This window comes from Pseudomonas oryzihabitans (assembly GCF_032027545.1).
Lineage (GTDB): Bacteria > Pseudomonadota > Gammaproteobacteria > Pseudomonadales > Pseudomonadaceae > Chryseomonas > Chryseomonas oryzihabitans_F.
In genome coordinates this window covers 1-114,700 of sequence record NZ_JAVSJB010000013.1, presented here as the reverse complement: position 1 = coordinate 114,700, position 114,700 = coordinate 1, and the positions used below count along the sequence as shown (strand labels likewise).

Annotated in this window: 96 protein-coding genes and 3 pseudogenes; 56 read left to right on the top strand and 43 right to left on the bottom strand. The window is 64.9% G+C overall.

Annotated features, from left to right (window positions below; all coding sequences use genetic code 11):
- Positions 1-34: 34 nt before the first annotated feature.
- Complete coding sequence (locus RND78_RS19760; RefSeq protein WP_312731512.1) at positions 35-688, bottom strand: 7-cyano-7-deazaguanine/7-aminomethyl-7-deazaguanine transporter; 654 nt, start codon at positions 686-688, stop codon at positions 35-37.
- Positions 689-1,058: 370 nt separating this feature from the next.
- Positions 1,059-2,198, bottom strand: a complete 1,140-nt coding sequence (locus RND78_RS19755) for a glutathione-independent formaldehyde dehydrogenase (protein ID WP_312731509.1) — start codon at positions 2,196-2,198, stop codon at positions 1,059-1,061.
- A 201-nt stretch (positions 2,199-2,399) separates the two neighbouring features.
- Between RND78_RS19755 and RND78_RS19750 the strand changes: the two genes are divergently transcribed.
- Both RND78_RS19750 and RND78_RS19745 read left to right on the top strand, forming a co-directional pair.
- Positions 2,400-3,437, top strand: coding sequence for an NADP(H)-dependent aldo-keto reductase (locus tag RND78_RS19750; RefSeq protein WP_312731506.1), 1,038 nt, complete (start codon positions 2,400-2,402; stop codon positions 3,435-3,437).
- A gap of 280 nt (positions 3,438-3,717) precedes the next feature.
- Positions 3,718-4,422, top strand: coding sequence for a glutamine amidotransferase-related protein (locus RND78_RS19745; protein WP_312731503.1), 705 nt, complete (start codon positions 3,718-3,720; stop codon positions 4,420-4,422).
- 229 nt (positions 4,423-4,651) lie between these two features.
- Here RND78_RS19745 and RND78_RS19740 read toward each other — a convergent pair whose 3' ends face one another.
- Together RND78_RS19740 and RND78_RS19735 are read right to left on the bottom strand one after the other, a co-directional pair.
- The gene (locus tag RND78_RS19740; protein WP_312731501.1) at positions 4,652-5,032 is read right to left on the bottom strand and encodes a hypothetical protein; all 381 of its coding nucleotides are present in this window, start codon (positions 5,030-5,032) and stop codon (positions 4,652-4,654) included.
- A 156-nt stretch (positions 5,033-5,188) separates the two neighbouring features.
- Positions 5,189-5,671, bottom strand: a complete 483-nt coding sequence (locus RND78_RS19735) for a hypothetical protein (protein WP_312731499.1) — start codon at positions 5,669-5,671, stop codon at positions 5,189-5,191.
- 238 nt (positions 5,672-5,909) lie between these two features.
- On the opposite strand from RND78_RS19735, the gene galU reads away from it, so the two are divergent.
- Entirely contained in the window at positions 5,910-6,740 is an 831-nt protein-coding gene (gene galU / locus RND78_RS19730; RefSeq protein WP_059228100.1) for a UTP--glucose-1-phosphate uridylyltransferase GalU, read from the top strand.
- A gap of 124 nt (positions 6,741-6,864) precedes the next feature.
- Positions 6,865-8,238, top strand: a complete 1,374-nt coding sequence (gene gorA, locus RND78_RS19725; protein ID WP_312731487.1) for a glutathione-disulfide reductase — start codon at positions 6,865-6,867, stop codon at positions 8,236-8,238.
- Between the two features lie 25 nt (positions 8,239-8,263).
- Here the strand turns inward: gorA and RND78_RS19720 are convergent, their stop codons facing one another.
- Positions 8,264-9,274 carry a bile acid:sodium symporter family protein gene (locus RND78_RS19720; protein ID WP_312731484.1) on the bottom strand — a complete coding sequence of 337 codons (1,011 nt, stop codon included), beginning with the start codon at positions 9,272-9,274 and terminating at the stop codon, positions 8,264-8,266.
- An 87-nt stretch (positions 9,275-9,361) separates the two neighbouring features.
- Between RND78_RS19720 and RND78_RS19715 the strand changes: the two genes are divergently transcribed.
- A complete protein-coding gene (locus tag RND78_RS19715; protein WP_312731481.1) occupies positions 9,362-10,156 on the top strand; it encodes a helix-turn-helix transcriptional regulator in 795 nt (264 codons plus the stop codon).
- A 3-nt stretch (positions 10,157-10,159) separates the two neighbouring features.
- Here the strand turns inward: RND78_RS19715 and RND78_RS19710 are convergent, their stop codons facing one another.
- From RND78_RS19710 to RND78_RS19685, 6 genes are all read right to left on the bottom strand, one after another.
- Complete coding sequence (locus RND78_RS19710) at positions 10,160-10,816, bottom strand: glycosyltransferase (RefSeq protein WP_312731478.1); 657 nt, start codon at positions 10,814-10,816, stop codon at positions 10,160-10,162.
- Positions 10,813-11,400, bottom strand: coding sequence for a class I SAM-dependent methyltransferase (locus RND78_RS19705; RefSeq protein ID WP_409457082.1), 588 nt, complete (start codon positions 11,398-11,400; stop codon positions 10,813-10,815). The genes RND78_RS19710 and RND78_RS19705 overlap by 4 nt, the downstream gene beginning before the upstream one ends.
- An 8-nt stretch (positions 11,401-11,408) precedes the next feature.
- Positions 11,409-12,170, bottom strand: a complete 762-nt coding sequence (locus tag RND78_RS19700) for a PIG-L family deacetylase (protein WP_312731474.1) — start codon at positions 12,168-12,170, stop codon at positions 11,409-11,411.
- Positions 12,158-13,180 carry an acyl-CoA dehydrogenase gene (locus RND78_RS19695; RefSeq protein ID WP_409457086.1) on the bottom strand — a complete coding sequence of 341 codons (1,023 nt, stop codon included), beginning with the start codon at positions 13,178-13,180 and terminating at the stop codon, positions 12,158-12,160. The genes RND78_RS19700 and RND78_RS19695 overlap by 13 nt, the downstream gene beginning before the upstream one ends.
- Positions 13,181-13,286: 106 nt before the next feature.
- The gene (gene ligD, locus RND78_RS19690) at positions 13,287-15,836 is read right to left on the bottom strand and encodes a DNA ligase D (protein ID WP_312731470.1); all 2,550 of its coding nucleotides are present in this window, start codon (positions 15,834-15,836) and stop codon (positions 13,287-13,289) included.
- A gap of 11 nt (positions 15,837-15,847) precedes the next feature.
- A complete protein-coding gene (locus RND78_RS19685; protein WP_312731468.1) occupies positions 15,848-16,723 on the bottom strand; it encodes a Ku protein in 876 nt (291 codons plus the stop codon).
- A 142-nt stretch (positions 16,724-16,865) separates the two neighbouring features.
- On the opposite strand from RND78_RS19685, the gene RND78_RS19680 reads away from it, so the two are divergent.
- The 8 genes and pseudogenes from RND78_RS19680 (at position 16,866) to RND78_RS19645 (ending at position 28,829) form a co-directional block, all read left to right on the top strand.
- Entirely contained in the window at positions 16,866-17,855 is a 990-nt protein-coding gene (locus RND78_RS19680; RefSeq protein ID WP_312731466.1) for an XdhC family protein, read from the top strand.
- A 2-nt stretch (positions 17,856-17,857) separates the two neighbouring features.
- Positions 17,858-18,343 (top strand): annotated as a pseudogene (locus tag RND78_RS19675) (NTP transferase domain-containing protein); the annotation flags it as partial.
- A gap of 162 nt (positions 18,344-18,505) precedes the next feature.
- Complete coding sequence (locus RND78_RS19670) at positions 18,506-19,015, top strand: CinA family protein (RefSeq protein WP_312731554.1); 510 nt, start codon at positions 18,506-18,508, stop codon at positions 19,013-19,015.
- Positions 19,012-19,842 (top strand): ammonia-dependent NAD(+) synthetase, encoded by an 831-nt coding sequence (gene nadE / locus RND78_RS19665; protein WP_312731464.1) that lies wholly within the window; start codon positions 19,012-19,014, stop codon positions 19,840-19,842. The genes RND78_RS19670 and nadE overlap by 4 nt, the downstream gene beginning before the upstream one ends.
- 483 nt (positions 19,843-20,325) lie before the next feature.
- Complete coding sequence (locus RND78_RS19660; protein WP_312731462.1) at positions 20,326-22,329, top strand: alpha-1,4-glucan--maltose-1-phosphate maltosyltransferase; 2,004 nt, start codon at positions 20,326-20,328, stop codon at positions 22,327-22,329.
- Positions 22,330-22,468: 139 nt separating this feature from the next.
- A complete protein-coding gene (gene treS / locus RND78_RS19655; protein ID WP_312731460.1) occupies positions 22,469-25,795 on the top strand; it encodes a maltose alpha-D-glucosyltransferase in 3,327 nt (1,108 codons plus the stop codon).
- Positions 25,792-28,011: a 1,4-alpha-glucan branching protein GlgB gene (gene glgB, locus RND78_RS19650; protein ID WP_312731457.1), complete on the top strand. Its 2,220-nt coding sequence runs from the start codon at positions 25,792-25,794 to the stop codon at positions 28,009-28,011. The genes treS and glgB overlap by 4 nt, the downstream gene beginning before the upstream one ends.
- A 92-nt stretch (positions 28,012-28,103) precedes the next feature.
- On the top strand, positions 28,104-28,829 hold the full coding sequence (locus RND78_RS19645) for a polysaccharide lyase family 7 protein (RefSeq protein WP_312731454.1): 726 nt from the start codon (positions 28,104-28,106) through the stop codon (positions 28,827-28,829).
- A 6-nt stretch (positions 28,830-28,835) separates the two neighbouring features.
- On the opposite strand, the gene RND78_RS19640 is transcribed toward RND78_RS19645, so the two are convergent.
- From RND78_RS19640 to RND78_RS19595, 10 genes are all read right to left on the bottom strand, one after another.
- Positions 28,836-29,888, bottom strand: coding sequence for a YbhN family protein (locus tag RND78_RS19640; RefSeq protein ID WP_312731451.1), 1,053 nt, complete (start codon positions 29,886-29,888; stop codon positions 28,836-28,838).
- Entirely contained in the window at positions 29,885-31,132 is a 1,248-nt protein-coding gene (gene clsB, locus RND78_RS19635; protein WP_312731448.1) for a cardiolipin synthase ClsB, read from the bottom strand. The genes RND78_RS19640 and clsB overlap by 4 nt, the downstream gene beginning before the upstream one ends.
- Positions 31,129-31,890, bottom strand: coding sequence for an endonuclease/exonuclease/phosphatase family protein (locus tag RND78_RS19630; protein WP_133861799.1), 762 nt, complete (start codon positions 31,888-31,890; stop codon positions 31,129-31,131). Before RND78_RS19630 ends, clsB begins: the two co-directional genes overlap by 4 nt.
- Positions 31,887-34,076: a glycogen debranching protein GlgX gene (gene glgX, locus RND78_RS19625; protein WP_312731442.1), complete on the bottom strand. Its 2,190-nt coding sequence runs from the start codon at positions 34,074-34,076 to the stop codon at positions 31,887-31,889. Before glgX ends, RND78_RS19630 begins: the two co-directional genes overlap by 4 nt.
- Positions 34,077-34,330: 254 nt before the next feature.
- The gene (locus RND78_RS19620) at positions 34,331-34,828 is read right to left on the bottom strand and encodes a DUF2934 domain-containing protein (protein ID WP_312731440.1); all 498 of its coding nucleotides are present in this window, start codon (positions 34,826-34,828) and stop codon (positions 34,331-34,333) included.
- Complete coding sequence (gene treY / locus RND78_RS19615) at positions 34,825-37,632, bottom strand: malto-oligosyltrehalose synthase (RefSeq protein ID WP_312731437.1); 2,808 nt, start codon at positions 37,630-37,632, stop codon at positions 34,825-34,827. The genes RND78_RS19620 and treY overlap by 4 nt, the downstream gene beginning before the upstream one ends.
- Positions 37,629-39,695, bottom strand: a complete 2,067-nt coding sequence (malQ, locus tag RND78_RS19610) for a 4-alpha-glucanotransferase (protein ID WP_312731434.1) — start codon at positions 39,693-39,695, stop codon at positions 37,629-37,631. The genes treY and malQ overlap by 4 nt, the downstream gene beginning before the upstream one ends.
- Positions 39,692-41,497 carry a malto-oligosyltrehalose trehalohydrolase gene (gene treZ, locus RND78_RS19605; RefSeq protein WP_312731431.1) on the bottom strand — a complete coding sequence of 602 codons (1,806 nt, stop codon included), beginning with the start codon at positions 41,495-41,497 and terminating at the stop codon, positions 39,692-39,694. The genes malQ and treZ overlap by 4 nt, the downstream gene beginning before the upstream one ends.
- Positions 41,498-41,656: 159 nt before the next feature.
- Positions 41,657-43,240 carry a glycogen synthase GlgA gene (gene glgA / locus RND78_RS19600; protein WP_312731428.1) on the bottom strand — a complete coding sequence of 528 codons (1,584 nt, stop codon included), beginning with the start codon at positions 43,238-43,240 and terminating at the stop codon, positions 41,657-41,659.
- Positions 43,241-43,589: 349 nt separating this feature from the next.
- A complete protein-coding gene (locus tag RND78_RS19595; RefSeq protein ID WP_312731426.1) occupies positions 43,590-44,711 on the bottom strand; it encodes a mechanosensitive ion channel domain-containing protein in 1,122 nt (373 codons plus the stop codon).
- A gap of 454 nt (positions 44,712-45,165) precedes the next feature.
- Between RND78_RS19595 and RND78_RS19590 the strand changes: the two genes are divergently transcribed.
- The 5 genes from RND78_RS19590 (at position 45,166) to tauD (ending at position 49,257) form a co-directional block, all read left to right on the top strand.
- Complete coding sequence (locus RND78_RS19590; protein ID WP_312731425.1) at positions 45,166-45,537, top strand: response regulator; 372 nt, start codon at positions 45,166-45,168, stop codon at positions 45,535-45,537.
- A 227-nt stretch (positions 45,538-45,764) separates the two neighbouring features.
- The gene (gene tauA / locus RND78_RS19585) at positions 45,765-46,727 is read left to right on the top strand and encodes a taurine ABC transporter substrate-binding protein (RefSeq protein ID WP_312731553.1); all 963 of its coding nucleotides are present in this window, start codon (positions 45,765-45,767) and stop codon (positions 46,725-46,727) included.
- A gap of 73 nt (positions 46,728-46,800) precedes the next feature.
- Complete coding sequence (locus RND78_RS19580; RefSeq protein WP_312731423.1) at positions 46,801-47,589, top strand: ATP-binding cassette domain-containing protein; 789 nt, start codon at positions 46,801-46,803, stop codon at positions 47,587-47,589.
- A complete protein-coding gene (gene tauC / locus RND78_RS19575) occupies positions 47,579-48,394 on the top strand; it encodes a taurine ABC transporter permease TauC (protein ID WP_312731422.1) in 816 nt (271 codons plus the stop codon). Before RND78_RS19580 ends, tauC begins: the two co-directional genes overlap by 11 nt.
- Positions 48,395-48,405: 11 nt before the next feature.
- Positions 48,406-49,257 carry a taurine dioxygenase gene (gene tauD, locus RND78_RS19570; RefSeq protein ID WP_312731420.1) on the top strand — a complete coding sequence of 284 codons (852 nt, stop codon included), beginning with the start codon at positions 48,406-48,408 and terminating at the stop codon, positions 49,255-49,257.
- Between the two features lie 57 nt (positions 49,258-49,314).
- On the opposite strand, the gene RND78_RS19565 is transcribed toward tauD, so the two are convergent.
- From RND78_RS19565 to RND78_RS19550, 4 genes are all read right to left on the bottom strand, one after another.
- Positions 49,315-49,449 carry a hypothetical protein gene (locus tag RND78_RS19565; protein WP_312731418.1) on the bottom strand — a complete coding sequence of 45 codons (135 nt, stop codon included), beginning with the start codon at positions 49,447-49,449 and terminating at the stop codon, positions 49,315-49,317.
- Positions 49,450-49,573: 124 nt separating this feature from the next.
- Positions 49,574-50,797 carry an acyl-CoA dehydrogenase family protein gene (locus RND78_RS19560; RefSeq protein ID WP_312731416.1) on the bottom strand — a complete coding sequence of 408 codons (1,224 nt, stop codon included), beginning with the start codon at positions 50,795-50,797 and terminating at the stop codon, positions 49,574-49,576.
- A gap of 25 nt (positions 50,798-50,822) precedes the next feature.
- Positions 50,823-50,978 (bottom strand): hypothetical protein, encoded by a 156-nt coding sequence (locus tag RND78_RS19555; protein WP_312731414.1) that lies wholly within the window; start codon positions 50,976-50,978, stop codon positions 50,823-50,825.
- A gap of 12 nt (positions 50,979-50,990) precedes the next feature.
- The gene (locus RND78_RS19550; RefSeq protein WP_312731411.1) at positions 50,991-51,902 is read right to left on the bottom strand and encodes a TauD/TfdA family dioxygenase; all 912 of its coding nucleotides are present in this window, start codon (positions 51,900-51,902) and stop codon (positions 50,991-50,993) included.
- Positions 51,903-52,257: 355 nt separating this feature from the next.
- On the opposite strand from RND78_RS19550, the gene RND78_RS19545 reads away from it, so the two are divergent.
- Positions 52,258-53,256, top strand: coding sequence for a fatty acid desaturase (locus tag RND78_RS19545; protein WP_312731409.1), 999 nt, complete (start codon positions 52,258-52,260; stop codon positions 53,254-53,256).
- Between the two features lie 165 nt (positions 53,257-53,421).
- Entirely contained in the window at positions 53,422-54,546 is a 1,125-nt protein-coding gene (solA, locus tag RND78_RS19540; protein ID WP_409457085.1) for an N-methyl-L-tryptophan oxidase, read from the top strand.
- Here solA and RND78_RS19535 read toward each other — a convergent pair.
- Together RND78_RS19535 and RND78_RS19530 are read right to left on the bottom strand one after the other, a co-directional pair.
- On the bottom strand, positions 54,543-55,199 hold the full coding sequence (locus RND78_RS19535; protein WP_312731406.1) for an ion channel: 657 nt from the start codon (positions 55,197-55,199) through the stop codon (positions 54,543-54,545). The genes solA and RND78_RS19535 overlap by 4 nt on opposite strands.
- A gap of 106 nt (positions 55,200-55,305) precedes the next feature.
- A complete protein-coding gene (locus RND78_RS19530) occupies positions 55,306-56,538 on the bottom strand; it encodes an MFS transporter (protein ID WP_409457081.1) in 1,233 nt (410 codons plus the stop codon).
- 180 nt (positions 56,539-56,718) lie between these two features.
- Between RND78_RS19530 and RND78_RS19525 the strand changes: the two genes are divergently transcribed.
- From RND78_RS19525 to RND78_RS28385, 4 genes and pseudogenes are all read left to right on the top strand, one after another.
- Positions 56,719-57,171 (top strand): MarR family transcriptional regulator, encoded by a 453-nt coding sequence (locus RND78_RS19525; protein WP_312731404.1) that lies wholly within the window; start codon positions 56,719-56,721, stop codon positions 57,169-57,171.
- 50 nt (positions 57,172-57,221) lie between these two features.
- On the top strand, positions 57,222-57,485 hold the full coding sequence (locus RND78_RS19520; RefSeq protein WP_312731402.1) for a hypothetical protein: 264 nt from the start codon (positions 57,222-57,224) through the stop codon (positions 57,483-57,485).
- 179 nt (positions 57,486-57,664) lie between these two features.
- Positions 57,665-58,480, top strand: a pseudogene (locus RND78_RS28390) (MCP four helix bundle domain-containing protein); the annotation flags it as partial.
- On the top strand, positions 58,472-59,335 hold the full coding sequence (locus RND78_RS28385) for a methyl-accepting chemotaxis protein (RefSeq protein ID WP_409457084.1): 864 nt from the start codon (positions 58,472-58,474) through the stop codon (positions 59,333-59,335). The pseudogene RND78_RS28390 and the gene RND78_RS28385, both read left to right, overlap by 9 nt.
- A gap of 16 nt (positions 59,336-59,351) precedes the next feature.
- Here the strand turns inward: RND78_RS28385 and RND78_RS19510 are convergent, their stop codons facing one another.
- Both RND78_RS19510 and RND78_RS19505 read right to left on the bottom strand, forming a co-directional pair.
- Positions 59,352-60,383: a GGDEF domain-containing protein gene (locus RND78_RS19510; protein ID WP_312731398.1), complete on the bottom strand. Its 1,032-nt coding sequence runs from the start codon at positions 60,381-60,383 to the stop codon at positions 59,352-59,354.
- A 223-nt stretch (positions 60,384-60,606) separates the two neighbouring features.
- Positions 60,607-61,380, bottom strand: coding sequence for an IclR family transcriptional regulator (locus RND78_RS19505; RefSeq protein WP_312731396.1), 774 nt, complete (start codon positions 61,378-61,380; stop codon positions 60,607-60,609).
- Positions 61,381-61,477: 97 nt separating this feature from the next.
- On the opposite strand from RND78_RS19505, the gene hmgA reads away from it, so the two are divergent.
- The 6 genes from hmgA (at position 61,478) to RND78_RS19475 (ending at position 68,491) form a co-directional block, all read left to right on the top strand.
- A complete protein-coding gene (gene hmgA / locus RND78_RS19500) occupies positions 61,478-62,800 on the top strand; it encodes a homogentisate 1,2-dioxygenase (protein WP_312731393.1) in 1,323 nt (440 codons plus the stop codon).
- Complete coding sequence (gene fahA / locus RND78_RS19495; protein WP_312731391.1) at positions 62,797-64,095, top strand: fumarylacetoacetase; 1,299 nt, start codon at positions 62,797-62,799, stop codon at positions 64,093-64,095. The genes hmgA and fahA overlap by 4 nt, the downstream gene beginning before the upstream one ends.
- A gap of 137 nt (positions 64,096-64,232) precedes the next feature.
- The gene (gene maiA / locus RND78_RS19490; RefSeq protein WP_312731549.1) at positions 64,233-64,877 is read left to right on the top strand and encodes a maleylacetoacetate isomerase; all 645 of its coding nucleotides are present in this window, start codon (positions 64,233-64,235) and stop codon (positions 64,875-64,877) included.
- Positions 64,878-65,005: 128 nt separating this feature from the next.
- Positions 65,006-66,085: a 4-hydroxyphenylpyruvate dioxygenase gene (gene hppD, locus RND78_RS19485; RefSeq protein WP_312731388.1), complete on the top strand. Its 1,080-nt coding sequence runs from the start codon at positions 65,006-65,008 to the stop codon at positions 66,083-66,085.
- Between the two features lie 93 nt (positions 66,086-66,178).
- A complete protein-coding gene (locus RND78_RS19480) occupies positions 66,179-67,270 on the top strand; it encodes a sugar diacid recognition domain-containing protein (RefSeq protein ID WP_312731386.1) in 1,092 nt (363 codons plus the stop codon).
- Between the two features lie 84 nt (positions 67,271-67,354).
- A complete protein-coding gene (locus tag RND78_RS19475; protein WP_312731383.1) occupies positions 67,355-68,491 on the top strand; it encodes a glycerate kinase in 1,137 nt (378 codons plus the stop codon).
- 7 nt (positions 68,492-68,498) lie between these two features.
- Here the strand turns inward: RND78_RS19475 and RND78_RS19470 are convergent, their stop codons facing one another.
- Complete coding sequence (locus tag RND78_RS19470) at positions 68,499-69,422, bottom strand: LysR family transcriptional regulator (protein WP_312731382.1); 924 nt, start codon at positions 69,420-69,422, stop codon at positions 68,499-68,501.
- A 123-nt stretch (positions 69,423-69,545) separates the two neighbouring features.
- On the opposite strand from RND78_RS19470, the gene RND78_RS19465 reads away from it, so the two are divergent.
- The 3 genes from RND78_RS19465 (at position 69,546) to RND78_RS19455 (ending at position 72,527) form a co-directional block, all read left to right on the top strand.
- Positions 69,546-70,604 carry a tartrate dehydrogenase gene (locus RND78_RS19465; protein WP_312731380.1) on the top strand — a complete coding sequence of 353 codons (1,059 nt, stop codon included), beginning with the start codon at positions 69,546-69,548 and terminating at the stop codon, positions 70,602-70,604.
- A gap of 110 nt (positions 70,605-70,714) precedes the next feature.
- Positions 70,715-72,049, top strand: coding sequence for a dicarboxylate/amino acid:cation symporter (locus RND78_RS19460; protein WP_312731378.1), 1,335 nt, complete (start codon positions 70,715-70,717; stop codon positions 72,047-72,049).
- A gap of 70 nt (positions 72,050-72,119) precedes the next feature.
- Positions 72,120-72,527, top strand: coding sequence for a hypothetical protein (locus RND78_RS19455; RefSeq protein WP_312731375.1), 408 nt, complete (start codon positions 72,120-72,122; stop codon positions 72,525-72,527).
- A 186-nt stretch (positions 72,528-72,713) separates the two neighbouring features.
- On the opposite strand, the gene RND78_RS19450 is transcribed toward RND78_RS19455, so the two are convergent.
- A complete protein-coding gene (locus RND78_RS19450) occupies positions 72,714-73,628 on the bottom strand; it encodes an AraC family transcriptional regulator (protein WP_312731373.1) in 915 nt (304 codons plus the stop codon).
- Positions 73,629-73,737: 109 nt separating this feature from the next.
- Here RND78_RS19450 and RND78_RS19445 point away from each other — a divergent pair, with 109 nt between their 5' ends.
- From RND78_RS19445 to RND78_RS19425, 5 genes and pseudogenes are all read left to right on the top strand, one after another.
- Positions 73,738-74,298 (top strand): carboxymuconolactone decarboxylase family protein, encoded by a 561-nt coding sequence (locus tag RND78_RS19445; RefSeq protein WP_312731372.1) that lies wholly within the window; start codon positions 73,738-73,740, stop codon positions 74,296-74,298.
- Complete coding sequence (locus RND78_RS19440; RefSeq protein ID WP_312731370.1) at positions 74,291-75,394, top strand: acyl-CoA dehydrogenase family protein; 1,104 nt, start codon at positions 74,291-74,293, stop codon at positions 75,392-75,394. The genes RND78_RS19445 and RND78_RS19440 overlap by 8 nt, the downstream gene beginning before the upstream one ends.
- Positions 75,391-76,221, top strand: a pseudogene (locus RND78_RS19435) (ABC transporter ATP-binding protein). The gene RND78_RS19440 and the pseudogene RND78_RS19435 overlap by 4 nt, the downstream one beginning before the upstream one ends.
- Entirely contained in the window at positions 76,187-77,386 is a 1,200-nt protein-coding gene (locus RND78_RS19430) for an ABC transporter substrate-binding protein (protein WP_312731368.1), read from the top strand. The pseudogene RND78_RS19435 and the gene RND78_RS19430 overlap by 35 nt, the downstream one beginning before the upstream one ends.
- Positions 77,387-77,406: 20 nt before the next feature.
- Entirely contained in the window at positions 77,407-78,144 is a 738-nt protein-coding gene (locus RND78_RS19425; RefSeq protein WP_409457083.1) for an ABC transporter permease, read from the top strand.
- 202 nt (positions 78,145-78,346) lie between these two features.
- On the opposite strand, the gene tldD is transcribed toward RND78_RS19425, so the two are convergent.
- The 9 genes from tldD to RND78_RS19380 form a co-directional block, all read right to left on the bottom strand.
- Positions 78,347-79,792: a metalloprotease TldD gene (gene tldD / locus RND78_RS19420; RefSeq protein ID WP_312731366.1), complete on the bottom strand. Its 1,446-nt coding sequence runs from the start codon at positions 79,790-79,792 to the stop codon at positions 78,347-78,349.
- 11 nt (positions 79,793-79,803) lie between these two features.
- On the bottom strand, positions 79,804-81,147 hold the full coding sequence (locus tag RND78_RS19415; RefSeq protein WP_312731365.1) for a metallopeptidase TldD-related protein: 1,344 nt from the start codon (positions 81,145-81,147) through the stop codon (positions 79,804-79,806).
- An 18-nt stretch (positions 81,148-81,165) separates the two neighbouring features.
- Complete coding sequence (locus tag RND78_RS19410) at positions 81,166-82,413, bottom strand: thioredoxin family protein (protein WP_312731363.1); 1,248 nt, start codon at positions 82,411-82,413, stop codon at positions 81,166-81,168.
- Positions 82,414-82,422: 9 nt separating this feature from the next.
- Complete coding sequence (locus RND78_RS19405; RefSeq protein WP_312731362.1) at positions 82,423-84,168, bottom strand: ABC transporter ATP-binding protein/permease; 1,746 nt, start codon at positions 84,166-84,168, stop codon at positions 82,423-82,425.
- A gap of 22 nt (positions 84,169-84,190) precedes the next feature.
- Positions 84,191-84,616: a biopolymer transporter ExbD gene (locus RND78_RS19400; RefSeq protein WP_312731361.1), complete on the bottom strand. Its 426-nt coding sequence runs from the start codon at positions 84,614-84,616 to the stop codon at positions 84,191-84,193.
- Positions 84,616-85,362, bottom strand: coding sequence for a MotA/TolQ/ExbB proton channel family protein (locus RND78_RS19395; protein ID WP_312731359.1), 747 nt, complete (start codon positions 85,360-85,362; stop codon positions 84,616-84,618). The genes RND78_RS19400 and RND78_RS19395 overlap by 1 nt, the downstream gene beginning before the upstream one ends.
- Before the next feature lie 22 nt (positions 85,363-85,384).
- Positions 85,385-86,200, bottom strand: a complete 816-nt coding sequence (locus RND78_RS19390; protein ID WP_312731357.1) for an energy transducer TonB — start codon at positions 86,198-86,200, stop codon at positions 85,385-85,387.
- Between the two features lie 561 nt (positions 86,201-86,761).
- Complete coding sequence (locus RND78_RS19385; RefSeq protein ID WP_312731356.1) at positions 86,762-87,694, bottom strand: FecR domain-containing protein; 933 nt, start codon at positions 87,692-87,694, stop codon at positions 86,762-86,764.
- A complete protein-coding gene (locus RND78_RS19380) occupies positions 87,695-88,207 on the bottom strand; it encodes a sigma-70 family RNA polymerase sigma factor (RefSeq protein WP_312731354.1) in 513 nt (170 codons plus the stop codon).
- 492 nt (positions 88,208-88,699) lie between these two features.
- Here RND78_RS19380 and RND78_RS19375 point away from each other — a divergent pair, with 492 nt between their 5' ends.
- Both RND78_RS19375 and RND78_RS19370 read left to right on the top strand, forming a co-directional pair.
- Positions 88,700-91,081: a TonB-dependent siderophore receptor gene (locus tag RND78_RS19375; protein WP_312731353.1), complete on the top strand. Its 2,382-nt coding sequence runs from the start codon at positions 88,700-88,702 to the stop codon at positions 91,079-91,081.
- Between the two features lie 69 nt (positions 91,082-91,150).
- Positions 91,151-92,167 carry a DUF2891 domain-containing protein gene (locus tag RND78_RS19370; protein WP_312731352.1) on the top strand — a complete coding sequence of 339 codons (1,017 nt, stop codon included), beginning with the start codon at positions 91,151-91,153 and terminating at the stop codon, positions 92,165-92,167.
- A 99-nt stretch (positions 92,168-92,266) separates the two neighbouring features.
- Here the strand turns inward: RND78_RS19370 and RND78_RS19365 are convergent, their stop codons facing one another.
- Positions 92,267-93,109 carry a GNAT family N-acetyltransferase gene (locus RND78_RS19365; protein ID WP_312731351.1) on the bottom strand — a complete coding sequence of 281 codons (843 nt, stop codon included), beginning with the start codon at positions 93,107-93,109 and terminating at the stop codon, positions 92,267-92,269.
- Between the two features lie 183 nt (positions 93,110-93,292).
- On the opposite strand from RND78_RS19365, the gene RND78_RS19360 reads away from it, so the two are divergent.
- The 12 genes from RND78_RS19360 (at position 93,293) to RND78_RS19305 (ending at position 108,473) form a co-directional block, all read left to right on the top strand.
- Positions 93,293-94,768, top strand: coding sequence for an aldehyde dehydrogenase family protein (locus RND78_RS19360; RefSeq protein WP_312731349.1), 1,476 nt, complete (start codon positions 93,293-93,295; stop codon positions 94,766-94,768).
- A 165-nt stretch (positions 94,769-94,933) separates the two neighbouring features.
- Complete coding sequence (locus tag RND78_RS19355; protein ID WP_312731348.1) at positions 94,934-95,605, top strand: haloacid dehalogenase type II; 672 nt, start codon at positions 94,934-94,936, stop codon at positions 95,603-95,605.
- Between the two features lie 24 nt (positions 95,606-95,629).
- The gene (locus tag RND78_RS19350; RefSeq protein WP_312731345.1) at positions 95,630-96,922 is read left to right on the top strand and encodes an FAD-binding oxidoreductase; all 1,293 of its coding nucleotides are present in this window, start codon (positions 95,630-95,632) and stop codon (positions 96,920-96,922) included.
- A 624-nt stretch (positions 96,923-97,546) separates the two neighbouring features.
- Positions 97,547-99,184 (top strand): ABC transporter substrate-binding protein, encoded by a 1,638-nt coding sequence (locus RND78_RS19345; protein WP_312731342.1) that lies wholly within the window; start codon positions 97,547-97,549, stop codon positions 99,182-99,184.
- 73 nt (positions 99,185-99,257) lie between these two features.
- Entirely contained in the window at positions 99,258-100,214 is a 957-nt protein-coding gene (locus tag RND78_RS19340) for an ABC transporter permease (protein WP_312731340.1), read from the top strand.
- On the top strand, positions 100,211-101,113 hold the full coding sequence (locus RND78_RS19335) for an ABC transporter permease (protein ID WP_312731338.1): 903 nt from the start codon (positions 100,211-100,213) through the stop codon (positions 101,111-101,113). The genes RND78_RS19340 and RND78_RS19335 overlap by 4 nt, the downstream gene beginning before the upstream one ends.
- 1 nt (position 101,114) lies before the next feature.
- Positions 101,115-102,959, top strand: a complete 1,845-nt coding sequence (locus tag RND78_RS19330) for an ABC transporter ATP-binding protein (RefSeq protein WP_312731337.1) — start codon at positions 101,115-101,117, stop codon at positions 102,957-102,959.
- Positions 102,956-103,261, top strand: coding sequence for a (2Fe-2S)-binding protein (locus RND78_RS19325; protein ID WP_312731335.1), 306 nt, complete (start codon positions 102,956-102,958; stop codon positions 103,259-103,261). The genes RND78_RS19330 and RND78_RS19325 overlap by 4 nt, the downstream gene beginning before the upstream one ends.
- On the top strand, positions 103,246-104,646 hold the full coding sequence (locus tag RND78_RS19320; RefSeq protein WP_312731334.1) for an FAD/NAD(P)-binding oxidoreductase: 1,401 nt from the start codon (positions 103,246-103,248) through the stop codon (positions 104,644-104,646). The genes RND78_RS19325 and RND78_RS19320 overlap by 16 nt, the downstream gene beginning before the upstream one ends.
- Positions 104,643-105,803, top strand: coding sequence for an FAD-binding oxidoreductase (locus tag RND78_RS19315; protein WP_312731332.1), 1,161 nt, complete (start codon positions 104,643-104,645; stop codon positions 105,801-105,803). Before RND78_RS19320 ends, RND78_RS19315 begins: the two co-directional genes overlap by 4 nt.
- The gene (argE, locus tag RND78_RS19310; RefSeq protein WP_312731331.1) at positions 105,800-106,951 is read left to right on the top strand and encodes an acetylornithine deacetylase; all 1,152 of its coding nucleotides are present in this window, start codon (positions 105,800-105,802) and stop codon (positions 106,949-106,951) included. Before RND78_RS19315 ends, argE begins: the two co-directional genes overlap by 4 nt.
- Before the next feature lie 286 nt (positions 106,952-107,237).
- On the top strand, positions 107,238-108,473 hold the full coding sequence (locus RND78_RS19305; protein ID WP_312731330.1) for an MFS transporter: 1,236 nt from the start codon (positions 107,238-107,240) through the stop codon (positions 108,471-108,473).
- On the opposite strand, the gene RND78_RS19300 is transcribed toward RND78_RS19305, so the two are convergent.
- Complete coding sequence (locus RND78_RS19300) at positions 108,414-109,325, bottom strand: LysR substrate-binding domain-containing protein (protein ID WP_312731329.1); 912 nt, start codon at positions 109,323-109,325, stop codon at positions 108,414-108,416. The two genes, RND78_RS19305 and RND78_RS19300, sit on opposite strands and share 60 nt — an antisense overlap.
- Positions 109,326-109,442: 117 nt before the next feature.
- Here RND78_RS19300 and RND78_RS19295 point away from each other — a divergent pair, with 117 nt between their 5' ends.
- From RND78_RS19295 to RND78_RS19285, 3 genes are all read left to right on the top strand, one after another.
- Positions 109,443-110,324, top strand: coding sequence for a hypothetical protein (locus tag RND78_RS19295; RefSeq protein ID WP_312731327.1), 882 nt, complete (start codon positions 109,443-109,445; stop codon positions 110,322-110,324).
- Positions 110,325-110,382: 58 nt separating this feature from the next.
- Positions 110,383-111,612 carry a Xaa-Pro peptidase family protein gene (locus tag RND78_RS19290; protein WP_312731325.1) on the top strand — a complete coding sequence of 410 codons (1,230 nt, stop codon included), beginning with the start codon at positions 110,383-110,385 and terminating at the stop codon, positions 111,610-111,612.
- 133 nt (positions 111,613-111,745) lie between these two features.
- Positions 111,746-112,603 carry a glycine betaine ABC transporter substrate-binding protein gene (locus RND78_RS19285; RefSeq protein WP_312731323.1) on the top strand — a complete coding sequence of 286 codons (858 nt, stop codon included), beginning with the start codon at positions 111,746-111,748 and terminating at the stop codon, positions 112,601-112,603.
- Positions 112,604-112,723: 120 nt separating this feature from the next.
- On the opposite strand, the gene RND78_RS19280 is transcribed toward RND78_RS19285, so the two are convergent.
- Positions 112,724-113,650 (bottom strand): glyoxylate/hydroxypyruvate reductase A, encoded by a 927-nt coding sequence (locus tag RND78_RS19280; protein ID WP_312731321.1) that lies wholly within the window; start codon positions 113,648-113,650, stop codon positions 112,724-112,726.
- 231 nt (positions 113,651-113,881) lie between these two features.
- On the opposite strand from RND78_RS19280, the gene RND78_RS19275 reads away from it, so the two are divergent.
- Positions 113,882-114,595 (top strand): cupin domain-containing protein, encoded by a 714-nt coding sequence (locus RND78_RS19275; RefSeq protein WP_312731319.1) that lies wholly within the window; start codon positions 113,882-113,884, stop codon positions 114,593-114,595.
- The last annotated feature ends 105 nt before the right edge of the window (positions 114,596-114,700 follow it).

The following is a 114,700-nucleotide window of genomic DNA, read 5'->3' as shown; positions in this document are numbered from 1 at the left end:
ACGAACCAGGGCGCGGCGGCCAGCCATTGCGGACTCAGGCCAGGTCTGGACGACGCGCCAGCGCCTCGGGCAGCAGGGACCGTAGCAACATGCCGTAGAGCGGTACGAAGAGGATCAGGCTTACCGTCAGCTTCACGCCGTAGTCGACCAGGGCGATTTCCGGCCAATGGGCGGCCATGAAGGGATTGTCGCTGCGCCAGAAGGCGACGGAAAAGAAGGCGAGGGTGTCGAGGGCATTGCCGAACAGGGTCGAGACGGTGGGTGCCAGCCACCAGTGGCGCGAGCGGCGCAGGCGGTCGAATACCTGGATATCGAGCAGTTGGCCCAGCACATAGGCACAGAAGCTGGCCAGCGAGATGCGCAGGACGAAAACGTTGATCGCCGCCAATGCCGCCCAGCCCTGGAATTGGCCGTCCTGGAACAGCACGGAGACGACATAGGACACCAGCAGCGCCGGAAGCATCACCCGGGCGATGACCTGGCGTGCCGCAGCCTTGCCCATGACCCGGACGGTAAGGTCGGTGGCGAGAAAGATGAAGGGGAAGCTGAAGGCGCCCCAGGTGGTGTGCCAGCCGAATAGTTGCAGTGGCAACTGCACCAGATAGTTGCTGGCGATGATGATCAGGACGTGGAAAGCAACCAGCGCGGCGACCGTCGTGCGGCGCGCGGAGTCGAGACGTTTTAGCATGAGCGGGCCTTTTTGAAAGTGCCTGGGGTGAGGGAACCCAGGCCCCGGAATTCGGGGCGGCGCCATCCTAGCCTAAGAGCCTGTTTAAAGTCTGCTGCACGTCGGCCAACGGCGTTGAAAATGGCCTGGAAGGCCAGCCCCACCTAGGCGGCCCCGTCGCAATGCTCATTTATCACTCGTAAACCCGAGCGCGGGTCCGATCCGCTTCCTCAGCTATCTTCGTGGGGCCCCCTAGGCCTTGTTTGTCTCTAGCTCGCGAGACTTTGAAGAGGCTTTAAACACGGCGCCTATCACCAGCGAACGGCTGCTGGGCCACGATAATAGGTGGGAGCGGCTCATCCTGGAGCGCTCCCGGCGAGAGTGAAGAGGCTCAGGCGGCCGGCTTGAGTACTACCTTGGTCCAGCCCTCGTCCCGTGCATCGAAATGGCGATAGGCTTCTGGCGCCTCGGCCAGGCTCAGGCGATGGGAAATGATCTGCGAGGGTCGCGCCTTGCCCGCATGGATCAGCCGCGCCAGCTCGCGGTTATAGTTCTTGACGTTGGCCTGGCCGGTGCGGATCTGCTGGCCCTTGAACCAGAAGTTACCGAAGTCGAAGGCCATCTTGCCCTGCTTGGCCAGGTCGTTCTGGCCGCCTGGGTCCTGGGGCACGAATACCCCGACCACGCCGATACCGCCGGTGGCGCGTGTCGAGGCCACCAGGTTGTTCATGGTGAGGTGATTGACTTCGTGCCCATGGTGATCACAGCACTGATAACCGACGCACTCGCACCCACGATCGGTACCGCGCCCGTGGGTGAGGTTGAGCAGTTGCTCCACGGCATCGCCTTCCTTGGCGTGAATGGCCTTGGCGCCGAGTTTTTCCGCCAGCGCCAGGCGATCCGGTTGATCGTCGACCACATAGACCTCGGAGGCGCCACGGATCATGGCGGAGTGGGCGGCCATGAGGCCGACCGGGCCCGCGCCATAGATGGCGATGGATTCCCCCGGGCGCAGGCCGGCCAGCTCGGTGGCATGCCAGCCGGTGGGAAAGATGTCGGACAGCATCACGTAGTCGTCTTCGCGCTCCGCAGCGTCCTCGGGCAGTACCAGGCAGTTGAAGTCGGCATAGGGCACCCGCAGCAACTCCGCCTGGCCGCCCTGGTAGGGGCCCATGTCGGCGAAGCCGTAGGCCGCACCGGCGACGCCCGGGTTGGCGGTGAGGCAGAAGCCGGTCAGCCCGCGCTCGCAGTTCTCGCAGAAACCGCAGCCGATGTTGAAGGGCAGGCAAACCCGGTCGCCGACCTTGATGCGATCGACGCCGAGGCCGACCTCGACCACCTCGCCGAGATTCTCGTGGCCGAAGACCCGGCCACTTTCAAAGCTGGTGCGGCCTTCGTACATGTGCAGGTCGGAACCGCAGATGTTGGTGGTGGTGATCCTGACGAGGACGTCGGTGGGTTTTTCGATGCGGGGGTCCGCGACGTTCTTGACCGCGACGTCGCGTGGGCCCTGATAAACCACAGCTTTCATGATGTCACTCCGGAGTGCCGCGCCGGTCCTCTACGGGCACCCGCCTGGGTAGGTTGAGGTCATCCGTGGGCGAAGCGGCCATGGCCGTTGCACCAAGGGGAGGGCAACCCGATTCAGGGGGTAGTTCAAATTGTCTGACGAGTTGGGCTTCGCTTGGAAGTCCTGCTAACGTTGCGGTTTCGACCGCGAAAGAGGCTTGCCATGCACTATCGATCCCTGGGCCGAACCGAGCTGAAGGTGAGCGCCATTTCCCTGGGCACCATGACCTGGGGCGAGCAGAACACCGAGGCAGAAGCCTTCGAACAGATCCGGGTTGCCAAGGCGGCCGGCGTCAATCTGCTGGATACCGCCGAGATGTATCCGGTACCGCCGCGCGCCGAGACCTATACCCGCACCGAGACCATCATCGGCAACTATTTTCGCCAGCACGGCGAGCGAGCCGACTGGGTCCTGGCGAGCAAGGCGGCCGGCCCCGGCCGTGACATGGACTACATCCGCAATGGCGGCCTGGCGTTCACCAAGGCCAATCTCACGGCCGCCCTCGATGCCAGCCTCAAGCGCCTGAACACCGATTACCTTGATTTGTACCAGCTGCACTGGCCAGATCGCCGCACCAACTTCTTCGGTCAACTGGGCTATGAGCATACCGATGCCGCCTTCACGCCCTTCGAGGAGACGCTGGAAGCCCTGGACGGTTTCGTCCGGGTGGGCAAGGTGCGTCATGTCGGGCTCTCCAATGAAACGCCCTGGGGCGTGCAGCAGTTCCTGCACCTGAGCGAGACGCGCGGCTGGCCGCGGGTGGTCTCGATCCAGAATCCCTACAACCTGCTCAATCGCAGCTTCGAGGTGGGCCTGGCCGAGCAGGCCATACGCGAGCAGGTCGGGTTGCTGGCCTATTCGCCGCTGGCCTTCGGCGTGCTGGCGGGCAAGTATCTGGACGGGGCACGACCTGCGGGGGCCCGCCTGACGCTGTTCGAGCGCTTCCAGCGCTATAGCAATCCGCAGGCGCAGCGCGCTGCCCAGGCCTATGTCGAACTGGCTCGCGAGCGCGGTCTGGACCCGGCGCAGATGGCCCTGGCCTTCGTCACCAACCGGCCGTTCGTGACCAGCAACATCATCGGCGCCACCTCGCTCGCCCAGCTGGAAAGCAATCTGGCGAGCAGCGAGCTGGAGCTGGATGCCGAGACCCTGAAGGCCATCGAGGCCATCCACGTTTCCCAGCCGAATCCGGCGCCCTGACTGAGGGAGTGCGCCTGACTGCCTGACACCGGCGGCGCTTTTGCCGCGGGCGTCGGGCTGCATCGGGATGTCGCGGTCGGTGGGTGGCGGGGGCGGTGCCTTGGCGTGGCCCGTTTCAGTCCTTGTCTCCCTCGACCGTGGCGCGGCCTGCACCGAGGCCGCTCCGCTCTCCCTGATAGTGCAGCGTTGCCAGTTGTGCTGACCGCTACGCCTATTAAACATCTGCAATCGTCGTTCTAAGGTGGCTGGCACTTTTCCCCGGCGATTGCAGGTATCCGTCATGGCGTCCTATGAAATCGTACTCCTGGGTGACCAGGACCCTGCCATCGTCGCGCATCAGGCCATTCCCCAGGCCCTGGCCCTTGCCGCTGCGGAGTTGGACGTGGCGCTGCGGGCGCGCTGGTTGCCCACCCTGGAGGCCAATGGCGAGCTGGCCGACTGTGACGGGCTGTGGTGCGTACCGGGCAGCCCTTACCGTAATCGCGAGGGCGTGCTGGCCGTGATTCGCACCGTTCGCGAGCGCCGCCTGCCCTTTCTGGGGACCTGTGGCGGTCTGCAATACGCCTTGCTGGAGTACGCGCGCTCGGTGCTGGGGTGGGCGGACGCCGCCCATGCCGAGGACGATCCCCTGACCCCGCGCGCGCTGCTGGCGCCTTTGAGTTGCGCGCGCGTCGAGGTGCGGAATCGCATCCAGTTGGTGCCTGGATCGCGTCTGGTTGGCGCGGAGGGGCGTGAAGCGGCCCAGGCTGCCTACCACTGCCGTTTCGGGGTGAATCCCGATTACCTGCCGGCACTGCTCGCGGCGGGCTGGCGGGTACTGGCCTGGGATGAGGAAGGGTTGCCCGTCGCCTTCGAACTAACAGGCCAGCCCTGTTATTTCGGCACCCTGTACCAGCCCGAACGCGAGGCCCTCGCCGGTCAGGTGCCGATAGCGGTACGGGCTTGGCTGGAGGCCGTCATCGCCAATCGGGGAGAGGTCGCATGAGCCGGCTGGAACTGCCCGAGGGCTGTGTGACCGTCATCTTCGTCTCGCAGCGTGCGGAGGAAGATCCGGACTATGGCCGGATGGCCGAGCGCAGCCGCCTGGGGCGCCCACCCGGAGCATCGCCTGGCTCAGCGGCTGGGTCGGGAGCGCTGGTATCACTGGCACGTCACGCGTATCGCGCAGGTGCTCGCGATACGTTGATGAGCGGTGCAGTTGCCCGAAGCCAATGTCATTCCACCCGGGTGGCGCCCAGCGTGGGAATGATGCGGATCCAGCCGACGTAATTGTCCTTGCCAACCACCATTACTTTCTTCCACGGACGAAAGGGGATGCTTTCCAGCACCAGGACGCGATCTCCGGGCTCTATCATGGTGATTCGCTGCCGGTTGGCCAGCAGGCTGCGCTCGGGCATGGAGGGGTTCTGCATGAGCGGGATCGGGCCGCCACGCAACTGCCAGGTCTCGCCGCTGGAGGCGTTGATGAAGGTCGGTAGCTGGGTGAGCAGGAGGGCCAGGGTCAGAATGGCCGTCAGAGCCAGGACCAGGCGGCGAATCGCCTGGCGAGCGGCAGCGATGTCGGTAGCGGTCTTGCCAAGCGTGGGCATGGACATGGACGTGGCTCTTGGCTGCATGACGAGGTAGCGCGATGCTATCGTCATGCGGCCAATTGACATCATTCCTGCCGCTAAAGCCCGAACCTCGTCTCATTTGCCGTCTTCAGAGTGTGACCGGCCGCAAAAGGTCGTACTAGAGGGGCGGCTCTGGCCTCAGGGTGCCAGCTGGCGGGTCACTTCGACGGCTTTCTCGAAGGACGGATAGCCGCTCTTGGCCACCGCCAGGTCCGCATAGGCGCTCTTGTAGGTCTGCGCCTGGATGGGATCGGCCTCGGCGATCAGGAAGGGGTCGGCATACAGCCGATAGAGCAGGGCATAGGCCAGCGGATAGCGACGGTCGGCCGAGCGATTGAGCAGGTCCAGGACATCGTCGGTCTGCGGGCCCTGCTTGATGGCGATCACCGCGCGGTAGAATTCCACTTCGCCATCGGCGCTCTGCCCACCATTGCGCAGCAGCAGGGCATCGGCGAGGCGGAGCTGTTCTTCACTTCCGCCCAGCACCAGCAATTTGGCTTGCAGCAGGTCGTTCTGGCGCAGCAGGGTGGTCTGTTCCTCGCTGAGCGGGCGCGTTTCGGCTGCCTCGTGATGGCCGCCCAACGAGCAGCCGGCAAGGGAAACACACAGCAACGGGAGCATCCATTTCTTCATGTCGAGATCTATCCGCGGAGTCGTGACGCTGGTTCCAAACTTTGGACGATAGCAGTTCTTTGACGCTTTGCGCAGAACCGGACGGGATTCCTGGAGTCCTACTCGCACGTCCAGTGAGCGCCCTTGTCTGGCTATTTCCAGCGCCGCGCGCTTCGGGCATTGTATGCGACAAGCGGCTGGATAGACCGCCGTTCGTTTTGCCTTCACGTCAGATCAAAGGACTCCCATGATCACCAAATGTCTGTTTCCGGCAGCCGGCTATGGCACTCGTTTTCTCCCCGCGACCAAGGCCATGCCCAAGGAAATGCTGCCCATCGTGAACAAGCCTCTGGTGCAGTACGCCGTGGAGGAAGCGTTGGAAGCGGGTCTGCATCAGATCGGGATCGTCACCGGTCGTGGCAAGCGTTCGCTGGAAGACCATTTCGACATCAGCTATGAGCTGGAAAGCCAGATCAAGAACACCGATAAGGAAAAGTACCTGGTCGGCATTCGTAACCTGATCGACAACTGCACCTTCTCCTACACCCGTCAGGTGGAGATGAAGGGCCTGGGCCACGCGATCCTGACCGGCCGCCCGCTGATCGGTGACGAGCCCTTCGCCGTGGTGCTGGCGGACGACCTCTGCCTGAACCTGGAAGGCGACAGCGTCCTCAAGCAGATGGTCAAGCTGTACAACCAATTCCGTTGCTCCATCGTGGCCATCCAGGAAGTGCCGGCCAACGAGACCAACAAGTATGGCGTGATCGCCGGCGAGATGATCCGTGACGACATCTACCGGGTGAACAACATGGTCGAGAAGCCCAAGCCGGAGGATGCTCCCTCCAACCTGGCGATCATCGGCCGCTACATCCTGACTCCGGACATCTTCGACCTGATCGAGCAGACCGAGCCGGGCAAGGGTGGCGAGATCCAGATCACCGACGCCCTGATGAAGCAGGCCCAGGACGGTTGCGTACTGGCGTACAAGTTCAAGGGTCAGCGTTTCGATTGTGGCAGCGCGGAAGGCTTCGTCGAAGCCACCAACTTCTGCTTCGAGCACCTGTACAAGGCCCTCTAAGCCTGCCGTGCAGTCGACAAGGCCACCTGCGGGTGGCCTTGTCGTTTCTGGCGATTGGCCCGGCGACCATAGCCGGCGGCGGCTTGCGTTATGCTGACGCCAGCAGAAACCCAGAGAGTGTTCCATGACGACCTATGATTTCGACCTCTTCGTGATAGGTGCCGGTTCGGGCGGGGTACGTGCCGCGCGCTTCGCCGCCGACTTCGGTGCCCGGGTGGCGGTAGCGGAAAGCCGCTACCTGGGAGGCACCTGCGTCAACGTGGGCTGCATGCCCAAGAAGTATTTCATCTACGGCGCGTCCTTTCGCGATGAATTCCGCCAGGCGCGGGGCTACGGCTGGGACGCCGAGGTACCGGCATTCGACTGGAACACCCTGGTCGCCAGCAAGGATCACGAGATCCGCCGCCTGAACGGCATCTATCGCGCCCTGCTGGTCAACAGCGGGGTGACCTTGCTGGAAGCCCATGCGCGCATCCTCGATCCCCATACCGTCGAGGTGGAAGGCCAGCGTTATCGCTGCGAGCGCATCCTCATCGCCACCGGTGGTTGGCCTGACGTGCCCGAGTTCCCGGGGCGCGAACACGCCATCACTTCCAACGAAGCCTTCTATCTACCGGAGCTACCCAAGCGGGTGGTAGTGGTGGGTGGCGGCTATATCGCCGTGGAATTCGCCTCGATCTTCCAGGGCCTCGGTGCCCAGACCACGCTGCTGTATCGCCGGGAGCTGTTCCTGCGCGGCTTCGACCGCAGCGTGCGCGAGCACCTGCGTGACGAGATGTCCAAGCGCGGCCACGACCTGCAGTTCAATGCCGACGTCGCGCGTATCGACAAGGCCGCCGACGGTACCCTGCAGGTCACGCTCAAGGACGGTCGCGTCCTGGAAGCCGACTGCGTCTTCTATGCCACCGGCCGGCGTCCGATGCTGGATGACCTGGGCCTGGAGAACACTGCCGTGGCCCTGGACGAGCGCGGCTTCGTGCAGGTGGGCGAGACCTTCCAGACCGCGGAGCCGTCGATCTACGCCATCGGCGATGTCATCGGACGGGTGCAGCTGACCCCGGTGGCCCTGGCCGAAGGCATGACCCTGGCGCGCCATCTGTTCAACCCGGACAGCTACCGGCCGTTGAACTACGATCTGATCGCCAGCGCGGTGTTCAGCCTGCCCAACCTGGCCAGCATCGGCCTGAGCGAGGAAGAGGCGCGCAGCCGCGGTCATCGGCTGAAGATCTTCCAGAGCAGCTTCCGGCCAACCAAGCTCAGCCTGACCGATGTCCAGGAAAGAACGCTGATGAAGCTGGTGGTGGATGCCGACAGCGACCAGGTGCTGGGTTGCCACATGGTCGGGCCGGATGCCGGCGAGCAGATCCAGTGCCTGGCCATCGCCCTCAAGGCGGGGGCGACCAAGGCCTGTTTCGACGACACCCTGGGCATCCATCCCACGGCCGCGGAAGAGTGGGTCACCATGCGCAAGCCGATCCACGAAGACGAGGCGCGCTGAGCAGGCGCCTCGCTCACGGATTGGATCATTTGGGCAGGGGAACCGCCGCCGCAGGCGCGGCTTCCACCACCTGGCGCCGGGCATAGCGCTGGGCAAGCACCGCGCAGACCATCAGCTGGATCTGGTGGAACAGCATGATCGGCAGCAGCACCGGACCCATGGTGCTGCCGGCGAAGAGCACCTTGGCCATGGGCACGCCCGTGGCCAGGCTCTTCTTGGAGCCGCAGAACACCACGGTGATTTCGTCTTCCTTGCTCATGCCCAGCAGGCGCGCGCTGTAGCGGGTGGCCAGCAGCACCAGGGTGAGCAGGGTGGCGCAGATGAACACCAGGCCGACCAGCGACAGCACTGGCGTCTGCTGCCACAGACCCTCGATCACCGCGGCGCTGAACGCGGTGTAGACCACCATCAGGATGGAGCCCTGGTCGACGAACTTGAGCGAGGCCTTGTGGCGATCCACCCACTTGCCGATCACCGGGCGCAACAACTGGCCGGCGATGAAGGGCAGCAGCAGTTGGACGCAGATCTTGGTGATGGCATCAAGGGTGCTCTGGCCGTCCGAGCCGCCGTGGGCATCGAGCAGCAGTCGCACCAGCAGTGGGGTGAGGAAGATACCGATCAGGCTGGACAGCGAGGCGCTGCACACTGCCGCCGAGACGTTGCCGCGGGCCATGGAGACGAAGGCGATGGAGGACTGCACGGTGGCCGGCAGGGCGCACATGAACAGCACGCCCAGGTAGAGCTCGGGCGTGACCAGGGGCGCCAGCAGCGGCTGCAGGGCCCAGCCGAGCAGCGGAAAGGCGATGAAGGTGAAACTGAAGACCAGCAGGTGCAGGCGCCAATGGGTGACGCCGGCGACCAGCGCCTGGCGCGACAGCTTGGCACCGTGGAGGAAGAACAGCAGGCCGATGGCGATGTTGGTCACCACGTTGGCGATCTGGGCGGCGAGGCCCCGACAGGGCAGTACGCTGGCCAGGATCACCGTGGTAACCAGCAGCAGGGTGAAGTTGTCGGGCATCAGGCGGGTACGAGCCATGGTCACTCTCGAGTTGTGTGCGGTTGTGTACGAGTAGCCTGGAAGGCTATCGTCTACCGACTTATCCGGCTAACGCGAAAAGCCCCAATGATATCGCCAAACGGACAGGTCGCCGTCGAGCGCCTGGTTCCCGAGCTTGCCTCCCTGCCGCGCCGGCTCTATGCGCGGGTCGAATCCCTGGCACAGCCCGCCTGGACGCCCTGGCATCGGCATCCCTGGGGACAGCTGTCCTATGCCATCAAGGGTGTGCTCATGGTGACCACCGCCGAGGGCAGTTACGTGGCGCCGCCGCAGCGGGCGGTGTGGATCGCCGCCGATGTGGAGCACCAGGTGCGTTCTTCGCCACGGGCGGAGATGCGCAGCCTCTATGTCAGTGCCGAGGCGGCACCCTACGTGGGCAGTCAGTGCCGGGTGATCGCGGTGAGTGCCCTGATCCGCGAGCTGATCAAGACCTTCAGCGGTTTCGAACGAGAGTACGACGAGGCCGGTGCGCACGGCCGCTTGGTCTCGGTGATGCTCGATCAACTGCAGGCGGCGCCGGAAGTGGGGCTGTCCCTGCCGGCGCCCCAGGATGGACGGCTGCGCCAGCTGTGCGAGGCCCTGGCGGCCAATCCAGCGGACGAGCGCACCCTGGCGCAGTGGTCGCAGGTGCTGGGGGCTTCGGAGAAGACCCTGAGCCGTACCTTCCTGAGAGAGACCCAGCTTACCTTCCGTGCCTGGCGTCAGCGGCTGCGGCTGATCAGTGCCCTGGAGCGGCTGGAAGAGGGCGCCGCGGTCACCGAGGTATCCCTGGATTGCGGCTACAACTCGCCCTCGGCCTTCATCGCGGCCTTTCGCCGGCAATTCGGCGCAACACCCAGGGCTTTCGCCCTGGGTATCTGAGTGTCAGGCCGTGGCCCCGAGCAGGCTAAGATAATCGCCGAACCCGCCGCGTGCACGGCAGTCGAGGCGCGAGCTGGTCCTTACGCGCACGCTGTTGCTCCAGGCGATGTCGGCACCGTCGGCCTTCAGCGCGGCTACCAGACTGACGTCTTCGTTCGCCGCCATGGCGGGAAAGCCGCCTACCCGTAGATAGGCCGAGGTGGCGATGCCGAAATTGGCGCCATGGATGTGTTGATGGCCTTCGCGGTCATGATAGGCCGCTTCGTAGCGGGCCCGTAGCCCGGCGGAATGAGCCGTCCAGTCGTCCACCTCCACCACGCCGCAGACGGCGTCGGCGCCGTAGGCGAGCTGGGCGGCGAACCAGTCCGGCGCGACCTCGGAGTCGGCGTCGGTGCAGGCGAGCCAGCGGGCGCCCTTCTGGATCAGGTGGGCTGCGCCCATCGCCCGGGTCATCCCGACGTTGCAGGCCCAGATCTCCAGCATGGTCACGGGCAACTGGCGGACGATGTCGGCGGTGCTATCGGTACAGCTGTCGAGCACTATGACGACTTGGACCTCTTCGCCCAGCAGCGCGGGATGCCTTGCCGCGCGCAGGACCGATAGCAGACAGCGTTCGACGTGTTGCTCTTCGTTATGGGCTGGTATCACGGCACCTATCATAGAAGCTGCTCCAGGCGGGCGACGGAGGTGGGGTCTGAGGACCAGAGGGTGAGGACGAAATCGGCTTCTTCGAGCTGGCTCAGGCGATACAGACCGGGCAGGGCACCCAGGCGCTGGTGGACCTGATCGCCGGTCAGGGCACAGCCTTCGATGGGGTGGCGCCAGTGGCAACCGAGCAGCACTCCACCGGGCAGCAGGGCGCTGTGGGCGTGGTTCAGCAGGGCGTTGAGGCCCTGCTCGCCGAGGTAATAGCCGATCTCGCTGATGACGATGAGGTCGAAGGCACCCTCCGGCCAAGCATCGGGTAGCAGCAGATGATGCACCTCCACGTGCGGCTGATCGGCCAGCCGCGCGCGGGCGGTGTCCACCGCGGAGACATTGCCGTCACTTACCAGCAACTGATCGCAGCGCTCGGCCAGGCGGCGGGACAGTTCACCGGTGGAGCAGCCCGGTTCGTAGCCCCGTGCGTAGCGACGGTGTGGCAGGATCGCCAGGGTGAGATCACGCTTGCGTGCTTCGTACCAGCGGTGGCGATAGTCCCAGGGGTCGTCACTGCCAGCATAGAGGGTATCGAAGTAGCTCATGGAGACGGTCACGTCAGATAGACCTCCCAGGCACGGGTCAGGCGGGCGATCACCGCGGGTGGCAGGATCGGCCCCTGGCCGGTGCTAGGGTCTTCACTCAATTGGCTACCGAAGGCATTGACCGCCTGCTTCTTCAGCGCCAGCACGTCTTGCCCCAGGTTGAGCCGGCGGGCGCGCTCCCAGGGCACCCGGGGATCGCCGGGAGCAGCCCAGTGCCAGGTCCAGATGGGTACCTCGATGCAGCGGATCCCGCGTTGGCGACAGGCGTCGACGGCAGCGCGGCCGGTCGCTTCATGATCAGGATGGCCGTCCAGGCGCCAGGTCACGAAGACGACGTCTTGCGCTGTGAGCATATCGAGCAAGCGCCGCTGCAGCGCCTCTTCCTGTTCGCTCACCTGGCCATCCGGGATCGCCAGGCGGGTCACGGTGGCGCGCTCCAGATGCAGCCGGCGCATGGCCTCGCGGGTTTCCAGCGGCCGGGTATTGCGCAGCCGACTTGCCGGCCAGAGGGCCGACTGCGGATGGCTGCCGTCGCCGTCGGTGACGGCCACCAGCGCCAGGCGCCGACCGAGTTCGTTGAGCAGATGGAGCAGGCCGCCGCAGCCCAGGATCTCATCGTCCGGGTGGGGCGCGACGATCACCGCGCGATGGCCGGGCGGGACCAGTTGGGCAGCCTCGATGTCGGGCATGTCGGCAAAGCCGACCCATTGCGCCCAGGCTTCGGGCGAGGTACCCGCGCCCTGGATCTGACGATCTCCTACAGTTGCCACGGTGCACCCTCCAACAGATTGAGATCACCCAGGACCGCCAGGTCACGCTCGGCGTGGCTCTGGCGCAGGTAGACGGGGAGGTCGGCCATGTGGCGAGCGCAATAGGCGTCCCGGCACAGGGGCGCGGCACCGAACGCCCGCCCGGTATGGCGCACGACGATTTCGGCGCCTTGCTCGACCAGCGCGCGCAGTTGGCAGATGCGATAGCGCGCATCGGCGTTGGGATGCTGATCGATCCAGTCGGCAGCCTGGCGCAGGGCAGTGGCAGCGCCGAGCAGGGCCGCATCCACATGGCCCAGGTGGGCGAGGGCATGGGGTTCGCGATGGCGTTTGCAGTAGGCCCTGAGGGTATCGGCCAGGGCGGTGGCGGAGCCGAACCAGCAGGCGGCGATGCCTCCGCCACCGTGCCAGAAGCCGGGACGATGCAGATAGCGACCGGGCGCCCCGACCAGTACGCCAGCGGCTCCGTCGAACAGCACATCGACACTGCCGGTGGCCTGCATTCCTATCGCCCGCCAGCCGTCCTGGGTGACCTCGACGCCAGGCTGGTTCATTTCTACCGCCACCAGCATGGGGTGATCATCCATCCAGGCGGTGACCAAGGCGTGGCTGACCAGGGAAGCACCCGAACACCAGGATTTGCGGCCGTGCAGGGTGACCATGCTGTCAGCCCCGTAACGTACCAGCAGGCGAGCATCCGGCGGCTCGGCCGCCCAGACGCCCCAGAGGCTGTCCAGCGGGGCGGTGAAACCATCCAGTTCGGCGAGGATGGCCAGGGCATCGGTGTGGCCTTCATAGAGCTTGGCCAGGCCCAGATCGAGTTTGGCGACCTGGGTAAGGGCGCGCCAGCGTTCCAGGGTCCGACCCTGGCCAGGCAGTGGCAGGCGGTCGAGGCCACGCTGATTGAGCGTCTGGAGGCGTTGCTGCAGCAGTGCGGGAGTGACCTCTTCGTAGGCCCACTCATCCAGGGTGTCCTGAAGGCTATCCAGATCGATCAACATCGGCTCCATCCCGTGGCTGGCGACGGCGCTGTCCACGACAACGCTCTTATGTGCAGACCATGGGGAGCGCTGGCGGGTTTCGCTTGGACCGACGTTGGCGACGGCAGGTGTGTCGTCAAGCCACGCCCAGGCGCTCGCGCCGGGCTTGAGTAAGACCCTGGCGCACCTTGGCATAGCCGGCCCAGGGATCGTCCTTGAGCCCTTCGAGCCGTTGCAGCAGGGTGTCGAAGTGCCACTGGTCGCTTCGCTCAAGCGAAGCCAGCTCCGCGCGCGCCACCGGTACGGAAACGCCGAGATGCGGGCGGGCGCGCAGGGAGAAGGCGCAGACCGTGGTGGCGCCGTGGCGATTGCGCAGGTAGTCGACGAAGATGCGGCCCTGGCGATTCTGGGCACCCATCTTGGCGGCGAACAGCTTGGGCAGGGTAGTGGCCAGGTGCTGGGCTGCGGCCTGGGCGAAGGCCTTGACGGTATCCCAGTCCTGCCGGCGATCCAGCGGTACCACCAGGTGCAGGCCGCGGCCGCCACTGGTCTTGACGAAGGCCTGCAGGTCGAGCTCGTCGAGCAGAGTGAGGGTGAGTTCGGCCGCTTCCACCATGCGCGACCAGGGCAGCGTGGGGTCGGGGTCGAGATCGAGGATGAAACGGTCGGGCCGCTCGATACGGTCGGCGGTGGCGTTCCAGGTGTGCAGCTCCACGGTGCCCATCTGGGCAGCGCCGATCAGAGCGTCGCGACTGTCGATGACCATCAGCGGGGCGTGGCCCGGGTCCAGCTCAGGGTCGAGTTCGCGGATATGGGGAATCGCCAGGGTCTGCTTGTGCTTCTGGAAGATCTGCTCGCCGGCGATGCCTTCGGGCGTGCGCACCAGGGCTACGGGCCGATCGTCCAGATGCGGCAGTATCCAGTCCGCGACGGCGGCGTAATAGCCCGCCACATCGAGCTTGCGCGCGCCGCTGGCCTCGTCGATGACCCGTTCCGGATGGCTGATGCGCACGCCGGCCACCTCGGCGTCCTTGGCCTTGCCAGGCTTGGCCGCTTTCGCCGGGCGTTCGGCCTCACGCGCCGGCGTCGCCGTTTCGAGGCCGATCTCCTGGGCCGGCTTGTCGTCCCGCAGGCCGTGGAAGACGCCTTGGCGCACGATGCGATCCTGGGTCATCTCGGCATAGGCGATCTCGCACAGTTGCTCGGGTTTGAGCCAGGTCACCTCCCGATAGGCCGCGCCCTTGGGCGGATCCGTCACCGCTGGCCGTTCGACGATCAGCGGCTGGAATTTCTCATGCAGACGCTTGAGCGTGGCCGCGGTGAAGCCGGTACCGACCTTGCCGGCGTAACGCAGCTGGCCCTGGTCATCGTGCAGGGCGACCAGCAGCGCCCCCAGATGCTGGCGACCACCCTTGGGCGGGGTATAGCCGACGATGATGAATTCCTGGCGATGGGCGCACTTGAGCTTGATCCAGTCCTTGCTGCGCCGGAAGCGATAGGGACTGCCGAGGCGCTTGCCGATCACCCCTTCGAGGCCCAGCTCGCAGGCGCTGCCGAGGATGCGATCGGCCGGGACTTCGAAGGCGGCGGAAAAGTGCAGCAGGTCACTGTCGTTGTGGTCTTCCAGCAGCTTGCCCAGCAATTCGCGGCGCTGCTCCACAGGGACATCCCGCAGATCCGCGCCGTTGAGATAGGGCAGGTCGAAGACGTAATAGCGGATCCGCGAGGCCTTGCCGGTTTCGAAGGCATTCTGCAGGGCCTGGAAACTCGACACGCCCTGGGCGTCGTTCACCAGGATCTCGCCATCCAGCCAGGCGCTCTCCACGCCGAGGGCGGCCAGGGCCTGGGCCTGCTCCGGCAGGCGCGCGGTCCAGTCGTTGCCACTGCGGGTGAACAGGCGAACGTGCTCGCCCTCGATGCGAGCCAGTAGACGGTAACCGTCGTATTTCACCTCGTACAGCCAGTCGCCGGCCGGTGGGCTGTCGACCAGGGTAGCCAGCTGCGCATCCAGGGTTTCGGGCAGCTTGGCCTTGCGCGCCTTGGCCGTGCTCTGGCGCGCTGGCGCCTTGGTGGCCTTGGGTTTGGCGGTGGTCTTGCCCTTGGCGGTGGGCTGCTCCAAGCGGGGCAGCGTCTTGTCGCTCAACACGCTGTCGGGCTCGGCGGTGGTCACCTCGTAGTCCGCGCTATCCCGCGCCTCGTCGTCGCGCTCCTTGATCAGCAGCCACTGGGGCTTGTCGCTGTGGCCCTGCAACCGGGTGCGGACCAGGGTCCAGTGGCCCCTGAGCTTTTCACCCCTGAGCTCGAACTTGAGCTTGCCGGCGGCGTAGGCCGCGGCGGCATCGCCCTCGGCCTGCCATTGGCCACGGTCCCAGACGATGACGTCGCCCGCGCCGTATTGGCCCTCGGGGATACTGCCTTCGAAGCTGCCATAGGCGAGGGGATGATCCTCCACCTGGACCGCCAGGCGCTTCTCGCCGGGGTCCAGGCTCGGACCCTTGGGCACTGCCCAGCTCTTCAAGGTGCCATCCAGCTCCAGGCGGAAATCATAGTGCAGGCGGCGGGCGTCGTGCTTCTGGATGACGAAGCTTGCGCCGCCCTTGGTCTTGCGTGGGCTATCGTCGTCGCGCGGTTCGGCGGTGATGTCGAAGTTGCGCTTGCGGTTGTATTCACTGGTGGAACTGGCCATGGCGGCGTTCCTCACTTGGCCTTGCGCGTACGGCTGGCGGCCGAACTGCGCCGGCTACCGGAGCGGCTGGCGGTCTTGCCCTTGGGCGCCTCGTCCTTGTCCTGGCGCTTGCCGCCCAGGCTGCGGCGCAGCAATTCGGTGAGGTCAATGACGTCGGCGCCGCTGTCTTCCTCTGCGGGTTCCTCGGTCACGGCTTCGAGCTTGCCGTCCTTGAGCTTGCGCTCGACCAGGGCCATGACGTTGTCCCTGAAGGTGTCGTGATACTGGGTCGGGTCCCAGGCTTCGGTCATGTCGTCCACCAGGCGCTGGGCCATGTCCACCTCCTTCTTGGTGACCTTGGCGTCCAGGCCTTCCAGGCCGACGTCATCCGTGGAGCGCACCTCGTCGGCCCAGCGCAGGGTGTTCAGCACCAGGGCGTCGCCCAACGGCATGATCACCGCCAGGTGCTGCTTGGTGTGCATCACCAGGTTGGCCACGCCGACCTTGCCGGCGGCGCTCAGGGTGTCACGCAGCAGCGCATAGACCTTCTCACCGTTCTTGTCCGGTGCCAGGTAGTAGGGCTTCTCGAAGTGCAGGATGGAGATCTCGCGCGCCTCGACGAAGGTGAGGATGTCGATGGTGCGGGTGGCGGCGGGCAGGGCGTTGTGGATCTCGTCGTCGCTGAGCACCACGTACTGGCCCTTGCCGTGCTCGACGCCTTTGACGATGTGCTCGCTGGGCACCTCCTTGCCGGTGTTCTTGTTGATGCGCTTGTAGCCCACCGGGTCCAGGCTGCGCTCGTCCAGCCAATCGAAGTCGATGCCCGCTTGCCGGGTTGCCGAGACGACCGAGACGGGGATGTGCACCAGGCCGAAGCTGACGGCACCTTTCCAAATCGAGCGGGGCATGGGCGTTCTCCAGGGTGGGGGTGTCCTCTATGGATAGGCCGGCGATCCACGGGGTTCCGCCGCAGGGAACCCCGCTTCGTCGCTGGGTTCTACCCCCGAACGATGATTTGCCGCCGCAGGCGCAGGGCAGAGAGGTGTGGGCGTGGACAGTGTCGATCAAGAAGTTTTGCGTACCACGGTGGCCTGGCGACAGGGCGGCCACCGGGTGAGCCTGTTCACCGTGGTCCAGACCTGGGGCAGCTCGCCGCGGCCACCGGGTGCCATGCTGGCGCTGCGGGACGACGGCCAGGTCTGTGGCTCGGTGTCCGGTGGCTGCATCGAGGATGACCTGATCGCCCGGCTGCATGCCGGCCAGTTCGCCGGCGAGCGTCCCGAGGTGATCACCTATGGCGTCTCGGGTGACGAGGCGGCGCGTTTTGGCCTGCCCTGCGGCGGTACCCTGCGCCTGGTGCAGGAGCGTGTCGACGACTGGCATTGGGTGGCACAGCTGCTGGAGCACTGTGACGGCCATGAGCTCGCCCTGCGCGAGTTGGACCTGGCGACGGGCAAGGTGCGTATTGCCGCGGCGACCCGGGACCAGCCCGTGACCCTGGACGACCAGCGCCTGCGCCTGGTGCATGGGCCGCGCTGGCGCCTGCTGCTGATCGGTGCCGGGCAGCTTTCGCTGTACGTGGCCGATATGGCCGCCATGCTCGATTTCGAGGTGCTGGTCTGCGATCCGCGCGAGGAATTCCGCCTGGGCTGGGAGACGCGGCAGGCGCGTTTCATCGCTGGCATGCCGGACGACGCCGTACTGGCGATCCGGCCGGACGAGCGCACCGCCGTGGTGGCCCTGACCCATGATCCACGCCTGGATGACCTGGCCCTGCTGACGGCGCTGCAATCCGACGCCTTCTATGTTGGAGCCTTGGGCTCCTTGCGCAACAACGACAAGCGCCGTGATCGGCTGCTGCAGCTGGAGGTACCGGTGGCGGCCATCAATCGCCTGCACGGACCCATCGGCCTGCACATCGGCAGCCACACGCCGCCGGAAATCGCCCTGTCGCTGCTGGCCGAGGTGGTGGCGGTGAAGAATGGCATCGCGCTCACCCAGAAAAAACGGGCCCTGGTAGCGGTGGAGCAGGTCGCCTAGCAGTGGCGCCGGTACAGATCCTCATCCTGGCCGCCGGCGCCGGTCGTCGTTTCCGCGCAGCAGGTGGGGGCGACAAGTTGCAGGCGTCGCTCCCTGGCAGTGCCGACCTCAGCGTCTTGCAGGCGACTTTTCGCCTCTGGCGCGGTCTTGGCTTGCCCTGCCTGGCAGTGGTCTCCAGTGATTTCGCCTGGCGCGCGGAACTGGCGCGCCGGGAAGGGCTGCAGGTGCTGAGCCTGCCCACGACCGGCATGGGCGACAGCCTGGCCGCGGCGGTGAAGGCAACCTCCAGCGCCGCGGGTTGGTTGGTGGCCCTGGGAGACATGCCGTTCGTGCAGCCCGCCACGGCGCACCGGCTGCTGGGACTGCATCAGGCCGAGCGGATCGTCGTGCCGGTCCACGCGGGTCGCCGCGGGCATCCAGTGCTCTTTGGTCGGAATTTTGCCGCGGCGCTGGCCCAGCTCAGCGGCGACGAGGGAGCGAAACGGCTCTTGCGCCAGGCATCGGTACTAGAGCTGGAGGTCGCCGACGCCGGCATCCAGCTCGACATCGATACCCCGGCCGACCTGGAACGATCGCCCACGGCAGGCTGCGAACTTCCCCGTTTCGCCACTCTTCCAAGGGGGGTGAAAGCGGTTTGGTGGAAGACGTCCATGAACATCATCGAGTCCATGCTGGACTATCTCAAGGAGCACGAGCTGCAGCTCACCACGGCGGAGTCCTGCACCGCCGGCAAGGTGGTGGGCTTGCTGTCCGAAGTACCTGGCAGTGGTAGTTGCATCGAGTCGGGCTATGTCGTCTATTCCCCGGAGGCCAAGCAGCGCCTGCTGGGGGTGAAGCCGGAGACCATCGAGCGGCATAACCTCACCAGCGAGGCGGTGGCGCGGGAGATGGCCGCCGGCGCCCTGCGCGACAGCCCGGCCCAGGTGGCCATCGCCAATACCGGGCTGGCCGGACCTGGCGGCGCCGACGGCATCCCCCAAGGTACCGTCTGTTTCGCCTGGGGCTATCGAGTGGGCGACGACATCGTGCTCTATGCTGAAACCCGGCACTTTTCCGGCGATCGCGAAGCCGTCCAGCTGGCGGCGGCCCGGCACAGCCTGGCAGGCGTGGTCCCCTACCATCAACGTCTTGAACGCGAACGCGAGGAGAACGCCCGATGACCGACGCCCAGCAGCGCGACATCATCCAGGCCCTGCAGGTACCCGCGCATTTCGATGCAGCGGAAGAAGCGGAGCGCCGCATCCAGTTCCTCAAGCACTACCTGCTCGACAGTCGGCAGGAAAGCTACGTCCTGGGGATCAGCGGAGGGGTGGATTCCTCCACCGCCGGCCGCCTGGCACAACTGGCGGTGGAGCGGGCGCGCGAGGAAAGCGGCAATGCGCGGCTGAGATTCATCGCCATGCGCCTGCCCTACGGCGTCCAGCGAGATGAAGAGGATGCCCAGCGCGCGTTGCAATTCATCCAGCCCGATGAGACCCATACCGTCAACGTCAAGCCGGCCAGCGATGCCATGCTCGCCTCGGTGCGGGAAGCGCAAGTAGCCTTCGACGACGAGCTGCACGAGGACTTCACCCTGGGCAACATCAAGGCACGCCAGCGCATGATCGCCCAATACGCGGTGGCCGGCGCGCGACGGGGGTTGGTGATAGGCACCGACCATGCGGCGGAAGCCCTGATGGGCTTCTATACCAAGTTCGGTGATGGCGCCTGTGACCTCACACCGCTGCATGGCCTGAACAAGCGGCGGGTACGGGCCGTAGCCGAATGGCTGGGTGCGCCTGCCGAGCTGGTGCACAAGATACCCACCGCGGACCTCGAATCCCTGTCTCCCGGCAAGGCGGACGAGGACGCCTTCGGCATCACCTATGCCGAGATCGATGATTTTCTCGAAGGCAAGCCCGTGAGCCCGGCGACGTTGGCAATCATCCTCAACACCTATAGACGCAGTGCGCACAAGCGGGAATTACCCTATACACCTTTTCAGTAGAATCAATGGCTTGCGATATATGGATAAAGTGAATAGTCATTAACTTCATCGGGCTAGATCGGAGAGAAGCAAGGCGATTGGCTGAATGAACGCTGTTCACGAGGCCAATTTCTCAACCTGATATCTGACTTTTCATTTAATTCTTAAGCTATTGTTTTTAAATTAATTATTTGAAATTAAGGCAAGCGTCAGGCGAAGCTCAGGCGCTGAACTTTTGCGCTTCCCTGTGGCTCAGACTCTTTCAGACACACCCGCGCGAGCGTTTCCTGTAGCGAAGCTGCCGCGGCTGTCTGGGACGATCGCTGGCGAGGTTCTCGCCTGTCGCTCCAGGTGCCGCACGCTTCCGCCCATGGAGCAGTCGCCAGCTGGCTAGCCTGGCTAGGACGTCAGCAGTCGCGGGGTCCCGACCTAGGCCGTATCGTCTTGGCGACACGGCCTTTCATGCGTCTCAAAGATCACGCGTCCAAAATGGAGTCAGGCTCGATGTCGAACACCGATCTCCCCGGTTCTTTTTCCACCCTTTCCCTCGACCCCGCTACCGCCGCGCAAACGCCGCGCATCGCCATCGAGTCGGTCACGCCAGCGGTCGACAATGGCCAGTTCGCGGCCAAGGGCATCGCCGGTCGGGTCGTCGAAGTGACCGCCAAGATCTTCGCCGATGGGCACGACAAGCTCGCCGCCGCGATCCTCTGGCGCCAGGAGGGCGACGAGAACTGGCAACAGGCGCCGCTGGCGCTGGAAACCAATGACCTCTGGCGTGGCCACTTCACTCCGCCGGTAGTGGGGCGCTACGAATTCGTGGTGCAGGCCTGGTGGGATGTCTGGGGTACCTACCGTTACGAGATCGAGAAGAAGCATGCCGCGGCGGTGCCGCTTAACCTGGAATTGCAGGAAGGCCGCCTCCATGTGGAGCAGGCGCTGTCCCGCGCCGAAGGCGAGCAACGGGGACCGCTGGAGGCCCTGCTGCAGCGCCTGGATCAGGCCGCCAGCGAAGGCGACAAGGTCGCCATCCTGCTGGCGGCCGAGGCGAGTCAGGCCATGGCGCCGGTGGATGCCTACGAGCACCTGACCCACAGCATCGAATACCCACTGGATATCGAGCGGATCCGCGCCGAGTTCGCCAGCTGGTACGAACTCTTCCCGCGCTCCATCACCGACGACCCGCAGCGCCACGGTACCTTCCGCAACGTGATCGGTGAATTGCCGCGCGTGCGCGACATGGGCTTCGACGTGCTGTATTTCCCACCGATCCATCCGATCGGCCTGGCGCACCGCAAGGGCAAGAACAACACCCTGGGTGCTGGCGCGGACCAGCCGGGCAGTCCCTATGCCATCGGCAGCCCGGATGGCGGCCACGATGCCGTGCATCCCGAACTGGGTACCCTGGAAGACTTCCGCGCGCTGGTTGCCGCCGCTGCGGATCATGGCCTGGAGATCGCCCTGGACTTCGCCATCCAGTGCTCGCCCGACCATCCCTGGCTCAAGGAGCATCCGGGCTGGTTCTCCTGGCGCCCGGATGGCTCCATGCGCTATGCCGAGAATCCGCCGAAGAAGTACCAGGACATCGTCAACGTCGACTTCTACGCCAAGGACGCCATTCCCGATCTCTGGCTGGCGCTGCGCGACGTGGTCTGGCACTGGGTAGAGCAGGGCGTGAAGATCTTCCGCGTCGACAACCCCCACACCAAACCGCTGCCGTTCTGGGAGTGGCTGATTGCCGACATCCGCGGTCGCGACGCCGACGTCATGTTCCTCGCCGAGGCCTTCACCAAGCCGGCGATGATGGCGCGCCTGGGCAAGGTGGGTTACAGCCAGAGCTACACCTACTTCACCTGGCGCAACACCAAGGCCGAGCTGACCGAATACTTCACCCAGCTCAACGAGCCGCCGCTGCGTGATTGCTACCGGCCGAATTTCTTCGTCAACACCCCGGACATCAATCCGACCTTCCTGCAGACCAGCGGCCGACCCGGCTTCCTGATCCGGGCGGCCCTGGCCACCATGGGCTCCGGTCTCTGGGGCATGTACGCCGGCTTCGAACTTTGCGAGGGCGCGCCGCTCACGCCGGGCAAGGAGGAGTACCTGGATTCGGAGAAGTACGAGCTGCGGCCGCGCGATTTCTACGCGCCGGGCAACATCATGGCCGAGATCGCCCAGCTCAACCGTATCCGCCGGCAGAACCCGGCGCTGCAGACTCACCTGGGGCTGAAGATCTACAACTGCTGGAACGACCAGATCCTCTACTTCGGCAAGCGCACCGATGACCTGGGTAATTTCGTTCTGGTCGCCATCAACCTGGACCCCTTCAATGCCCAGGAAGGTCATTTCGAGCTGCCCCTATGGGAGCTGGGGCTCGACGACCACGCCACCACTCACGGCGAGGACCTGATGACCGGCCACCGCTGGGCCTGGCACGGCAAGACCCAATGGACACGCCTGGAGCCCGCGATGCCCTTCGGCATCTGGCGCATCCAGCCGGCCCACTGACGCTATGACCAGGCGACCCGGGCGGCGCGGAGCAGGGCAGAGCCCTGTGCTGGCGCTGTTCGGATTCGTCGTTACCCCGAGCCGCCCGAGCGGCCGGTGCACGCCTTCGATTCGAACGCCCTGTTAAGGAACAGACGACATGGCAAAACCTAATAAAGCTCGTTCCCGCAAACCTGCCGCCTTCATCGACGATCCGCTGTGGTACAAGGACGCGGTCATCTACCAGGTGCACGTGAAGTCGTTCTTCGATTCCAACAACGACGGTATCGGCGATTTCCCCGGCCTGATCGACAAGCTGGACTACATTGCCAGCCTGGGCGTGAACACCATCTGGCTGCTGCCGTTCTACCCGTCGCCACGCCGTGACGATGGCTACGACATCGCCGAGTACCGCGGTATCCATCCCGACTACGGCACCATGGCCGATGCCAAAAGGTTCATCGCCGAGGCCCATGCCCGGGGCCTGCGGGTGATCACCGAGCTGGTCATCAACCACACCTCCGACCAGCACCCCTGGTTCCAGCGCGCCCGCCGCGCCAAGAAAGGTTCGGCGGCGCGCAATTTCTACGTCTGGTCCGATGACGACCAGAAGTACGACGGCACCCGCATCATCTTCCTCGACACCGAGAAGTCCAACTGGACCTGGGACCCGGTCGCCGGCCAGTACTTCTGGCATCGCTTCTATTCCCACCAGCCGGACCTGAACTTCGACAATCCCCAGGTGATGAAGGCGGTCATCTCCATCATGAGGTACTGGCTGGACATGGGCGTCGATGGCCTGCGCCTGGACGCCATTCCCTACCTGGTGGAGCGCGACGGCACCAACAACGAGAACCTGCCCGAGACCCACGCGGTGCTCAAGGAAATCCGCGCCGAGATCGACGCCAACTATCCGGACCGCATGCTGCTGGCCGAGGCCAACCAGTGGCCGGAAGACACCCAGCTGTACTTCGGCGACGGCGACGAATGCCACATGGCCTTCCACTTCCCGCTGATGCCGCGGATGTACATGGCCATCGCCCAGGAAGACCGCTTCCCCATCACCGACATCCTGCGCCAGACCCCGGAGATCCCGCCGAACTGCCAGTGGTCGATCTTCCTGCGCAACCACGACGAACTGACCTTGGAGATGGTGACCGACCGCGAGCGGGACTATCTCTGGAACTACTACGCCTCGGACCGCCGCGCGCGCATCAACCTGGGCATCCGTCGGCGCCTGGCGCCGCTGCTGGAGCGCGACCGGCGGCGGATCGAGCTGCTCAACAGCCTGCTGCTGTCCATGCCCGGCACCCCGACGCTCTACTACGGCGACGAGATCGGCATGGGTGACAACATCCACCTGGGCGACCGCGATGGCGTACGGACACCGATGCAGTGGTCGGTCGACCGCAACGGCGGCTTCTCCCGCGCCGACCCAGCCAGCCTGGTATTGCCGTCGATCATGGACCCGCTGTACGGCTACCAGGCGATCAACGTCGAGGCCCAGTCCCGCGATCCGCACTCGCTGCTCAACTGGACGCGGCGCATGCTCGCCGTGCGCAAGCAGCAGAAGGCCTTCGGCCGCGGCACCCTGAAGATGCTGTCGCCTACCAACCGGCGCATCCTGGCCTACCTGCGCGACTTCACCAACGCCCAGGGCGAGCACGAGACCATTCTCTGCGTGGCCAACGTCTCCCGCGCCGCCCAAGCGGTGGAGCTGGACCTGTCCAGCTTCGTCGGCCAGGTACCGGTGGAGATGATCGGCGGCAGTGCCTTCCCGCCCATTGGCCAGCTGCCCTACATGCTGACCCTGCCGCCCTATGGCTTCTACTGGTTCTATCTGGCCGGCAACGAGCAGATGCCCGCCTGGCACACCGAGCCGCCGGCGCCGATGCCCGACTACCAGACGGTGGTCATCAAGCGCAACCTGCAGGAGTTGCTCGACGGCGAACCGCGGCGCATCTTCGAAGAGGTGCTGCCGGTGTATCTGCCCAAGCGCCGCTGGTTCGGTTCCAAGGACGAGGCCATCACTGGCGTGCGCCTGGACTACGCCGCCCAGATCAACACGCCCAAGCTGCCGGTGATGTTCAGCGAGGTGGTGGTGACCAATGCCAAGGGTGAAGAGCGCTACGCCCTGCCACTGGGCTTCCTCGCCGAAGAAGACCAGCACTGCAGTCCGCTGGCGACCCAATTGGCCATCTCGCGTATCCGCCACGTACGGCGGGTGGGCCTGGTCACCGATGCCTTCGCCCTGACCAGCTTCGTCCATGGCGTGTTCGATGCTTTCCGCAAAGGCGCCAAGCTCGCGTCGCCGGCTGGGGAGCTGAGCTTCGAGGTCTATGACGACACCGACCTCGCACTGGACCCCGAGACCGAGATCAAGCACCTAGGGGTGGAGCAGTCCAACAGCTCGCTGATCGTTGGCGATCACCTGATGCTCAAGCTGATCCGCAAGGTGGCCCCGGGCATCCATCCGGAAGTGGAAATGGGCCGTTTCCTGGCCCAGGCCGGCTTCGCCAATATCGCCGCCACCCATGCGGTGGCCCAACGCATCGCGCCGGATGGCACGCCCCATGTGCTGATGCTGGTGCAGGAGCACATCCACAACCAGGGCGATGCCTGGACCTGGAGCTTGGACGGGCTGGATCGGGTCACCCGCGATCTGCTCAGCGGAGGCATCTCCGGGGTGGAAAACGAGTTCACCGCCATGGGCGACCTGATCGCCTTCGCCGGGGTCTTGGGCAAGCGTCTCGGTGAGATGCACCTCGTCCTGGCGCAGCCCACCAGTGACCCGGCCTTCGCACCCGAGAAGGTGGATGCCAAGGCGGCCAAGGCCCTGGCGCAGCGAGTTCGCCAGCAGGTGGACGGTGCCCTGGATACGCTGCAAGGCATGCGAGAGCAGTTGGATGCCACCAGCCAGCAGCTGCTCGAAGGCCTGGTCGGCAAGCGCGCCGCCCTGGCCAAGCGCATCGAAGCCCTCGCCGGCGACGTGGCTGGCGGGTTGCGTATCCGTGTCCACGGTGACCTGCACCTGGGTCAGGTGCTGGTGGCTCAGGACGATGCCATTCTCATCGACTTCGAAGGCGAGCCGGCGCGGTCGCTGGAAGAGCGGCGTGGCAAGTACGGCCCGCACAAGGACGTCGCCGGTGTCCTGCGTTCCTTCGACTACGCGGCGGCCATGGTCACCCAGGCGAGCAATGCCGGTGCCGATACCTCGGAAGAGCATATGCGCCTGCGTGCCCAAGCCGCCGAGACCTACCGCACCTCGTCCTATGCGGCCTTCCTGGATGCCTACCGCGCTGCCGCGGCCGATATCGGTCACACCTGGGGCGAGCGTGGCGAACAGGCCGCGCTGGATCTCTACTGCCTGGAGAAGGCGGTCTATGAGATAGGCTACGAGGCCGCCAACCGACCCACCTGGATCAACATTCCGCTACGTGGCGTCGCTGCCATCGTCGAGACCCTCTTGTCTGGAGCCCGCGTATGACCGATCACACCACCGCCCCCGTCGCCCCCCTGGACGACGCCCGGCTCTCGGCCGCGGAGGCCGAGTCGCTGGCACGTGGCGAGCACGGCAATCCCTTCGCCATCCTCGGCCCCCATGCCGACGGCGACGGGGTGATCGTCCGCGCCTTCCTGCCCAACGCCCTGGGCGTCGAACTGGTCGACCGCATGAGCGGCCGTTCCCTGGCGCAGATGCAACCCGGGCGCGTGCCCGGGCTGTTCGTCGCCCGGCTGGATTACACCGCGCCCTACAAGCTGGTCATTCGTTGGCCGAGCGGGGTGCAGGAGACCGAAGATCCCTATTCCTTCGGCCTGCTGCTGGGCGAGACCGATCTCTATCTGTTCAACGAAGGGCGCCATCGCAACCTCGGCGAGACCTTTGGCGCCCAGCGCTGCCAGGTCGACGGGGTAGAGGGGGTGCGCTTCGCCGTCTGGGCGCCCAATGCCCGGCGCGTGTCGGTGGTGGGCGACTTCAACGCCTGGGACGGGCGCCGCCTGCCCATGCGCCTGCGCGCCAACAGCGGGGTCTGGGAGCTGTTCGTCCCGCGCCTGCCGGTCGGTACCGCCTACAAGTACGAGATCCTCGGCCAGCACGGCGTGCTGCCGCTGAAGGCCGATCCCATCGCCCTGGCCGCGGAGCTGCCACCGCGCACCGCGTCCGTGGTGGCCGACAACAAGCCCTTCACCTGGCACGACCAGGACTGGATGGCCCATCGGCGTGAACGCCAGGGCCTGGAAGCGCCGCTGTCCATCTACGAGCTGCACGCCGGCTCCTGGCGCCGCGAGGGTGGCGATGAGGGCCGGCTCTACAGCTGGCGGGAGCTCGCCCAGCACCTGATCCCCTACATCCGCGAGATGGGTTTCACCCATATCGAGCTGCTGCCGATCATGGAGCACCCCTTCAGCGGGTCCTGGGGCTACCAGCCGCTCGGCCAGTTCGCGCCTACCTCTCGCTTCGGTACGCCGGCCGATTTCGCCGCCTTCGTCGACGCCTGCCACCAGGCCGACATCGGCGTCATCCTCGACTGGGTACCGGCGCATTTCCCCACCGACGAGCACGGCCTGGCCCGTTTCGACGGTACCGCGCTCTACGAGTACGAGCACCCCTACGAGGGCTTCCACCAGGACTGGAATACCTACATCTACAACCTGGGGCGCCATGAGGTGCACGGCTTCATGCTGGCCTCGGCCATGCATTGGCTGAAGCACTTCCACATCGACGGCCTGCGGGTGGATGCGGTGGCGTCCATGCTCTATCGCGACTATTCGCGCAAGCAGGGCGAGTGGATGCCCAACATCCACGGCGGTCGGGAAAACCTGGAGACCATCGCCTTCCTGCGCCATCTCAACGACGTGGTCCACGAAGAGGCGCCCGGTGCTCTGGTCATCGCCGAGGAATCGACCTCCTGGCCAGGCGTCAGCGCACCGACGAGCGAGGGCGGACTCGGCTTCGACTACAAGTGGAACATGGGCTGGATGCACGACAGCCTGCACTACGTGGAAGAAGACCCGGTGTATCGCCAGTACCACCACCACCAGATGACCTTCGGCTTGGTCTACGCCTGGTCCGAGCGCTTCGTGTTGCCCATCTCCCACGACGAGGTGGTGCACGGCAAGGGCTCGCTGATCGAGAAGATGCCCGGCGATATCTGGCAGAAATTCGCCAACCTGCGTAACTATCTCAGCTTCATGTGGACGCATCCGGGCAAGAAGCTGCTATTCATGGGCTGCGAGTTCGGCCAATGGCGGGAATGGAGCCATGATCGCGAGCTGGACTGGTTCCTGCTCGAACACGGCACCCACAGTGGCGTGAAGCAGTTGCTGGCCGATCTGAACCAGCTATATCGCCACGAGCCGGCCCTGCACCAGCGCGATCACCTGCCCGAGGGCTTCGACTGGGTGGTCGGCGACGACAACGGTAACAGTGTCTTCGCCTGGCTGCGCAAGGACGCCCAGCAGCGCCCGCTGCTGGTGATCGCCAACTTCACCCCGGTCCCACGTCACGATTACCGGGTGGGCGTGCCGTCCTTGGGCCATTGGCAGGAGATATTCAACAGCGATGCCGAGCGCTATGGTGGCTCCAACCTGGGCAACGGCGGTGGCGTCGCCGCCGAGGAAATCGCCGCCCACGGCCAGCCGGCGTCGCTGAACCTGCAGCTGCCCCCACTCGGCCTGCTGGTGTTCAAGCCGCACGGCTGATCTTCCGCGAAGCGCTCGGGATGGGCGCGTCACGCTGACAGGCATCGCCAATTTGGGCGATGCTTGGCGGGCGTCTGGCAACCGAGAACCCCATGATCGATCTCGCCGAATGGAATCTGACGGTACCTGTGCCCTTGCCCGTGGCCCAGGTAACCACCGCCGAGCTGAACAGCAGCAATTTCCGCAGTCCCTATCTTTACCGGGGTGAGGGCGGTTCCCTGGTGTTCTGGGTCCCGGTCACCGGTACCCCGCAGGCCTTCGACGACTATCCCGCCACCGAATTGCGGGAAACGCGGCCCGACGGCAGTGCCTATTCCTGGAAGTATCGCGAGGCCGATGCGCTGTTGCAGGCCGAAGCAGCCGTGCAGCAGGTGCCCTCACGGCCCGAAGTCATCCTCAGCCAGATCGAGGATCAGGCCAGTGCGCCGCTGAAACCGGCCGAGGCCCTGCTGCAACTGGTCTACCAGGTGGACAGCGCGATGGCCGACAAGGGCCAGGAGCTAGGCAAGCTGATCGCCCGCCTGCGAGAAAGTCCGGACGACAACCCCAAGGACGTGATCCTGCTGGAACGCCTGCCGCTGGCCAGTCGCTTCAGCTACGACATCAAGCTGGCACGCAGCGGCGTCCTCACCGTGCGCGCCCACGGCGCAGGTTCTCGTACCGGTGATCTAGGTCTGCAACTGGACAGCGCCTGGAGCAGCCATCACCTGTACTTCAAGGCCGGCGCGCGACTGCGCGACGCGGAGGGGCCCGCCAGCGAGGGCGGGAAGGTCCAGTTCTATCGGCTGATCTCGATGCACCAACCCAACAATCGCTGACTGCCGTCAGTGGCTGCTGGCTTCCTGCTGCTTGCGTTCTTCGCGCCGGTCATTGCTCACCTTGAGCTTCTTGGCGCGGCTTTCCAGGCCGAAATACAGCACTGCAGCGATCAGCAGGGGGACGATGAAGTACAGCGTCCGGTAGCCGAGGAGGGCTGCGATGATCTTGCCGTGGGACAGGCCATCGTTGGCCAGCAAGGCGATGAACACGGTTTCCAGAACGCCAACCCCGGCGGGAATATGGACGATGACCATGGCGATGCTCGACAGCAGCAGTACGCCCAGCACATGCAGGTAGTCCACCTGGCGGCCGAGGAACAGGTAGACGATGGCGGCCATGGCCATCCAGTTGATCGAGGACACCAGCAGCTGCAGGCAGGCCATGCGCAGCGAGGGTAGCGCCAGGCGCTGCTTGCGCACCGTCCATTCGCGCTGCTTGGCGAAGGCGCAGACCGCCAGGTAGAAGACGATGAAGGCCAGCAGGCCGGCGCCGATCAACCGCAGGGTGGTATCGCCGACGAACCAGTTGGAGGGCATGTCCACCACGCCACTGACGAAGATGCCGCCGGCCAGCAGGATATAGCCCAGCCAGTTGGTGGCGATGCTCAAGGAGAAAATGCGGGTGATGGTGCCGCTGGAAAGCCCTAGCCGTGAATAAAGCCTATATCTCATGCCGATGCCGCCCACCCAGGTGCTGAGGGTCAGGGTGAAGGCGTAGCAGATGAAGGACACCAGGAACACCTGGCGCTTGACCAGTTTGTGCCCACAGTAGGCGCGACCGATGAGGTCATAGCAGCCGTACATGATGTACGAGAGCACGACGAGGCCGCCTGCCATGGCCAGGGTGGTCCACTGGTAGCCGGTGAAGACCTTCCACACCTCGCCCCAGTCCACCTTGCGGGCATAGATCACCAGCAGCACGATGACCGCGATCAGGAAGGCCCAGGTCAGGATCTTCTTGGCCAGGACCCAGCGGCCACTCTGTGGCTTGGCGGCCTGCTGGCCGTCCTCGTCGGCATCGGCATCGGCACGATCCAGGGTGTCGCTATGGCTGCTCATCGTTGTGGGTACCTTGAAATCGAGGAATCCACCCGGTCCTGGGTTTCGAGCTCGGGTTGCACTGGCGGGCTGACCAGTTCGATCTTCGGCGTATGCCCGGGCAACCAGCCCACCCAGGCGGGGAAGTGGCGCAGGAAGTGGAACACCAGCATGGTCTTGGCCAGGTGCCAGTAGGTGCGCTTGGGCACCTTGCTGCTGTCCACGTGCTCGCAGTGATTCTGGATGAGGGTTTCCAGCCGGCCACGCAATTCACGGTTGAAGGCGTGGTCGTGGAAGATCAGGTTGCATTCGAGATTGAGCGAAAGACTCAAGGGGTCCAGGTTGCTCGAACCCACCGTGGACCAGTGCTCGTCCATGGTCGCCACCTTGCCGTGCAAGGGCCGCAGGCAGTACTCGTAGATCTCCACGCCGGCCTTGACCAGGTAGTTGTAGAGCATCTGGGCGCCGACCTTGACGATGGCCATGTCCGGCTCACCCTGGACGATGAGTACCACCCGGACGCCGCGCTGGGCGGCGTTGCGCATTTCGCGCAGCAGCCGGTAGCCGGGAAAGAAGTAGGCATTGGCGATGACCACCTCGCGCTTGGCATTGCGCAGCATCTCCAGGTAGTGCTTTTCGATGTCGGCGCGATGCTCGTCGTTGTCGCGGAATACCAGCAGCGCCTGAGCATTGCCGGGATTGCGATTGTTGGCCGGCTTCTGCGAGCGCTTGCCCCACCAGCGGTGGGTTTCGTCCGGGGAGTTGATGGCGTCGCGGGCGAAGCGGTGGATGTCATCGACGATGGGGCCTTCGACCTCCACCGCGTAATCCTGTTTGGCCTCGGGCCCGAAATCACCGAGGTGTTCGGCGGAGTAATTGATCCCGCCGATGAAGCCCAGGCGCGCGTCCACCACCACGATCTTGCGGTGCAGGCGGCGGAAGAGGTTGGTCCTCATACCCATGACCAGGGGACGCGGATCGTAGTAGCGAAAGCGCACGCCGGCATGCACCATTTCATCGATGAAGTCGCGTGGCAGATCGGGCGAGCCGTAGGCATCCACGGTGATGTCCACCTGGACACCACGCTTGGCCGCCGCGACCAATTCTTCCTGCAAGGCCTTGCCGACCTTGTCGTAGAAGAGGATGAAGGTCTCGATGATGACCTCGCGCTCGGCCGCGCGGATCGCCTCGAAGACCCGAGGGAAGAAGTCCTCGCCGTTTTCCAGCAAGGCAATGCGGTTTCCGTCCCGCCATTCGAAATTCATAGGTGGAAGTCCGCAGCCAGGGGAGCATGGTCGGACAGGTGCGACCACGGCTGATTGCCCAGCACCTGTGGGCGCCCGACGCTGACGTTGCGCGTGTAGATACGGTCCAGGCAGAGCAGGGGCCGCTTCGCCGGGAAGGTCTTGGGCAGTCGCCCTGCGGTCTTCATGAACACCTCTTCGAGTCCCGCGCCCTGGCCGAGGATGTCGTTGGCCTTCTGGCGCCAGTCGTTGAAGTCCCCGGCCACCACGACGGGGGCGTCGCTGGGCAGGGAGTTGATGTGTTCGCAGATCAGCTGCATCTGCATCTGCCGATGTTTCTCGCGCAGGCCCAGATGCACGCAGATGACATGCAGATCCACAGCCTGATCCGGGATACGCAGGACGCAATGCAGCATCCCGCGCTTTTCCGGACCGGCGATGGAAATGTCGAAGTTGTCGTAACTGACGATGGGAAACTTCGACAGCACCGCATTACCGTGATGGCCGTCCGGGTAGACCGCATTGCGCCCGTAGGCGAAGTCGGTCCACATGGAATCGGCCAGGAACTCGTACTGCGGCGCCGCCGGCCAGTTCTCGAAGCGCAACGGGTGCTTTTCGTGGGTACCCAATACCTCCTGCAAGAAGACAATGTCCGCTGACACCGTCCGCACCGCCTCGCGCAATTCCGGCAAGATGAACTTGCGGTTGAAGGACGTGAAGCCCTTGTGCGTGTTGATGGTCAGGACCTTGAACGAAAAACCCTGTTGCGCGTTCGTCATGCCTGGCGCTTCCTCCGCTTGGTCTGGGTCAGCTCGAACAGCAATACCGAGCGTCCGGTGACCTGATAGGTGTCTCCGAAATTGAAGACGTCGCCGGCATCCAGGTCAGGCTGATTGGTATCCAGCTGCAGGGACCAATGCTCGCCCATGGGGACTTCCGGCAGGGTGAAATCCACCACGTCATAATGAGCATTGACCAGAATCAGCAGCGAGGTATCCGCGCCCTTGCGACGAATACCGGTCGGCTGGGCACGGCCATCGAGCAGGATGCCCATGCACTTGTTGCTGCCGTCCTGCCACTGCTCGTCGCCCATCTCGGTGCCGCCGGGCTGCAGCCAGGTGACATCCTTGACGCCCAGTTCTTCGTTGTAGGCACCGGTGAAGAAGCGGCTACGACGCAGGAGCGGATAGCGGCGACGCAGGTCGATCAGGTTGCGCACGTATTCCTGCAGCTCGGCGCTCTTCTCGCTGATCTCCCAGTTGACCCAGCCGATCTCGCTGTCCTGGCAATAGGCGTTGTTGTTGCCACCCTGGGTACGGGCGAATTCGTCCCCGGCCAGCAGCATGGGCGTGCCCTGGGAGAGGAAGAGGGTGGCCAGCAGGTTGCGCATTTGGCGATAGCGCAGCTCGATGATCTCCGGATCGTCGGTCTCGCCCTCGGCGCCGCAGTTCCACGACAGGTTGTGGGAATGACCGTCCTTGTTGTCCTCGCCGTTGGCCTCGTTGTGCTTGTCGTTGTACGACACGGTGTCGGCCAGGGTGAAGCCGTCGTGGGCGGTCACGAAGTTCACGGACGAGTAGGGCTTGCGACCGCGACGGTTGAACTTGTCGCCGGAGCCCAGGAAGATCTTCGCGAAATCGCCGATCTTGTCTTCGTCACCCTTCCAGAAGGCACGCGCGGTGTCGCGGAAGGTGTCGTTCCACTCCATCCAGCCGGGTGGGAAGTTGCCGACCTGATAGCCGCCGGGGCCGCAGTCCCAGGGTTCGGCGATAAGCTTGGTCTCGGCCAGGATCGGATCCTGACGGCAGGCATGCAGGAAACCGCCGCCTTCGTCGAAGCCGTCCGGCTCGCGGCCTAGAATGGTGGCCAGGTCGAAGCGGAAGCCGTCCACGCCCATCTCGGTCGCCCAGTAGCGCAACGAGTCGGTCACCATCTGCAGCACGCAGGGGTGGCTCATGTTCAGGGTGTTGCCGGTACCGGTGTCGTTGATGTAGTAACGCGCATCATCGGGCATCAGCCGGTAGTAGTTGGCGTTGTCGATGCCCTTCAGCGAAAGGGTCGGGCCCATCTCGTTGCCTTCGGCGGTGTGGTTGTAGACCACGTCGAGGATGACCTCGAGGCCGGCATTGTGCATGCGCGCGACCATCACCTTGAATTCGCCGATGGACTGGCTGGCCATGTAGCGCGAGTGTGGGGCGAAGAAGGCCAGGGTGTTGTAGCCCCAGAAGTTTCTCAGGCCCTTTTCCAGCAGGTGGTTGTCATCGAGGAAGTAGTGGATCGGCATCAGCTCGACGGAGGTCACGCCGAGGGACTTGATGTAGTCGATCACCTCGCTTTCCTGCAGGCCGGAGAAGGTGCCCCGGGCGTTCTCGGGCACTGCCGGGTGCTGCATGGTGTAGCCGCGCACATGGGTCTCGTAGAACACGGTGCGGTCACGCGGGACACGCGGATGCGTGGTGTTACCCCAGGTGAAGGCGGGGTCGATCACCCGGCAGCGCGGCATGAAGGGGGCGCTGTCACGCTCGTCGAAGGAGAGGTCGCCATCGGGATGGCCGATGGTGTAGCCGAACAGGGCATCGTTCCACTCCAGCTCGCCGACGATCTGCTTGGCGTAGGGATCGATCAGCAGCTTGTTGTGGTTGAAGCGGTGGCCATTCTGCGGCTCGTACGGGCCATGCACGCGGTAGCCGTAGAGGGTGCCGGGACGGGCATCGGGCAGGTAGCCGTGCCAGATCTCGTTGGTGAATTCCGGCAGTTCGATGCGTTCGATTTCTTCCTTGCCTTCGTCGTCGAAGAGACAGAGTTCTACCTTGGTGGCGTTGGCGGAGAAGATGGCGAAGTTCACGCCGGAGCCGTCCCAGGTAGCGCCCAGGGGATAGGGCAGGCCTTCACGAACACGAGACTTGGACTTGCTGATGAACGCGGTCGCTTCGGTTAAGGGCTTGTTGGAATCGGTTGATGTCATTTCGACGCTCTCGGGGATAGCTAGGAAGGAAGTAGCTCTGATTTGGCTCTCGTTACCTGCCGGTGGCTGAATCGATACAGATCCGGCTACCTGCATATGAAAGGCCCGACGCAGCGCAGTTCCGGGCTCCCGAAGCGAGCCGACAAAGCGTTGTTTTTGCAGGAAAAACTTGGAAACTCTGGGGGGATCGACACCGCTCACGAGCGGTAGGGAGAAGGCCTGGCCAAACGGCCAGGCCGAAGCATCACATCACATCACTCGCCGGTGGCCGGTTTGGTTGCAGCGGGTTTGGCCCGGGAAGCACGCGGCTTTTTCGGCGTGGCGGGGGCCACACCCACACCGGTGGCTTCGACGGCCGCGTCGGGCTTGGCCTTGCTCGCGCTGGTCTTGGCGGGGGCGGCCTTGCTGGAGCTGGGCTTGACTGCCTGCTTGGCCTTGGACACCACCTTCTTGGCCGCCGCCTCGACCTTCTCGGTCACGGACTCACCGTCAGCGGCCGCTTCGGTCGCCGCCTTCTCGCTGCCGCTCTTGGTCTTGCCCGTGGTGCTGGGCTTGGCAGTCGCCGGCTTGCTGGTGGTGGTCTTGGTTGCCCGGGGCTTCTTGGCGACGGTCTTCTTGGCCACACCCTCCTGTTCGGCTTCGTACAGGCGGGTCGCCATCTCCCAGTGGCGATCATGTTCGTGCGCCGGACGCCCTTCGGACTCCCAGATCTGATAGGCGAGCTGCTGGATGCGTTCGTCTTTTTGGGTCATTGCGGTGCGGCTCCTTGAGTGATGTCTTGTGTGCTGAGCAATCCAAGCGGAAAACGTGCCAGAACCTCGCCGACAGATAGCTCTTTCTTCTGGTCATGGACAGATGAGGGAGCGAAAGTTTCCCCGAAACGGTACATGGACAAGGTTTCCGGAAGTTTTATCCGGGTGTCCTGCCAGACATCCGCGGAAAAGCCGATTTTTTCATGGCCCAGGAGGAGGTCCGAGGCCTGCAATGGCACTATCACGATCACCGCCTGCTCCTCCCAGGTACGGGCGAAGGCCAGTACCTGGGTGGCCTTCGCCCCTTCCACGCTCAAGGGGACATAGCGACCTTGGGTGAACAGTTGCGGACAGCCCTTGCGTAGCTGCAGCACCGCAGCCAGCACCTGCTGTTTCACCTCGCCGCTGCGCCAGTCGGCCAAGGCGGCGAGCGCCGATTCGTGAGCGGCCAGGGCCCGTTGCCGCGGGGCATAGTCCACCGCGCGACGATTGTCCGGCTCCACCAGGCTGAAGTCCCAGAATTCCCCGCCCTGGTAAAGATCGGGTACCCCTGGCGCGGTGTTGCGCAGCAGCAACTGGACCAGGCCATTCAGCGCGCCGGCGGGAGCCAGGTCGTGCACGGCGGCGACGATCTCTCTTCGCAACGAAAGGTACTTGGCATCGGTGAGCAGGCCTTCCAGGAAGGCCTTGCAGGCGGCTTCGTAGTCGCCATTGGGCGCCCACCAGTCCGACTCCAGCTTCTCCTCCCGCAGCGCTTTTTCCTGCCACTGCAGCAGGCGCTCCAGATAGGCGTCGAGCCCCTGGCGGTCATCGGCTTCCAGGGCCAATGGCCAGCTGGCGAGCAGGGTCTGGTAGAGCATCAGCTCGTCACCCGGCGTGGGCGCCGGGGCCTCGTTCCATTCGCCACGCAGCGATGCGGCCTGCTCCATCCAGCGACGGGCCTGGGCGATGTAGGCCCGGGGATCTTCCGAGACCACCGCGAGCCGCGCCCGGGTGTCTTCGCCGCGTTTATGGTCATGGGTAGCGGTGGTCAGCATGTTGCGCGGGAAGTGTTCGGCGCGCCAACCGCTGGCTGCGTGGAAGGCACTGACCGGCTGGGAGAAATGCTGGGGATCGAAGCCCACGTCATTGCGCGAGAGCAGCGGCGCGGAGCGATAGCAGGCAGTGTCTTCCACTGCCTTGGCGGCGATGGGCGAGGTGAGCTGCTGGAACTTGGTGATGGCCCTGCGTTGTTCACGGCGAGCCACGCTGCCGACCGGCTTGTAGCGCGGCGCATCGCCGCCCAGCCAGGCACGCAGTTGCTCGAGCAATGGTTGTTCTGCCTCGCCGACCTGGGGCCGGGCCGCTTCCAGCGCGGTATCGAACCACTGGGCATCGTCGCCGACGAAGCCGGCTGCCCCCGCATAGGTGCGATAGACCTTGAACTGCACGATCAACTCCAGCAGCACCCGGCGGATGGCGCCCTGGCTGGTGTCGCGGGTGCGCCAGTCCTGCTGGGCCAACAGGTGCAGGGTGTGCACGGCGGATTCGAACTCACTGTTCAGGGCGGTGGTGAGCACCAGGCGCCGGGCTTCCCGGACTTCCACGAGGAAGTCCTCGGTACGCCCGGTGGCTTCCGCCCAGAACTCGCGTAGCGGGGCTTCGCCGCTGGCAGCGTGCTGCACCGCCGAGACCTCGTTCATGAATTCGTAGCCGGTGGTGCCGTCGATGCCCCAGCCTTCACGCAGGTGTTCGCCGTCGGCGAGGATCTTCTCGATGTAGATGGGGAAGCCGTCTTCCGGTGCACCGCCGGTACGGCTGGCGCAGAGGTCGTCTACCCGGCGACGCAGCTTGCGGCAATAGGCACGCGGATTGGCCAGGCCGTCGATATGGTCCAGGCGCAGGCCGTCGAGCAGGCCTTCGCTGATCAGGCGGAAGATCAGCGAATGGGTTTCCTCGAATACCTCGTGGCGCTCCATGCGCAGGCCACCCAGTTCGGTGATATCGAAGAACCGCCGCCAGTTGATGTCGTCCGAGGCGGTACGCCAGCTCGCCAGCCGATAGTGCTGGCTCTCCAGCAGGGCATGCAGGCGCTCTTGGTTCTCCGGCTGGCTGCCGTCGAAGGCGGCAATGGCCTTGTCGATGGCGGCCGCGACCGTGGGCTCCTTGGCGGCATCCGCCAGTTGGCGCTGGGCACCGCGGGCCTCCTGCTGGTCCTTGGCGCGGGCGGAGAAGGCATCCGCGAACAGACTCAGCTGCGGCAGATCGCTCTCGCGCAGGATCTGGCCATAGGTGCCCGGATTGATGGGGAAGTGGTGGGCGTAGTACTCCACGCGGAAAGCGCCTTTTTCCGCATCGAACACCAGCTTGAGTTCGCCCGCTTGCAGGACGTTGCCATAGGCGTCGCCGAGGAAGGGCAGCAGCACCTGGCCTTGCAGGTCGGGGTCCGGGCCATACCAGTTGATGTCGTAGAAGCCGGCGTAACGGCTCCGGCGACCCCATTCGAGGATGTCCAGCCACCAGGCGTTCTCCGAGCCGCCCACGTTAGTGTGGTTGGGTACGAAGTCGGCGATCAGGCCCATGCCGTGCTCGCGCAGGCGGGCGACCAGGCGGCGCAAGGCCTCCTCACCGCCCAACTCCGGATTCACCCGGGTCGGGTCCACCACGTCGTAGCCGTGGACGGAGCCGGCGCGGGCGGTGGTGATGGGGGAGGCATAGAAATGGCTGATGCCCAACTTGGCGTAGTACTCCACCAGGGGCAGGGCATCGTCGAAGGTAAAGTCCTTGTGGAACTGCAGGCGTACGGTGGCGCGCAAGCGACTCATCGAGTGTTCTCCGGATTGTTACGAGCAGCGCTCAGCACGCTTAGGCGTCGTTCAGGGATGGCGGCGTCCAGCAAGAGATCCGCGGGGTCGTCCCAGCGGCGCAGCCAATTGGGGTGTTCGTTGGTGGTACCGGGCAGGTTGGCCTGCTCCAGTTGGCCCAGGGCGTCTTCCACCGGCAGGATGATCAACGGGGCCGGGGTACGACCGATGAAGTCGATGGCGGCGTCCACGGCCGCCTCGACGTTGTCGACACTGGTGTCGTCGAGGTGCAGCACCTTGGCCAGGTGACGGCGATCCTCGGCGCGTTCGGCCAGTCGATCTTCACGACTGGTACCATCGGGCAGCAGATCCAGCTGTTCCTGCCAGTCGGCGTCGCGTGCCCGCCACCAACCGGTCAGGGTCGGCAGATCGTGGGTGGTGGGCATACCCATGGCCGTCGCCGACCAGTTCTTGGCTGGCTTGAACGCCTGGCCGTCGCGTTCGAACAGCAGCACCTGCATGCCCATGATGGCGCGCTCGGCCAGCCGCTCGCGGAAGCCCTCGGGCACCGTGCCCAGGTCTTCACCCATGACCACGCAGCGATGCCGCCAGGACTCCAGGGCGACCAGGCGCAACAGATCGTCGATGGGATAGGACAGGTAGGCACCCTCGGCCGGCGAGGCCCCTTCGGGGACCAGCCAGAGACGTTGCAGACCCATCACGTGATCGATGCGCACCCCACCGGCGTGGGCGAAGTTGGCCCTGAGCATCTCGATGAAGGCACGGAAGCCATGCTTGACCATGCCGGTGGGCGAGAAGGCGGAGATGCCCCAACCCTGGCCCTTCTGGTTGAGCAGATCCGGCGGACACCCGACGGTGACCGAGGCCAGCAGCTCTTCCTGGCGACTCCAGGCCTGACTGCCGCCACCGTCCGCGCCCACGGCGATATCGGCGATCAAGCCGATCTGCATGCCCGACTCGCGGCACTGCGCCTGAGCCGCAGCCAGGCCTTCGCTGGCCAGCCACTGGGTGAAGGCATAGAACTCCACATCCTGGGCATGGCGCTCGGCGAATTCGACCACCGCCGGATTCCTGGGATCGCGATATTGCTGCGGCCAGTGCTGCCAGCTCGGCGACGCCTCGCCCTGGGTGAAGGAGGCATGCAGGGCTTCGAAGCGGCAGTGATTCTCCAGGGCTTCACCGCCCTCGCGGCGAAATGCCTCGAAGCGCTGGCGCAGGTCACTGTCGGCGGTGCGGAAGTCCAGGTGCAGGGTACGCAGCAAGCGCAGGCGCATTCTCGCCAGCGCCGGCCAGTCGATCAGCTCCAACTGCTCCAGGCGCTCGGCTTCGCGCTCCAAGCCGGCGCGCTGTTGCGCCTGGCGGACCCGCTCGGTACCGAAGACCACTTCCGGCGCTGCATAGAGCACATTGAAAAACACCCGGCTCGACGGTGAGTAGGGGCTGTAGCGACTGCCGTCGGCGCTGAACATGGCATGGAGCGGACTGATCGCCAGGGCATCGGCGCCCTTGCTGGCGGCGGACTTGGCGAGTTGCACCAAGCCCTGCAGATCACCCGCACCGCTGCCGCCCTCGCGTCTCAGGCTGTACAGCTGTACGGCCAGTCCCCACAGTCGGGCGTTCTCATCACCCGTGGCATCGGCGATGGTGTAGCAGCGCTCGGGTGCCACCGCGAGGGTCAGCTGCTCGCCGCCGACCTCTGCCTGGTGGTAACCCACTTCGCTGATCGCTGAGAGTTGCCCCTGGGCATCCACGGTGCCCTCCAGGCGTTCGCCACCCTCCAGTTGCACCTGGTAGGAGACGCCACGCTTGAACTGATCCGGGGTGCCGACAGGCTTGCCCACCAGGGCGGTGATCAGCGGCGGCAGATGGTGCTTGTCGCCCACCTCGGCCAGTTTGCGCAGGCTCGCATCGATATCGGCATCGCTGTCTGCCGGCAACTCAATGGCCTTGAGCAGATTGCGCAGGGCTTCAGGACTTACTCGTTGGCGCTCGCCATCGTAGGCGGTCCACTCGATGGCGATGCCGGCCGCCTTGGCCAGTTGTTCCAGACGATCCTCGCTCATGCCTTTTTCTCCAGCCAGACCAGGGCGCTGTGGCCGGCCAACTGGCCATCCTGGCGCTGGGCGATCACCTTGGCGTCGCTGCTGTGCAACAGCTCGCCGGTCGATGGCTCATCCACCGTTACCGCGGCGTCGTTGAGGTTGAGCTCGATGGTCAGGCGACTGCCATCGGCCAGGGTCCAGCGCGCCCTTACGGCACGCTCGCCGAGCGCCTCGGCACCGGCGGCGCGGGCGCCTTCCAGGCGCGGAAAGAGTTCCTTGCGGCGGATCTCCAGCAACTCCCGGTACAGCCCCAGCCAGGCCGCATGGTCAGGCTGGTCGGCTTCGCCGAAGTTGGGCTTGGAGTCTTCGAAGGTCTTGGGCGCGTTCGGATCGGGAATCTGCTGGCGATGCTCTTCGCTGGTGAAGAAATCGAAGTCCTTGAACTCGTTGCGCCGGCCATCACGGACCAGTTCGGCCAGTTCGTCGTTGTGGCTGGTGAAGAACAGGAACGGCTGACGGCTGCCCCATTCCTCGCCGATGAACAGCAGCGGGATCATGGGGCTGAGCAGCAGCAGGGCGGTCGCGGCGCGCAGTGCCGGTTCCGGCGCGAGGCGGGTGAGGCGTTCGCCGAAGGCGCGGTTGCCGACCTGGTCGTGGTTCTGCAGGAAGATGATGAAGGACGAGGCGGGCAGGTCCTTGCTCGGCTCGCCACGGGCCTTGCCATGACGGGTCTTTTCGCCCTGGTAGATGAAGCCCTCGCCCAAGCAGCGCACCAGCTTGGCGGTGGCGTCCTGGGTGAAGTCCTGGTAGTAGCCCTCGTCTTCGCCGGTCAACAGCGGATGGATGACGTTGTGCCAATCGTCCGTCCACTGGGCGTTGTAATGCTTGCCGCCGAGCAGAGTGGCGGTGTTGTCCTCGTTTTCCAGCATCAGGTGCACGTGGCGGCCCGGCTCGACGGTGGCACGGATCTCCTCGGCCAGTTCCTCCAGGAAGCCCTTGTCGTTGATGGCATGCACGGCGTCGAATCTCAGGCCGTCGAAGCGGTACTCCATCAGCCACATCAGGGCGTTGTCGATGAAGTAGCGGCGGACCGCGTCCTGGCGGAAGTCGATGGCCGCGCCCCAGGGGGTATGGATGTCCTCGCGGAAGAAGCGCTCGGCGTAGGCGTGCAGGTAGTTGCCGTCCGGACCGAAGTGGTTGTAGACCACATCCAGGTACACCATCACGCCATGGGCGTGGGCGGTGTCGATCAGCGACTTGAGATCGTCCGGCGTGCCGTAGGAGGCTTCCACGGCATAGGGCAGGACCCCGTCATAACCCCAGTTGCGACCGCCAGGGAATTCCGAGAGCGGCATCAGCTCGATGGCGGTGATACCAAGGGCCGCCAGGCGCGGGACCAGCTTCTCGACGCCAGAAAAGCCTCCCAAGGTGCCGACATGCACTTCGTAGATGACACTCTCGTGCCAGGGCCGGCCGCTCCATTCCACGGTCTGCCAGTGGTAGGTGGTGGGGTCGATGACGATGCTCGGCTCGTGCACGTCTCCGGCTTGGGCACGGGAAGCGGGGTCCGGCACCAGCAGATCGCCGATCTGGTAACGGTAGCGCGTGCCCGCACCGCACTGGGCCTCGATCCCGAACCAGCCGTCCCCCTGGGCTTCGAGCGCTATGGTCATGCCGCCTTCGAGCGCCACGGACACCCTGTCCGCGCTGGGTGCCCAGAAATGGAAGAGGGTGCGATCCTTGCCCAGCAGGGTGGCGCCAGCACGGGTCTGCCAGGCGTAGCCCCCGGTCGTTGCGGCTGCGTCGCGAGAAATGTCAGTCATGAATGGATAACTCCCGAAACCGGAGGGCATAAAAAGCGCTGCGGCCCTGATGGCCGCAGCTGCTGATATGACCGGTGGGAGTCGCTCAAAGTTGAGCGGGGCAGGCGCTTTTCGTCGGTCTTGAACCCAGAAAAAGCGCCGGCCAGGCGGCGTTCGATCTCAGGCGTGAGCCTGGCGCTGCTGTTGAGCGTGAACGCCGATCATGTCGAGGTAGAGCGAAGCGTAGGGCTTGGCGCATTCGGACCAGAAGAAGGGACCCTGCATGGCGCGGCGACGCATGGCGAACAACAGGTCCTGACGCTCGAACACACCCAAGGCACGGTCGATGGCGCCGAGGTAGTTCTCCAGCGAGAGCGGGGTGAACAGGAAGCCCGTGGTGCCGTCTTCGATGCTGTCGGCCAGGCCACCGGTACGGGTGGCGATCGGCAGCGAGGCGAAGCGCTGGGCATACATCTGGCTCAGGCCGCAGGGTTCGAAGCGCGAGGGCATCAGCAGGAAGTCGCTGCCCGCGTACATGCGCCGGGCTTCGGTTTCGCAAAAGCCGATGTGGGCGCTGACCCGGCCCGGGTGACGCAGGGCCAGGGCCCTTACCTGCCGCTCGATGTGCTGCTCGCCGCAGCCGATGATCATCAGCTGGCCACCACGGGCAACGATGTGATCGGCCGCCTCGATGGTCAGGTCGATGCCTTTCTGTTGCACCAGGCGCGAGACCACGGCGAACAGAGGACCGGTGGACGGCTCCAGACCGAATTCCTCGCGGATGCGCGCGGCGTTCACCGCCTTGCCTTCCCAGTCCGACTCGGTGAACTGCTGGCACAGGTGCGGATCGCTGCAGGCGCTCCAACCGTCGTCGATGCCATTGAGCAGGCCGGTCAGCTTGCCTTCGAGTGCCTTGACCTGCAGCAGGCCTTCCAGGCCGTAGCCGAATTCCGGCGTGGTGATTTCCTGGGCGTAGGTGTGGCTGACCGTAGTGATGTGGTCGGCGTAGACCAGGCCGGCCTTGAGGAAGGACACCTTGCCCCAGAACTCCAGGCCCTCCATCTGGAAGGCATGCTCGGGGATGTCCAGGTCGGCGAGCACGGAGGCCGGGAACAGCCCCTGGTAGGCCAGGTTGTGAATGGTGGTCAGGCAAGGAGTGGTCGAGCCTTTCCAGCGCAGGTAGCCAGCGGCGAGACCGGTCTGCCAGTCGTTCAGGTGCAGCAGGTCGGGCACCCAGCGAATCGAGGCATCGCCCAAGGCGAAGTCGGCGGCGGCACTGGACAGCCGGCCGAAGCGGATGTGGTTGTCGGCCCAGTCGACGTTGTCGAGGTCGCCATAGGGATTGCCCGGGCGCTCGTAGAGTTCGGGGCAGATCAGGACGTAGACGACCAGGCCGTCTTCCAGATTCACGCGGCCGACGTCACAGGCGGGCATGGCACCGCGGGCGGCGATGCGACCCACCATCTGCATGCGATCCTTGACCGCAGCGATGACCTGGCGATAGCCCGGGATCAGCACCCGTACATCATGGGACGCCGCGAGGGCGCGGGGCAGGGCGCCGGAGACCTCGCCCAGGCCGCCGGCCTTGACGAAATCGGAAATTTCCGGAGTCACGAAGAGAATGCGCTTGCGACTTTCGACGACGGAGCTCAGCGTCAGCTGAGGTTCTTCCGAGCGCTTGCGAGGAGTGCTGGATCTGGTGGTGCGAGTGGCAGTTTCAACGGGCTCGAGAGCCCCAAATTTCCCCACGACGGCGTTTGCCATGGTGCGCTCCCAATGCAGCGAGTTCGAGACTGAGGTTTACCTGATTGCTTCTTTCCTGAAGCTCGATGCTTCCTGGTTCAAAAACGCCTACAGCCGAGCTGCTACAGCCTTTTTGCCGGTCACCTCTTCCGAGATGTCTGGAATTGGGCGAGAACTGCTTCGCGAAAATCCAGATTGCTCTCGCACTGACTCACGGACGGCATCACAAGTTTCCCGCGCGAATGTTGCCGTCTTGTCTGTCTTTGCGAGATGCGTGCCCGAATTGGCGGGGGTACTATCCACTGGCGTTGGAAACATGACGGGGATGAATCGCTTGATCCTCACCTGATTGGCGAAAATGACTGACGATTCAAACTTCTGGTTGGCGGGCCACCGGCTCTTGCCTTTCGTCGGATTGCATGGTCGGTAGGCTGTCTCGCCGGCCCAGTTCGGTTCGCAGCTTGGGCAGGCAGAGGGGGAATTCGCGATTGATGAAGGTAATCAGCCGCTCGCGCACGAAACAGCGCAGGTCCCAGTTCTTCGATGAATCATCGGAACTCACCAGCACGCGGATCTGCATGGATTCGCTGGACGCGTCCGTCACCTGGAGCACGCAGACGCGGCCATCCCACAAATGGGGCACTTCCGCGCAGGCGCGTTCCAATTCGGTGCGGATGGATGCCAAAGGCAGGGAATAGTCAACCCAAACGAACACCGAACCGATCAGGCTGGAGGAGGAGCGTGTCCAATTCTGGAAGGGTGTCTCGATGAAGTACTGCAGGGGCACTACCAGGCGCCGATCGTCCCAGATGCGTACCACCACATAGGTACCGGTGATCTCCTCCACGCGTCCCCATTCCCCCTCGACGATCACCACGTCATCGAGCCGAATCGGTTGGGTGACGGCAATCTGTAAGCCGGCGATGAGATTGCCCAGTACCGGCCGCGCCGCGATGCCCGCCACCAGCCCGGCGACCCCGGCGGAAGCCAGCAAGCTGGCACCCACCTGGCGCACGGCGGGAAAGGTCATCAGCATCAGGGCGATACCGACCAGCAGCACGACGAAGCTCAGGCTGCGTACCAGCACGCGATTCTGGGTCTGGATGCGGCGGGCCCGCAGGTTGTCGACCACGTCCACCGGGTTGCGCAGGGCGATGGTGGCGCCCACCGCTTTCACCGCCCGCAGGCCCAGCCAGGTGAAGGCGGCGATGCTCAGCAGACCGGTGAGGTGCTGCACGGCACGCAACAATGGCAAGGCATCGGGTGCTGAATTCCAGACACCTTGCAGCACCACGAGGGGTATGGCGAAGCGTGCCGGCTTTTCCGCGTACCTCACCAGGTTACGGGCAAGCAGGAAGGGATTGGCGAGGCGGCGGATGGCGGCAAAGGCCAGGGTGAGAGCGATGGCAGTGATCGCCAGAGCGATCACCGCAGCGATCAGGGTGGTGACCCAGGGGGCTTGCAGCCAGCCTGTCCAATCGATGGCCGTCATGCGCTTTTCCTCCGGCTGACGGCTTCCCAGGATCCGCAGAGCTGGCGCGTCGGAATCGCGGGAAGCCCTTCGAGATACTTGGAGTCCGACTGGCGGCAATTGGCCCTGGTTCCCGTACAGGGTTCCCACGGCACGAGAAGCAGGACAGTAATACCACCCCTGTATTATTGCTTTGAGTGGTCCCTTGGCGACTTTTTCCGCCGGCTGGCGCGGCGCAATGTCGCAGGGTGGGTCTAGGCTGGACGGACGGGCGGGAGGCGCGTGGGCAGCCTGTCCGGCGCCACAGGGCCTTTGGGAAGGCCGAGTACGGCGCGCCGCTGCTGGCGGAGCCAACAGGCCCTGAGGACCTCGCGCAACGAGGAAACTGCCCGCGCGCCCTGGATGAGAGTAGAATCCGCGCCCCAACAAGACACGTCCTGTCGAACGGCGGACCTACGAAGATCGAGACGGATTTATGAAACCAGTGGTAGTGGTCGTCGAAGACGAGAACATGTTGCTCGGGCTGATGGAAGAGGTGCTCGAAGGCGAAGGCTTCGAGGTGCGCACCTTCGGTACCGCAGATCAAGCCTGGGAACACTTGTCGAGCGCGCGACCGACCCCCGATCTGCTGATCACCGACGTCCGCATGCCCGGCACCATCGATGGTCTCGAGCTGGCGCGGCGCGTCAAGCAGCAGTTGCCGGGTCTGCCCATCATCGTCTCCTCGGGCTATTTCGAAGAGCTGCAGCCCGAGCGCGCACCGGATATCTATTATCTGCCCAAGCCCTGGCGCTTCGATGACCTGCTGGCAGGTTGCTTCCGCTTCCTGAATCAGCGCAAGGCCTGATGCCTCTCGCGGTCTGGTGCCGGGCCGCGTACTCCAGTGTCAGCCAGACGTGGGGCGAGGCTCTGCGAGCGAAAGATCGCGATGCCTAAGCTGATTCCATTTCGTTATTTATTTTCCGATCTTTAGATCGTTTAGCTTGGCCTCCAGCTCGCGTCGCTTCGACGCGCCATGTGCCCCGATGGGCGCTAGACAAGGAGGCCTCTTTGAATTCCCTCATCAAATCCCTGATGCTCGCGGTCAGCGCCTTGGCGCTGGTCGGTCAGGCCCAGGCCGCCGATCTGGTGATCGGCTACCAGACCGGTGTCGATCCCTCCAAGGTGGCCCAGGCCGATGGCCGCTACGAGAAGGCGATCGGGCAGCAGATCGACTGGCGGCGCTTCAACAGTGGTCCGGAAGTGGTCGCTGCCCTGGCGTCGGGTGATGTGCAGATCGGCAACCTCGGCTCCAGCCCGTTGGCCGCCGCCACCTCCCGCAAGCTGCCATTGGTGACCTTCATCGTCTCGGCGCAGATCGATTCCGCCGAGGCACTGGTGGTGCGCGACGGCAGCGGCATCGACAAGCCCGAACAACTGGTGGGCAAGACCATCGCCACGCCCTTCGTGTCCACCTCGCACTACAGCCTGCTGGGCGCCCTCAAGCATTGGGGCGTCGATCCCACCAAGGTGAAGATCGTCAACCTCAATCCCACCGAGATCGCCGCGGCCTGGCGGCGTGGTGACATCGATGGCGCCTTCGTCTGGTCGCCGGCCCTGGGCGAGATCAAGAAGAACGGCAAGGTGCTGGCCGATGCCGCCCAGGTAGGCGCCTGGGGCGCACCCACCTTCGAGGTCTGGGTCGCCCGCAAGGACTTCGCCGAGCAGCATCCCGAGATCGTCGCCCAGTTCGCCAAGGTCACCCTCGACGCCTTCGCCGACTACCAGGCCCACGGCAAGCAGTGGGGAGCTGATTCGGAGCAGGCGAAGAAGATCGCCCGCCTCACTGGTGCCGACGCCGGCGACATCCCCGAGCTGCTGGCCGGTTCGCGCTATCCGGACGCCCAGGCTCAGCTCGGTCCGGATCTGCTCGGCGGCGGCACGGCCAAGGCCATCGCCCGCACGGCCGAATTCCTCAAGGAGCAGAAACGTATTCCCACGGTACTTGATGACTACTCGCCCTACGTGAGCGCCGAGTACGTCCGCAAGGCCCAGTGATACCCCGTTCTTCACGCCACGACTCGCCCCTCTTCGGAGGGGCATTTTTTTCCTCTCCCGACAGGAGCCGATCATGAGTCGACTTAGCTTGGAACAGGCCAGTCTCGGTTTTGCCCGCCGTGGCCGTACCCAGCCGATACTGCAGAATCTCGATCTCACGGTGGAGAAGGGCGCCGCCGTGGTGGTGCTGGGGCCTTCCGGCTGCGGCAAGTCCAGCCTGCTCAATGTGCTCGCGGGTTTCCAACCGCTCGATGGCGGGCGGGTGCACCTCGACGGTCGGACCCTGGAGGGGCCTGGTGGTGAACGCGGCGTGGTGTTCCAGGACGATGCCCTGATGCCCTGGCTCAACGCCCAGGATAACGTCGCGCTCGGCCTGCGCCTGCGTGGCCTGTCGCGCGGCGAGCGTGAGCGCAAGGCGCAGGAGATGCTGGAATTGGTAGGCCTGGCCCGGCATGGTGGACACGCCATTGGTGAATTGTCCGGCGGCCAGCGCCAACGCCTGGGGCTGGCTCGTGCCCTGGCGGTGGATCCGGATTTCCTGCTGCTGGACGAGCCTTTCGGCGCCCTCGACGCCCTGACCCGCGAGCGCATGCAGGTCCTGCTGCTGGAGGTGTGGAAGCGCACTGGCAAGGGGCTGTTCCTCATCACCCACAGCGTCGACGAAGCCCTCTTCCTGGCCACTGAACTGCTGGTGCTGGATGGCCCGCCGGCACGGGTCGTCCGCCGCCTGGACGTGCCGTTCTCGCGGCGTTACCTGGCGGGCGAGCCGGTTCGCGAGATCAAGGCCGATCCCCGCTTCGCGCGGTTGCGCCAGGAACTTCTCGACCTCTTTCTGCAGGAGACGCCCGACCATGCCCTCTGAAACCCTGACGACCCCGGCCCAGGCGCTGCGGCAAAAACGCAGCTTCCCGCTGGACCGCCGCCGCGTCGCCGCCCTTGGCACCCTGGCCGCCGTGGTGGCGCTCTGGTGGAGCGCAACCCACCTCGGCTGGGTGGATACGCTATTTCTGCCGTCTCCCGAGCAACTGGTCGTGGCCCTGCAGGGACTGCTCGCCGACGGCTACCTGGATGCGAGTCTCTGGCAGCACCTGGGCACCAGTCTGCTGCGGGTGCTCGCCGCGCTGCTCGCCGCCGTGTTCACCGCGGTGCCCCTGGGTATCGCCATGGGACTTAACCCGACGCTGAACGCCGCTCTGGACCCGCTGGTAGAGTTCTATCGACCGATTCCGCCGCTGGCCTATCTGCCGCTCATGGTGATCTGGTTCGGCATCGGCGAGCTGTCCAAGGTGCTGCTGATCTACCTGGCGCTGTTCGCACCGCTGCTGATCGCCACCGTCGGCGGGGTACGCCGGGTCGATCGTGCTCGCATCCAGGCCGTGCGTTGCCTGGGCGCCTCGACAGGGCAGGTGGTACGCCACGTCATCCTGCCCAGCGCCTTGCCGGACATCCTCACCGGCCTGCGGATCGCCCTCGGGGTGGGCTGGTCGACGCTGGTGGCCGCCGAACTGATCGCCGCCAACCGGGGCCTCGGCTTCATGGTGCAGTCGGCTGCCCAATTCATGGCGACCGACGTGGTGGTGGTAGGCATCCTGTTGATCGCCAGCATCGCCCTGTCCATCGAACTCGGCTTGCGCGCCTTGCAGCGGCGCTATGCCGGCTGGAAGTGAGGAGAAACCAGATGACCATTGCCTTCGAACGTCTCAGTCCGGCACTGGGCGCCCGTGTCCACGGATTGGATCTGCGCGAGCCCCTGACCGCCGCGAGTCACGCGGCGCTGCGCCAGGGGCTGTTGGAACATCAGGTGCTGTTCCTGCGCGACCAGTTGCTCACGCCGCGCCAGCAGCGGGACGTGGCCGCGCATTTCGGCGACCTGCACATCCATCCGATCTATCCCAAGCACCCCGAGCAGCCGGAAATCCTGGTGCTGGACACCGAACTCAACGACCTGCGCGACAATGCCCTCTGGCACACCGACGTCAGCTTCATCGAGGCGCCGCCGTTGGGTTCGCTGCTCAGCGCCCGGCAACTGCCGCCCTATGGCGGCGACACCCTCTGGGCCAGCAACTCGGCGGCCTATGCCGCGTTGTCCGCGCCTATCCGCGAGCTGCTCGAAGGGCTCAGCGCCTGGCACGACCTGAGCAAGTCCTTTCCCTTGGAACGCTTCGGCCAGACCTCGGAGGCTCTGGAGCGCTTCAATGCGGCGCGGGCGGCCAATCCGCCCGTGCGCCATCCCGTGGTACGGGTACACCCGGAAACTGGCGTGAAGGGCCTGTTCGTCAGCGAGGGCTTCACCACGCGTATCGTCGAGCTGGCGGAGAGCGAGAGCGATGCCCTGTTGCGGCTGTTGTTCGCCCAGGTCGCGCGGCCGGAATTCCAGGTGCGCTGGCAGTGGCAGGCAGGGGATCTGGCCTTCTGGGACAATCGCATCACCCAGCACTACGCCTGTGACGACTATCGTCCCCAGCGCCGCGTGATGCACCGGGCGACCATCCTCGGCGATCGGCCGCGAGGACCGCGGGACGCGATCTGAAAGAGAGGACTGCCGGCTCCCGGGTCGCTGACCTGGGCGCGACGAGGGCGATGGACGTCAGTTACCCAGGACGTCTACCAGGCCGAGGACGAAGAACAGCACGATGCAGACCACGGCGACCACCACGGGAATGAAGCGCGGATCCTTGATCGCCTTCCACATGACCTGACGATTGCTGCGGGACTTGTCCATGACGCCACTCCTTCGGGAAAGCCTGGTAGCTTACTGCATCGGCTGCCTTGACGAGTAGCATCTTGGTCGGCTCTGGAGGGCGCTTCGGCGGTTGGCGCGACCGCCGCCGATACCCCTCGGCGCCTCAGGCCACGCCGATCTTCCACTGGGGCGGCGGCGCGGTCCCGTTGACCGCGAAGTCGCCGACGATCCGATCCTTGTAGATGCGCGGATTGTGCGAGGCGAGGGTGCGGGCATTGCGCCAGAAGCGGTCCAGCCCCTGGGGCCTCAGGGTCGCCGAGGCACCCAGGGCGTCGAACAGCCGTCCGGAGGCGTCGATGATGAGGTCGGTGACCACGTTCAGCGCCTGGCAGACCTCCAGCTCCGCCAGGTCCACCGCCTGATCCTCGGCGATCTGGTCATCCGCGTGGCGCAGGTCATGCACCCGCTGCAGCGCCTCGGCGGTCTTGAGGGTGATCACCCCGGCGCAGTAGGCAGCGCTGCGCACCTTGCCCACCACTTCCAGAACCTGCGGGTCCTGGCTGACCCGGTCGGCGTTGCCGATGGTGAAGGTGCGGGTGCGGGCAGCTACCGCGGCGGCGACCTCGTCGCTCATCGCACGGCCCATGCCGGCGAGGTTGGCCAGGTGGAAGACCTGGAAGAAGCCCGGCGAATAGCGAAAGCGTTCACCTACCGCCACCACATCCTCCGGCGCCACCCGCACGTTGGTGAAGGTCGCAGTACCACTGGCCGTGAGGGTCTGGCCAAAGCCATTCCAGTCGTCCACTACCTCCACGCCGGGGGCATCGCGCCGCACCGTGGCCATGACGCGGTTGCCGGCGTCGTCGGTGGCGCCCACGTCGATCCAGTCGGCATACAGGGAGCCGGTGGTGTAGAACTTGATGCCCGAGAGCAGCAGCAGGTCGCCGTCGCGCCGCAGGCGGGTGCTGAACTCGGCGCGACGGGCATCGCCTACCTCGCTGGAGGCGGGGCCGAGGGTCTCGCCTCCAGCGATGCGGGCGAACCAGCGCGTGCGGCGGGCATCGTCATCGCTGTTCAGCAGCCCCTCGACGAAGCCCATGTGGCCGCGCAGCGCCTGGACCAGGTTGGAATCCGCTTCACCCAGTTCGATGAGCAGGGCGAACAACTCCGGCAGGGTGACGCCCGCACCGCCGTGCTCGACGGGCAGGCGCAGCGCGGTGAAGCCTGAAGTCTTGAGCCAGTCCAGTTCCTCGACGGGCAGGCGACGCTGCACCTCGCGCTCGATGGCGCCCGCGCGGATGCGCTGGAACAGGGGGCGAAAACGGGCCGAGAGCTCGGTATGACGAGGGGAGGGGCCAGCGCCCCAGCCGGAGGAAATGACGGTCATGCGCAACAGGGTCCTTCTGGTCGTTTCAATGGAGATCGGGGTCGACGAAGTCGGCGAGGACGTCATCGCGCAGGGCGAGGAAAGCAGCGTCACTGCGATGGCGTGGCGGCACGGGTATACCGATCAGGGCGATGATCGCGACGAGGCGACCCGGGGTTCCTGCGCTACCCAGGTCAGGCACCTCGATGGACCGTCAGGCGGCCAGGTGTTTCTTGTCGGCCTCGGTAAGCGGCGAGCGGGCCTCGGCGGTGGGCTTTATGGCCTGGCTGGGACGGCCGTCCACGCCGAAGGGCACCTCTCCGGCGATGGTGGTCCGGCGCATGATGCGTTCGGCGCTACCGTAGTCGTCGATGGCGATGTGCTGGGTGGCCCGGTTGTCCCAGAGCACCACGTCGCCAGCCTGCCAGCGCCAGCGCACGGTGTTCTCCAGCGCCGTCGCCCGGTCCTGGAACAGGCGCAGCAACTGTCGCGAGTCGTTGGTGCTCACGCCCTGGATCTGCTTGACGAAATGCCCCAGGACCAGAGCGCGCTCGCCAGTCTCCGGATGGACGCGCACCAGCGGATGCTCGGCCTCGTACACCTCGGCGGTGAATTCCTCGCGGTAGCGCCGCAGGCCGTTGGCGTCGGCGTGGCGCGGCGGGGCATAGTCGTAGAGATTGGTATGCAGGGCGCGTAGGCCGTCGGCCAGGGCCTTGAGCGGTTCCGGTAGATCGGCGTAGGCCGCGGCGGTGTTGGCCCATACGGTATCGCCGCCCTGGGCCGGCACGACTACGGCGCGGAGGATGGAGATCTTCGGGTAATCCACCACGAAGGTGACGTCGGTGTGCCAGGAGTTGGCCCGGCTGTGCCGCGAGTCCAGGTTGAGAATGGCGGCGCTGCGTTCCGCGGAGCGCACGGTGGGGTGGGGGACCTGCGCACCGAAACGGCGGGAGAAGGCTTCGTGTTCGTCGTCGGTGAGGTGCTGTTCGCGCAGGAACAACACCTTGTGGGTGAGTAGCGCCTGGTACAGCGCGGCGAAGGTCGCCTCGTCGAGGGCTGCTGACAGTTTCACGCCGGTCACCTGGGCGCCGATACGGCCAGTGATAGGTTCGATGACGACAGACATGGCAACACTCCTGACAGGATAAAAGATCGCTGGAGTGTAGAAGTGGCTTTCATCAAGTTGCCAATCTTAAAAGGGACTAAGTTTATGCCGCGGGCGAGTTGTTGCTCCAGTGTTCCTGAAGCAACAATTCGCGTTGATTCTTCTAGTCTGAATGCATTGTCCAGGTAATTGTTTTTATAGGTTTTTTGACTCTCGAGTAGAGCGCTTGAGGGGTTCTTTGAAGATCGCTGTCCGCACTGGAACAGCAGCTCTTCCGTGTGCCGTGCGACGGCATGAGGTAATGCCGCAAGGTTATTTGGCGCTGACCATTTTCTTGATTAGGGTCGCTCTTCATTTGCTCTTGTCGAGTGCAGCGGTGAACCTCTATCTGGATGCGCGGCAACGCCGCTTCGTGAAACTGTTGCAAGGAACCGTCACGGCGAGTAGCGAATGGCCGACCTGGGCGCTGCTGATCGGCGTTTACGGCGGTTGGCTCGTGTTGATCGCCGGCTGGTCCTGGCTGGGTTACTGGGTCCTACCGCCCCTGGTCCTCATTCTGGTGCTGCATCAGTCCTTGCAGCATGAGCTTATTCACGGGCATCCCACTTCCTGGCAGTGGCTCAATGCGCTGCTGGCGTATCCGCCGCTCGGACTCTGGTTTCCCTATCCGCTCTACCGCGACAGCCATCTGCAGCACCACCAGCGCGAGCATCTCACCGATCCGCAGCTCGATCCGGAAAGCCGCTATCTCGCGGGCGAAGCCTGGGAGCGGCGGGGGCCGGCGGGCCGCGGCCTGCGCTGGCTGGACAAGACCCTGGTCGGGCGCCTGCTGGTAGGGCCGTTCCTGTCGCTGCAGGGAATGGGCGGCGATGAACTCCGCCGCCTGCGGCGGGGCGAGCGCCCGGTGCTGCGCGTCTGGGGCCTGCATCTGGGGTTAGTCATCGCCTTGTTGCTCGGCATCCAGCTTCTGGCAGGGATGCCGGTGGCGGTCTATGTCCTGGGCGTCGCCTGGCCCGCCCTGGCGCTGGCTCTGGTGCGCTCCTTCTACGAACACCGCCCCGCCCAGGATCCGGCGCAGCGCTGCGTGCTCAACGAGAGCCGCGGTCCGTTGCGCTTGCTGTTCCTCAACAACAGCCTGCATCTGGTGCATCACGATCTGCCAGGCCTCCCCTGGTACCAGATTCCCCGTGTCTATCGCGCCAGGCGGAAGGCCTACCAGGCTCGCAGCGGTCATTTCGTCTTCGCCGGTTACCGCGACCTGGCCCGCCGTTTCGCCTGGCGCCCGGTAGATGCTCCCCTGCATCCCGCCGCGTCCATCACGGCTACGCCGGCAGAGGATCAGCAGCGGCCCTGCGCCTACTGTTTGCCTTGGTAATACCACCCCTTGTCAATTACGGGGGCAGCGTAATCCTCGTAGCGCGCCCGGTAATCAAGAGAGCGGGGTGGCATCGGGCGTCTGCTAGAGTGCGGCCTTCGCTGACTCGGAGGGCTGGCTGTGCAGGAAAAGACCTATGAGGTGATCGTCCTGGGGCTGGGCGCCATGGGCGCCGCCACCCTCTATCAACTGGCCAGGCGGGGCGTGAAGGTCGCGGGGATCGATCGCCACTCGCCACCCCACGACCTGGGCTCCAGCCATGGCGCGACCCGCATCACTCGCCAGGCGGTGGGAGAAGGCGCTGCCTATGTGCCCTTGGCGCTGCGTTCGCACCAGCTCTGGCGCGAATTGGAGGCGGAGCGTGGCCTGAGGCTGTTCGAACAGTGCGGGGTGCTGATCATGACGGCCACCGCCACGGCGACGAGCCATCACGGCCGGCCGGATTTTACCCGGGCCACCCTGGAGCTGGCGCAGCGCTATGGCATCCCGCACGAAGCCTGGGACGGCCCTGGCATTCGCCGGCGCTTTCCACAATTCCAGGTGGAGGACGATGCCCTGGGTTATTTCGAGCCGGGCGGCGGCTACCTCTACCCGGAAGCCTGCATCCAGGCGCAGTTGGATGGCGCCCGTGAGCGCGGCGCTCAGCTGTTCACTGACACCATCATCGAGCAGGTAGTCCCGGACGGGCAGGGCGTGCTCCTGCGTTCGGCCCAGGGCACCTGGCGGGCCGAGCGGGTCATCGTCGCCGCCGGCATGTGGAGTGCCGAGTTGCTCGGCGCGCCCTTCACGAATCTGCTGCGCGTCTGTCGCCAGACCCTGCACTGGTTCGAGCTAGCCGAGCCCACGCGCTTCCCTACCGATTCGCCCAGCTTCATTTTGGCGCATGGCAGTGGCGACAGTGATCTCTTCTACGGTTTCCCGCCGCTTCCCGGCGAGCACTCGGTGAAGATAGCCACCGAACAGTATCTCGATAATACCACCCCTATAGAGATTGACCGATCAATCCAACCGGACGAATCGAGCAGGCTGTTCAGCGATCAAGTAGGACAGTGGGTCGGCGGCGTGTCGCCGCGGGCGGTCCGCAGCGCGGTCTGCGCCTATACCGTCACGCCCGACTTCGGCTTCATCGTCGACGAGCATCCCGCGCTGCCGGGCGTCACCGTAGTCAGCGCCTGTTCCGGGCACGGATTCAAGCATTCCGCTGCCCTGGGAGAAGCCCTGGCGCAGCGGGTGGTGGAGGGGCACAGCGCCATCGATCTGAGCGCCTTCGCCCTGGCGCGGTTCGGCTAGCGGTTGCGTACCGTCAGGGTGACCAGGCGAGTGACCACCAGGGCGATGTACATCACGCCGGAGAACTGCCCGAGCATCACCAGTGAGCGAGCCATGGGACGGATCGGATAGATATCGCTCAGGCCGACGCCGGAGAGGATGGCGAAGCTCACGTAGAGCAGCTCCGTCCAGGTGCGGGGGGCGGTGGGATCGTTGGCCGCGGTGAAGCTGCCTGGCTGCAGCATCTGGCAGGCGGAAAAGGTATGGGCGAAGGCCCAGGCCAGTAGGGTGAAGGTCGCGCCCACGGCGAAGAGTTCGTCCGTGGTGGCGCGCTGGTCTTCCATCATGTAGGCGATCAGGCTGCCGGCCGTGTAGAAATAGAAGATGGCGTCCAGAATCGCCAGGGTAACCACGAACTGGTGCTCGCCCCGCCATTCGATCAGCACCGTGAGGACCAGGATGCAGCCCGCCAGGATGAAGCCTAGCCACTGGATGGTCGGGCTGCGTCTTACCATGCGCAGGGCGGTGGCCAGCACGATGATGCCGAAGGCACCGACCAGGGCACGACCATGCTCCTGGTGCTCCACCAGTGGGTAGAGCAGCAGCCCGAGTAACTGGATGAACAGCAGGTTGGCGGACGGGTAGCGGACCAGGTAGTGCAGCGGGGTCTTCATCGGAGCTCGGACAGCGGTTCAGGGGCGGCAAGCGTAGCGGTTGCCGATCGGCTGCGCCATGACGAGCGCACGCCATTGGGACGGCGTGCGCTCGTGGTGTCCAGCCTCAGGTGCCCTTGCGGCGGGTAGAGGGCAGCAGGATGGTCAGCACACCCAGCAGCGGCATGTAGGAACACAGCTGGTAGACGTATTCGATGCCGTGATGATCCGCCAGCGCGCCCAGGCCGGCCGCGGCGATGGCGCTGAAACCGAACATCAGGCCAAAGAAGACGCCGGCGATCATGCCTACGTTGCCCGGGACCAGTTCCTGGGCATAGACCACGATGGCGGAGAAGGCGGAGGCCAACACGAAGCCGATGATGACACTGAGCACGCTGGTCCAGAACAGGTCCACGTAGGGTAGGGCCAGGGTGAAGGGCGCCGCGCCGAGGATCGAGAACCAGATGACCGCCTTGCGTCCGATGCGGTCGCCGATGGGGCCGCCGAGGAAGGTACCGGCGGCCACCGCGCCGAGGAAGAGGAACAGGTGCAACTGGGAGCTGGCCACCGACAGGCCGAAGCGCTCGATCAGGTAGAAGGTGAAATAGCTGGTGATGCTGGCCATGTAGATGTACTTGGAGAACACCAGTAGCGCCAGCACTACCAGGGCGAAGGTCACCCGTCCGCGCGACAGGCCATGATCCACCTTGGCCGCCTGGCGTCCCTTTGCGCTGCGCAGGTGATTGCGGTACCAGCGCGACAGGCCGTACTGCACGCCGATGGCGAAGACCGCGAACAGGCCGAACCAGGCGACGTGCGTCTGGCCGTAGGGAATGACGATGGCGGCGGCCAGCAGCGGGCCAATGGCGGTACCGGCGTTACCGCCCACCTGGAAGGTCGACTGGGCCAGGCCGAAGCGACCGCCCGAGGCCAATCGCGCGACTCGCGAGGTCTCCGGATGGAAGGTGGAAGAGCCGACGCCGATCAGCGCCGAAGCGGCGAGGATAGCCGGAAAGCTGCCGACGAAGGCCAGCAGCAACACGCCGATCAGGGTGCAGACCATGCCCGCCGGCAACAGGTAGGGCTTGAGATGGCGATCGGTGTGGAAGCCGATCCAGGGTTGCAGCAGCGAGGCGGTGATCTGGAAGGCCAGGGTGATCAGGCCGATCTGGGTAAACGTCAGACCATAGCTATCCTTGAGCATCGGATAGATCGAGGGCAGCACCGATTGGATGAGGTCGTTGATCAGATGCGCGAGCGCGCAGGAGGCGAGAATCCCCATGACCAGCGGTGAGGCCGTCGTGGCGCTGGCGACAGCTGTTTCGCCGGCTGTGATCGGGGAGGCAGAGGAAACGGCCATGCAGGTATTACCCTTATTATTTATGTCCAGCCCCTCACTGTGGCATCCTGTGAAATCGGAATCCAGCGCTAGTTACCGGATGTTTCCAGGAGCCGATGACGCCGGCGCGAGTCTTGTGGCTCGATGCGGCATCCGATGGCCCCGATCCATCCTGTTTCTGCCTCTCGCAACGGCCTAACCATGACTGTCAAAGATCCACTGCTGCTCGACCAACAACTGTGCTTTTCCCTCTATTCGGCTTCGCTGGCCATGACGCAGCTCTACAAGCCGTTACTGGAAAGCATGGGGCTGACCTTCCCGCAATACCTGATCATGCTGGTGCTCTGGGAGCATGACGGCCTCACGCTCAAGGAATTGTCCAGCCGCTTGCGTCAGGATTCGGGGGCCCTGACGCCGGTGGTCAAGCGTCTGGAAGGGGCGGGGCTGGTCACTCGGCGGCGCAGTGCGGAAGACGAGCGCAACCTGTCCATCGAACTCACGGCGAACGGGCGTGCCCTGCGCGACCAGGCCAACGGCGTCAACAGCCGGGTGCGGGAAGTCTGCGCCCTGGGCGATGCCGGCCTCGACGACCTGCGCGAGACCCTGGTGCGACTGCGCAGTCGCCTCGATCAGGAAGGCGACATGAATTCCTGAACCAACCTCGGGCTGGGGGTTCCCATGGCTACAGCCGCTCGGGAATTCGTATGACCTTCACCTACCAGCCTGACCGCGACTACCTACTCGTCGACCTCGCCAGCGGCCGCACCGCAGGGAAGCTGCTGCAGGGCGAGCTGCACATCGCGGCGGGCTGTGACGGCGAAGATCCGCGCAGCTACGCGCGGCTGCTCGGCGACGTGCTACGCAGTACCCTGGGCGACGAGGTCGGTCAGTGCGAGGGTGACATCCTCACGCTGAGACGTACCGGTATCAAGCTGCGGCTGGTCCCGGTGGAAGTCGCCTGCAACTGAGCGGTGGCGCGGCGCCGGCGTCGGGTGCCGCAATGCCGATCTGGATCGCTCCGGGATGTCGGAAGCGCATAAGCCGGAGACGTGGTCAGACCTCTTTAACCGACGCTGGCCTTTTGTAATCAAGCCGACATCTGGCTTCCCTAGTCTTCGCGCATTATCGTCTTCTGGTAGTGGCGACCATGCTCCGTCTTTTCGCTCCCTTGCGTCGTTCGTCCCGCCGATCCTGGCTCAGATCGCTCAGGACCGGCCCGCGGATGCTGTGCTCCTTCACCTTCGCCGCCTTGTTGCTGGCCGGCCTCGGCAGCTTCTCGCTGTGGGAAATGCAGCAGCTGCGGCGCCAGGCGCTGATCATGGAGGAAGACTGCCTGCCGAGCATCGCCATCGCCGATGCGCTGGCGGTGAACCTCGGGAAATTGCGTAATCAGGCATCGGTGGTGTTGCTCAATGCCGAGGACCCCGGCGCGGTGGCCATGACCAAGATCACCCTGGAGCAGTTGGTGAACGAGACCGACCAACTGTTCCGCGACTATGACGCGGTGATCACCGATAGCACCGAAGGCGATTCGGTGAAGGCGCTGCACGAGGCCTACCAGCCCTTCGTGACCGGCCTGCGCCAGGAGGTGCAACTCATCGAGCAGCAGCAGATACCCGCGGCGCGAATGCAGCTGGATACCGTGGTGAGCCTCAAGGGCGATCTGATGGACATGCAGGTCCAGCTGTTGCGCGAACTGAACAAGCAGAGCGCAGCCCAGGCCAAGGAGCGCGCGGAGAGCCAGTTCGTCAAGGCCCGTACCATCGTCTGGTCGGCCATCGGCAGTGCCATCGTGTTGCTGTTGCTACTGGCCTGGCGCCTGACCCGTAGTGTCGTGCAGCCCCTGCGCCAGGCCGTGGAGATATCCACCGGTATCGCGGCGGGCGATCTGCGGCAGCACATCGAGCCCCAGGGGCGGGATGAAGCGGCCATGCTGCTGCTGGCGCTGGAGCGCATGCAGGGCAACCTGCGCGAGGTGTTGGCGCGGACGGGCGATGCCTCCGAACAACTGGCATCGGCGTCGACGCAGATGTGCGCGGTGATGGAGGAAAGCTGTGTCAGCCTGGAGCGCCAGACCGCCGAGATCCAGCAGGCAGCGGTGGCGGTCAACCAGCTCAACCAGGCGGTGCAGGCCGTCTGCGAACACGCCATGTCCACCTCCGAGGAGTCCCGGCGGTGCGTCGACCAAGCTCATGAAGGAAAGGCACAGGTGCAGGAGACGCTAGCCGCCATCACCGAGCTGGTGGGCAACGTGGACGAGGCCGCCGCCCAGGCCGAGCATCTTGCCGAGCAGTCCAAGGGCATCAGCAAGATGCTCGACGTGATTCGCGAAGTGGCCGAGCAGACCAACCTGCTGGCGCTCAATGCCGCCATCGAGGCGGCGCGCGCCGGTGAAGCCGGACGTGGCTTCGCGGTCGTGGCGGACGAAGTCCGCGGCTTGGCGCGACGAACCGGTGAATCTACTCGCGAGATCGAAGGCTTGATCGGCGGCGTGCAGCAGGTCAGCCGGAAGACCGCGGTGGCGCTCGATCAGAGCCGCGTCCAGGCCAGTCAGACCCGTACCAAGGCTGAGGCCACCTGGCAGGTGCTCGAAGGTATCACCCAGGCCGTGGCCGCCATCGAGCGGCGCAACGATGCGATTTCCGCGGCCACTCAGCAGCAGACGGCCACCACCGAAGAGGTCGACCGTAACCTGACGCTGATTCGTGATGCCGCCACCCAGACCTCCGCCGGCGCGCAGCAGACCAGTGTCAGCAGCCATCAACTCTCGACGCTGGCCGCCGACCTGCACGGCACCTTGCAGCGTTTCGTGGTCTAGCCGTCAGGCCAGCGCCTCAGGCGGCCAGCATCACTCGATCGCGCCCTTGCTGCTTGCCCAGGTAGAGCGCCTGGTCAGCGCGCTCCAGGGCGCTGGCGAAGGCTTCGCAGTCTCGGATCTCGCAGACCGCCAGGGTGGCCGTGACCCGTCCGGGGCCCCGTTCAAGGGCCTCGGTCACCTCGGCCAGGCGTTGTCGAATGCGCTCTGCGACGGTCCAGGCGACGCTGGTCGTGGCACTGGGCAGCAGCACGAGGAATTCCTCACCGCCCCAGCGCGCGGCCAAGTCCGATTGGCGTACCTCGCGGCGAATGACGTCGGCGATCCGCTGCAGTATCAGATCACCACAGTCGTGGCCGAAGCGGTCGTTGATGTGCTTGAAGTGGTCGACGTCGAACAGGATCAGGCTGCCGCTCAGGCCTTTTTCCTGACGTGCCTGATCGAGGATGCGGCGCCGATTGTAGAGATTGGTGAGGCTGTCGTGGCTGGCGGAGTGCAGCAGGTCCAGCTGCATCTTGGTGCTGTAATGGAAGGCGGCGCCTGTGCCATAGAGCAGCAGCAGGAGGGCGCTGATGATATTGCCGGTGCCGAACAGCTGCATGGCGGTGGGTTCCAGCCCCGCTTGCGGGTGCAGCAGGTAGCCACCGGCGAGCGTGACCAGGATACCGACTACCAGCAGCAGGTGCCGCTTGGGTGCCGTGCGGTAGTTGTAGATGACGATCGGCAGGATGCACAGGACGTAGTAGTGGAAGTTGCTGTCCCACCCCAGCTGCCAGGTGGCGAGCCAGGCATGGGCGACGATCTCGCTGCTCATGAGGAGGCTCGCGGAGCGATAGCGGCGACGACGCAGGGCGATCAGACAGCCGACGTACATGGAAATGCTGAGCACGTTGGCGCACACCATCAGGGGCTTGTCGATCAGAGCGAAGACGACCAGCAGCGCCAAGTGGATCGCCAGGGCTGCCTGGACCACGGGCGTGGCGACGCACCAGAACTGCTCCAGGGAATCCTGCAGGGCCTGGTTGCGGTCGCGAGAGGATAGGGTGCTCATGGAAGGGGTCCGCCAAAAAGAATCGCGTCAACAATGATGACGCTAATAGTAAGCTTAATGGCAAAAAGCTATCGAGGGGAGGGCGCGGGCCGAACGGAGTGCTGGAGGCGCCCAGCGGCCGGGCCGGTCGCGACCTTGCGGTCATTTCCGGGAAGCCGTGGCGGCGCATGGTCCCGGCTCATCTCTGCTTGCCGGGGAGCGTCATCCACCATGCCCGCCTGCATCAGCCACCGAGACGCTGGCTGATGGTCCGAGCGGCGTGGCGCAGGTGCGAGGCGGCCGTACCGTCCAGATCCGCGGTAAAGCCCGGGGCGGCGCCGACCATGGTGAGCACGCCCGCGAGGCGGCCGCCGACGCCGAACAGCGGGGCCGACAAGGCGTTCACGCCCGCCATGAGCAGCCCCTGTATCGGTTGGATGCCGATCTCGCGCAAACGGGCGACTTGCGTCTGGAGGTCTTCGGCAGTCGGCGCCGTCGGTAGGCGCAGGGCCTCCTGGCGCAGCGCCCGAGTGTCGGCATCCGGCAGGAAGGTGTTGAACACCAGTCCGGTGGACGAACCGAGCAGCGGCAGCACCGAGCCGACCTGGGTGACCAGGGTGACGGCGCGGACGGCCTGCTCCACCAGCACCACCGTCGGCCCCTGATTGGCCCAGACCGCCAGGAAGCAGGTCTCGCCGACCTCGTCGCGCAACGCCGTCAGCACCGGCGCGGCGATCTTCACCACGTCCAGGCGACCCAGCGCGGCCAAGCCGACGAACAGCGCGGCCTGGCCGAGTCCGTAGTGATTGGTGCGCGGGTCCTGCTCGGCGAAGCCGCTGGCGATCAGTGCCTGCAGGTAGCGGTGCACCTTGCTGGCGGGCATGTCCAGATGGCTGGAGAGTCGGGAGAGGGAGGTGGAAGGCGCCAGTTCGGCCAGGGCCTTGAGGATATCGGTGCCGACTTCGGCCGCCTGGACCTTCTGCCGCCGGGGGGAGGCCTCTTCGGGAGTGTTCGTCATCTGCTGGACCGCACGGGGAAAGGCGGAGTTATAGCTTGACGCCTCCCTGGGTTCAATTTACTTTTTGCGTAAACCTATTACGCAAAATGGATAGGCCATGGACGCACAACAACAAGAAGGCGCTCCTCTGGATTATCAGTCGGGCTTCGGCAACCACTTCAGCTCCGAGGCGCTGGCCGGTGCCCTGCCGGTCGGCCAGAACTCGCCCCAGCGCGCGCCCTACGGGCTCTATGCCGAGCAGCTTTCCGGCACCGCCTTCACCGTGCCACGGAGCGAGACGCGTCGCACCTGGTTGTATCGCCTGCGCCCTTCGGCGACCCATGGCCGCTTCGAGCGCTCGATCGCCCAACTGACCGGTCGCGAGCTGGGCGCGCCGACGCCCAACCGCCTGCGCTGGAATCCCTTGCCAGTGCCCGAGGCGCCCATCGACTTTCTCGCCGGTTTGGAACTCGTGGCGGCGAATGCCGTGGGTGAGCAGGTGGAAGGTGCGAGTCTCTATCGCTACGCCGCGAATACCACCATGCAGCGCGTCTTCTACGATGCCGACGGCGAGCTGCTGGTGGTGCCGGAGCAAGGGCGCCTGGCGCTCGTCACCGAGCTGGGCGTGCTGCGCCTCGAACCGCTGGAGATCGCGGTGATTCCGCGCGGGATAAAATTTCGAGTGGAGTTGCCCGACGGTGGACCGGTGCGGGGCTACCTCTGCGAGAACCATGGCCGCGCGCTGCGCTTGCCGGAGCTGGGGCCCATCGGCAGCAACGGCCTGGCCAATCCGCGGGACTTCCAGGCGCCGGTGGCGCGCTTCGAGGACGTGACGGCGCCCACCTGCCTGGTGCAGAAATTTCTCGGCGAACTCTGGGAAACCGAGCTGGATCACTCGCCGCTGGACGTGGTCGCCTGGCATGGCAACAACGTGCCGTACAAGTATGACCTGCGCCGCTTCAATACCCTGGGGACGGTCAGCTTCGATCACCCGGACCCCTCGATCTTCACGGTGTTGACCGCGCCGGGCAACACCGAGGGTATGGCCAACCTCGACTTCGTGATCTTTCCGCCACGCTGGATGGTGGCGGAGAGCACCTTCCGCCCGCCGTGGTTCCACCGCAATCTCATGAACGAATTCATGGGCCTGATCCAGGGCGCCTACGACGCCAAGGCCGATGGCTTCGCCCCGGGCAGCGCCTCCCTGCACAGCTGCATGAGCGCCCACGGCCCCGACCAGCAGACCACCAGCAATGCCATCGCCGCAGAGCTGCGGCCACACAAGATCGAGAACACCATGGCTTTCATGTTCGAGACCAGCCGGGTGCTGCGACCCAGTCGGCATGCCCTGGCCTCACCGCAGTTGCAGGCCGACTACGACGCCTGCTGGGCGGGCCTGGCCAAGACCTTCGGGCAACCCGGTGAAGGAGGGCGGTCATGAGCGCGTACCTGCATAGCTGGGTGGTGTCGGCCAATGATCACCCGGATTTCTCCCTGCATAACCTGCCGCTAGGTATCTTCAGTCGCGGCGAGGAGCGGCCGCGTGGGGGAATCGCCGTGGGCGATCTCATCCTCGACCTGGGCTTCGCCGCCGAAGCCGGACTGTTCCAGGGCCAGGCGCAGCGGGCTGCCGAATTGGCGGGCCAGGAGACGTTGAACGCCTTCTTCGCGGCCGGCAAGCCCGCTCGGGTCGCCCTGCGCCAAGCGGTGCAGGCACTGCTGAGCGCTGACCACCTGCAACGCGAGGACCTGCAGGCGTTGGGCGAGCACCTGCTGGTCCCCCAGGCTGACTGCCGGATGCATTTGCCGGCACGGGTCGGCGACTACACCGACTTCTACGTCGGCATCCACCACGCCACCCAGATCGGCAAGCTGTTCCGGCCGGACAATCCGCTGCTGCCCAACTACAAGTACCTGCCCATCGCCTATCACGGGCGGGCTTCTACCCTGGGCGTGTCTGGCGAGGCCTTCCGGCGGCCCAAGGGCCAGACCTTGCCGCCGGGGCAGGACGCACCGAGCTTCGGACCCTGTCGCCGGCTGGATTATGAACTGGAGCTGGGGATCTGGATCGGGCCGGGCAACGTCCAGGGCGAGCCCATCGCCATCGGCGCCGCCGCGGCGCACATCGCCGGCTTCTGCTTGCTCAACGACTGGTCGGCGCGGGACATCCAGGCCTGGGAATACCAGCCGTTGGGGCCCTTCCTGTCCAAGAGCTTCGCCAGCACCCTCTCGCCCTGGGTGGTCACGCCGGAAGCCCTGGAACCCTACCGCGTCGCCCAGCCGCCGCGGCCCGCCGGTGATCCGCAACCCTTGCCCTATCTGCTCGACGAACAGGACCAGGCCGGCGGCGCGCTGGAGCTGGAGCTGGAGGTGCTGCTGCTCACGCCGGCGATGGCCGAACAGGGCCTGCCGCCCCAGCGCCTGGCCTTGAGCAACACCCTGAACATGTATTGGACGGTGGCGCAGATGGTGGCGCATCACACGGTCAATGGCTGCGCCCTGAATCCCGGCGACCTGTTCGGCTCGGGCACCCTCTCCGGACCCGATGCAGAGAGCTGCGGCAGCCTGCTGGAGCTCACCCAGGGCGGCAAGCAACCCCTGCAACTGCCCAGCGGCGAGACGCGCACCTTCCTCGAGGATGGCGACGAAGTCATCCTCAGGGCCCGCGGCTGCCAACCCGGCCTGCCGGGCATAGGCTTCGGTGAATGCCGCGGACGGGTGCTGTCAGCGGACTAGGCTCGCGCGCCCGTGGCTCCAGGAACGTCGCTTGGGTACCCGCCGTTGACTTTCCTCCTGTCCCAGGTGCAGATTCCATGAGGCGTAATCAAATTACGCATAACAACAATAGCGAAGGCGATCGCGGGGCAGCCCTGATGGACCTTTACACCTACTACCGCTCGACCTCGCCCTACCGCGTGCGGCTCGCCTTGGCCCTGAAGGGACTGGACTACCGCGCCGTGCCGGTCAACCTGGCGCGCGACGTGGCTGAGCAGCGCCAGCCAGCCTATCGGACGCTCAATGCCCAGGGTCGCCTGCCGTGCCTGCGGACCGACGACGGCGCCGTGCTGATCCAGTCACCGGCCATCATCGAATACCTCGAGGAGCGCTATCCGACGGTGCCGCTGCTACCGGCTGACCCGCTGCTGCGTGCTCGTCACCGCGGTATCGCGGCGTTGATCGCCTGCGATGTCCAGCCGCTTCATAACGTCGCCGTGCTGGACCGCCTGCGCGGGCTGGGCCTGGAAGAGCCGGCCATCCTGCAGTGGATCGCCCACTGGATCGAGGAGGGCCTGACGGCTGTCGAGGCGCAGCTTGGCAAGGAGGGCTTCTGTTTCGGCGCCGTGGGGCTGGCGGACGTCTATCTGCTACCCCAGGTCTATGCCGCGCGGCGCTTCGACGTGGACCTGTCGCGCTACCCCCGCATCCTCCGCGTGGAGGCCTTGGCCTGCGCGCATCCTGCCTTCCAGCAGGCCCACCCCGCGGTCCAGCCGGACGCGCCAGCGCAGGTGGCCTCGTGAAGCTCCTGGGCTGCCAACTCATCCTCGGCGACTTTCTCGCCCGTAGCGTGCGCGGCATCTCCTGTGCGCCGCCCTTGACCAGTGTCTAGGCCTCCCACCCAGTCCAGTCGCCAGTCAAGGAGCCAATCATGGCCGATCTGTTTGAAAACCCCATGGGCCTCATGGGTTTCGAGTTCATCGAGTTCGCCTCGCCCACGCCCAACGTCATCGAACCCGTGCTGGAAAGCCTGGGCTTCAGCCATGTCGCCAACCACAGATCCAAGGATGTGGTGCTGTTCCGCCAGGGCGACATCAATGCCATCGTCAATCGCGAGAAGACCGGCCATGCGGCCTATTTCGCCGCCGAGCACGGACCGTCCGTGTGTGGCCTGGCCTTCCGTTGCCGGGATTCCCATCACGCCTACGCCAAGGCCCTGGAGCTGGGCGCCCAGGCGGTGGACATGCCCACCGGGCCGATGGAGTTGCGCCTGCCGGCCATCAAGGGCATCGGCGGCGCGCCGCTGTACCTCATCGATCGCTACGAAGAAGGCAGCTCCATCTACGACATCGATTTCGTCTTCCTGGACGGGGTGGAGCGCAAGCCCTTCGGCGCCGGGCTGAAGGTGATCGATCACCTGACCCACAACGTCTATCGCGGGCGCATGGCCTATTGGGCCGACTTCTACGAGCGCCTGTTCAACTTCCGCGAGCTGCGTTACTTCGACATCAAGGGCGAGTACACCGGCCTTACCTCCAAGGCCATGACCGCACCGGATGGCCTGGTGCGCATCCCGCTGAACGAGGAATCCTCCAGGGGCGCCGGGCAGATCGAGGAGTTCCTCATGCAGTTCAACGGCGAGGGCATCCAGCACGTGGCCTTCCTCACCGAGGACCTGGTCGCCACCTGGGATCGACTCAAGGCCTACGGCACCCGCTTCATGACCGCACCGCCCGAGACCTACTACGAGATGCTCGACGGGCGCCTGCCCGACCATGGCGAGCCGGTGGAAGAGCTGAAAGCCCGGGGCATCCTGCTCGACGGCACGGCCGATGGGGGCGAGCGCCGGCTGTTGCTGCAGATCTTCTCCCAGACCCTGCTGGGGCCGGTGTTCTTCGAATTCATCCAGCGCAAGGGCGATACCGGCTTCGGCGAGGGCAACTTCAAGGCCCTGTTCGAATCCATCGAGCGCGACCAGGTCCGCCGCGGGGTGCTGGGCACCTCGGAGTAGCCAGGCTGCTCGTCCCATCGACTTGCCCGGCGATGGAGCCCCCTCTAAGGTGACGGCGCGCCACACCGGCGTACCTTGACCTCGGAGGTGGCCATGGAGCTGAGCCAGACGCTGGCGCAGGAAATCGTCGAGCGGGCCATGCGTATCCTGCCGGGCAACGTCAATGTCATGGACGCAGCCGGGCTGATCATCGGCTCGGGAGATACCAGGCGGCTGTTCACTCGCCATGCCGGTGCGCAGCGGGTCATCGCCGAAGGCCAGGCGGTGGCCCTGGATGCCGCGGCGGCGGCTTGCTTGCCTGGTGCCCAGGCCGGCATCAACCTGCCGCTGTATCGCCAAGGCGAATTGGTGGGCGTGCTTGGGGTAACCGGGGAAGACGCCGAACAGCTGCGCCTGCCGGCCGAATTGCTGCGCCTGACCGCCGAGATGCTCATCGAGCAGGCGAGCGGTCACCCGCGTGCTGACCGCGGCATGACCGTCACCCTGCTACGCCAGCTGCTGGCCCCCGAGGCTGCGCCAGAGCTGGGGCGGCACGCCCGGCTGCTCGGCCTGCGACCGGAGTTGCCGCGGGACGTGCTGCTGCTGGAATTCGCAGGGCCAGCCTCGACCTTTGGTGACTGGGCTCAGCGGTGCGTACCCGACAGCTGGTGCCTGCCCCGCGAGGGTGGCCAGTGGCTCTGGTATCGGCCTGGCAGCGAGTCGCCGAAGGCGCTTCTCGCCGCGCTGGCGGCGGAGGGCTGGTCGTTGCAACGTAGCGCCTGGATCGCCCAGGCCCGGCCTTGGACCGGCTTGGCGCAGAGCACCGGCTGGGCGCTGGACCTGGCCGCCGTGGCGAAACGTCTGGAACCCGAGCCACTGCTGGCGACGCTCGACGAGCTGGCGCTGCCGACCTGGCTGCAAGGTCAGGCCAGATGTCCCGAGGGCGCCTGGCTGCTGGAGCCGCTTGAGCGCCTGCGTCAGGCCGACCGCGACGGCCAGTTGCTCGCGACGCTACGCAGCTGGTTTCGGCATGACGCCAGCCCCCAGGCCTGCGCTGCCGCCCTGGGCTTGCATCGCAATGGCCTGCGCCATCGGCTGGATCGCATCCAGGCCCTGACCGGTCGCGATCCGCGTCGCTTCGGTGCGGCCACGGAGCTCTACTGCGCGCTGCTCCTCGCCGATGGTAGGTGGGCAGAAGGACAGTAAAGAGATTCTTGAATTGGGCGTTCGTCCGGTTGTGGTGGGGCGTGATCCACGGAACACTCGGGCAATAACAACGGAGAATCGCCCATGAAGATCGTCATCGCCCCGGATTCCTTCAAAGAAAGCCTGTCTGCCGCCGGCGTTGCCCGCGCGCTGGCCCGCGGGCTGCAACACGCCTTGCCGAATGCAGAGCTGATCGAGTGCCCACTGGGGGATGGCGGCGAGGGCACCCTGGATGCCGTGCTGGCGGCGACCGGCGGAGAGGTACGCCGGATGCAGGTGACCGGTCCCCTGGGCGAGCCGGTGACTGCCCGCTGGGGTTGGCTGGCCGGGCAGCGCACCGCCTTCGTCGAGATGGCCAGCGCCAGCGGCCTGGAATTGGTGCCCAGGGCGCGGCGCGACGTGCTGGTCGCCACCTCCCGCGGCACCGGCGAGTTGCTGCACGCGGCGCTGGACGCCGGCGCCGAGCGCCTGGTGCTGGCCATCGGTGGCAGTGCCACCAACGATGGCGGCGCGGGGCTGCTGCAAGCTCTGGGCGTGCGGTTGCTGGATGAGCAAGGGCGGACGCTGGTACCTGGCGGGGCGGCCCTGGCACAGCTGGCGCGGATCGAATTATCGCCGCTGCATCCCCGCCTGACGGAGGTAGAGGTGGTCATCGCCGCCGATGTCGACAATCCCCTTTGCGGGCCCCAGGGCGCCAGCCACATCTTCGGTCCGCAAAAGGGTGCCTCGCCCGCGCAGGTCCGCCAGCTCGACGAGGCCCTGGCGCATTTCGCCACGGTCACCGCCGCGACGCTCGGCCATGACGTCCGCGAGCAACCCGGCGCCGGGGCTGCCGGTGGGGTCGGCTTCGCCGCCCTGGCCTTTCTGGGGGCCACCTTCCGCCCGGGCATCGAGGTGGTCGCCGAGCTGGTGGGCCTGGACGCGGCGCTGGCCGGCGCCGATCTGGCACTGACCGGAGAAGGACGGCTGGACGGCCAGACCCTGAGAGGCAAGACCCCTGCCGGCGTGCTGCGCCTGGCCCGCCGCCATGGCGTGCCGGTGGTGGCGGTGGCCGGGTCCCTGGGCGAGGGCTATGACGCCCTCTACGAACAGGGCCTCGCCGCGGCCTTCAGCCTCGTGCCCGGCCCGCTTAGCCTGGAGGAGGCCCTGGCCCAGGCCGAGGTACTGCTGGAACGCACCGCGCAGGATATCGGTCGGCTCTGGCGGACTGCGAAAGGCTAACGCCCGCTCAGTCCGCTTCGCCAGCTGGGTCGTCGAGGTGGTCGATGCGCTGAAAGCGTTCCACCAGGAAGTCGATGAAATGCCGCACCTTGGCCGACAGGTGATGGTGCTCGGAATAGACCGCATAGACGTCCGCCGAAGGTGGCCGGGCGTCTTCCAGCACCCGGCGCAGGCGCCCGCTGCGTACGTAGCGGGCGATGTCCCATTCCGCCCGGAGCAGGATGCCGCGGCCCTCCAGGGCCCAGTTCAGGGCGACCTCGCCATCGTTGCAGCTCAGGTTGCTGCGCACCTTGACGCTGCGGGTGCGCGAGCCTTCGAGAAATTCCCAGACGCCATGGATGCTGTCGTTCTGCCGCAGGAAGATGCAGTTGTGGGTAGTCAGATCCTGCAGCCGCTGCGGCGTGCCGTGGCGCTCCAGGTAGAGCGGTGAGGCGCACAGCAGCCGGCGATTGCTGGCGATGCGCCGGGCGTGATAGCCAGCATCGGGCGCCACGCCGAAGCGGATGCCCAGGTCCAGGCCATGGGCGGCCAGCTCCATGGGGTGGTCGCTCAGCAGCAACTGGGTCTCCACCTCTGGATAGCGATCGATGAAGGCCGCCAGCGCCGGCCCTATGTAGCGGCGACCGAAGCCCAGGGAGGCGTTCACTCGCAGCAGGCCCTTGGGCTGGCCGCGGCGACTGGCGACCATATCTTCCACCGCTTCGATATCACTGAGGATGCGTCCGGCGTGGCGGAAGTACAGCTCGCCCTCGGGTGTCAGCCCCAGGGAGCGGGTGGTGCGATTGACCAACCTTACCCCGAGGCGCTGCTCCAGAGCGGCCAGTCGCTTGCTCACCGCCGGCGGGGTGATGCCAAGTTCGCGTGCCGTGGCGGCGAGGTTGCCCTGCTGGGCCAGAAGGTGGAAGAAGCTGAGGTCCTGAGGGCGACTCATTGTTAACCGCAATTCACTTAAGTGATGATTTGAGGTGAATCCTAGCTCAGATTTCACTACCTATACTCGGCCCAACGCTGCCAGTCGGCGTCCCACCCAACGACAAGAACACAGGGCCCAGCCATGAAGAACTACAAGATCGCAGCCATTCCCGGAGACGGTATCGGGGTCGAAGTCATCGCCGCCGGCCTCGAGGTCCTCGACGGCCTGGCCAAGCGCCTGGGCGGTTTCGCCTTCGACGTCAGCCACTATCCCTGGGACTCGGAGTACTACCTGGAGCATGGTCACTACATTCCGGCAGGAGGCCTGGAGGAGATCAAGCAGGCCGACGCCATCTTCTTCGGTGCGGTGGGTAGTCAGAAGGTGCCGGACCACATCTCCCTCTGGGGGCTGCGCCTGCCGATCTGCCAGGGTTTCGACCAGTACGCCAACGTCCGGCCGGCGCGGGTGTTGCCAGGGGTGAAAAGCCCGCTGACCAATGGCCAGGCCATCGACTGGGTGATCGTGCGGGAGAACTCCGAAGGCGAGTATTCCGGCAGTGGCGGGCGGGTCCACCAGGGGCTGCCCATCGAGGTCGCCACCGAGGTCTCCACCTTCACCCGCGTCGGCGTCGAGCGCATCCACAGATTCGCCTTCGAACTGGCCCGTAGCCGGCCGGCCAAGCACCTGACTCTGGTGACCAAGTCCAACGCTCAACGTCATGGCATGGTGCTGTGGGACGAGGTGTTCGCCGAAGTGGCCAAGGATTATCTGGACGTCCGTACCACCCGCGAACTGGTGGACGCGGTGACCACCACCATGGTGCTCAAGCCGGGCAACCTGGACGTGATCGTGGCCACCAACCTGCACGCCGACATCCTCTCGGACCTGGCCGCGGCGCTTTCCGGCAGCCTGGGCATCGCGCCCACCGCCAACCTCAATCCCGAGCGTAGCTTCCCGTCGATGTTCGAGCCCATCCACGGCTCGGCCTTCGACATCACCGGCAAGGGCGTGGCCAATCCCATCGCGACCTTCTGGACCGCCGCGCTGATGCTCGATCACCTCGGCGAGCGCGACGCCAGCGCCCACCTGATGCGCGCCATCGAAGAGGTTACCGCCAGCGGTCTGCACACCCCGGACCTAGGCGGCACGGCCACCACGCGCCAGGTCACCGACGCCGTACTCGAACTGATCGCCCGCTAGACCGGCGGCGCCACCCGCGGCCAGGCGGCGCGGGTGGGCCAGCGCCCGCACTTCCATCGGGGCCCGCTCGCACGGGTCGCCTCCATTACAAGAACAACAGTGGACCTCCCATGAAGCGCCTACTCGGAAAACTCTACGTTCAGGTCGTCATCGCGGTCATCGCCGGTGCATTGCTCGGCGTCTTCCATCCCGATTTCGCCACCTCGCTCAAACCCATCGGCGATGCCTTCATCAAGCTGATCAAGATGCTGCTGGCACCGGTGATCTTTCTCACCGTGGTCACCGGCATCGCCAAGATGAACGACATGAAGGAGCTGGGTCGGGTGGGCATACGTGCCTTCATCTACTTCGAGGTGGTCTCCACCCTGGCGCTGATCGTCGGCCTGGTAGTGGTCGATACCTTCAAGCCCGGCGCCGGCATGAACATCGATCCGGCCACTCTCGACAGCTCGGCCATCGCCAGCTACACCGAGGCGGCCAAGCACGAGTCCTTCATCGCCTTCATGCTGCAGATCATTCCCAACACCCTGGGGGACGCCTTCGCCAAGGGCAACATCCTGCAGATCCTGCTGTTCTCCATCCTGCTCGGGGTGGCGCTGGCACGCTGTGGCGACAAGGGCAAGCCAATCATCCGTACCCTCGATAGCCTGATGCACGGCATGTTCGGCATCGTCAACATCGTGATGCGCCTGGCGCCGCTGGGGGCCTTCGGTGCCATCGCCTTCACCATCGGCAAGTACGGCTTCGGTTCGCTGTTCTCCCTGGGCAAGCTGATGGCCTGCTTCTACCTCACCTGCATCTTGTTCGTCGCCTTGGTGCTGGGGCCAATCTGCCGCGTCGCCGGCTTCAGCCTGTGGCAGCTGCTCAAGTACCTCAAGGAAGAGCTGTTCACCGTGCTGGGCACCAGTTCATCCGAGTCGGTGCTGCCGCAGATGATCCGCAAGATGGAGAACGCCGGTTGCTCCAAGCCGGTGGCCGGCATGGTCATTCCCTCGGGGCTGACCTTCAATCCGGATGGCCAGGCCATCTACTACACCGCTGCGGCCACCTTCATCGCCCAGGCCACCAATACGCCGCTGAGCCTGACCGACCAGCTCATCATCATGGCCGTGCTGATGCTCACCTCCAAGGGGTCGGCTGGCGTCACGGGGTCGGGATTCATCACCCTGGCGGCGACCCTGGCCAGCCTCGGTACCATCCCGGTGGCGGGCATGGTGCTGCTGCTGGGCGTGGATCGTTTCATGTCGGAGGCCCGGGCCATCACCAACACCATCGGCAATGGCGTAGCGACCCTGGTCATTGCCCGCTGGATCGGGGCGCTGGACATGCACCGACTGAAGGCCGCGCTGGATGGCAAGCCGATTCCTGCGCCGGAGGCCGAGGTTCAGGATCGCGTGGCGGTGGCCGAGCCAGGCCTGACGGCGTTGAGCGGCAAGACGCTCTAGGAGGGTCACACTGGTCGGGTGGCGGGATTTACCTCATGCTGGGCGTCTCGCTCCCCGATCAACTGGCGCCATGACCACGTCCTCGATCCCGCGTAGCTGCCTGCTGGCCGCTGCGCTGCTAATGATGCCACTGGGCTTCGTCCAGGCGGCCATTCCCAGCCTCAAGCCCACTGCCTCCTGCGTGCGCAGCGCCTTTCTGCTGCACTGCCGGGACGGGCAGGGTGGTTGGTACGGCGTGGCGGTGCAGGGCAACGACACCCTGATGCGCGGCTTCGATGCGGCATCCGGCCTGACCTGGGCGCAGACCAGCACCCGCCTGGGCCGGTTGCAGTTCTTCAGCGGGCTGAGCAGCGACGGTAACCTTTGGCTGGGTCGCACCCGGCAACTGGGCTGGAACGTCATCAGTCGCTTCTCCACCTCCCAGGGCGATAGAGCCCGTACCAGTTGCAATCGCGTGGCCGGGTGCGAGTGGCGCTGAGCAAGAGCCTACCAGGCCGTTTGGTCGTCCAGCAGCACCCGATTGCGCCCCGCGTGTTGCGCCCGATGGAGCGCGGCGTCGGCGCGGGCGAGGGTGGTTGACCAGGACCGCCTAGGGAGGTCTTCGGTCTGGCGATCAACCGAGCGGTGCATCGAGCGCCGGGCGCGGCAGGACGCCCCGTCCACGTTAGTCACGGGTATCGCGCTTGCGGCGTCGATAGGCGCCGGGCGGCAAACCCTGCTCCTTGGCGAAGGCGCGGACGAAGGCGGCCACCGAGCGATAGCCGACCCGTTCGGCCACGGCTTCCACGCTGTGGTTGGCATCCAGCTCCCGGCAGGCGCGGCGCATGCGCAGGGCGAGCAGCACCTGCCCCGGGGACTGGCCGCCGGTTTCCTGAAACTTCTTGCAGAAGGCCGAGCGCGACAGGCCGGTGACGGCGGCCATGTCCAGCAGCGACCAGGGCTGCTCGGGGGCGGCGATCAGCCGTTCCAGCAGGGGGCCGAACTGAGCGTGGCGGGCCAGGGCCACCAGGCCGCCATGGCGCTGGTCAGGGTCGTTCAACTGGTCGCGCAGCACATAGAGGAACAGCAGCTGGCCCAGGCGCGCCAGGAGGGAGGCCGAACTGTGCGCGGCGCCAGCTTCCTCACGGATCAGTTGGAAGAGGGTGCGGGCGGCCTGGGCGTTCTCGTCCGCGGCACGCAGGACGATCACTGCCGGCAGGGCGCTGACGATGAGGCGCGACAGGCCACCGGCGAAATCGAAGAAGCCACAGACCAACCCGGTCCCTTCACCGGCTCTTTCGTTCAGGGAGCCCAGGGTACCGCGGGGCAGTTCGCGGGCCTCGACCTGGTGGGCACTACTAGCCAGGCGAAAGGGCAGGTCGTGCAGCAGGAAGATCGCATCCCCGCTCGCCAGCGGTCGCACCGGTTCGTCTTCCAGATGCAGCCAGCACTCACCCTCGACCACCAGATGGAAGCTCGCGCGTGCCTGTCCCTGGGTAGACGCCTGCCAGGCACCACAGTAGCGACCGGCGTGAAAGAGGCTGGCGTCGCATTCGAGGCTGTCCAATAACCATTCGGTCGAAGCACTGGAAAAACTCATCTAAGCGGTGGACTCATGAGCAAGGGATGACGACTTTAGAATATGGAAACCCATTCTTATTACCAAGAAACTTGTCGGCATCCCCTCTGTCTCTTCCGGAGTCGAAGCCATGTCCCGTCTGCCGATCCTCACCCCTGAAACCGCTCCGGACGCTGCCCGGCCGTTCCTGGAGAACGCCTGCCAGGCGTCCGGCTTCATCCCCAACCTGCTGGGGGTGCTCGCCAATGCGCCAGCGGCGCTGGAGACCTATGTCACGGTGTCCGGGCTCAACGCCAAGACCAGCCTGAGCCTGGCGGAGCGGGAGGTGGTGCAACTGGTGGCGGCCACGACCCATGGCTGCGACTTCTGCGTGGCCGGGCATACCGCCGTCGCTACTCACAAGGCCAGGCTGGACGCGGCAACCATCGCGGCCCTGCGCAGCGGCGCGCCGCTGCCTGAGCCGCGGTTAGAGGCCCTGGCCGCCTTCGCCCGTGCGGTCATCGCCCAGCGTGGGGCGGTGACGGATGCCGAGTTGCAGCGATTCGTCGCGGCGGGCTACACCTCGGCTCAGGCATTGGAGGTCGTGCTCGGCGTGAGCCTGGCGACCCTGTGCAATTTCGCCAACGTCCTAGCACAGACGCCCCTGAACCCAGAGCTGGCGGCCTATCGCTGGGAGGCGGCCCATGGCTGAGTCCGCGCTACGCCAAGCGGCTCCGGTCGGCGACACCCTGGGGGATTGGCTGGACGAACACGCCGAGGCCCTCGACCAGGGCATTCTCGATCCCGAGAGCTTGTTGCCGCGGTTGGCCCAGGAGGGTCGCTTCGGTCTCGGCGTAGCTCGCGAGCTGGGTGGCGCGGGGGGTAGCCTGGGGCAGGCGGTGGAAGGCATCGCCGGTCTGGCCGAGCATTCGCTGACAGCGGCCTTCGTCTGCTGGGGGCAGCGGGCTTTCATCGAGTACCTGCTGCAGAGCCCCAACACGGCGTTGCGCGAGCGCTTGCTGCCTAGCCTGCTTAGCGGCGAGCTGGCCGGCGCCACCGGGCTGTCCAATGCCATGAAATTTCTTTCCGGCCTGGAAGAGCTGCAGATCGAGGCCCGGCGCGACGGCAACGGTTGGCGGCTAAACGGCCGCATGCCGTGGGTGACCAATCTGCGCAAGACGGGTTTCGTGGTAGCCGGCGCCGTGGCCCGCCAGGGTGAGCAGCGACCCTTCGTCGCTGCCTTGCCCAATTGGGTCGCCGGGCTACGCCGGTCCGCCGATCTGCAGTTGCTGGGCCTCCAGTCCAGCAACACCGCCGCCCTGGACCTGATCGAGGTGCCGCTCGACGAAGACTGGCTGCTGCACGAAGAGGCGCGCTACTACCTGCCGCGGGTGCGTCCGGCCTTCCTGGGCTTGCATTGTGGCCTGGCTATCGGGCTGGCACGGCGTAGCCTGGCCGAGGCCCGCCAGGTACAGGGAGAAGGACGCCGCACCCTGCAGAACGAACTCCAACCGCTGGAAGACCAGCAGCATGAACTGGAGGCGCGGTTGCTCCAGGGACTGGCGGACGAGCGTTTCATCGCACAGCCGGCGGAGCTGTTCCGGCTGCGCATCGGTCTGGCCGAACAGGCCGCGGCGGCGGTCCAGCTGGAGCTTCAGGCCCGCGGTGGCGGCGCCTATCTGCGAGAGCGCGGCGATGCCTTTGCGCGGCGCTGGCGAGAAGTCGCCTTCGTGCCCATCGTCACGCCCAGCCTCACCCAGTTGCGCGGTGAACTGGCCCGCCATGCCGCTCTCAAGGATGGCGCATGACCGTCGTGCTCAGTGCGCGCGGCCTGGCGGTGGGCTATCCGCAGGCAAGCGGTTGGCAGCCGGTGCTCAAGGATTTCGCCTTGGACGTGGCGCCCGGCGAGGTGGTCAGCCTGCTCGGCCCCTCGGGGGTTGGCAAATCCAGCGTGCTAAGAGCCCTGGCAGGCCTGCAACCGGCGGCCCAGGGCGAGGTGCGGCTGCTCGGTGAGCCGCTGCTGCGCCCGCATCCCCAGGTGGCAGTTGCCTTCCAGGACCCGTGCCTGCTGCCCTGGCTGACGCTGCGGGACAACGTCGCCTTCGGCCTGGATTTTCGCCGCCAGCCGCGACTGCCGGCGCAACAGGCACGCCAGCGGGTGCAGGACGCCATCGCCGCGGTAGGTCTCGCCGCTGCCCAGGAGCGCTATCCGGCCGAGCTTTCCGGTGGCATGGCGCAGCGCACCGCGCTGGCGCGCTGCCTGGCGCGCCAGCCCAAGGTGCTGCTGCTGGACGAGCCCTTCGGTGCCCTCGATGAGGTCACCCGGGGCGACATGCAGCAGCTCCTGCTGCAACTGGTGGCGCAGCAGGGTAGTGCCGTCGTGCTCATCACCCACGACATCGACGAGGCGCTGCTGGTCTCCGACCGGGTTCTGCTACTGGGCGACCACCCAGCGCGGATCATTGGCGAGTGGCGCATCGAGCTGGCGTAGCCGCGCACCGACGCCATCGAGGCCCTCGGCGCCCTGCGTATCGAGATCCTGCGAACCCTACGGCGGGCGAGCCGACCCAACCCCTTACTTCCCGCAGCGGAGTCTGCCCATGTGCCTGCACGATCCCCGTCCCTCGCGCCGTGAATTCCTCAAGCTGGCCGCACTGTTCAGCGCCGCCGGTGCCTTCCCCCTGTTGCGCAGCCTGGAGGCACGCGCCGCGGCCGAACCCGATGCGCCGGTACGCATCGGCTATCTACCCATCACCGATGCCACGCCCTTGCTGGTGGCCCATGCCCGCGGGCTGTTCGCTGCCGAGGGCGTCCAGGCGGAGAAGCCCGTGATGCTGCGCAGCTGGGCGCAGGTGATCGAAGCCTTCCTCGCCGGTCAGGTGAATGTCATTCATCTGCTGTCGCCGATGACCGTCTGGGCGCGCTATGGCAGCCAGGTGCCGGCCAAGGTGGTGGCCTGGAACCACGTTGATGGCTCGGGCCTGACCGTGGCGCCGGACATCCAGGAGGTACGCCAGCTCGGCGGGCGCACGGTGGCGATTCCCTTCTGGTACTCCATCCACAACGTGGTCGTGCAGGCATTGCTGCGCCAGCACGGGCTCAAGGTGGTGAGTCGGCCGGCCGAGGCGAGTTTGGGGAGTGACGAGGTCAACCTGCTGGTGCTGGCCCCGGCGGATATGCCACCGGCGCTGGCCAGCCGCCGCATCGCCGGCTACATCGTCGCCGAGCCCTTCAACGCCCTGGCCGAGAGCCAGCAGGTCGGGCGCATCCAGCGCTTCACCGGCGACATCTGGCGCAACCATGCCTGCTGTGTGGTGTTCATGCACGAGCACGACCTCAACGCGCGGCCGGAGTGGTCGCAGCGGGTGGTCAACGCCATCGTCAAGGCCCAGGCCTGGACCCGGGAAAACCGCGCTGAAGCGGCCGCCCTGCTGTCCCGCGAGGGCAGTGGTCGCTATACGCCCCATCCGCGCGGCCTGCTGGAACAGGTGCTGGTGCCGAACGCCGCGGCGCGGGGACGCTACCTGGGCGACGGTGCCATCCGCCACGCCGGCTGGCCCGAGGCACGCATCGACTTCCAGCCCTATCCCTTCCCCAGCTATACCCGCGAACTGGTGACCCGCCTCAAGAGTACCCTGATCCAGGGCGACGCCGGCTTCCTCGCCGCCCTGGACCCGGAGCACGCCGCCGCCGACCTAGTAGACGACCGTTTCGTCCGCCAGGCCATCGCCGCGGTGGGCGGCATGGGCACCTTCGGCCTAGCCGAAAGCTTTGCCCGCCAGGAGGAGATCAGCGTGTGAGGAACCAACGCCTCGAACGAATCCTGCTCGGCTGCACCGGCCTGCTGGTTTTGGTCGTGCTCTGGTGGGCGGCGGTGCAGGGGCTTTCGGCACCCGGCAGCCTGGTTCGCCGCTTCGACCCCGGCACCACCTTCGTCAGCCTCTGGCAGTTGCTGGCCAGTGGCGAGCTGTATCCGCACATCCTGGTCAGCTTGGAGCGAGTCCTGATCGGCCTGGGCCTGGCCTTGCTGGTCGGGGTACCCCTAGGGTTACTGGTAGGCTCCTGGCGCGCACTGGAAACTGCCACTACGCCGGCCTTTCAGTTCCTACGGATGATCTCGCCGCTGTCCTGGATGCCGCTGGCGGTGATGGTCATGGGGGTAGGGGACAAGCCCATCTACTTCCTGCTGGCCTTCGCCGCGGTCTGGCCGATCCTGCTCAACACCGCCGCCGGCGTACGCGGTCTGGACCCGCGCTGGCTGCAACTGGCCGACAGCCTGAGCGCCACCCGCTGGGAAGTCCTGCGGCGGGTGGTGCTGCCCGGGGTGCTCGGCCAGGTGCTCACCGGGGTGCGCCTGGCCATTGGCATCCTCTGGATCGTGCTGGTGCCCTGCGAAATGCTCGGCCTCAGCGCCGGCCTTGGCTACTACATCCTCGACACCCGCGACCGCCTGGCCTATGGCGAGCTGATGGCCCTGGTGCTCTTGATCGGTCTCCTAGGCTTCGCCCTGGATGTCCTGGCGCGGCAGCTGCACCAGCGCTTGCTGCCACGGGGATAGCCCATCCCGCCTACTAATGCGCCCTAAGTGTGATGTTTCAGAAGTTATCTACACAATTTTGGCGGCGCTTTTTGCCGCAGAGGCGGATCTCTCCGGGCGGCGTTGCCGCTCCTCGCCATAGCCCTGCTATGACTCGTCGCGGCGCCTGGCCCGAAGACAAAAACCACTCGTCAATTCTTGCGCGAACGTCTGAAACACCACACTAGCTACCGCCAACGATCAGGTTATCGATTTTCAACGTAGGTTGACCGACGCACACCGGAACGCTTTGCCCTGATTTTCCGCATACCGCGCCGCCGCCATCGAGTGCCAGGTCGTTGCCGACCATGCTGATCTGCCGAAGGGTGTCAGGGCCGTTGCCGGTCAAGGTCGCGCCCTTGATCGGCCGGGTGATCTTGCCATTCTCGATCAGGAAGGCGAGCTCGCTTTCGAAGGTGAACTGGCCGCTGACGATATCGACCTGGCCGCTACCCAAGTCCGCCAGGTAGATACCGTTCTTGACGCTTGCGATGATCTCCTCGGGATAGTGCTCTCCTGGAAGCATGAAGGTATTGGTCATCCTGGGCATCGGCAGATGCGCGAACGACTGCCGCCGACCGTTGCCGGTTGACGGCACCTTCATGAGGCGGGCGTTCAGGCTGTCCTGCATGTAGTGGGTGAGCACGCCCCCTTCGATCAAGGTCGTGCACTGACCGATTTCTCCCTCGTCATCGATATGGAGCGAGCCACGGCGTCCCGGCAGCGTTGCATCATCGACGATGTTGACGACAGGAGAGGCGATCCGCTGCCCCCTCTTGCCCGAATAGACGGAGGTGCCGTTCCGGTTGAAGTCGCCTTCGAAGCCATGCCCCATGGCTTCGTGAAGCAGCATCCCCGGCCATCCCGGACCGATGACCACCGGCATTTGCCCCGCTGGCCCGGGCTGGGCGTCGAGGTTGGTCAGCGCGGATTGCACGGTGCGCCGTACTTCGGCAGCCAGGGCCACACCACTGACGGCGCCCAGATCCGCTCGACCACCGAGGCGACCGCTGGCCTTTTCGACGCGTCCTGCTTGGCACGCCTGGACTTGGAACTGGATGAGCACCATGGGTCTGACGTCTGCTGCAAGACCGCCGTCTTCGCGAACGATCAACACCACCGAGTGGTGCAACTCCAGGTTCGCGAAGACCTGGCTGACGCGGGGGTCGCAGGCGCGGGCCATATGATCCACGGATTGCAGCAACGCGATCTTGTCGGCGGTTTCAGCGGCCGTCAGCGGATCTAGCGCGCCATAGGTGCCGCTTTTTTCCACGCGTCGCGACTGGACGCTGCGCCGTAAGGCGCCATGGGTGGCAACGGTGCGTACCGACTTCGCCGCGTCGAGCAATTGCGCCTTCGTGATCTCCTGGGAGTACGCGAAGGCTGTCTCGTCGACACTCAACGCCCGTAGCCCAAAGCCCTGGTCGACGGAGAAGGCGCCGGATCTGACGATGCCATTTTCCATCATCCATCGTTCGTGACGGCTACTTTGCAGGTAGAGGTCGGCATAGTCCGCATGGTGCGTCATCACGCAATCGAAAACGCTCTCGAGGTCCGAGATGTCCAAGCCGTAGGGTGTCAACAGCGTGTCACTGGCAAGGGCGATGTAATCAAGGTGCTGGTTTGACATGGTTTTATCTCTTACTGGCCGGCAACGTGCATCTCATCGATCAGGATGGAGCCGCTGGTAAAGGCACCTTGCGTCACGCAATCGCTGCCCACGGCAACGATCCCCATGAACATCTGCTGGAGGTTTCCGGACAGCGTCACACCGGTTACCGCATGCTTGATTTCGCCGTTTTCCACCCAGAAACCTCGGGCGCCCCGTGAGTAGTCACCCGTGATCAAGCGTACTCCGTTGCTCACGAGCGTCGTGACGAGGAAGCCCGTGCCGAGCTTCTTGAGCATCGCCGCGAAGTAGTCGGAGGGCTCGGTCAGGGCGCTGCCAAGCCGGAGATTGCCGGGGCCGTAGCCGTTTCCCGTCGGGGACAGGCCCAAGCGTCGCGCGCTGTACAGGGACAGGAGGTAGCCCCTTAGATCGCCATTCTCGACCAGCAGTCTTTGCCTGGGAGCGATACCGTCGCCATCGACATTGAAGCTCGCCAGGGCGCGAGGAATGAAAGGATCTTCAGCCAGGCTCAGATGACGGCTCATGACCGGCTCCCCGAGTTTTCCCACCAGGAAGGTCGATTTCATGAACAGCGCAGAACCGCTAACCGCCTGGGAGAAGTGGGCCAGTAGACTGGTCGCGGAACGGGGATCGAAAAGCACAGGGCACCGGCGAGTGGTAAGCGGCGCTCTGTCCAGGTAGGCCTTTGCCGCCGCCCCTGCGCGCCGCCCGACTTCTTCCGGCTCGAGGAGGCTCGCGCTCTGTCTGGCCGACTCCAGCCAATGGTCTCGCTCGCTGTATCTGTCGTTACGCGCGATGGCGCCAGCGACCAGTGTATGCAGCGTCTGGGCTGCTCCCGCATTGAATCCTTCGCTGGTCGCCAGTTGAAAATAGGATTCCTGGGTCGTCACCCGCGCGTCTTCGCTCTGCACGGCAGGGCCGAGCTCGCCAATACCATTCTCGATGCGCTGGGCGATGGCAACGGCCATGTCCTCGGACAGTGCCCAGGGATGATAGAGATCCAGGTCGAGCCGCGGCTGACCAAGCAGCTCGCGTTCTGCAGGCCCGCTGGCCGGATCGTCCTGCGTATAACGAGCGATGGCACAGGCGGCTTTCACCGATTCCTCCAGGGTTCTGCCCTTGAGGTCAGTCGAATTCACCGAGCCTTGGCGTGCCCCGGTAAAGACGGTCAGGGAAAAGCCACTGTGAGCTTCGCGAGTGCGAGAAACCACGCGACCTTGCCGCATACACAGCGACAGCCCTTGGCTGCGCGAGAGACTGACCTGGGCTTTGTCTGCACCCTGTTGGCGCGCAAGGCTCAGTATCTCTTGCGCAATATCGCCCAGCTCTTCTCCCGTATCTGATGCTTCACTCATCACGAATTCCTTTCGCTATCAGATACGCAGGAGCTGCGGTGCCTGCTTGAGTGCGGCGATCAGATGAGCCCGCGTCGCCGAATGCACCCCATGCAGCCCTTGAAGGTTGTTTTCGATGAACCTTGCTTCTTTGGCCTGGTATTCACCGTTCTCGTCGAGCCACTGGGCATGCAAGGCGGTTAGCTCTTCTGGAGAAAACTTGCCGGTGGCGGTCTGAGCCTCGCGCTCCGAAAACCAGTAGAAGCGTCTTCTTTCCATGTCGCGGTCTTCCGCTGTCCAGCCACACTGATGTTGACCGACACTGAATGAAAGGTCTCCGGCGAGGCGAAAAACCGCCGCCCATTCATCATGCTGATTGCAACCTGGTATCGGGGATAGTTCGAGGAGCACCTTCGCCAGCCGCTGGATTGCCCGGTCAGGATGCTGTTGCAGGCTTTCCGCCCGGCGTTTTATCTCGTCCATGGCCGCTTCATCGACAGGGTCGCCCTGCAGATGCTTTTTGCATTCCTTCAACCAGGCACAGCGTAAGGCATCCGCTTCTGCGGCAACTGCCAGCAGGCCAGGCCAGTCGAAGGTAGGCTCTTTGAGGTAGTCGTAGAGGACGAGTGCCGGTACCCGGCTAAGATCGGTGCCTACGGTCAGCGCCAGCGAGAGTGACCTGATCGTTTCCGGGGAGCTTGCCTTGACAAAGTCCAGGGCATGGCCGACGGCCGCGGGAATACCAGTGACACGTTCGAAGACCTCGATGTCGGCGTTATGGACCATGGCGGCCGCGAGAGTGCCTTTCCCTTCTATCCAAAAGGGATGGGGGCTGGCTTGAACCAGCCCTTCAAGAGCCTGCTGCTCCAGGCGAGAAAACAGGAACTCCTTGAGTTCAGGATCGCCGTAGAACGCAGGATACTTGGGGGTATCTGCACGAAGCACGGGCGGACGCTCGAGCACGATAGCGTTGCCGGTCATCCATTTCGTCAGCTGGTCGAGGGTTTTGACGCCTACCTCGCGGCTGACTTCTTTTCCATCCTTGAACAGCAGGAGGGTGGGAATGCCACGAACATTGAAATTGGCCATGGCGTCTGGATATTGCTCAACATCCAACTTGGCAACTTTCAAGGCCCCAACGGACAGCACCGCTAATTTCTCCAGATTCGGTGCCAGTGAGCGGCAGGGAGCACACCAGGGCGCCCATAGATCGAGAAGAACAGGCGTGCTTGAATGGAGGACGTCTTGTTCGAGCGTCTCTCCAGTGACCTTAACTACTGTGGACATGTTAATTCCTTAAGTCTTGGGTGTGAGATCGAGCGTTTGACTGTGGTATTGCGCCAGGGAGGTGCGATGGGCAACGCTGATGAGGGTGGTATCGGGAAGCGCCTCGACCAGGGCGGTATAGAGGCGATGCTCTGTCTCGGGGTCCAGGGCGCTCGTTGCTTCATCCAGGAAGAGATACTTGGGCCGCTGTAGCAGTACCCGGGCAATGGCGATGCGTTGCTGTTCGCCGCCAGACAGGGACTGTTGCCAGCGGTCATACACCGTCAGGGAGTCAGCCAGCGTGGGCAGGGCGGCGTCCTGAAGTGCGCGGCGACACGCCTCGTCGTCGAACTCGGTGCCGGCATGGGGATAGCACAGGGCATCCTTGAGCGTGCCCGTGGGGATGTAGCTTTTCTGCGGTAGAAAGAGGGAGCTACTGGTCTGGGGGAGGGCGACCTTGCCGCTGCCATAGGGCCAGAGGCCAGCGCAAACCCTCAGTAAGGTGCTCTTGCCGCTGCCAGAGCGTCCCGTTATCAGCCACCGCTCACCCGGTCGAACCTGCCATTGCTCGAGATAGGTCAGCGCCTGCCCGGTAGGGGTATGGAGCTGCAACCGGGTGCAGGACAGCGATTCGTCTGCCGTGTGGCTGTACTCGATGGCACTGACCCTGTTCTCTGCCTTGTTGATGGCCCACTGGAAATCGCGCAGCCGATTCGTCAGCGCCAACCAATTGGTGAACGATATATAGGCCTGGGGAAAATAGGCGATGGTGTTGGAGAGCATCGCGTAGGCGCCGGTAATGCGCACCATGTCGCCATAGGTGATCTTGCCATTCAACAGTAACGGCAGCGCCAACAAGGTGGGCAGCAGGCTGAACAGGTGAGAGAACATGTGCTGGCCGAACATAACCTTGAAGGTTCGGTTGATGATGCTGATGGTATTGGCGCGAACCCGTTGGAAGCGGTCAGTCAGGTGCCTGTTCTCGATATCGCCGCCGCGGTAGAAGGCGACTTGCTCCGCGTATTCCCGGACTTGCATGCCCTGGTAGCGAAAATCCGCCTCGACCGTCTGTCTGTGGTTGTTCAAGCCAATCAGCACCTTCCCTAGCCAATGGGAAAGCCAGAGGTGCAGGGCACAATAGGTATAGGCGGCAAAGACCATATAACCCGGTATCGATACCTGGGTGTCATCGATCTTGAAATCCAAGGTCCCTGAAATATGCCAGAGCAGTATCGAATAGGTGACGGCATTGACTATCACGCCAGTGACTGTGGTTAGCAGCGTCAGCGAAGTATCCGTGGTAAGACGGATATCTTCGGCAATCCGCTGCTCGGCGTTACTGACCAGGCCATCCCTTTCTATCTGGTAGAAGTGGGCGTTTGCCGTCCATTTTTCCAAGAAGTTATGGGTCATCCAGGTCCGCCAGCGCAGATCGAGGTAACCGGACAGCGCGGTGCTGACGATGGGCATCAAGACCGTTATCAGGCCAAGCAGCATGCTGGCCACCAGCAGGGGCTTGAGCGCCTCCCAGTTCAAGGCCACGAGGGCGTCGGTCAGGCTGCCTTGGACTTTATTGAGCTTGACGTGCCCGTAGGTGGCCGTGAAGGAGATGGTGAGTATTGCCGCCAATAATCCCAGGGCAATCCAGCTTTCATTCGACCGCCAGAACGGCAGCAGCAATTGGGCAATGGTCGGTCGTTCCGCGAGGGGCTTCACCTGAGGTTCGTCAGGCAAAACCCTAGCGGATCCGCGTTCTGCAGATGGGGTGGCATTCATGGTCGATTCGACTTGCTTGCTGTCAGGGAGCCGGTCTGGCGTCCGTTACAAAGTCGATCTTCGAAAGACCGGTACCTTGCGCCTTCATCATGAAATTCGCGACTCGCCCATATTCCACGGCTTTATCGGCATAGATCCGCAATACCGGTACCGGGTCCCGGACAGCGGCTACTGCCAGCTTCTGGTCAAGTTGCTGGTCGGTGACCGGCTCTTTGTCCCAGAGTATTTGGCCGTCGGCCGTGATGGATACATCGATACCCTTGTCATCCTGGGAGATGACCTGGGCGTCCCCCTTGGGGAGATCGACCTTGACTGCCTTGTTTATGACCGGCAGGGTGATGATGAAGATGATGAGCAGCACCAACATGACATCGATCAGCGGAGTCATGTTGATATCGTTGACGAGCGCCTCGTCCGAATCGAATTGCGATCCACCCGACATGCTCATCAGGCATTCCCCCTTTGCGTGGCGATCACCGGCCGCACCTTGTCCTTGGCTTGTCCTTGGCTGGCGGGAGTGGCCAGGTTTACCCGGGCGCCGGTCAGGAAGAAGGCGTGTAGGTCATGGGCGAAGCGACTGAGCTGGTGCACCGCGCCCTTGTTGTTCCTGGCCAGGGCGTTGTAGCCAAGCACCGCGGGAATGGCTACGAAGAGGCCGAAGGCGGTCATGATCAGGGACTCACCCACCGGCCCAGCGACCTGGGAAAGCGAGGCATCACCGCTGGCGGCGATGGTTTTCAGCGCGTGATAGATACCCCACACCGTACCGAACAGACCCACGAAAGGCGCGGTACTGCCAATCGATGCCAGGATCGCCAACCCGGCCTGGAGCTTGGCGATATGCTCATCCAGCACTTCTTTCAGGCAGCGCGCGAGCCAGTCGCTGAGGTCGAACCTCTGGTGGAGCTCGGAGCTGCGCTGATGCTGGTGAGCGTTGGCTGCATGCCCCGCGATGGCGAGTGCGTAGAAGGCATTATGCTTGGGATCGCCCAGGCCACTGACACCTTCTTGAAAGCTGCTGGCGTGCCAGAACAGCTGCGCGTTCCGCTGCATCTTTCTGGCCCTGTAGGCTTGCAGGCCCTTGACCGCCATGACGGTCCAGGAGAGCACTGACATGATGATCAGCACCACAGCCGTCGACTTGGATACGTAATCCGCTTGCTGCCAGGCATACGCCAATCCGAATTCTTGCATCTGTAGTTACCTCTCGGGCTGTTTAACGACTAAGGCTGAAGTTGATGGGCTGGGCAGCACGCACGGAAAGGGCGCGGCCGTTTTCCCGGTAAGGCTCGCAACTGGCATTCAGCACCGCTTGGCGAGCGGCTTGGTCGAGCTCGGCTGAACCACTGGAGCGGGAGACTTGTGCGCTTTGCACCTTGCCGCTGGTGTCGATGACCATCGAGATCAGGACGGTCCCTTGTTGGCCGAGGCGCCGGGCTTTGCGCGGATACTCCGGGGTGGGCACTCGGCAGCCGACGGTCTGGACATCCTTGGGCCCCGAGGCCGGTAGTTCGAGGGACTTCTCGGCCACCGCCGGTTGGGCGGGCGCGACCGGCGCCGGCTTGATGGGGAGAGGGTCTTCAGCGACCGGCAAAGGTTCGGCCGGCGGCTTGATAGGCGTGGGCTTCTTGACCGGCTGTGGCTTGGGTTTGGGCACGGGTTTCGGCGGTACTGGCTTTTGCTGCGGAACCTCCGGTTTCGGCTCGGCAACGGTGCGCTCTGCCTCCTTGGCCTTCATCACCGGCGGCTCTGGTGGCGCCACGACTGGCGCGACGGGCTCGGGAGGCGGAGGGGGCGGCATTCTGCTCATGGTTACCCGGACGGCAGCGGGCGCTGCCACCAGCGAGATCTCCTTCTGGCTGGTCTGCGTCAGGAACAGCGCGATCAGCGCAACGTGGGCCAGGATGACCGCCAGGGCAATGGGCACGAGTTGGAGGCGCGAAGTGCCTTGCACCGGTGGTGGTTCTTGCTCCGGCACCCAAGGCTGGTGCTCGGTGCGATTCTTCAGTTGCAGATTCAGATTGGTCATCATTCCGGCTCTAGCATTCATGGACATGGACTGCACTCAAGCGAGCTACTCGCAGGCAGGAGAGGTCACTGCACGCTGATTGAAAGCGGCTTCCGATCGATGCCGGACTCGGACTGCTGAAACCACGCAGGTCAACCTCGATCAACACGGCCTCAGCGCTGTGAGACAGTGACAAGTCGATGGCCCTGACCCAGGAGGCAAGGGGTAAGGTAGGGGGGCATGTGGTGTTCAAGCTCACCTCATCTTTTCTTCTCTATAAGGTCTGTGCGGCGAGAAGAAAAAAGTGACAGTGCCCGAGCAAACTTTTTTTCACCTGGCGCCATTCCTCGGGCGTGGCGAGGTGGCTGACGGGATGAGCGACTACCGCTATCGGGGGTGGATAAGGGCGCCGGAGCGGGGGGAGGCCTGCTATCGCGCAACGCCTGGGCAAGCCTAGTAGGCAGGGAGCGGACAGGCGTCCGGGAGCGGGCTGTCTGGCGGCTAGCGGCGGAAGGAGGCAGCTCGGGAGAGAGGGGAGGCCACGATGGGTAAGGGCGGCTGCGACCCTAGTGGGTCTGAATGACGTCAGGCGCTGCTGATCGTCACCCAGTAATCGGTGGTGCGGGACACGCGAATAGGGAAGGTTTGCGCCAAGGCGTCCAGCGTGAAATCGGTATCGTCCAAGGGGAACAGCCCACTCACCCGGATGGCGGCGGCTTGCGGGGATATCCGTACTATGCCGGGACGATAGTCGCGCAGGGCATCGATGAGCTCGCTGAGCGGTCGATTGTCCATTTCGATGAAGCCATTGATCCAAGCGACCTCGGCGGCCGGATTGATCTTGATCGCTGAGAGATCGCTCGCCGTCATCAGCGCACCCGTAGCAGGTTCCAATTGTAGGGAGCGGTTGCCGCGATTCACTGCAACCCCCGATGCGGACAGGGCCGCTATCCGTACCTGATCTGCGCGCTGGGTCACGACGAGCTTCCCGCTGTTGACCTGGATCAGGCCCGCCGTGGTGGCGATCTGCAGAGGTATAGCGGAGGCGGCAACCGCTACGTGGATCTGCCCTTTGAGTAGCTCGATGCGCCGCTGGGTGCTATCGAAGCGGGTGTCAACGACGCTGCGGGCATTGAGGATCAGCGTCGAGCCATCGGCGAGTGTGGTCGTCTGGCGTTGGCCTGTGCGGGTGCTGAGATCCGCGAGAAAGGCATCGAGTGGTGTATAGCGATTGACGAGCCAGCCGCCAGCGTAGGCGACCCCCGCAAGGGCCAGGGCATTGCCCAGGAACTGACGGCGACCTGGATTCTGTAGCGTCGAGCGCACTTCCGGGACGGCGCCGAACTGGGGGATTCGCCCGAGCGTCCGTTCGAGTCGGCGACAGGCCTGTTCATGAGCCGCATTCGCCGCGCGCCATTGCTGAAATCGCTCTCGTTCGGCCGCACTCATCTCCCCTGAATGGACTTGAACCATCCAGGCGACAGCTTCTTGGGCTACCGGGTCGAGACTAGGGCGCATTCAACTCTCCGCTGCTATGGCGTAGCACCTGGTCAGCGCCTGGGTCATGTACTGGCGCACCATACTCGCCGATACACCCAGTTCGATGCCAATCTGCGCATAGGTCATGCCGTCCAGCTGGCTATAGAAGAACGCCTTGCGTGCCTTCGTCGACAGGCCTTCCAGGGCTTTGTCGATCGCAACCAGGGTTTCCAGCAAGAGATGCTGCTCTTCGGGCGAGGGGATGACATGTTCGGGGGCGAAGGACAACGCCTCCAGATAGGCCTTCTCCAGCGTACGGCGGCGCGAGATCTCATACATCACGCGATTGGCGATGGTGGTTAGCATCGCGCGCGGCTCGCGCACCTCGTTCAAGCCGGGCAGCGTTGAGAGGTGCAAGAACGACTCGGACGCCACATCCTCAGCATTGAATCGGCAGCCCAGTCGATAGCGGAGACGCTCGGTCAACCAGCGATAATCGCTTCGAAAAATCTGGGTCAGCAGGTCGGCTCTTTCCAGCGCAGCAGAGGCCATACTTCTTCCTCATGCAGAGGGTTCATCCAGTAGTGACCCTGACAGGTGTCACAAAATGGTGGCAATGCAACTCGGATGCCATGTGCCTGAGAGGGGGCTGTGTAGAGCTGGATGAGGCCAGGACTGCCCGTGGTGCGCAGTGCTGCCTCCGATCAGGGCAGAACGCTGCTTTTTGCACCACCAAGGTGCCCGATGCCCCTTGCTTTCCGCTCTTTGGTTGGTAAACCAACGGCGCTACGGCTTGGCTTCGGCGCCTCGAACAGGCCTTTGCCCCTGACCTGATACCCGTCGAGTGGCACATCACCTGATCGTTACGACCGTCCCGTTCCCCTGACCACCTGCGCAGGATTACCGCGGTACCGGCGAACCCGCCGGCCAGGCCGCTCGCTCGACCAGCCGATGTTTTTCAAGTGTTACTGTCACTTTTTCGCTCAGATTGCACAGAGGAGGTGACAACACAAAAGTGCCGACCGTTGCTGGCGAGGGATGAAGATGAAGTCGAAAAAGAGTTTCGTGTTGAAGCCTGTACATCTGGGGGTTGCGGTCGTTCTGGCAGGAGCACCGATACACGTGATGGCTGCGGCTGCTAGCCAAACCAAGGTAGCCGCGGTGCAAACCTATTCACTGGCGGCAGGCCCGTTGGCGGAGATGCTGCAAAGCATCGCGCGTCAAGGGGGCAGGGCCATCTCCTTTGACCCGGCCCTGGTCAGCGGCTACCAAGGCAGTGCCGTCAGCGGCAGCATGACGGTGGAACAAGCCATCGCCACCAGCCTGAAGGGGACGGATCTGGCGTTGGATGTGACGGCCAACGGCACGCTCACGATCACCCGCCCTAACATCCCCGCCGCATCGACAGCGGCGGGAGTCGATGCCCAGCTTCCAGAGATCGCTGTTACCGGAGCAACAGCGAATGAAGATCAGCTGTACTACAACCCGACACGGACCAGCGCCGTCGGGCGAACGGAAATGGCACTCAAGGAGGTGCCCCAGTCCGTTCAGGTGGTCAGTGGCAAGGTGCTGCAGGATCGTCAGGTGAATTCGCTGGCTGAAGCCCTCAAGAACACTGCAGGGGTCAGCGTTAGCGAAACCAACCGGGGCGCGCCTTCTTTCAAGATTCGCGGGTTCGCCGTCCAACAGACCTCCACCAACGGTGTCCCCAACGCCTCTGTAAATGACGTGGCGATGGAGGGGATCGAGCGCGTCGAAGTCATCAAGGGGCCCGATTCCATCACCGGGGGCAGTAGTTCGCCCGGCGGCACCATCAATCTAGTACGCAAGGAACCGGTCACCGAAGACCTGCACAAGGTAACCCTGGAAGTTGCCGAGTATGGGGAACTCAAGCAGGCCGTCGACCTGGGCGGGGCGCTCAATTCCGATAAGTCGCTGAGCTATCGTCTGAACCTGGTGAACATGAAGAGTGACGCCTCGGCCCCTGATTTCGATGGCGGCCGTCGGGTGTATGTCGCTCCAGCGCTGCGATGGCAGTCGGACGCTACCGAACTCACCTTCGGCGCCGAGTACGACAACTCGCGGAACGCCGCTCCCCGTGCTGGAGCTGCCTACAACGGTCGACTACTGGATTTGCCGAGCGCCCGGATCTTTCAAAAGGACAATGCCTTTCTCAATGAAACGAAAACCGCCTATTACGAGTTGAAGCAGGACCTTATCGAGGATTGGTCATTCAACAGCAAGGCTACCTACACCCAGGCCGATAACAGCGTTCGTATCTTTCAGCCGCAGGCTATCACGTCCACCGGAAGCGTGGCCTTTGGTGGCCCGACTTCCATCGATACCACTACCGACTCGTGGGGGCTGCAGAATGACATTCGGGGAAAGTTCAAAACAGGCCTTGTCACGCACAAGGTCTTGGCTGGAGTTGATTACCAACACATTACCACTGACCAATATGAGCTCTCCATTCCTGGGTTGTCGAGACCCTATCCTCAGGTGTCTTTCTACGACCCTGACTCTTTTGACCTGTTGCCGAAGGTTCCAGATCCAAACTACCGCTCTCTGTCGACGAGAACTCAGCAGCGGGGGCTCATCCTCCAGGATCAGATGGACGTCGGTGACCGTCTACACCTCCTTCTCGCGACGAAAAGAGCCGACTGGATCGGCGATAGCGCAGCCTACCTTACCAGCGGTAGCCTCTATTCCGAAAGTTCTTATGAAGCCAGGAAATGGGTTCCAAACTATGGGATTAGCTATGATCTAACCGATGAAATGACGGTTTACGCCAATGTCATTCGTGGCTTCACGGGCTCTTCTACAGTGGACAGGCGGACGGGAGCGGCCCTTCCTCCGGTGGAGAGCAAGTCAAAAGAGCTAGGGGCCAAGTTCAGCTTGCTGAATGACGCGCTAACGCTTACGACCGCATACTTTGAACTTGAGCAAACGAACGTTGCCGTCTTCGATGTCGCAGGCAATGCGATTGGCACCCAGGGTCGGGAAAGCAAAGGGTACGACATCAGTCTTGCCGGGGAGATTCTACCGGGTTGGAACCTGACCTCTACCTTCACCCACATCAAATTCAAAGAAGATGCGGGATCCGTCTTATTCATAGGCGAGCCGAAGAACACCTTTAGCCTCTGGAATACGTATGAGTTCCAGAGCGGCCTCTGGAAAGGTTTTGGGGTGGGCGCCGGGGTAGAAGCCTTTTCATCTAATACCGGTGGCTATAGATCGCAATACTATGAAATTCCAGGCGGCGCAATCACGGATGCATCGGTGTTCTATCACGGCACCGATTACTCGGTTACGCTTGGGGTGAAAAATATCTTCGACCGTACGGCTTATTTGAACTCTACGACCAACACCTATATCCCGCTGCGCGATGAACGTAACGCGCGCCTGACCTTTACCTATAACTTCTGATGAGACCTGACCGCGACGCCGCGGTCAGTCCGTTAAAACGCCTTGCGTCCCCGCCCGGATCTTTACCCGATGACTATCGATAAGGACGTTCTGTCTAAAATCGCCAAGGTTACGCTTGGCCATGTTGTGCAGGAATTTCCACACTCCCAGGCGCGCGTCTATCGCTCGATAGATGATTTCGCCAGGCCAAGGCTCATCCATCCGATCTTTTTCGGCAGTTACGATTGGCATTCCTGTGTGCACAGCTACTGGTTGCTGGTGTGCCTGCTGGATGTCGAGCTCGAGCAGACCCAACGTCACGGCATAGTGGAACTGCTGGACCAGCAGCTCACGCCGGACAAGGTTGCCAAGGAGCTGGCGTTTTTCGCCCGTGGGGATCAAGCCGGTTTCGAACGGCCCTATGGCTGGGCCTGGCTGCTCATGCTGACGGCACAGTTGCAGCGGTCGAACCACCCTCGGGCTCCGGACTGGCTGGTCAATCTACGCCCCTTGGCTCAGCTCCTGAGAGACAAGCTGATTGGCTATTTCACCAAGCTGCCGAGGCCTATGCGGTCAGGGCTGCATAGCAATACCGCCTTCGCCATGGTGCTGGCCTTGAGGTATGCCAAAGCAGTAGGCGACGAGCCGTTGGCTGCGTTTTTGATCGAGCGCGCCATGGTCTATTTCCCTGACGCCATGCCTGCTGCGGTGAATGAGCCGGACGGTGAGGATTTCCTGTCGCCGGCCTGGCAGCAATTGCTGCTCATGCAGCGCGTGCTAGACGAGCGGCAGTTCGAGAGCAGGGTGGGGCGGTTTCTACACTGTATCGATTCGCCCCAGTGGAGCGAACTCATCACACCGGTCATCACGGTCGATCGAGCGGATGGTCGCTTGGCTCACTGGGATGGATTGAACCTCAGCAGGGCCTGGTGCATGGCCAGCATCGCCAGGTCCTTGCCCAGCGGCAGCCGGCATCGCGCCCGGCTGGAACGGGCAGCGGCGGATCATCTAGCGGCGGGAAGCGCTCACCTGCATGACCACTACATGGGTGAGCACTGGCTGGCTACCTTCCTGTTGCTGGCCTGCATGGAGCCTAGTGATCTCTAAGAGCCTGTATGGAGTGCTGGCCCTGTTGCCCTGGCATGCGCGCTGGTCGTGCGCGAAAGCCCGTGACCAGGGGCCAGAGCTCCGAGGCCGCTGGCGTCCTCAGCCCAGCGCCTGGGTCAGCAGGGCGAACTGCTCCAGGCCGTCGCGGGAGACCGGTGGCTCGCCCCTGGCCATCTGCTCCACTTCATCGACCTGCGGGACGCCTAGCTCCAAAAGCCAGGGATTGAGACCACTGCGCGCCGTCACGTCGAATCTCACGTAGCGACCTTCCGCCTGGCGCAGCAGGGTGAGGATCAGCGCCTTGGCCTGCTCGGTGGATTCAGCGATCACCGGGCCGACCGAGAGGCCGCGGCCATAGGGGCGCAGCAGGGCGAAGCCGCGCAGTTGGCCCTCGCGTTCCAGGCCGACGATTCGCTCGGCCTGGGGCAGCAATTCCCGCAGCAGGGCGGTGCGGTCCAGGCCACTGGCGAGCTGGGCAAGGCGTTCCAGTTGTGGGGCCGCTGCCAGGGTCAGCTCGCGCACCTGGCTTTCCAGCGGCTGCCGTTCGGTCACGGCGGGCAGCGTCGCGATCTGGTGCTGGTAGATGCGCTCATAGGACTCGAAGCCCTGGCTGCGGTAGAGCGGGGCGCCGCGTACCGTGGCGACCAACAGCGGCGTGCGGGTGCCGGCCAGTTGCAGCAGGCCGTCCATGAGGCGGCGCCCATGACCTTTACCTTGATGGCTGTCGGCGACGATCACCAGGCCGATGGTGGCGTAGTCGCCCTGGGGCACGCAGAAGCCGGTGCCGAACACCCCCTGATCGTCCTCCAGCACCAGGCCTTCGCCGGTGTGGAAGAGGCACTGCCAGTCTTCCAGACGGTGTGGCCAATGCAGCGCCTGGGACAGGCGGTGGGCGGTGACGAGGTCGGTTTCGCGCAGGGGTCTTAGGGGGACGTGGGACACGGCAGGGCTCCGGTTCGGGTCTGGCTGATTCAGGCGCCAGCCTAGCAAGACCCGACGGCAGATTCGGTTGCCGGTGGGTAGGCGCAGCGCTGGGAGGCGCCGAAGGTCCGCATCAGTTCGGCAAAAGATGGCGGCAGGCGCGCCTAGCATGGGGCCAAGCCCACAGCCCTAGCGGAGCGCGCCATGGCCTCGTTCGACCCCAGAGCAATAGCGGTTCGTTGTGCCCATTTCATCGGCGGTCGTACCCGCGACGCCCGTGCCGAACTGGAGGTGTTCCGGCCTTCCGATGGTGGCTTCCAGAGCGGCTTGCCGTGCGCCTCGGCGGATCTGGTGGACGAGGTGGTGGAGGGCACCTGGCGCGCCTGGAAGGCCAGCGACTGGGCCAGTCGGCCGCCGCGCGAACGAGCGCGGGTGATGCGCCGCTGGGCCGATCTGGTGGAAGCCGACGGCGAGGTGCTCGGGCCGCTGGAAGCCGTGGGTTCGACCCGTCCGCTGCGCGAGGTGCTGGCCTGGGACATCCCCTATGTGGCCGAGGGCATCCGCTTCTTCGCCGAATTCGCCGACAAGCACGGCGGCGAGGTGGCGGCCACTGCCACCAGCCACCTCGGCCTGCAGATCACCGAGCCCTATGGCGTAGTGGGGGCCATCGCGCCCTGGAATTTTCCGCTGAGCATGGCCGGCTGGAAGATGGCGCCCGCGCTCGCCGCCGGCAATGCCGTGGTGATCAAGCCGTCGGAGCTGACGCCGTTCTCCATCCTGCGCCTGGCCGAGCTGGCCGTCCTGGCGGGCCTGCCCGCCGGCATCCTCAGCGTGGTCCAGGGCGATGGCCGGGTGACGGGCGATGCCCTGTGCCGCCATCCGCGCATCGGCAAGGTCACCTTCACCGGCTCCACCGGCACCGGTACCGCCATCATGACCGCCTGCGCCGAAAGCGGTCCCAAGCCGGTGACCCTGGAGCTGGGTGGCAAGAGTCCGCAACTGGTGTTCGCCGACGCCCCCGATCTGGCCCGCACCGCCCGTAGCGTGGCCGCCGCCATCACCGGCAACGCCGGCCAGGTCTGCGTCTCCGGTTCACGCCTGCTGGTGCAGCGTGCCGCCCTGGAGCCGATGCTGGACGGCATTCGCGCCGCCTTCGCCGAGCTGCGTCCCGGGCCAACCTGGTCGGCCGAGGCCACCCTGGCGCCGATCATTTCCCACCGCCAAGGCCAGCGCATCCAGGACATCGTCACCCGCAGCCGGGCGGCCGGCGCGGAGCTCCTGGTCGGTGGCGCCTTGGAGGAGGACATGGGCGGCGCCTACTATCAACCGACGCTGATCGCCGGGGTCGGCGCGGACAACCCCGCGGTGCGCGAAGAGATCTTCGGCCCGGTGCTGACCGTGCAGGTGTTCGACGACGACGCCGAGGCCCTGGCTCTGGCCGATCATCCTACCTATGGCCTGGCGGCCGGGGTGCATACCGCCGATCTCGGTCGGGCACTGCGCCTGACGCGGGCACTGGAAGCCGGTACCGTCTGGGTCAACCGCTATGGCCGCAGCCACGACTGGATCATCCCGACTGGCGGCTACAAGCGTTCCGGCATCGGCAAGGACCTGGGCCGCGCGGCCTTCGAAGCCAACCTGCGCAGCAAGAGCGTGCTGATCGACCTGGAGCACTCCTGAGGCTTCCGCAAACTATGCTGAGGCCTACCTGCAAAACGGCTTTTTCTGTCTCCCGCGATGCCTGAAAGCGGACATTCGTCAGGCCTGCCGATGCTGTAATGCTTGCCAGGGACACCACCGGGGTCCCAGCCTCCACTTACGACTTTCCGTCAAAGGACCCACGCCATGACCGCCTTTCGGCCCAAGTACATCACCTTCGACTGCTACGGCACCCTGACGCGTTTCCGCATGTCCGACATGGCCCGCGAGATGTTCGCCGACCGCGTCCCGGCCGAGGCGATGGACCAGTTCTGCAAGGATTTCAACGGCTACCGCTTCGACGAGGTGCTCGGCGCCTGGAAGCCCTATTCGGAAGTGCTGTATTCGGCGGTGGAGCGTACCTGCAAGCGCTGGGGCATCTCCTTCACCGACGCAGAGGCCAACGCCTACTACGAGGCGGTGCCGAGCTGGGGGCCACACCCGGACGTGACCGCCGGGCTGGCCAAGATCGCCGGCAAGATCCCCCTGGTGATCTATTCCAACGCCGCCGACGAGCAGATCATGGCCAACGTCGACAAGCTGGGCGTCCCCTTCCACCGGGTCTTCACCGCCGAGCAGGGCCAGGCCTACAAGCCGCGCCTGGCCGCCTTCGAATACATGCTGGACAACCTCGGCTGCGGCCCGGAAGACGTGCTGCATGTGTCCTCGAGTTTCCGCTACGACCTGATCCCGGCGGACTACATGAACATCAAGCACAAGGTGTTCGTGAATCGCGGCCACGAGCCGAGCACGCCGTTCTACCGCAACACCGAGATCAAGGACATCGGCGGCCTGGCGGCCGTGGTCGGTCTCGAGTAAGCCCTTGCCGCAGGAGAGCCCCGCATGACTCACGGCCACGCATCGTCCGAATCCTACTGGCTCGCCACGGCGCCGACCTTTACCGGCGGCGCCCAGGGGCCGGTGGCGGGGGAGGTCGATGTCGCCGTCATCGGCGGCGGCTTCACCGGGCTGTCGGCGGCCGTCGCGCTGCGCAGGCGTGGCGCCAGCGTGGCCGTGCTGGAGGCGGGCCGGGTGATCGGCGAAGCCTCCGGCCGCAACGGCGGGCACTGCAATACCGGGGTCGCCCAGGATTACGCGGCCCTGCGCGCCAGCCTGGGCGCCGAGCGGGCCCGGGCCTTCTACCAGGCCTATGCCGATGCGGTGGCCAGCGTCGAGGCGGTGATCGCCGAAGAGGGCATCACCTGCGACTTCCACAAGGCGGGCAAGCTCAAGCTGGCGGCCAAGCCGCAGCACTACGACAGCCTGGCGCGCACCTGCGAGTTGATCCGCACGGAAGTGGACCCGGACGTGGAGTTGCTCGGCCCCGAGCAGGTGCGTACCGAGGTGGCCTCCGACGGTTTCCATGGTGGGTTGTTGCAGCGCAACGGCGCCCAGATGCACATGGGGCGCTTCGGCGTTGGGCTGGCCGAGGCCGCCGTGCGCCGTGGCGCCTTGGTCTACGAAGGGGCGGCGGTGAGCGATCTGCAACGCCTGCCCGATGGCAGCTTTCGCGTGGTCAACGCCCGCGGCGAGGTGCGCGCCCGCCAGGTGCTGGTGGCCACGGGCAACGCCAGCGTCGGCCCTTTCCAGTGGTTTCGCCGACGCATCGCCTCGGTGGGCAGCTTCATCATCGCCACCGCGCCCTTGCCACGAGAACAACTCGATGGGCTGCTGCCCAACCGGCGCACCTATGTTACCAGCCGCATCATCGGCAACTATTTCCGCACCACGCCGGATCACCGGCTGATCTTCGGTGGGCGGGCGCGCTTCGCCCTGTCCGATCCACGCCAGGACGCCAAGAGTGGCGCCGTGCTGCGCAATGCCCTGGGCGAGCTGTTTCCCTCCCTGGCCCAGGCGCCCATCGATTATTGCTGGGGCGGCCTGGTGGACATGACCGCCGACCGCCTGCCCCGTGCCGGCGAGCAGGATGGGCTGTTCTACGCCATGGGCTACAGCGGCCACGGCGTACAGATGTCGGTGCACATGGGGCGGGTGATGGCCGAGGTGCTGGAGGGCCGCAGCCAGGCCAATCCCTGGCGGGTGCTGGACTGGCCGGCCATTCCCGGGCATTTCGGCAAACCCTGGTTCCTGCCGTTGGTGGGGTTGTATTACCGGGTGCAGGATCGGTTGCACTAACGTGGCGATCACCGAGCCGCCAGCTTGCGTCCGTCTTCGACGGTGCGCGGGCTGGCGGCTTTTGAGCGCCTGGGCGCTGCTCAAGGCCTGGCCACAGGCGATTTCTCTCCAAGAGCCTGTTCAAAGTCCGCTGCGTGTCGGCCAAACTGCGTTAAAAATGGCCTGGAAGGCCAGCTCCGTCGGAATGCTCATTTACCACTCGTAAACTCGAGCGCGAGTCCGATCCGCTTCCTCAGCCATTTTTGCCTTGTTTGTCTCTAGCTCGCGAGACTTTGAACAGGCTCTAAGCAGAAACTGCTGCAAGCGGGCCGCTTGGCGAGCTGTCCCGCGCCGACACAGCCCTTGGCGAAGAGGTGTTTGCCACCGGCGAGACGCCGCTGGCGCGCGCCAAAGCCGGGCATAGGCGCGGCCCATGCGCCGCGGCGAAGCACACCGCAAAGAATGCTGAGCCGGTCGGGCAAAACGATCTTTTCTATCTCGCCGCAGGGCCAATACGACGGTAATCGGCGAGGGCCCGGTGCTGTAATGACTCAGGCCGCTGGATAAAGCGGCCACGAGGACAGCGCCGCGCTCCCGGGGAGGGGCGCGCGGACTGGCGACAGAGCCCCCAACGAGCGAGCCGACATGACCGAGAAAAAGACTGGAAGTCCCCTGATAGGTGCTGCTGAGAGCGTTTGGGCCTTCGAAGCCCTGCACCGGGGCTTGTCGCGGCGCGATGCGCTGCGCCTGCTGGGCGCCGCCGGGCTCATGGCGACCGGGGTGGGCAGCCTGCTGGGCCGGGACGGCCAGGCGTTCGCGGCAGAAGATGCGGTCAGCGCCACGCCGCGCCGTGGCGGCAAGGTGCGCGCCGCTGCTGCCGGTTCGTCCACCGCCGATACCCTCGATCCGGCCCGCGGTGCCTTCTCCGGCGACTACACCCGCCAGTACTTCTTCTACAATGGGCTGACGGTCTTCGACAGCCATCTCGAGCCCCAGATGGCCCTGGCCACCGCCTTCGACACCCAGGATGCGCTGACCTGGACGATCAAGCTGCGCCAGGGCGTGCAGTTCCACAATGGCAAGACCTTCGACAGCGCCGACGTCGTCTACTCGCTGCTGCGCCACAAGGACCCGGCGGTGGGCTCCAAGGCCAAGGCACTGGCCGACCAGTTCGCCGAGGTCACCGCGGTGGCGCCGGATGAGGTGCGTATCCGCCTGGTCTCGCCGAACTCCGAGTTGCCGGCGGTGCTGGCCATCTCGCCGTTCCTGATCATCGCCAACGGCACCACCGATTTCTCCACCGCCAACGGCACTGGCCCCTTCAAGGTCAAGGAGTTCAAGCCGGGCGTACGCACCGTGGGTGTGCGCAACGAGAACTATTGGAAATCCGGCAAGCCCTATCTCGACGAGGTCGAACTGATCGGCATCACCGACGAACCGTCGCGGGTCAATGCGCTGCTGGCCAACGACGTCCAGCTCATCGTGTCGGTGGATCCCCGCTCGGCGGAACGGCTCAAGCAGGGCGGCAAGCTCAAGGTCGTGGCTAACAACTCCGGCAGCTATACCAATCTCATCATGAGAATTCCCAACCGCCCCTTCAATGATCCCAATGTGGTGGAGGGCATGAAGCTGCTGTTCGATCGCGAGCAGATCCTCAAGTCGGTGTTCCTCGGCTACGGCATCATCGGCAACGACCAGCCGATCATGCCCGGCACGCCCTATTATTCGGCCGATGTCCCCCAGCGCCCCTATGACCCGGACAAGGCCAAGTTCCTGTTCCAGAAGGCCGGCATCGCCGGTGCACGGATGCCCCTGGTGACCTCCACCGCGGCCGACAACGCCAACGAGATGGCCCTGGTGCTGCAGCAGTCGGCGCGCCAGGCCGGGCTCAACCTGATGGTCAACCGGGTCAGCGCCGACGGCTACTGGGACAACCACTGGATGAAGGACCCGCTGGGCTTCGGCAACATCAATGCCCGGCCCACCGCCAACATCCTGCTGTCGCAGTTCTTCAAGTCCGATGCGCCCTGGAACGAATCCGGCTGGAAGAACGAGCAGTTCGACCAGTTGCTGGTGGCTTCGCGCGGCGAGACCGATTTCGCCAAGCGCAAGCAGATGTACGCCGACATGCAACTGCTGGTCAACCAGCACTGCGGCATCGGCCTGCCGATCTTCACCAGTTCAATCGACGCCCACTCACCCAAGCTTGGCGGCTACGGGATCATCCCCATCGGCGGCCTGATGGGCTACATGTTCGCTGAACACGTCTGGCTGGAAAGCTGAGGCGCCGTACCTGGCGACGCTCCTGGGCGGGAAGGCCCCGGGGCGTCGCCGCACCCCTTCGCAGGAGGTGACCTTGGATCGTTCCGTCGTTTCCCTCATCGCCAGGCGCCTCGGCGGCGCCGTGCTGACCCTGTTCATCGTCTCGCTGCTGGTGTTCTTCGTCTCGGCCTTGCTGCCGGGCGACGCGGCGCAGCAGGCACTGGGGCAGTTCGCGTTGCCCGAGCAGGTCGCCGCGCTGCGTGCCCAGATGGGCCTGGACCAGCCGGCGCTGCTGCGTTACCTCCATTGGCTCTCAGGATTGCTGCACGGCAATCTCGGCCAGTCGCTGGCGAGCCAGCTGCCCATCACCACCCTGATCGGCGACCGGCTCGGCAGCTCCCTGATGCTCGCCGCCGTGACCACCCTGGTCTCGGTGCCGCTGGCCCTCGGCCTGGGCATCGTCTCGGCGATGAATGCCGGCGGGCGCCTGGACCGAGCGCTGAATGTCTTCACCCTGGGTATCGTCGCCGTGCCGGAATTCCTTGTCGGTACCCTGGCGGTCCTGGTGTTCGCCGTCCACCTGCACTGGACCTCGGCATTGAGCTTCGCCCATGACGTCGCCGGCCCGCTGGACTTCCTGCGCGCCTATGCGCTGCCGGTGGGCACCTTGTGCTGCGTGATCGTGGCACAGATGGCGCGTATGACCCGCGCCGCCCTGGTCGACCAACTGCAGAGTCCCTATGTGGAAATGGCCCGGCTCAAGGGCGTGGGTCCGGTCCGCGTGGTGTTGCGCCACGCCTTGCCCAACGCCGTGGGCCCCATCGCCAACGCCATCGCCCTGAGCCTTTCCTACCTGATGGGTGGGGTGGTGATCGTCGAGACCATCTTCAACTATCCGGGCATCTCGCAGTTGATGGTGGACGGTGTCGCCAGCCGCGACCTGCCGCTGATCCAAGCCTGCGCCATGCTGTTCTGCTGCGCCTACCTGGTACTGATGACCCTGGCGGACCTCTGCGCCATCCTGTCCAACCCGAGGCTGAGAACGCTATGACCCGACCCGTGACTTCCGTGCGTCCCGCACCGGTCCTGCCGGTGGACGGCAAGACGCTCGACGCCCAGCTTTCCCCGCCCCGTACCCGTCGGCGCGCCCGTCTTTCGCTGACCGGACTCCTCGGCGGCATCCTGGTGGTCTTCTGGCTGTTCATCGCCGTCTTCGGCACCTGGCTCGCGCCCTACGATCCGGGCGCCCTGGGTGATAGCGCCGTGCTCGCCGGCTACAGCCTCGCCCATCCCCTGGGGACCGACTACCTGGGCCGCGACGTGCTCAGCCGCATCCTCGACGGCGCCCGCTTCACCGTGGGCCTGGCGCTGGTGGCCGCGGTGCTGGCCTGCGCGGTGGGGACCGGCCTCGGTCTGCTGGCGGCACTCTCGGGGCGCTGGGTGGACGAGCCGTTGTCGCGCCTGATCGATGCGCTGATCTCCCTGCCGAGCAAGATGCTGGCCCTGGTGATGGTCTCCGCCTTCGGCTCCTCGGTACCCCTGCTGATTGTGATGGCGGTGGTGGGCTACGCCCCGGGCTGCTATCGCATCGCCCGCAGCCTGGCGATGAACCTCACCGAGCTGGAATACGTCCAGGTCGCCCGCACCCGCGGCGAGGGCCGGCTGTACATCGCCCTGCGGGAGATGCTGCCCAACATGCGCCTGCCGCTGCTCACCGACCTGGGCCTCAGATTCGTCTACATCGTGCTGCTGCTCAGCGGCATGAGCTTCCTCGGCCTCGGCGTGCAGCCGCCCAATGCCGATCTCGGCTCCCTGGTGCGGGAAAACATCGGTGGGCTGGCCGACGGCGCCCCGGCGGTGCTGATGCCGGCCCTGGCCATTGGCACCCTGACCGTGGGCGTCAACCTGCTCATCGACCGGTTCGGCGCGCGGCGTCGGGGAGGGCGCTGAGATGACGGTCCTGGTAGAGGTCAAGGACCTGCGTGTGGTTGCCGAGGCCGAGGATGGGAGCGAAACCTCCATCGTCAAGGAGGTCGGCTTCAGCCTGGCCAAGGGCGAGGTGCTGGCGCTGATCGGGGAGTCCGGCTCGGGCAAGACCACCATCGCCCTGTCGCTGCTCGGCTATGCCCGTGAAGGTTGCCGACTGGCGGGCGGCTCGATCCGCGTCGGCGACACCCAGGTGCTGGAGCTGGATGCCGCCGGTCTGCGCCGGCTGCGCGGTCATACCGTGGCCTATATTGCCCAGAGCGCGGCGGCGGCCTTCAATCCGTCACGGCGGCTCTTGGAGCAGATCATCGAGGGCGCCCTGATCCATGGCGTGCTGACCCGCCGGGAAGCCGAGGCCCGGGCGCTGCAGCTGTTCAAGGAGCTGGCGCTGCCGGATCCCGAACACATTGGCGCGCGCTATCCGCACCAGGTGTCCGGTGGCCAGTTGCAGCGGCTGATGGCGGCCATGGCGCTGATCACCGATCCGACCCTGGTGATCCTCGACGAACCCACCACGGCGCTGGACGTGACCACCCAGATCGAGGTGCTGCGGGTGTTCAAGCAGGTGGTGCGCGAACGCGACGTGACCGCCATCTATGTGTCCCACGACCTGGCCGTGGTGGCCCAGATGGCCGACCGTATCCTGGTGCTCAACGGCGGCGAGGTGTACGAGAATCGCCGCACCGAGCGTCTGCTGGCCAGCGCCCGGCATCCCTACACCCGCAGCCTGCTGGCCGCAGCTCGGCCGGAGCCTTTGGCCGAGCGTGGCCTGCCGGCGAGCGAGACGCGTCCGCCGGTGCTGGAGATCCGTGATCTGGTCGCTGGTTACGGACCGATGGATGCCGAGGGGCTGCCACGTTACCGGGTACTGGAGGGCATCGATCTGCGTATCGCACCGGGGCAGGCCCTGGGCGTGATCGGTGAATCCGGCTCCGGCAAATCGACCCTGGCGCGGGTGATCGCCGGTCTGCTACCGCCAGCACGAGGCAGCGTGCACCTGGGCGGCGAGGCCTTGCCACCGGGGCTGGAGGGTCGCACCCGCGAGCAGTTCCGCCGGGTGCAACTGGTCTACCAGAACGCCGATACGGCGCTCAATCCGGCCCATAGCGTGGAGCGCATCCTGATGCGCCCACTGGAGACCTACCACGCCTTCGACCAGGCTACCCGCCAGCGCAAGGTCCGCGAATTGCTCGACCGGGTGCAACTGCCGGCGAGCCTGGCCCAGCGACGGCCGGGCGAGCTTTCCGGCGGCCAGAAACAGCGGGTCAACCTGGCGCGCGCCCTGGCGGCCGAGCCCGAGCTGATCCTTTGCGACGAGGTCACCTCGGCGCTGGACACCGTCGTCGGCGCGGCCATCCTCGACCTGCTGGCCGAACTGCGCCGCGAACTGGGGCTGGCCTATCTGTTCATCAGCCACGATATATCCACGGTGCGCAGCCTCTGCGACGAGGTGCTGGTGCTCTATGCCGGCCAACCCGTGGAGCTGGGTACGCCGGCGACCCTGCAACGGCCGCCCCGGCATCCCTACACCGAACTGCTCACCGCCTCGGTGCCCGAGTTGCGCCAGGGCTGGCTGGAGGAGCAACCGATTCGCACGGTAGCGCCCCTGGCAGCTGCGAGCCAGGCCAGCGGGCCGCTATGCAGCTTCCTGCGCCGCTGTCCGGTCCGTATCGAGGGCCGCTGCGACCGCGAGGCGCCGCGCCGGCAGCGGCTTCCAGGCGGCAACCTCATCCTTTGTCACCATGACGGCGAGACCTTGCAGCGACTGCAGGGCGGCGCCGTGCTGCACACCCAAGGAGTTCGCGCATGACTACCCGCTTCCAGCGCCTCGCCGAGACCGGCCGGCCGCAGGTCAGCCTCACGGTCGACGGCCTGCCGGTCAACGCCCTGGCCGGCGACACCCTGATGGTGGCCTTGCTCACCAACGGCCCGGCCTTGCGCCGCTCCGAATTCGGCGACGACCGCCGCTCCGGCTTCTGCCTGATGGGGGCCTGCCAGGATTGCTGGGTCTGGACCGCCGACGGCGAGCGGCTGCGCGCCTGTGGCACCGAGGTCCGCGAAGGCCTGCAGATCCTCACCGAGCAACCGGAGGTCGCATGGAACCTGGCCTGAAGCAACCCCGCGTGGTCATCGTCGGTGCCGGCCCGGCCGGGGTGCGTTGCGCCGAAACGCTGCTGGCCGCTGGTATCGCTCCGGTGGTGATCGACGAGAACCGCTGCGATGGCGGCCAGATCTATCGACGCCAGCCCGAGGGCTTCCAGCGTCCCTATGCCACCCTCTACGGCAGCGAGGCGGCCAAGGCCGAAGACCTGCATCGCACCTTCGACGGCCTGCGCGGCCGGCTCGACTATCGCCCGGACACCCTGGCCTGGCACCTTCACGAGCGCACCCTCTACACCGTGCAGGGCAACCGCCAGCGCACCCTGGACTTCGATGCCCTGATGCTCTGCACCGGCGCGGGCGACCGCCTGCTGCCGGTGCCGGGCTGGAACCTGGCGGGCACCTATACCCTTGGTGGCGCCCAGATCGCCCTCAAGGCCCAGGCAGTCTCCATCGGCCGCCGGGTGATCTTTCTCGGCAGCGGTCCCTTGCTCTACCTGGTCGCCAGCCAATACCAGCAGGCCGGGGCCACGGTGGCTGCGGTACTGGATACCGCACCGCTGCGCCTGCGTGCCCTGGCCACGCCCAAGCTGCTGGCCCGGCCAGGCGTCGCCTGGAAGGGCGTGCAACTCATGGCCGCGCTCAAGCGCGCCGGAGTACCGCTGCATGTCGGTGTCACCCCGCTGGAGATTCTCGGCGATGCCGAGCAGGGCGTGCGCGGGGTGGCCTTCGCCGACGCCCGTGGCCTGCGCCAGGAGGTGGTCGGTGACGCCGTGGGCCTGGGCTATCACCTGCGCCCCGAGACTCAACTGGCCGATCTCGCCCGTTGCGCCTTCGAATTCGAGCGCGCAACGGGGCAGTGGGTGCTGCAACTGGATGACGAGGGGCGGACCTCCATACCCGGCGTCTACGCCGCTGGCGACGGCGCTCGGGTAAGGGGTGCCGACGGTGCCGAACTGGCCGGCCGCCTGGCTGCCTGCACGGTGCTGGCGGATCTGGGGCGCACGCCGCCGACCGGGCTGGCCGAACGCTGCCGGGAACAACTCGGCGTGCAGGAACGCTTCCGCCTGGGTCTCGCCGAAGCCTTTCCCTGGCCGGCCAGGCAGATGGCCAGCCTGCCGGACACGGCGGTGGTCTGTCGCTGCGAGGGCATCACCGCCGGTGAGCTGCGCGCCGTGGTGCGCGAGAAGGGCGCCCGCGAAGCCAACCGGGCGAAGGCCTTCAGTCGGGTCGGTATGGGCCGCTGCCAGGGGCGTTATTGCGCCCAGGCCGGGGCCGAGATCATCGCCGCCGAATCCGGCGTGCCGGTGGAGGCCGTGGGTCGCTTGCGCGGCCAGGCGCCGGTACGGCCATTGCCGCTGGGTCTCGTCACCAGCGAAGAGGAGCTTTCGTCATGAGTCAGACAGCCATCAACCGGGCGGACATCATCGTGGTCGGTGCCGGCATCATGGGCAGCGCCAGCGCCTTCTTCCTGCGCCGCCGCGGCCTGTCGGTGCTGCTGCTGGAGCGCGACCAGGTCGGTCGCTTCGCCAGTGGCACCAACTTCGGCAACGTGCGGCGGCAAGGGCGCTACCTGTGCCAGGTGCCCCTGGCCACCCGTTCGCGGGGTATCTGGGGGCGCTTGCCGGAACTCATCGGTGAAGACCTGGAATTCATTCCGGGCGGGCATCTGCGGGTCGTTTACGACCCGGCGCGCATCGCCATGCTGCGCGAATACGCCCAGGCGCCGGAAGTCGCGCCCCTGGGGCTGCAGATCCTCGAAGGCGAGGCCCTGCACCAGAAGTTTCCCTACCTGAGTCGCGAGGTGGTGGCCGGCTCCTATGCCCCTTACGACGGCCAGGCCAATCCACGCCTGGCGGCGCCAGCCTTCGCCCGTGCCGGGGTGCGTGAGGGCGTGAGCCTGCACGAGGGAGTGGAGATCACCCAGGTGGCCAAGCCGGACGGCGACTTCCTGGTGCAGGCGAGCGATGGCCGGCGCTTCCAGGCACCGCGCCTGCTGATCACCGCTGGCGCCTGGGGCAGTCGCCTGTCCAGCCAGTTCGGTGAGCCGGTTCCCATCGAGACCCATGGCCCGCAGATGGGCGTCACCGAGCCCTTGCCCTATGTGTTCCGTGAGACGGTGGGCGTGTCCTCGCCGCGCATCGACGAGACCATCTACTTCCGCCAGATCCCGCGGGGCAACGTCATCTTCGGCGGCTGCTTCCGTACCCGGCCAGACCTCGACACCCGCCTGGCCCGCGCCGAACCTCACGGCCTGCTCAATCAGCTCGCCCAGTTGCGGCGCCTGGCGCCAGCCCTGGGCCGGGTCAATGTGATCCGTACCTGGAGCGGGGTAGAGGGCTATATCGCCGACGACCTGCCGATCATGGGGCCGAGCAGCCAGGTGGACGGTCTCTACTACGCCTTCGGGTTTTGCGGCGCGGGCTTCCAGCTCGGCCCGGGGGTGGGCGACACCATGGCCGAACTCATCGCCACCGGCCGTACCGAGACGCCCCTGGCCGCCTTCGATGTGGCCCGCTTCACCCAAGCCCCCAGCGAGAGCCTGGCCGGATGAACAGCCAGGACCTGCTGCGTACCCTGATCGGCTTTGCCACGGTCTCCGCCGACTCCAACCTGGCACTGATCCACCATGTGCAGGGGATGCTGGAAGCGGCGGGTATCACCTGTCGCCTGGTGCTCGACGAGGGCGGACGCAAGGCCAATCTCTTCGCCAGCGTGGGTCCCGCCGACGTGCCCGGCGTGATGCTGTCCGGCCATACCGACGTGGTGCCGGTGGAAGGCCAGGCCTGGACCCTGCCACCCTTCGCGGGCACCCTCAAGGACGGGCGGATCTATGGCCGCGGCGCCTGTGACATGAAGGGCTTCGTCGCCTGCGCGGTGGTGGCCATGCTGGCCGCCGCGCGAGGCGCTCCGCTGAAGCGTCCGTTGCAACTGGCCCTGTCCCACGACGAGGAGATCGGCTGTGTCGGGGTACGGCGGCTGCTGGATGTGCTGGAGCTGGCACCGGTGCGGCCCTTCCTCTGCATCATCGGCGAGCCCACCGAGCTGCAGGTCGCCCTCGGCCACAAGGGCAAGGCGGCATTGCGCGCCCACTGCCATGGCCAGGAAGGGCATTCTTCGCGGGCACCGCTGCACGTCAACGCCATCCACCTGGCCAGTGACCTGGTCTCGGCGCTGCGCAACAGTCAACGGCGCCTGGTGGAAGAGGGCGCCCGGGATGCGGCCTACGACATTCCCTACACCACCCTGCATGTCGGCCGGATCGATGGCGGCAAGGCGCTGAACATCGTGCCCAACCGCTGCACCCTGGACTTCGAGATCCGCCATCTGCCGGCGGACGATCCCGCCAGCCTGGTCGCCGCGCTGCAGGAAACGGCGGACCGCCTGGTCAGTGAGGCACGGCAAACTTCCGCCAAGGCCGCCATCGAGATCGAGACGGTCAACGCCTATCCGGGCCTGGACACCCATCCCAGTGTCGAAGCCGTGCGCTTCCTGCAGACGCTGGTCGAACCCGGCACCACCCAGCTCAAGGTGGCCTTCGGCACCGAGGGCGGACTTTTCGCCAGTCGGCTGGATACCCCGGTGGTGGTCTGCGGCCCCGGCAGCATCGAACAGGCGCACAAGCCGGATGAGTATGTCGAGTTGAGCCAGCTCGACGCCTGTGATGCCTTGCTGGCGCGGTTGCGGGTGGCCTTGGGCTGACTCTGCATCCCCGTCCTCTCGAGTGGCGCCTCAGAGGGAAGGGTGGCCGCGCAATTCGCACGGAAGACCCGGCGTATGGTGTAGGCGTCGGTTTCAACGCCTCTCACGTCGTACACACGTAATTGGATTTTCCCGTTTTAACAAAAAATCATAAACGGAGATCTGCAGACGGTTTTCTAGAAAACACATATCCAGACTCATCAAGGTGCCAATGAATTGCACTCCTGCGGTAAGTAGGGTGCAACTTTCCACTCAGGTGACACGGCTGCGCCTAATAGGTCTGGATATGCAAAGCGTTGTGCGCTCGTCTGCGAAAACCATCGGCGTACTGGCGTTGACCTTTACCGCCTGCAATGCCACCACCCATGGCTTCAGCATTTTCCTGTATTCGGCCTTGCTGCCCGATATCCGCCAGGCCTTTGCGCTGAGCTATAGCCAAGCTGCGTTCATCGCAGCTCTGCTGCAGCTGTTCTATATGGCGGCGTCCATCGTCAGTGGTATCGCGGCGGCCTGGATCAGCCCGCGCAACATGGTCCGCCTGACGATGGCCCTGAGTCCCGTGCTGCTGGTCCTGGCCGTCGCGACACCCTGGGTCCTACCCTTCGCCCTGTGCCTGGCCTTGGTCTCCGCCTGTGCGGTATCCAACTGGAATGCCATTGCCGCGCTGGCCAGCGAAGTGATCCCTGGCGCCTACCGCAGCCGGGTGTTGGGGTTGGCCTCATCGGGCGCGGCGTTCGCGATCTGCCTCAACGGGGTACTGATCGCCCTCTTGCAAGGCATCTCCTTGGCCCATTTTTGGTTCATCTGTGCCGGCTTGACCGCGATGGTCACCCTGCTGACGTTCTGGACCCTGGCCTCCTTGCCTCAGGATCACCAACGCGAGCGGGAAAGCGCCCCCTCGTTGCGGGTGATACTCGCGCAGTGGGGTAGCCTCTGTCTGAAACAACCCGTGGCGCTGCACATCCTGCTACTCAGTGCGCTCATCGGGGGAGTGAGCGGGCCCTTTCTTAACTTTCTCTCGGCCTTTGCCAGCGAACGCTTGGCGGCCGATGCCCATATCACCGGATCGCTGTGGACGCTCATTGGCATCAGTGGTGTCGGCGGCGGCTTGTTGCTGGGTTCCCTGGCAGATCGTCTGGGCACTCTGAGGGTAATGACCCTGAGCATAGCGGCCTTCGGCCTGGCCATGCTGGCCCTGCTGTGGCTGCCGACCATCAACCTGACATTGCTGGCCGCTGGACTGTTCGGGCTATTTTATTTCCCCATCTGGGGCTTGATGGCGGCCTACCTCAGCGCACGCCTGAATCCGATCCATAGCCTGCAGGTGGTGAGCCTGAGCATGGTTGGCTATGGCTTGGGCAGCGCTGTCGCCAACTGGCTGTGCGGGCGGTTGCTGCAGGCGACCGGGGAGTTTGCCCTGGTGCATGGCTGGATCGTCTGCTCGTTGGCAGCCAGCCTGTTGCTATTGTGGTGGATGTCCCGCCGTCAGGGATGCGGCGCGGTGCTCGGGCAGACGCTGTGAACCTTCCAACTGGTACAGGAGGATGTCGACGAAGGCATCCACCGTCCGCGTCTTACCCTGTTTCGCACGCCAGATCATCAGTTGCGCCGGCTCTATCGGCGGAAAGCCCTGGGACTCATCGAGCACCTGCCAACCCGCCGGTACCAAACGCCTTGCCGTGACGCCGACCGACTGACCTTGCTCGATCGCAATCCCGATTCCCCGCGGGCTTTGGCTGGTATAAACCACATGCCAGGGCCGTCCGGCCTTGGCCAGGGCACTGACGGCATTGGCGCGAAATGCACAACCTTCGGCATAGACCGCCAGCGGTACCGAGCTGTTCTTACCTGTATCCCACTCGTCCTTCACGACCCACACCAGGGGCTCATCGCAGAGGTATTCTCCCGGTTGTAGATCGGCGTGTTGCACGCCCAACACCAAATCCAGCTCACCGCGCTGCAAACGACCGACCAGTGCCGTCGACCGCTCGCAGCAGATGTCTGGCCGCACCTGGGGAAACTGCGCACGGAAGTCCTTCAACACGGCCGGCAGGTAGAGCTGCGCATAATCCTCGGGCATGCCGACATGAATGCAGGCCTGCTCGTCGGGCAGGCGCACGGCGTTGACGGCATCGGCATGCAACTTGAGGATTTGTCTGGCGTAAATCAGGAACGTCTCACCGCCGGGCGTCAGACTCACCGAACGGCTATTACGCTGCACCAGCGGCGTGCCAACGATGTCCTCCAGGCGCTGCAAACTTTGGCTAATGGTTGACTGAGTTCTATGCAGGCGCTCGGCGGCTGCGGAAAACCCATTGCAGTCAATGATGGCGACGAAGACTTTCAACAGTGCCCCATCCAATTCGCCCGCCATGGCTATCGCACCCGCCGATGGATTCTATCGCAACTTGTAATTTCCATTTCAGCCTCCCGCTACGCAATTATCGACTCGGCACTCATCACTATTAACCGACCGCTCCAGGAGACTTTCATGAGCCTTCGACTTGCCGATGCCGAGGTAGGAGATATCAGCGATATCATCAATACCGACCTGTATCCCATTCATGATTCGGGCCATGTTCAACTGCAGGCATTGATCGAGCACGCCCGCGCCGAGCTCGCCGAGGATGGCTGTTGTTTGCTAAAGAATTTCCTGCGGCCTGAAGCCTTGGAACAGGCCCGCGCCGAAGGCCAGGCGCTGTCGGGCAAGACCTTTTATTCCGTGCGCAAGGTCAATGCCTACTTCACCGAAGACGACCCGACTCTGCCCCAAGATGATCCGCGACGCACATTCATGGAGCGTACCAGCGGTTTCGTCACCCGGGATATGATTCAGCCAGATGCTGTTATCCATCGACTTTATGTGTCGCCAATGATGAAGCGCTTTATTGGCGCCTGCTTGAACGAACCGGAAATCTTCGAATACGCCGATCCGTTCGCCGGGCTGGTGATTAATGTGATGCCCCAGGGTACCGAGCAACCTTGGCACTTCGATACCAACGAATTCATTGTCAGCATGATGACCCAGAAGCCTGAAGCCGGTGGACTGTTCCAATATGCGCCGATGATCCGCACTCGTACTCAGGAAAATCTCGGGGCTGTCGGCAAAGTGGTGCGTGGCGATGACCATAGCCGGGTAAAGGAGTTGGAAATCAACCCCGGTGATTTGCAGATATTCAAGGGCCGCTTTTCCGTCCACCGGGTAACTCGTGTCGAGGGCGCCACCGAACGCAACACCGCCATCTTCGCCTATTCCGAAAAGCCCGGCGTCATCGGCCGCGCCCAGCGTACCAAACAGCTCTATGGGCGCCTGTCCGAAGCCCATCTGCAAGCCGAGCGCAATCTCGTTCGCAGCGACCAATTGCTCGACTGATTCATCCCTAAAAATTCCTAGATAAAACCTACCGTGCTTGCCCTGCGAGGAATTCACCATGAGTCTGTCCGGCCCCAACCGCAATCCGTCCGACTGTGAACCGACGTACGACGAAATCCAGCAAATACAGCTCGACCGCCTGCAACGGGTGCGCAACGAGCTGAAAAAACGCGACTACGCGGCCTGTGTGCTGTTCGATCCGACCCACATGCGCTATGCCACGGGCTCGCGCAACATGCAGGTGTATTCGGCCCGTAACCCAGCGCGTTACGCCTTCATCCCGGCGGAAGGCCCGGTGGTGGTCTTCGAGTTCGGTGGCTGCCTGCATTTGGCGGAACAGCTCAATACGGTCGATGAAGTCCGGCCGGCCAAAGCCATCTCCTATTACTTTTGCGACAGCTTCCTGACCAACGTCACCGCGCAATGGGCTGCCGAAATCGATGAGCTGGCCCGTCAATGTGGCGGTGGTAATAAGCGCATTGCGATCGAAAGCGCTACCTCGGCGGCGGCTTTCGAGTTGCAAAAGCTCGGTTATCAGATTTTCGACGCTCAGGAACCACTCGAACGAGCCCGCTGCATCAAGGTGCCGAACGAGTTGAAGATGATCCGCGCCAGCCTGCGGGCTACCGAGGCGGGCGTGCGCTTGATGGAAAGCAAACTCCAGCCCGGCATCAGCGAAAACGAGCTCTGGTCGCACCTGCATCAGCACGTCATCGCGACCGACGGCGACTATGTGGAAACCCGCCTGCTGTCCTCCGGGCCGCGCACCAATCCGTGGTTCCAGGAGTGCAGTACCCGACCCATCAATGCGGGTGACCTGGTGGCCCTGGATACCGATGTGGTGGGCCGCTTTGGCTACTACGCAGACTTCTCGCGGACCTTCCTCTGCGGCGACCAGGCCGCGACGCAAAAGCAAAAGGACCTGTACAGACTCGCCTACGACCAGGTGCAGACCAACATGGAAATGCTGAAGGCGGGCCGCAGTTTCAAGGAATATGCCGAGCTGGCCTGGAAGATTCCCGACAACTATAAGGCCAACCGCTACTTCGCCCTGGTTCACGGCGTAGGCATGACCGGCGAATACCCCTATGTGGTTCATCGCGAAGACATAGATGCACTCGGCTACGATGGCGTGTTCGAAGCGGGCATGACCATCTGCGTGGAAAGTTATATCGGCCACGACGAAGGCGGCGAAGGCGTGAAGCTCGAAGAGCAGGTCTATATTCACGAAAATGGCATCGAACTGCTGTCCGACTATCCGTTCGATAAACGACTGCTGTCCTCGTGATGATCAGGGCTGTGACGCATGATCTCTAGTCACAGCCAACCTCCCGAACTTTGCGTGCAGCGCTTGACTATCGGTTGAACACTTCAACTGAGGAGCTCAGGTGCTGTAGCCTCGACAAATAGGTGTAACCCTCATGATTAAGAAACTACAGATGCTGGTGGTGGGGTTGTCCGTATTGTTCAACGCCGCCGTCAGCTCGGCGGACACCAAGAAAATAGACATCGGTGTGAATAATTGGGCGGAAAACATAGCCGTTGCCAATATGTGGAAGCTTCTCCTGGAAGAAAAGAATTACCAGGTGTCCCTGCAAAGCGCCAGCAAGATGATTTTATACAACAGTGTGGCCCAGGGTAAGCTCGACCTGACCTTTGAAGTATGGCTTCCCACTACCGACAGTGCTCCTTACAACAGCATCAAGGACCATGTCCAGCTGATTGGGCCGTGGTTGAAGGAGGCTAACCTGGGCTTGGCGGTGCCGGACTATGTGAACATCAAGAGTATAGATGAGCTCAATGCTCAGAAAGCGAAATTCGAATGGCATGGCCGGCCCACCCTCTTCGGGATAGATGCCGGCTCTGGAATAATGGGCCTGACTGAAAAGGCGATAGGCGAGTACAAGTTGGACTACAGCCTGCTGTCGTCTTCGGAAACGGCAATGCTCCAGTCCATGGAGCGCGCCATGAGACGCAAGGAACCCATCGTGGTGACGCTGTGGAAGCCACACTGGGTATGGGCCAAGAAAGACCTCCGCTACCTCGAGGATCCGAAAAAGGTCTATGGGACCACCGATTCCATCTACGCAATTGCCAACCAGTCCTTCAAGACGGAAGACCCCCAGGTCGAGCATTGGCTACAACAGTGGAAAATGGACGACAAGTCCTTGGGAGAGCTGATGGCGACCATCAATGAAAACGGCAGCAATACGCCGGAAAAGGGCGCCAAGATCTGGATCGATGCCAACAAGGCCATGGTCGATAGCTGGCTGAAATAGCACGATGGGAGAGAACTGCCGCCGATCATCGGCAGCTTCTTCCTTTGAGGCGCGAGTACTGATTTTCCTTGAAGTCAGTACTCGATGACCGCTGATAGCGAATCGACTGGCAGCTAACACTCAGTAACCCCGCTGCCGATCCACCCGTCCCAACATCGGCTCGCCACGCTGATGGCGCCGGATGTTCTCCAGCAACACCGTGAAGGCCGTCTCCGGTACGGTCATGGCACCCACGTGGGGCGTCAGCCAGATTCGGGGGTGCTGCCAGAAAGGGTGGTCGGTGGCGGGCGGTTCCGGCTCCACCACGTCCAGCACTGCCTGGCTCAGGTGGCCGCTATCCAGGGCGGCCAGTAGGTCGGCTTCCACCAACTGGGCGCCGCGGCCCAGGTTAATCAGGCTGGCGCCGCGGGGTAGGGCAGCGAACAGCCGGGCGTCGAGGATGCCACGGGTTTCACCGGTCAGCGGCAGCAGGCAGATGAGGATCTCGCAGTCGGCCAGGAACGTAGGCAACTGGTCGGGGCCGGCATGACAGTGCACTCCTGGCAGCTCATGGGCCGAGCGCGACCAGCCCGATAGGGCGAAGCCGAAGCTTGCCAGCCGCTCCAGGACTGCCTGGCCGATCTGACCGAGGCCGAGCACCCCGACGCCTCTGTTCTGCGCCGGCACCAGGGCGTGTTCCTGCCAGCGCCTGGCGCCTTGCTGGTCGAGATAGCGAGGCAACTGTCGATGCAGCGCCAGCACCATGAGCGTCGCGTATTCCACCATGCCGGCGACGATGCCCGGATCGAGCATGCGCACCACGGGTAACTCCGGGGGCAGCAGGCTCAGGTCGAACTGGTCCACCCCGGCCGAGGTGGCGAACAGCACCTCGAGGTTGGGAAAGCGACTGGCCAGGTCTGCCGGCGGTTGCCAGCAGGCCAGGTAGTGGATCTCTTCAGGGTTGCCCACGTCTGGCCACTGGCGGAATTCGATGTCGGGCGCACGTTCCTGGAACAGGCGTTGCCACGCCTGGCCCCGTACGGGATCGGCCTTGTAAAGTAGCGTCATGGGGAGGTCTCCGGCAAAGCCCAAGGATGACGCAACGGGGCGGTAGTTTGTCCCGAAATCCCAGGCACCGCCGCCATGATCGGTGGTGCGGTGGATACTGCGCCGCATCGCTGAAAAACGGCAGCTTCTGTGTTGCCTTGCGGCGGAAACGCCATAACCCCAGTGCGCTGCAAGTCGATACTGGCCTGGTCCGCGGCACACCCGCCGCGCCTCTCGACGTGAGGATTCGCCATGCCCCTGCTGCACTACTGCCAGCCGCCCGGAGACCGCCAGCTGCCCCGTGCGCTCCAGCCCCTGCACGATGATCCCCTAGCCGCCGGCCGCGAACTGCACCTGCACGATGGCCGTCTGGGCTATGTCATGGGCAGCGCCGTCGGCCACTCCGCCGACTGCCGATTGGACGACTATCCCTGGGTGGAAATGAGCATCATCGAAACCGGCGAGTTGCACCTCGAATGGATCGGTGGTGCCTTGCAGCTCAAGGCTGGCGATGCCTTCGTGCTGCCGCGCGGTCTGAATTGCCGTTGGCGCCATGCGGGCGAGTTGCGGCGGCTGTTCATGGCCTTTCCAGGTCGCGCCAGCGAAGGCCCCATGCCCTCGGCGCCGCTGCTGTTGGATCCTGAGGCCCCGCGTGAGCCTTCACCGCCGCCTGCGGCCAGCGTACTGCTGAGCCCCGAGCCGAGCGCGACGGGTTGCGATCTATTCGAAAGCGGTGGCGGCGCTCTGCGGATCGGGATGTGGGATTGCACGGCATACACGCGCAAGGCCGTGAGCAATCCCCACTGCGAGCTGATGCTGCTCTATGCCGGCGCCGTGACCCTGACGGTCGAGGGTGGCGCGTCCTGCCAGGTCAACGCGGGCGAGGCGGTGCTGGTGCCCGCAGATACACCCATGGCGTGGGATAGCCGGGAGACGGTGCGCAAGCTGTATTGCATTCTGAGTTAGCGGAAAGGCTTGGTGCTTCTGGATGGGCTAAGTCAAGCAGGCGTCATCTGCAACTGCGGCTACATGGTCGCCCCCGCCGCCCGCGGCCAGGGCGTGGCCAGCGCG

What these genes read in the sequence shown, in the direction of transcription:
- fahA (WP_312731391.1), top strand. Translation starts at nt 62,797, where the DNA reads ATGAGCGCGTACCTGCATAGCTGGGTGGTGTCGGCCAATGATCACCCG.
- RND78_RS19405 (WP_312731362.1), bottom strand. Translation starts at nt 84,168, where the DNA reads ATGAATGCCACCCCATCTGCAGAACGCGGATCCGCTAGGGTTTTGCCT.
- RND78_RS19355 (WP_312731348.1), top strand. Translation starts at nt 94,934, where the DNA reads ATGACCGCCTTTCGGCCCAAGTACATCACCTTCGACTGCTACGGCACC.
- RND78_RS19445 (WP_312731372.1), top strand. Translation starts at nt 73,738, where the DNA reads ATGTCCCGTCTGCCGATCCTCACCCCTGAAACCGCTCCGGACGCTGCC.
- RND78_RS19715 (WP_312731481.1), top strand. Translation starts at nt 9,362, where the DNA reads ATGATATCGCCAAACGGACAGGTCGCCGTCGAGCGCCTGGTTCCCGAG.
- RND78_RS19695 (WP_409457086.1), bottom strand. Translation starts at nt 13,180, where the DNA reads ATGGAGCCGATGTTGATCGATCTGGATAGCCTTCAGGACACCCTGGAT.
- RND78_RS19305 (WP_312731330.1), top strand. Translation starts at nt 107,238, where the DNA reads ATGCAAAGCGTTGTGCGCTCGTCTGCGAAAACCATCGGCGTACTGGCG.
- RND78_RS19335 (WP_312731338.1), top strand. Translation starts at nt 100,211, where the DNA reads ATGACCCGACCCGTGACTTCCGTGCGTCCCGCACCGGTCCTGCCGGTG.
- RND78_RS19685 (WP_312731468.1), bottom strand. Translation starts at nt 16,723, where the DNA reads ATGCCCCGCTCGATTTGGAAAGGTGCCGTCAGCTTCGGCCTGGTGCAC.
- RND78_RS19505 (WP_312731396.1), bottom strand. Translation starts at nt 61,380, where the DNA reads ATGACGAACACTCCCGAAGAGGCCTCCCCCCGGCGGCAGAAGGTCCAG.
- RND78_RS19465 (WP_312731380.1), top strand. Translation starts at nt 69,546, where the DNA reads ATGAAGAACTACAAGATCGCAGCCATTCCCGGAGACGGTATCGGGGTC.
- glgX (WP_312731442.1), bottom strand. Translation starts at nt 34,076, where the DNA reads ATGACATCAACCGATTCCAACAAGCCCTTAACCGAAGCGACCGCGTTC.
- RND78_RS19590 (WP_312731425.1), top strand. Translation starts at nt 45,166, where the DNA reads ATGAAACCAGTGGTAGTGGTCGTCGAAGACGAGAACATGTTGCTCGGG.
- RND78_RS19640 (WP_312731451.1), bottom strand. Translation starts at nt 29,888, where the DNA reads ATGAGCAGCCATAGCGACACCCTGGATCGTGCCGATGCCGATGCCGAC.
- tauA (WP_312731553.1), top strand. Translation starts at nt 45,765, where the DNA reads ATGCTCGCGGTCAGCGCCTTGGCGCTGGTCGGTCAGGCCCAGGCCGCC.
- solA (WP_409457085.1), top strand. Translation starts at nt 53,422, where the DNA reads ATGGGCGCCGCCACCCTCTATCAACTGGCCAGGCGGGGCGTGAAGGTC.
- RND78_RS19510 (WP_312731398.1), bottom strand. Translation starts at nt 60,383, where the DNA reads ATGAGCACCCTATCCTCTCGCGACCGCAACCAGGCCCTGCAGGATTCC.
- RND78_RS19595 (WP_312731426.1), bottom strand. Translation starts at nt 44,711, where the DNA reads ATGACGGCCATCGATTGGACAGGCTGGCTGCAAGCCCCCTGGGTCACC.
- RND78_RS19300 (WP_312731329.1), bottom strand. Translation starts at nt 109,325, where the DNA reads ATGGCGGGCGAATTGGATGGGGCACTGTTGAAAGTCTTCGTCGCCATC.
- galU (WP_059228100.1), top strand. Translation starts at nt 5,910, where the DNA reads ATGATCACCAAATGTCTGTTTCCGGCAGCCGGCTATGGCACTCGTTTT.
- tauD (WP_312731420.1), top strand. Translation starts at nt 48,406, where the DNA reads ATGACCATTGCCTTCGAACGTCTCAGTCCGGCACTGGGCGCCCGTGTC.
- RND78_RS19350 (WP_312731345.1), top strand. Translation starts at nt 95,630, where the DNA reads ATGACTCACGGCCACGCATCGTCCGAATCCTACTGGCTCGCCACGGCG.
- RND78_RS19275 (WP_312731319.1), top strand. Translation starts at nt 113,882, where the DNA reads ATGCCCCTGCTGCACTACTGCCAGCCGCCCGGAGACCGCCAGCTGCCC.
- RND78_RS19480 (WP_312731386.1), top strand. Translation starts at nt 66,179, where the DNA reads ATGGAGCTGAGCCAGACGCTGGCGCAGGAAATCGTCGAGCGGGCCATG.
- RND78_RS19380 (WP_312731354.1), bottom strand. Translation starts at nt 88,207, where the DNA reads ATGGCCTCTGCTGCGCTGGAAAGAGCCGACCTGCTGACCCAGATTTTT.
- tldD (WP_312731366.1), bottom strand. Translation starts at nt 79,792, where the DNA reads ATGTCAAACCAGCACCTTGATTACATCGCCCTTGCCAGTGACACGCTG.
- RND78_RS19385 (WP_312731356.1), bottom strand. Translation starts at nt 87,694, where the DNA reads ATGCGCCCTAGTCTCGACCCGGTAGCCCAAGAAGCTGTCGCCTGGATG.
- RND78_RS19670 (WP_312731554.1), top strand. Translation starts at nt 18,506, where the DNA reads ATGAACATCATCGAGTCCATGCTGGACTATCTCAAGGAGCACGAGCTG.
- RND78_RS19320 (WP_312731334.1), top strand. Translation starts at nt 103,246, where the DNA reads ATGGAACCTGGCCTGAAGCAACCCCGCGTGGTCATCGTCGGTGCCGGC.
- RND78_RS19525 (WP_312731404.1), top strand. Translation starts at nt 56,719, where the DNA reads ATGACTGTCAAAGATCCACTGCTGCTCGACCAACAACTGTGCTTTTCC.
- gorA (WP_312731487.1), top strand. Translation starts at nt 6,865, where the DNA reads ATGACGACCTATGATTTCGACCTCTTCGTGATAGGTGCCGGTTCGGGC.
- treS (WP_312731460.1), top strand. Translation starts at nt 22,469, where the DNA reads ATGGCAAAACCTAATAAAGCTCGTTCCCGCAAACCTGCCGCCTTCATC.
- RND78_RS19760 (WP_312731512.1), bottom strand. Translation starts at nt 688, where the DNA reads ATGCTAAAACGTCTCGACTCCGCGCGCCGCACGACGGTCGCCGCGCTG.
- RND78_RS19440 (WP_312731370.1), top strand. Translation starts at nt 74,291, where the DNA reads ATGGCTGAGTCCGCGCTACGCCAAGCGGCTCCGGTCGGCGACACCCTG.
- RND78_RS19460 (WP_312731378.1), top strand. Translation starts at nt 70,715, where the DNA reads ATGAAGCGCCTACTCGGAAAACTCTACGTTCAGGTCGTCATCGCGGTC.
- RND78_RS19620 (WP_312731440.1), bottom strand. Translation starts at nt 34,828, where the DNA reads ATGACCCAAAAAGACGAACGCATCCAGCAGCTCGCCTATCAGATCTGG.
- treZ (WP_312731431.1), bottom strand. Translation starts at nt 41,497, where the DNA reads ATGACTGACATTTCTCGCGACGCAGCCGCAACGACCGGGGGCTACGCC.
- RND78_RS19325 (WP_312731335.1), top strand. Translation starts at nt 102,956, where the DNA reads ATGACTACCCGCTTCCAGCGCCTCGCCGAGACCGGCCGGCCGCAGGTC.
- RND78_RS19630 (WP_133861799.1), bottom strand. Translation starts at nt 31,890, where the DNA reads ATGACGAACGCGCAACAGGGTTTTTCGTTCAAGGTCCTGACCATCAAC.
- RND78_RS19395 (WP_312731359.1), bottom strand. Translation starts at nt 85,362, where the DNA reads ATGCAAGAATTCGGATTGGCGTATGCCTGGCAGCAAGCGGATTACGTA.
- RND78_RS19295 (WP_312731327.1), top strand. Translation starts at nt 109,443, where the DNA reads ATGAGCCTTCGACTTGCCGATGCCGAGGTAGGAGATATCAGCGATATC.
- hmgA (WP_312731393.1), top strand. Translation starts at nt 61,478, where the DNA reads ATGGACGCACAACAACAAGAAGGCGCTCCTCTGGATTATCAGTCGGGC.
- RND78_RS19455 (WP_312731375.1), top strand. Translation starts at nt 72,120, where the DNA reads ATGACCACGTCCTCGATCCCGCGTAGCTGCCTGCTGGCCGCTGCGCTG.
- RND78_RS19735 (WP_312731499.1), bottom strand. Translation starts at nt 5,671, where the DNA reads ATGCTCCCGTTGCTGTGTGTTTCCCTTGCCGGCTGCTCGTTGGGCGGC.
- RND78_RS19400 (WP_312731361.1), bottom strand. Translation starts at nt 84,616, where the DNA reads ATGAGCATGTCGGGTGGATCGCAATTCGATTCGGACGAGGCGCTCGTC.
- RND78_RS19390 (WP_312731357.1), bottom strand. Translation starts at nt 86,200, where the DNA reads ATGATGACCAATCTGAATCTGCAACTGAAGAATCGCACCGAGCACCAG.
- ligD (WP_312731470.1), bottom strand. Translation starts at nt 15,836, where the DNA reads ATGGCCAGTTCCACCAGTGAATACAACCGCAAGCGCAACTTCGACATC.
- RND78_RS19290 (WP_312731325.1), top strand. Translation starts at nt 110,383, where the DNA reads ATGAGTCTGTCCGGCCCCAACCGCAATCCGTCCGACTGTGAACCGACG.
- RND78_RS19750 (WP_312731506.1), top strand. Translation starts at nt 2,400, where the DNA reads ATGCACTATCGATCCCTGGGCCGAACCGAGCTGAAGGTGAGCGCCATT.
- RND78_RS19470 (WP_312731382.1), bottom strand. Translation starts at nt 69,422, where the DNA reads ATGAGTCGCCCTCAGGACCTCAGCTTCTTCCACCTTCTGGCCCAGCAG.
- RND78_RS19475 (WP_312731383.1), top strand. Translation starts at nt 67,355, where the DNA reads ATGAAGATCGTCATCGCCCCGGATTCCTTCAAAGAAAGCCTGTCTGCC.
- RND78_RS19280 (WP_312731321.1), bottom strand. Translation starts at nt 113,650, where the DNA reads ATGACGCTACTTTACAAGGCCGATCCCGTACGGGGCCAGGCGTGGCAA.
- RND78_RS28385 (WP_409457084.1), top strand. Translation starts at nt 58,472, where the DNA reads ATGCAGGGCAACCTGCGCGAGGTGTTGGCGCGGACGGGCGATGCCTCC.
- RND78_RS19520 (WP_312731402.1), top strand. Translation starts at nt 57,222, where the DNA reads ATGACCTTCACCTACCAGCCTGACCGCGACTACCTACTCGTCGACCTC.
- RND78_RS19360 (WP_312731349.1), top strand. Translation starts at nt 93,293, where the DNA reads ATGGCCTCGTTCGACCCCAGAGCAATAGCGGTTCGTTGTGCCCATTTC.
- nadE (WP_312731464.1), top strand. Translation starts at nt 19,012, where the DNA reads ATGACCGACGCCCAGCAGCGCGACATCATCCAGGCCCTGCAGGTACCC.
- RND78_RS19330 (WP_312731337.1), top strand. Translation starts at nt 101,115, where the DNA reads ATGACGGTCCTGGTAGAGGTCAAGGACCTGCGTGTGGTTGCCGAGGCC.
- malQ (WP_312731434.1), bottom strand. Translation starts at nt 39,695, where the DNA reads ATGAGCGAGGATCGTCTGGAACAACTGGCCAAGGCGGCCGGCATCGCC.
- RND78_RS19740 (WP_312731501.1), bottom strand. Translation starts at nt 5,032, where the DNA reads ATGTCCATGCCCACGCTTGGCAAGACCGCTACCGACATCGCTGCCGCT.
- RND78_RS19580 (WP_312731423.1), top strand. Translation starts at nt 46,801, where the DNA reads ATGAGTCGACTTAGCTTGGAACAGGCCAGTCTCGGTTTTGCCCGCCGT.
- RND78_RS19315 (WP_312731332.1), top strand. Translation starts at nt 104,643, where the DNA reads ATGAGTCAGACAGCCATCAACCGGGCGGACATCATCGTGGTCGGTGCC.
- maiA (WP_312731549.1), top strand. Translation starts at nt 64,233, where the DNA reads ATGGACCTTTACACCTACTACCGCTCGACCTCGCCCTACCGCGTGCGG.
- RND78_RS19710 (WP_312731478.1), bottom strand. Translation starts at nt 10,816, where the DNA reads ATGATAGGTGCCGTGATACCAGCCCATAACGAAGAGCAACACGTCGAA.
- RND78_RS19645 (WP_312731454.1), top strand. Translation starts at nt 28,104, where the DNA reads ATGATCGATCTCGCCGAATGGAATCTGACGGTACCTGTGCCCTTGCCC.
- RND78_RS19745 (WP_312731503.1), top strand. Translation starts at nt 3,718, where the DNA reads ATGGCGTCCTATGAAATCGTACTCCTGGGTGACCAGGACCCTGCCATC.
- tauC (WP_312731422.1), top strand. Translation starts at nt 47,579, where the DNA reads ATGCCCTCTGAAACCCTGACGACCCCGGCCCAGGCGCTGCGGCAAAAA.
- RND78_RS19550 (WP_312731411.1), bottom strand. Translation starts at nt 51,902, where the DNA reads ATGTCTGTCGTCATCGAACCTATCACTGGCCGTATCGGCGCCCAGGTG.
- RND78_RS19720 (WP_312731484.1), bottom strand. Translation starts at nt 9,274, where the DNA reads ATGGCTCGTACCCGCCTGATGCCCGACAACTTCACCCTGCTGCTGGTT.
- RND78_RS19660 (WP_312731462.1), top strand. Translation starts at nt 20,326, where the DNA reads ATGTCGAACACCGATCTCCCCGGTTCTTTTTCCACCCTTTCCCTCGAC.
- RND78_RS19285 (WP_312731323.1), top strand. Translation starts at nt 111,746, where the DNA reads ATGATTAAGAAACTACAGATGCTGGTGGTGGGGTTGTCCGTATTGTTC.
- clsB (WP_312731448.1), bottom strand. Translation starts at nt 31,132, where the DNA reads ATGAATTTCGAATGGCGGGACGGAAACCGCATTGCCTTGCTGGAAAAC.
- RND78_RS19705 (WP_409457082.1), bottom strand. Translation starts at nt 11,400, where the DNA reads ATGAGCTACTTCGATACCCTCTATGCTGGCAGTGACGACCCCTGGGAC.
- RND78_RS19565 (WP_312731418.1), bottom strand. Translation starts at nt 49,449, where the DNA reads ATGGACAAGTCCCGCAGCAATCGTCAGGTCATGTGGAAGGCGATCAAG.
- RND78_RS19430 (WP_312731368.1), top strand. Translation starts at nt 76,187, where the DNA reads ATGTGCCTGCACGATCCCCGTCCCTCGCGCCGTGAATTCCTCAAGCTG.
- RND78_RS19415 (WP_312731365.1), bottom strand. Translation starts at nt 81,147, where the DNA reads ATGAGTGAAGCATCAGATACGGGAGAAGAGCTGGGCGATATTGCGCAA.
- hppD (WP_312731388.1), top strand. Translation starts at nt 65,006, where the DNA reads ATGGCCGATCTGTTTGAAAACCCCATGGGCCTCATGGGTTTCGAGTTC.
- RND78_RS19530 (WP_409457081.1), bottom strand. Translation starts at nt 56,538, where the DNA reads ATGGCCGTTTCCTCTGCCTCCCCGATCACAGCCGGCGAAACAGCTGTC.
- RND78_RS19410 (WP_312731363.1), bottom strand. Translation starts at nt 82,413, where the DNA reads ATGTCCACAGTAGTTAAGGTCACTGGAGAGACGCTCGAACAAGACGTC.
- RND78_RS19345 (WP_312731342.1), top strand. Translation starts at nt 97,547, where the DNA reads ATGACCGAGAAAAAGACTGGAAGTCCCCTGATAGGTGCTGCTGAGAGC.
- RND78_RS19535 (WP_312731406.1), bottom strand. Translation starts at nt 55,199, where the DNA reads ATGAAGACCCCGCTGCACTACCTGGTCCGCTACCCGTCCGCCAACCTG.
- RND78_RS19755 (WP_312731509.1), bottom strand. Translation starts at nt 2,198, where the DNA reads ATGAAAGCTGTGGTTTATCAGGGCCCACGCGACGTCGCGGTCAAGAAC.
- treY (WP_312731437.1), bottom strand. Translation starts at nt 37,632, where the DNA reads ATGAGTCGCTTGCGCGCCACCGTACGCCTGCAGTTCCACAAGGACTTT.
- glgB (WP_312731457.1), top strand. Translation starts at nt 25,792, where the DNA reads ATGACCGATCACACCACCGCCCCCGTCGCCCCCCTGGACGACGCCCGG.
- RND78_RS19560 (WP_312731416.1), bottom strand. Translation starts at nt 50,797, where the DNA reads ATGACCGTCATTTCCTCCGGCTGGGGCGCTGGCCCCTCCCCTCGTCAT.
- RND78_RS19375 (WP_312731353.1), top strand. Translation starts at nt 88,700, where the DNA reads ATGAAGTCGAAAAAGAGTTTCGTGTTGAAGCCTGTACATCTGGGGGTT.
- glgA (WP_312731428.1), bottom strand. Translation starts at nt 43,240, where the DNA reads ATGGCAAACGCCGTCGTGGGGAAATTTGGGGCTCTCGAGCCCGTTGAA.
- RND78_RS19450 (WP_312731373.1), bottom strand. Translation starts at nt 73,628, where the DNA reads ATGAGTTTTTCCAGTGCTTCGACCGAATGGTTATTGGACAGCCTCGAA.
- RND78_RS19370 (WP_312731352.1), top strand. Translation starts at nt 91,151, where the DNA reads ATGACTATCGATAAGGACGTTCTGTCTAAAATCGCCAAGGTTACGCTT.
- argE (WP_312731331.1), top strand. Translation starts at nt 105,800, where the DNA reads ATGAACAGCCAGGACCTGCTGCGTACCCTGATCGGCTTTGCCACGGTC.